Raw genomic sequence first — 115,343 nt, 5'->3', positions numbered from 1 at the left:
GGCCTAATAGTGCATGCGCAACTTTAAACGCAACACCTACACCAGCTAAATAGTGAAACGGATATACGCCACCTTCTAATTTCGGATGTATAATCGCAAGCGCTTCTGGCAATTCTGGCGGTGGCTCATGGTGATCTGTAATAATTAGATCTATTCCAAGCTCTTTCGCTACATTCGCTTCATGTACTGCTGCGATGCCAGTGTCGACAGTAATAATCAGTGAGAACCCTGCGCTATGCGCCCAACGAAATGCTTCTTCGTTCGGTCCATACCCTTCTGTAAAACGATTTGGAATGTAAAATTCTACTTCTGCACCTAATTCTTGAAGAGCAAGATATAAAACCGTCGTACTACTTACTCCGTCCGCATCATAATCACCAAATATTAATATTTGCTCTCCATTTTGAATCGCCTTATTTACACGTTCTACCGTTCTATCCATTCCTTCTAATAAAAATGGATCATGAAATTCTTGATTTTCTGTATTTAAAAAATCTAAAATCTTATCTTCTGTATCTAGTCCTCTACCGAGGAATAATGAAACGACAAGTGGCGATAACTGTAATTTACTTGCTAATTCACTCACTCGCTCGTCATTATATTCTTTTTCTTTCCAACGCGTCTTCGGTTGTAACACGAAATCACCCCTTAACCTGTTCATTATACAAGACAGATTAAGGGGTGACAATATAATGCAAACTACGATGCAATATCTATATACTAAAATGTTAATGATGTTTAATTTGGAGAATACGGATTTATATGTACGAATACATTTTGTACATTATCTTGTTTCATAAGTATTTCTTTCACATGTTTTCCAATACGGTGTCCTTCTTCTACGGTAATGTATGGATCTACAGACACTTTAATATCGACAATAACATAATGACCATGCTCCCGTGCATATAAAGAACCAATTTTTTTCACACCATCTACTTGAAGAACGGCCTCTCTAAGCGGAATAACATCCTCCTCATGAAGAACATGGTCAAGCGTTGCATGAATTGCTTCCGCTCCAATGCTCCATGCCATTTTTACAACAAGAAGTGAAACAACTAATCCTGCAATCGGATCAGCATATACGAGCCAGTCTATACCAAACTTACCACCGATTATAGCTGCACAAATACCGATTAAAGCTGCAATTGAAGAAAATACATCCGAACGGTGCTCATATGCATTTGCAATAATTGCATCACTGTTTACTCTTTTCCCTAATCGGAATTTATATTGAAACATTCCTTCTTTCACGACGATTGAAAGAACAACAGCAAATATCGTAATTCCTTTCGGCGGTTCTAGTTCTTGCGAAAAAGCTTTTATAGACGAAATCGCGATTTCAAGTCCCACAATAAATAATAATACCGCAACAATAATCGCTGAAATCGATTCCGCTTTACCATGACCATACGGATGATCCTCATCAGGTGGCTGCTTTGCCGCTCGCAGTCCAAAAAGTACAGCTAGCGAACCTATTACATCTGATGCAGAATGCACGGCATCCGCTAATAACGCTTTACTGTTCCCAATATAACCAATTACCGCCTTTACAATCGCTAATATAATATTACCAACGATCCCGACAATAGCACCAAACTCGGCCTGTTTAAAACGTTCATCTTTTTCCATAATTAAAATCCCTTCTTTTCTTAACCTATCTTTTTATTTTAACAAAAACAGCGATAACACCACCACTTTCTTCCATCTTCTTTCTGTTAAAAAGTTGCTATCTTATTGTATCCACAAACGAAAAAAGAGATGCCTCATAAAGAGACATCATCTTTTCTATACTTGCGGTTCAGATTCTACTTTCTCAACCTTCTTCTTGTTTTTTCCCTTTTTCAAACGACGGTTTTCAAGCATTAACCAAATTTGAGAGGCAACGAAAACAGAAGAGTACGTACCTACAATTAATCCAACAAGTAACGCAAACGAGAAGTTACGTAGTGACTCACTACCGAAGATAAGCAGTGCAATTACTGGGAATAACACTGTTAATACGGTATTAATCGAGCGACCAAGCGTTTGGCGAATACTTGCATTTACGATTTCTTCTAGATCTTTTATATCGCGCACCCGTTTTTTCTGTTTGTATAATTCACGGTTTCTATCAAATGTAACAATCGAGTCATTAATAGAATAACCGATGATTGTTAGTACTGCAGCGATAAACGTTAAGTCTACCTCTAGTTGGAAAATACTAAACATAACAACCATAACGAAAGCGTCATGTAATAATGCAAGTACTGCAGATAACGCATACGTAAATCGGAATCGAATACTTACGTATAAAATGATAACCGCAGAAGCAATCAGTACAGCGATAAATGCATTTCGTGCAATTTCTTTACCGATTGTCGGTGAAACTGTACTTATGTTTGGATCTGTACCATATTTATCGTGGAAGAATGTTTTTGTTTTCGCAATTTCATCTTTTGATAAAACACCTAATGTACGAACTGCGAAACCTTTATTGTCATCTCCAGTCGGTACAATATTTTCTTCCTTCACATCAATGTTCAATTCTTTAAAATCTTTATGAACATCAGACACCGTAACAGCTTGTTTTGATTGCAAGTCGATACGTGTACCACTCGCAAAGTCAATACCAAGATTCAATTTGAAAATTGGTAAGATAATTGCACCCGCAATTACAACTACAATCGAGAAGATAAGGAATTTATGACCGATATTTACGAAATTAATACGATCAAATCTCGTTGGCGGATGTACTACACCTTTTGTTAATGGAATAATATCCTTTTGTTTCACACCAAAATATCCTGGTTTTTTATCAAAGTAACGGCTCTTTACAAGTAAACCTAGTAAGAAACGAGTACCGAATACGTTCGTAATAAAACCAACTAAAATACTTACGATTAAACTTGTTGCGAATCCTTTTACAGAGCTATTACCATAAACGAATAACACACCAGCTGCCGCAAGAGTTGTAACGTTTGCATCTAGAATTGTTGCTAATGAACGATGGTTACCAGCGCGGAATGCCGACATCATGGACTTACCAATTTTCAACTCTTCTTTCAGTCTCTCGTACGTAATAATATTCGCATCAACTGCGATACCTACTCCGAGCACTAACGCCGCAATACCTGGCAACGTAAGAACTGCATGCATCCAGTTAAAGACAAGTAATGTAACGAAAATGTATAAACCTAACATAATAACCGCTACAAGTCCTGGTAAACGGTAGAATACAAGCATAAATAAGAAAATAAGAGCGATACCAATCGCACTAGCGAAAATCGTTTGCTCTAACGCTTGTTGACCAAACTTCGCTCCAACAGATGTTGAATACATTTCTTTTAAATCAACAGGAAGTGCACCTGCATTTAATAAAGATGAAAGTTGTTTCGCACTTTCAACTGTGAAGTTTCCACCTACGATAGATACTTCAGCTTGGTTAAATACTTGGTTTACTGTTGCTGCTGATAAGAACTTCGGATTCGGTTTTGCAGATTCTGCTTTGTACGAATCTTTTCCTTCTTCAAAATCAAGCCAAATTACCATTAAATTCGTTGGTGGTGGCATTTTTGAAATTTTTTCAGTTACTTCACGGAATTTTTCAGCGCTCTTTAGTGTAAGACCTACGCTCGCACGGCCTTGCTCATCAAATGTTTGCTTCGCTCCGCCGCCTTTTAAATCCGTTCCGTCCATAAGAAGATTATCATCTACATCACGGAATGTTAATTTCGCTTGTGTTGATAACATTTCACGTGCTTTTTGCTGATCTTGTACACCAGCAAGCTGTACACGAATTCGATCTTGCCCTTCGATTTGAATGTTCGGCTCACTTACACCGAGAACATTGACACGATTCTCAAGAGCACCTACTGTACTTACAAGTACGTCTCGATCGATTTTGTCACCTTTTTTGGCTGGTTTTACTTCATACAGAATTTCAAAACCACCGCGAAGGTCTAGTCCTAGACTAATTCCTTTTGCTATGTCTTTTCCTGCCGCACCAATTACTCCACCGATTAATAAAACGATGAGGAAAAAGGCGGCAATTCTCGTACCACGCTTTGCCATATGTACCCTCTTTCCGCTACTAACACTTTAAATAAATCTCTTACGATTCACTTTTACACGTGTGCATACGTCTAGTTAGTAGACTTCCTTTCTATAATTTTGCTAGCTCATCACTAGCTGTGCCGGTACGTTTTCACGATACCTGCACTTTCATTATTTGTTTTCTCTCTTCACTACCTCCTTTATATATGATCTTAGACATAATTATTTCCTGATTATCAATACCTATCATTATACTGCAAAAGGAAGAACAAACCAATTGCAGTCGGTTATTTATTTTCATATTCATCAAATGACCAAAGTGGCGCTTGATATGCTTCAACAGTTAAATATGTCATATATTCATTAGCACTTACTGTTAATACGTCATTAACTAATTCATACAATCTAACATCGCTGTCTATCTTCTTCCACTTTTTTACTTTAAGAAACTTCCAAATGTCATCATCTGTCACTCTGTCGTAGCCGAACATTTGAAACTCTTCTACTTTACTTTCTAAAACGACTTGTAACTGTCCGCGGTATGATTCTACCAAAGCCTCTCTATCTAACATCTATAACATCTCCTTCTTATTTCGCACGAAAAGTCGCTTTTATTCCCGCTCTAATGGACAGCAATAACTACTTTCAAGAGCACTATCATATTTCACTCTCTTAAATGCTTGTCATTCTTGTCTCGTACGTGCATATAAATTATTGTAAATCATTCCATTGATTTTGAGAAGGTAGGAGAAGAACATGACGAGACAAAGCTTTTTAAAAGGCGCATTTATTTTAATGATAGCCGGCTTTATTACAAAAATACTTGGCTTTATCAACCGCATAGTAATGGCACGTATTTTAGGAGAAGAAGGCGTTGGTCTTTATATGATGGCCGTTCCTACATTCATTTTAGCAATTACATTGACACAAATTGGTCTTCCTGTCGCAATCGCAAAATTTGTAGCAGAAGCGGAAGCTGTGAACGATAAACAAAGAGTTAAAAAAATATTAACCGTATCACTAGCTGTTACATCCGTTATTAGTATCATTTTAACAATCGGAATTATGTTCCTCACACCTATTTTAGCAAAAACATTATTAACCGACGAAAGAACGTACTATCCATTAATGGCCATTTTGCCCGTTGTTCCTGTTATTGCTGTTTCTTCTGTTTTGCGTGGTTACTTTCAAGGGAAACAAAACATGAAACCTAGCGCTTATGCGCAAGTTCTAGAACAAGTCGTCCGCATTACCATTATTGCTATATGCATTCAATTATTTTTACCTTACGGCATAGAATACGCTGCAGCCGGCGCTATGTTATCAGCTGTTCTCGGTGAAGTTGCATCGTTATTATTTTTACTCACGTTATTTCAGCGAGAAAAACATTTATCAATACGCTCTGGATTTTTCACTACTGTAAAGGAAAGCAAAGGGACATTTTATTCTCTGATGGATATTGCCCTTCCAACTACAGGAAGTCGTTTAATCGGCTCCGTTTCATATTTTTTTGAACCTATTGTCGTTATGCAAAGCTTAGCAATTGCTGGTGTCGCTGCTTCTGTTGCAACCCAGCAATACGGTATATTAAACGGTTATGCATTCCCGCTTCTATCACTACCCGCCTTTATTACATACGCTCTCTCTACAGCGCTCGTCCCTTCTATTAGTGAAGCAATGGCAAAAAGACAACATAAATTAGTGGAGCACCGTTTACAACAAGCACTTCGAATTTCATTAATTACCGGCGGATGGTCTGTCGTTATATTATACGTATTCGCTTCTCCTGTTTTAACTCTTATGTATGGGTCAGACAGTGCAACAGCATTCATTCAACTTCTTGCGCCTTGCTTTTTATTTCATTATTTCCAAAGTCCACTTACCTCTGTTTTGCAAGCTTTAAACTTAGCAAGAGCTGCAATGATGAATACATTTATTGGTGCCATCGTGAAATTAATCGTTATTTTTGTACTAGCATCAAGGCCAGAATTTCAAATGATGGGGGTTGCTCTCGCTATTGCTGCAAATATTGTAACAGTAACATTTCTTCACTACGCTACTGTTTTAAAAAAGATTACATTTACCATTTACGCAAAAGACTATATTTTCGGTGGACTCGCCATCGGTATCGCGGGCGCCTTCGGTTTTTATCTTCATAAATATATTATTTTCTCTCATACCCTTGGCATACAAACATTATGGGAAATCACTTTAACAACAATTGTTTATATCGTACTTCTCTTCACTTTCAAACTCATTCGAAAAGAAGAGTTAAGTCGTCTCCCTATCATTCGTAAACTTTCATTTTTGAAATAAGTTGAAACTTTAATCAGTGGGGTAATCTCCACTGATTATTAGTTAAACTAATCATTCTTACTCTTTCAAAGGATAAATCTCTAATCTTCTTTTACATCAACAAAAAATTTTCCGTTTTGAAAACTACAGTATAAAATTTGTGTTACATCGTTATAACCTAAGTTTTTTAATTTCTCAATAAGCCATGCATCTGTATGTTCAATCATTTGTAAATGACTAGATTGAATTTCTCCATCAATAATAAGAGGAAGCGTAAACTGCAATGTATCTTGTTTATTTTTTTGTTTTTGAAAGACAGATAACTTCCCAGACGGTTCCAAAATAGCATATTCTACATCCCGAATATCTCCAACTCCTTGTTCCCTTAATTGCATCATTAAATCATCTATATTATAACGTTGCTTTCTCATCTTCTTTTCATCAATCTTTCCCGCGTTTACAAGAATAGCCGGCTCACCTTCTATTAAATGCCGAAAGCGTTGATACTTTAGGGAAATGACTGACAAAATAATTTGGATGCACATAAGAAAAGTCATCGGAACTAATTGATGCCAAAGTGATTTATCGGTATTTTCAATTGCCACTACAGCCATTTCTCCAAGCATAATAAATACGACTAAATCTAATACACTTAGCTCTCCTATCTCACGTTTACCCATAAGACGAAAAATAATTAAGATGATGATATACAAAAGCATTGTCCGTCCAATTATTGATATCCATTCCATTTCTACATCTCCTTTTTTACGTATAGACTCCCCTATAAAAAAGAAACTAGTCTAACTTAGACAAAAGGAAAATATGCTTGTATTAAAAAGGGGGAATGCATAAATGGATGGAACGAAAAAATTATCAACTGCAATTGGCTTCGGTATTATTACACTACTAATTCTCGCATCTATTACTAGCATGATTATGGCTCTTTTATTAAAGTTTACGAATATAAACGAAGGGACATTAACCGTTACTATTTTTATACTCGCTCTTTTATCTATGCTTATGTCTGGATTTACTGCCGGCAAAAAGGCTCAAGGGAAAGGTTGGCTAGTAGGTCTCACAACAGGTCTCACGTTCACTATACTCGTTTTTCTAGTTAACTATTTAGGCTTTTCTCAAACTTTATCGAACTCACAATTACTTTATCAATTAGCATTAATGGGGGCGAGTACACTCGGTGGTATTTTCGGTGTAAATATGTCAAAGCAAAGTAACTAAAAAAGGCCCTGCATATTTCATGCAGGGCCTTCCAAATTAGTTTTTCACAACTTCACGAATCGCATTGCGATCGAACGTTAAGTGTGAACCACCAGATTTAATAACAATTTTCGTCTCATCTACTGATTCGATTGTACCGTGTAAACCACCGATTGTTACGATAGCATCACCTTTTGCTAACTCACTTTGCATTTGAGCAACTGCTTTTTGACGTTTTTGTTGCGGGCGAATTAATAAGAAATAGAAAATCGCAAACATCGCAACGATCATAACGATATTCATCATACCTGCATTCATCTTTTGTTCCTCCTTTTAAATTATGTATTAGAAGTTTTTAGCATTCGGTTTATTAAAGCCATACTGTTCAAAGAACTCTTCGCGGAAATCGCCAAGACGGTCTTCACGAATAGCTTGTCTCACCTGCTCCATTAAGTTTAACAGAAAATGAAGGTTGTGATAAGACGTTAAACGAATTCCGAACGTTTCATCACATTTCATTAAGTGACGAATGTACGCACGAGAGTAGTTTTTACATGTGTAGCAATCACAGTTTGGATCAAGCGGACCGAAGTCTCTTGCGAATTTCGCATTTTTTACAACGAGGCGACCTTCACTTGTCATACATGTACCATTTCGAGCGATACGAGTTGGAAGTACGCAGTCAAACATATCAATACCACGAATTGCGCCATCGATTAACGAGTCAGGAGAACCTACCCCCATTAAGTAACGAGGCTTATTATCTGGAAGAAGTGGTGTTGTAAACTCAAGTACACGGTTCATAATATCTTTCGGTTCACCTACAGATAAACCACCTACAGCGTAACCAGGGAAGTCCATTGAAACAAGATCTTTCGCACTTTGACGACGAAGCTCTTCGTACTCTCCCCCCTGTACAATACCGAATAAACCTTGATCTTGCGGACGTTCATGCGCTTTTAAGCAACGTTCTGCCCAGCGGCTCGTACGCTCTACAGATTTCTTCATATATTCAAAAGTAGCTGGGAATGGTGGACACTCATCAAATGCCATCATAATATCTGAACCTAATGCATTTTGGATTTCCATCGCTTTTTCTGGTGATAAGAATAATTTATCTCCATTTAAGTGATTACGGAAGTGAACGCCTTCCTCTTCAATACGACGGAAGTCACTTAAACTGAATACTTGGAAACCACCAGAATCTGTTAAGATTGCACGATCCCAGTTCATAAATTTATGCAAACCGCCTGCTTCACGAATAATTTCATGACCTGGACGTAGCCATAAATGATACGTATTACTTAAAATAATGCCAGAATCCATTGCTTTTAATTCTTCTGGTGACATTGTCTTAACTGTTGCAAGTGTACCAACTGGCATAAATGTTGGTGTATCAAATGAACCGTGCGGCGTATGCACACGACCTAAACGGGCACCCGTTTGTTTACATGTCTTAATAAATTCATAACGAATTGCTGTCATAACTTACTCCTTTTATTTGTTTCTCATTTTAGCGTGAGATGCAACGAACATTGCATCACCGAAGCTAAAGAAACGATATTTTTCTTTTACTGCTTCATTATAAGCATGAAGTACATTATCTCTATTTGCAAATGCACTTACAAGCATAATTAATGTTGATTTCGGTAAATGGAAGTTTGTAATTAAACCATCAATTGCTTTAAATTCATATCCCGGATACATGAAAATATCTGTCCATCCAGAAGCGGCGCAAAGCTTACCTTCATGATCTGTTGCAATTGTTTCTAACGTACGAGTTGATGTCGTACCTACAGTAATAATACGTCCACCATTCTCTTTCACACGATTTAATAATGCCGCTGTCTCTTCAGACATATGATAATATTCTGCGTGCATATGGTGTTCTTCAATCGTGTCTGCAGAAACTGGTCTAAATGTTCCAAGTCCTACGTGAAGTGTAATGAATGCTAACTGAACGCCTTTTTGCTTTAACTTCTCAAGTAACTCTTCTGTAAAGTGAAGTCCCGCAGTCGGCGCTGCTGCTGAACCGATTTCTTTCGCATATACTGTTTGATAGCGATCGCGATCTTCTAGCGTCTCTTTAATATATGGAGGAAGTGGCATTTCCCCAAGTTCATCTAAAATTTCATAGAAGATGCCGTCATATGAAAATTCAAGCTGACGTCCACCTTGATCTGCAGTTCCTGTGCAAGTTGCTTTTAATTTCCCTTCGCCAAAAGAGATAACAGTTCCTTCTTTTACACGTTTCGCTGGCTTTACAAGCGTTTCCCACTTATCACCTTCTTCTTGTTTTAAAAGAAGTACTTCAATGTGCGCGCCTGTATCTTCTTTCACACCGTGCAAACGAGCAGGCATAACTTTCGTTTCATTTAAAACTAAGCAATCCCCCTCATGTAAGTAAGAAAGAATATCCGTAAAATGTTTATGCTCAATATCACCTGTTTCACGGTCTAACACCATTAATCTTGATGTTTCACGCTCTTCTAACGGGACTTGTGCAATAAGTTCTTCTGGTAAATGAAAATCAAACAGATTTATATCCATAGCTATATCCACCTATTTCTTATTTAAATCGATTTATTATATACATAATAAAAGATAATACAATACTTAACACAATACATGTAATGATAGGAAAATAAAAGGTAACGTTTCCTTTTTTCACAAAAATATCGCCTGGAAGCCTTCCAATGAACTTCCAAGCTAATCCAACAACGATGAGTAAGATCCCGGCTGTAATAAGCAGCTTTGGCATCTCCGTCATACTTTTGGTATCTCCATTCCGAAATGTTCATACGCAAGCGGCGTTACAATTCGGCCCCTCGGCGTTCGTTGTAAAAAGCCAATTTGTAATAAATACGGCTCATACACATCTTCAATCGTATGAGATTCTTCTCCAATTGTTGCTGAAACCGTTTCTAATCCAACTGGACCGCCACGGAATTTCTCAATAATACCAAGCAGTAATTTATGATCAATATGATCTAGACCTAATTTATCTACTTGCAGTAGCTCTAATGCCATTTGTGTAATTTCCATCGTAACCGTTCCATTACCACGAACTTGTGCGAAATCACGTACACGTCTTAAAAGACGATTCGCAATACGAGGTGTACCACGAGCACGTCTTGCAATTTCTAATGCAGCTAACGAATCGATTTCAACTTCAAATACTTCTGCTGTACGTTCAACAATCGCAGAAAGCTGATCTACTGTGTAGTACTCTAACCTTGAAAGTACACCGAAGCGGTCACGAAGCGGTGCCGATAATGCTCCAGCACGTGTTGTTGCTCCAACTAATGTAAATGGCGGTAAATCTAGGCGTACAGAACGTGCTGAAGGCCCTTTTCCAATTACAATATCAAGGCAAAAGTCTTCCATCGCAGGATACAATACTTCTTCAATTGATCTATGCAAACGATGAATCTCATCAATAAATAATACATCACCTGGCTGAAGCGCTGTTAATACAGCAGCTAAATCTCCTGGTCTTTCAATTGCGGGACCTGAAGTTGTTCTAACATTAACGCCCATCTCATTGGCAATAATATTCGCAAGCGTCGTTTTACCAAGACCTGGTGGTCCATATAAAAGCACGTGATCTAACGTTTCTTCACGCATTTTCGCCGCTTCAATAAATACTTCTAAATTATGTTTCGCTTTATCTTGGCCAATATACTGACGGAGCGTCTGTGGCCGTAATGAATATTCTAAATCCGCATCTTCATATGCAGATTCCCCTGAAAGGAGACGTTCGTCCATTATACTCACCTCTTACCATTTAGTAAAAGACTAAGTGCCTTTTTAATATACTGATCCGTCGTTAATGCTTCTTTTAATAACTCTGGTACAACACGAGAAACTTCGCGTTCTGCGTATCCAAGTGCGCGCAGAGCTTCCAGTGCCTCATCAAGCTCAGCTGATGAACCTTTCTTCTCATCAAAACGTTCTGTGTCTGAGAATAAATCAACAAATGCATCTGGTACGACATCTGCTAGTTTTCCTTTTAAATCTAAAATCATTTGGCGTGCTGTTTTCTTTCCGACGCCTGGGAATTTCACTAAAAACTTCTCATCTTCATGCTCAATCGCTTGAACGACCTGTCCTGTTTGACCAGAAGCTAAAATTGCAAGAGCGCCTTTTGGCCCAATGCCAGACACGCCTAACAACTTTGTAAATAATAAACGCTCTTCACGTGTTTTAAAACCGTAAAGTGCCATAATATCTTCTCTCACATAATGATATGTATAGACACGGATTTCTTGCTTACTTCTTTGAAATACATACGGATTTGGTGTGAAAATTTGATAACCAATTCCATTATGATCAATTACGACATATTCCGGCCCTACATACTCCACGTAACCTGTAACATATTCAAACAAAATACGATCTCTCCCTCTTAAATCATGTATTCCATTTTAACATATTTAATGATAGAAAAGCGAGACTGCCCCAACAAATGTTCTCCACTTGAAACTTCTGTTATTTTCCATTGACAGAAAGGTTAAAGCACCTTAATATACAGAAGTCGATAATGATTATCAATACTAATTAAAGGGGTTACATCAGGATGAAACGTAAGCTATTTATTTTATTTACTATTATGCTTGTTGTTCTTTCTATCGTTGGCTGTTCTTCTCAAAAAGAAGAATCGAAAGCAAAAGAACAACCGAAAACAAAAGTTGTAAAACATGCTAAAGGTGAAGCTACAATTCCAGTAAATCCAAAGAGAATTGTTGACTTATCTGGATCAACAGAAGAACTATTACTTCTTGGACATAAACCTGTTGGTACAGCAAATACATATAAAGATAAAATCCAAAATCACTTAACAGACAAGTTAGATGGAGTAAAAGCAGTAGGTTGGTACTGGGCACCTAAAGTTGATTTAGAAGCTGTTACTGCTTTAAAACCAGACTTAATTATTTTAAACAACCGTCAATTAAAAATTTATGATCAACTAGAAAAGGTTGCACCTACAGTTGTTCTAGAAACAAACTTAGAAGACTGGCGTGGTAAGTTTAAAGAAGTAGGTAAGCTATTTGACGAAGAGAAGAAAGCAGACAAATGGATTGCAGACTACGATAAGAAAGCAGACTCTTTATCTAAAAAAATTAAAGAGAAAACAAAAGATGAGAACTTTATGTTCGTTGCAGTTACACCACAAAACTTCCGTGTATACGGTAGCTTCGGATACGGTGACATCATCTTTAATGACTTAAAACTTCCAGCAACAAAAGGTACGGATTTAAAACAAACGATGGCGCAAGTATCACTAGAAGGTCTAGTTGCATTCCAGCCTGACCAAATGTTTATTGTAAACTTCGGCGGCGAAGCTGATAAAGTTTACGAAGACTACAAAAACAGTGCCGTTTGGAAAGACAATAAAGCAGTTAAAAATAATCACGTATATGAAGTATCAAATGAAGTCTTCAATACGAAAGCATTCAATCCAATCGGAAAAGATATGCTAATTGATGAAATCGCAAAAGAAATTTTAGCTAAAAATAAATAAGAAAAAAAGCAGCTCACCATGAGCTGCTTTTTTTCTTACTTTGAACTGCGTATTGCTTCATTTTTTCAATCGTCTTCACAAAACCTTCTTTTGATTTAATACGAATGCCACGTTTCAATTTCGCACGTTCATAGCTCTCAAGCTTTTTCATATCAATTTGAAAGAAAGAATGGATCGCATTATCATTTTTTGGCACACCTTTGAAAATTTGTAATATCCCTTCCTCTGAAACACCAAAATACCCGCTCGTTTTCAATAACGGAGAAATATCATCAACTTTCTTTTGCAATACAATTTGTACATCATCACGATCAACGAGCTGCCATTCTTTATACTGCTGTAAAAACTTTTCTAAATCCGTCACTTTTTCTGTAAGTATTTCTTCGCTTACTTCGCCATCAACATACATACGCTCTAATAAAATTGTAACCTCAGGTTCTTTTTTCGTTACTTCTGGTACTGGCCCTTCCGCCTTCACATTCGTTTCATAAACGAAACAAAACATCATAACGAAAGCTTGCATCGCAATCAGTATCCATTTCATTTCCGTTCACCTCTTTTAGGCAAGATCATACTTTCATTAGTAGTTTTTCCGGAAATGGGGGTTTTATCCCTAATTCATAGAATGCCATCATTAAGAATTATAGTGTTCAATTACTTTTATCTATTTGGAAACACATTGATTATGCGAAAGCTTCTTTATATCTTTATTTGATTGTACTGTTACAATATAAACCCCCATTAGTACAACTATCATTCCAACTATTTGTTGCCACGTAACAGCTGCTCCATATAAGACAACTGATATACCAGTAGCTACAATAGGTGTTAGATTTAAATACACACTCGCTTTGCTTGCACCTAGCTCTTCTACTCCTTTATTAAACACGATATATCCAATTAATGTCCCGCATATGACCATATACAACATTTCTATCCATCCCTGTAAAGAAAATGTTCCAACCTTTCCCCATCCATCTTCATATAGAGAAAGGCCTGCTAAAAACACAGTACCCAATACCGTCATACTCATTGTAGTTAACAAAGGGGAGACACCACTCATAACTTTTTTTCCTGTTAAGCTATATAAAACCCCACAGGTTAAAGCAGCTATAAATAAAAGATCTCCCTTATTAAATGCCAAAGACATAAGTATATGCATTGAACCACCCGTAATAACAACTATTACACCGACAAGGGACAAAGTTAAACTTATTCCGACTTTTATACTCCAAGGCTCTTTAAAAAACAATATTGCTCCCAATGTTACAAAAACGGGCATTGTAGCAATGATAAGTGAGCCATTCAGAGTGGAAGTATAGTTAAGTCCCATGAAGAAAAAAACATTGTAGCCAAAAATACCTGTTAACGATACAAATAACAGCCCTTTCCAATTCTTTAATAACAAACTTGTATCCCACTCAGATTTCATAAAAACTATGCCTATTAAAATAAAACCAGCTAAACCAAAACGAATTGTTGCTGCAGTAATTGGTGGAATCTCCGTAATAATATGCTCCGCTGTCGCAAAAGAGCCACCCCAAAACAACGGAACAAGTAACATAATTACGTACATTCGATTTATACTATTCATTTTTATTACCCCTTTTCCACAAAACACGTTTATAAGTTTAAACTTGTTTACTTATCAATCAAAAAAAATTAATAATTTGACTCTATCGCTTGAATTAAATCTTTTACCTGTTTTAAAAACTCTCCAGCCACTATAGAATAAAAAATTTCTTTTCCATTTCGATCGGCTTCAACTAGTTCTGCTTGTTTTAAAATTTTTAAATGATGCGAAACAGCCGGTCTAGAAATTCCCATTTCATCTGTTATTTGTGTTACATTCATCTGTTTGCTTTCTAATAATAGCATAATAATTTGCTGGCGATTCTCATCTCCTAACGCCTGAAATATAGGTGTTACGACCTGAAATTTCTCTAATACAACTTCTGTATTTCTACATTCAAAATTCTCCATATCCTATTCATCCCAACCTTTTATGTCTAAAAAACATGTAATATATTACCATTAAATAGTAACTCTTTCATATACAATTGTAAATAACTTTATTTTCTGACTTTAATTCTAATCAAAAAAGGAAGATTGGATTCCTCCATTCTTCCCATTACATTCATATAAAATGAAAGACGCCTGCAAAGCAGGCGTCTTGATGCGTTTACGGCGAGAGACCAGGCGACCACATTCGCGTGTTTAGCACTTAAGCATATCTCTCGTCTTACGTAAATTAGCTCATCGCTTTGCTAATATAACATTAATAAAGTATAAGTGCAACATGTTTATAAAAATATTTTATTTCCTCTTTCATCTAAACAAATTATATGTAAATTATAAATTGATAAATGTAATATATATGTTACAATTAATGTAACAGCGAAATCATAATAAACAGGAGATGGGTAGTGTGAAAAAAATAAAGGATGAACGTCTCATTCTGCAAACGTTAAAAAACATACGTATTGTCTTTCTTTTTCAATCACTTGGTATAATCAGTGTTTTAGGCTATATCGGATTCACTGAAGGAATAGATCAAATTACGAAATCTCCATTATGGCTAGTATTTATTCTTACGAGTATGATCCTTAGTTATTTACAGTTAAGTGTTTCAATCGATGTAGAAGAAGGCGAAAAGGAAATAAAGTTAACTCCTTATTATAAACTTGTCTTCCGCTCCCTTATTGTAGGAATCGTTATGGCTATTATTTATATCATTTTCAGTCCAGAAAGACCTCTATTTGAAGCTATTTTAACAGGTAGTATTCTTTTCATCTGCTTTTTAGTTTCTTATTCCGTTAGTTATTTTATTAAAAAACGTCGTTTACAAGACAACGATGAATAAAGAGGAAGGGCTCCCCCTTCCTCTTTTGTTTTGCTATCGCACTGTACCAGTTAAACCGTAACGAATGTCTCGGAACATATTCACTATGTCACGATTAAAATCGTTTGTAACTGTACCGTTACGTAGACGCGTACTCATTGCATCGACACGAGTAAACATATCATTTCTTACAGAAACATATACGTTTCTGTTTCCAACTTCATTTGCAACAGCTTGACGAATTTCGTTCGCCATCACCGTTTCATTTGTCACTGTGTTACGTGGTTTTACCGCAATCGCTACATCGTTTCCATATACAACTGTAGACACACGGTCTACGTTATTCATACGTTTCACACGATTTGTTATTCTTTCAGCTGTTTTACCATCATTGTTAATGTATGAATTGTTCATTGTAATATTACGAGTTGGATGCGGATTAGCAATTTGTCCATTGTAATTTACATCACGGTAATAATTGTATCCTGTATCGTTACGACCATTTCTATATGTTACATAATCTGTATAACGATCATTACGCGTCACATTATCACGATACTGATGTGTATCATTATAAGATGTACGCTCGTAATTGTAGTTACGTCCATCCATTGCATTGTTTTTTGGTGTACCACATGCAGCTAATGCACTAGTAACTAACAAAGAAGCAGCAATCACTTTTACTTTCGTATTCAATACAAAAACCCCCTCTGTTAGAATGAGCTTCTCTACTGAAAAGCTCCCTCTTATGATGAGTAACAGAGAAGGTTTTTACACTGTTAATATTTCACTGGGAATTTTCTAGCACTTCATAAAAAAACTGCCTTTTCTTAATTAACAGGAATGCAAAAAAGGCGGGAATACTCCCGCCTTTTTAAACTTCTTCTTCGTCCTCTTCTTCTGAAACGGGCTCTCCAAATACATTTGGTGGATCTGGTTGATAATACATCGTTCCTGGCTGTGGTGCATATGCAGACTGAGTTGGTTGATAATATAAAGGATTCGCATATTGCGGACCGCCTGGTTGTGGACTATATAGTCTACTTTCTCCTCCGCATCCACAATCTTCCTCACTCTGCACAAGCGGCGGCATGTTATTATCCATTGGCATCATATTCGGGTTTGGCATAGACGTATGTTGCGGTCCAAACGGCGCTCCTTGCTGATATGGCATTTGATATGGATTTGGTTGTTGATAATACGGATTCGGCGGCATCATGGGCATTTGATAGGGCATCATATTTGGTGGTTGATTGTTATCCATAATCGGCATCATATTCGGCATTTGATTGTTATCCATAATTGGCATTATATTCGGCATTTGATTGTTATCCATGATTGGCATCATATTCGGCATTTGATTGTTATCCATAATTGGCATCATATTCGGCATTTGATTGTTATCCATGATTGGCATCATATTCGGCATTTGGTTATTATCCATAATTGGCATCATATTCGGCATTTGATTGTTATCCATAATTGGCATCATATTCGGCATTTGATTGTTATCCATGATTGGCATCATATTCGGTGGTTGATTGTTATCCATAATTGGCATCATATTCGGCATTTGATTGTTATCCATAATTGGCATTATATTCGGTGGTTGGTTGTTATCCATAATTGGCATTATATTCGGTGGTTGGTTGTTATCCATGATCGGCATTATATTTGGCATTTGAATATTTGGCGGTATGACTTGTGGAATAACTACATTTTCTTTCGATACATTTGGCGATACTATATTTCCTACATTCTCTTTCTTCACTTGTGGTGACACTATATTTCCTACATTCTCTTTCTTCACTTGTGGTGACACTATATTCCCTACATTTTCTTTTTTCACTTGCGGCGACACTATATTTCCTACATTTTCTTTTTTCACTTGCGGCGACACTATATTTCCTACATTTTCTTTTTTCACTTGTGGTGACACTATATTCCCTACATTCTCTTTCTTCACTTGCGGCGACACTATATTCCCTACATTTTCTTTTTTCACTTGCGGCGACACTATATTCCCTACATTTTCTTTTTTCACTTGCGGCGATATTATATTATTTTTTTTCGTTTGCGGAGAAATGATATTGTTAGGTTTCATTTTACTAATTTGAGGAGCAATTAACTCGCTTCCTTTTTTTATTACATCTGAAATTTTATATTCTTTTTTCGGTTTTATTGGTGGTTGTGGCGGCTGCGGTAATACATTTACCGAAAACTTCGTGTTTTCTTTTTCCGCCGGTTTTTGTTTTTCTATCACAGGTGGTTTTTGAATAACAGACGGTTTTTCTTTTTGAATTGGCTGTTCTTTTTGCACCTCTTTTTGCGGTTTCACCTGTACTTCTTTTTGCGGCTTTACCTGCATCTCCTTCTGTGGTTTCACCTGTACTTCTTTTTGTGGCTTTACTTGCATCTCTTTCTGCGGTTTTACTTGCACTTCTTTTTGTGTTTGTTGCATAGCTGGCTGCTGTGTAATTGGTGCTGATTGATACGTAACTTCTTCCTCATCTTCTATTCCAAGCGGAGTTGGTGTTGCTGCAAATTCTTTTTGCTGCACTTCTTTTACGTATTGCTTTGGAGGCGCTGAACCTGCTCCAGCCTGTTGTTTCATGTGAACACTCTTTGATGGCACTTTAATTTTCATACCTGGCATGATTAAATCTGGATTACTAAGTTGTGTATTTGTTTTTTTCAACGTATCAAAATCCACTCCGTACTTTTTCGCAATTTTCCAAAGGGTATCCCCTTTTTGCACGATATGAATTTTCAAATTTTCCCCCTCCTGTATAACTTATCTATAAGTAACAAATCTCATGAAGTAACTCTTTCTAAATAACATTAACTTCTTTTCACTTTTATCACTTCTTCGATTTTCAATATTATTCGAAGTAGAATAAGCATAAAGAACCACAATGATTTCTTCAAAACAATGTATGCCCATTTCGTTCTCGTTATGATTATATGTATGAAAAAAAGCAACGGGAATACCGTTGCTTTACACACGCTCTAACATACGATTTAATGCAAGAACTGCTTCTGCCGTTACTTGTTTGTCTACGCTAATAACGTTAATTTCTTCTCCTCTTTCTATCGTTTCAAGTGTCCATAATAAGTGAGGCAGATCAATTCGATTCATCGTTAAGCACGGACACATAAATGGATTAAGCGAAACAATTTCTTTATCTGGATGTTGCTGAATAATTCGATTCACTAAATTCATTTCTGTACCAATCGCCCATTGGCTACCAGATGGCGCTGATTCAATCATATCAATAATATATTTTGTTGAGCCTGCATAATTTGAAGCAGCTACAACTTCATAGCAACATTCTGGATGTACAATAATATTCATATCCGGATGATTTTTTCGTACACTCTCAATATTCTTCATTGTAAAATTTTGATGAACAGAACAATGTCCTTTCCATAAAATCACTTGAATTTCTTCTATATCCCCATCGTACTCTAATGAATCTGTGTGTGGGTCCCATACTGCCATTTTATCTAACGGGATACCTAAATCGTGCGCTGTATTTCTCCCTAAATGTTGGTCTGGTAAAAAGACGAGACGTTCTTTTTGAGTAAACGCCCAAGATACCATTTGCTTTGCATTAGAAGAAGTTACTGTTGCTCCTCCGTTACGACCACAAAACGCTTTAATTGCAGCTGTAGAGTTCACATATGTTAACGGAATCATCGTATCTCCAAATAATTTCGTGAGCTCTTTCCATGCTCTTTCTGTTTGTTCAATATCTGCCATATCCGCCATCGAACAACCTGCACGCATATCTGGTAAGATGACAACTTGATCATCTGTAGTTAACATATCTGCTGTTTCCGCCATAAAGTGCACCCCGCAAAACACAATATATTTTGCATCTTTATTGCTCGCTGCAACTTGCGCAAGCTGAAGTGAATCCCCTGCTGCATCTGAAAATTGTACCACTTCATCTTTTTGATAATGATGCCCTGGAATGAATAACATTTTCCCCATTTTCTCTTTAATTTCACGAACACGCTTTTCCATATCTTCCGTTGACATTGTGTAATAACGCTCTGGTAACATCGTTTCAATTGGCTGTACTTTTTCTAAAATACTCATATACGTTTCTCCCCCTCTAAGCCACTTTCCTTACTCTTCAATATTGAAACTAATATCAAGTGCTTTCACTGAATGTGTTAACGCTCCAAGTGAAATATAATCTACCCCTGTTTTTCCGTATTTCGATAAATCTTCAATTGTGATGCCTCCTGAAGCTTCCGTAACGATGGCACTTGGTACAATCTTTGAAAACTCCCGGATTTCATCTGGCGTACGATTATCGAACATAATAATATCCGCACCAGCAGCGACAGCCTCTCTCACCTGTTCCTCAGTTTCTGTTTCCACTTCTACTTTCACCATATGTCCTAACTTTTCTTTCACTGATGTAACAGCTTTTGTAATAGAACCAGCAAAAGCAATATGATTGTCTTTAATCATGACACCATCATATAAACCGAAGCGATGATTAAATCCACCGCCGCACACGACTGCATACTTATCAAACATACGCAGTCCTGGCATCGTTTTTCGCGTATCACAAATACGAGTATAGCTACTATCTAAAGCAAGAACCGCTTTACGCGTCATCGTCGCTATTCCACTCATACGCTGAATAACGTTTAATATAACGCGCTCTGCTGTTAATAACGATGCGATTGGACCTTGCACTGTTGCAATAATTTCTCCTTTTTCTACAAGATCCCCATCTTTTTTATGAAGCTCTATTTCAATTCTCTCATCAATTAATTTAAATCCTGATTCAATTACTAAACATCCTGCAAAGACCCCTGTATCCTTCGCAAGAAACGTTCCTTTCGAAAGCAAGTTATCTGGAAAAATAAGCTGAGATGTTACATCTCTTTCTCCTATATCTTCTAAAAAAAATCGGTTTAATGCTTCTTTAACTTTTATCGTGTTCATAAAGCCTCTCTTCCCCTCATCACACAAGTTGTAGTTTTCTCTTTACTCGAACAATCTCTTTCTTTCCTATATTTCTATCTGGATAATCACTCCGGTAATGCCCGCCAATACTTTCTTCTCTTTGCAAGGCTGACACAACTATAAGCTCACAAGCCGTTAACATATTAATAAGTGTTATCTCTTCATTCGTAAGAACATCATGTTGTAATATCATATTTCGAACACCATACTTACTAAACCATCTCTTCGCATAAGATAAACTTTGCTCTGTTCGCACAATCCCAACATATTTCATCATGCATTTTTGTATTTCTTCTTTCGTCGGTAAATGATTCAGAACGATGAACTTTGCTTCCTTTTCAGCTAGCATGTTCACCTTTTCTTTTGTCTCTCTAGATAAAATGTGTCGTCCGATTCTTTTTCCAAACACAAGACCTTCTAATAATGAATTACTCGCTAATCTATTTGCACCATGAACTCCGTTACAAGCTACTTCACCGACTGCGTATAAGTTCGGAATAGACGTCTCTCCATCACAGTTCGTTTTCACGCCGCCCATGTGAAAATGAGTACCAGGCACGACTGGAATAAGTTTTTTATTTATATCGACTCCATTTGTTTTACATATCGATGACACGGTCGGAAAGCGTTGTTCAAAGTTTTGAATCATTTCGATGTTTAAGTACACTTTTTCACCCGCAAGTAGCTGTTCATGAATAGCCCGTGCGACTACATCACGAGGTGCTAGATCCTGTTCGGAATGTATATCCATCATAAAACGCTGCCCTTTTCCATTTATAAGGACAGCTCCTTCTCCGCGAACAGCTTCGGACACGAGGCCGGAACAACGCCCACCCGCGTATAACATCGTCGGATGAAATTGTATAAACTCTAAATCTACAAGCTCTCCGCCTGCACGGTACACCATTGCAAGTCCATCGCCTGTAATCGTCTCATCATTAGAAGTAAAGGCGTATAAACCGCCAATACCGCCTGAAGCTAACACCGTACAATCTGCATTGTAACGTTTCAATTCTCCTTTATTGTTGCGAGTTAAAGCCCCAACACATTTATCTTTTTCTATAATAAAATCGAGCACCATTTCCTGTTCCACTACCGTAACGTATGGAGCTACTTCTTGAATAAGATGCTCTAATAAATTCTTTCCTGTTGCATCGCCACCTGCATGTAAAATACGACGTTTTCGATGCGCTCCTTCTTTTCCAAGATGAGGACCTGTTTCATCTCCATCAAATTTCATTCCTCTTTCAATAAGGTTATTAATTTCTTTCGGTCCCTCCTCGACTAAATAACGGACCACTTCTTCATTGTTATAATGACACCCTGCTACTAATGTATCTTCAAAATGATCATTAGGATTGTCATATGTAGCTACCGCTGCGGCAATTCCACCTTGAGCTAAATGTGTATTATTATTACGTTTCGTCTCCTTTGTGATAATAATCACATTCTTTTCGTGACAAATCTCTTTTGCAACACGAAGTGCCGCAACACCACTTCCAATAATTAAGACATCTGCACTTGGCATAATTGTTGCCTCCTACTTTACACTTTTCAACTGTCTTGACACCTATATTTACATAGTTTTAAAATAATGACAAGAGTTTTTTTATAATTCTTATTTTCACTACCATTTAAAAAGTAAAAGAACTGTAACTCTTACTAGAGAGAGGAACTTACATGATGATATATCTTGACTATGCAGCTACTACACCTATGAGCGAGGAGGCGTTACAAACATATATGAAAGCAGCGTCGCAATACTTCGGAAATGAACAAAGTTTACATGATATTGGAGGAACAGCTGCTTCTTTATTACAAGTTTGCCGAAAAACATTTGCGGAAATGATTGGAGGAAAAGAACAAGGAGTATTTTTCACAAGTGGCGGATCGGAATCAAACTATCTTGCGATTCAATCACTTCTAAATGCCCGAACTAAGAAGCATATTATTACGACACCTATGGAACATGCATCCATTCGAAGTTATTTTCAATCTCTAAAATCAAAAGGCTATACGATCACTGAAATTCCTGTTGATAAACATGGACTCCTTTGTTTAGTAGATTTAGAGGCAGCTATTACAGAAGATACTGTGCTAGCAAGTATACAGCATGGAAACTCTGAAATCGGAACCGCTCAAAACATTACAGAAATCGGGGCACTTTTAAAAAAATATAATGTTTTATTTCATACAGATTGTGTGCAAACGTTTGGTAAACTGCCTATCCATGTTTTTGAGATGGGCATTGATAGTCTTTCTGTTTCAGCACATAAAATATACGGACCAAAAGGTGTCGGCGCTTGCTACATAAATCCGCAATCTCGCTGGGAGCAAGTATTTCCGGGAACTTCTCACGAAAAGGGATTTCGCCCAGGTACAGTGAACGTTCCCGGCATCGCATCTTTTTTAACAGCTGCTGAAAATATATTAAAAACTCAATGGGAAGAAAGTTTACGTTTTAAAGAGTTACGCTCCTACTTTTTAGGGCAAATACAAACACTTCCGCTAGAAATTGAAGTAGAAGGTCATTCTACTTCTTGTTTACCACATATTGTTGGGGTTACAATAAAAGGAATAGAAGGTCAATATACTATGCTAGAATGTAATCGCCATGGTATCGCCATTTCCACCGGAAGTGCTTGCCAAGTCGGTAAACAAGAACCTTCGAAAACTATGCTTGCAATTGGAAAAACGTATGAAGAGGCCAAACAATATGTCCGCTTCTCTTTCGGACAACAAACAACGAAAGATCAAATTGATACTACTATTCATGCACTACACACAATTGGAAATCAATTTTATAGAGGTGTTAAATCATAATGAAACAAAATGACCAAAAAAAGATTTTAGGAGAAGAAAGACGACAGCTTATCCTTCAGTGGCTTCTCGCTGCAAATGAGCCGTTATCTGGGAATGAACTATCGAAGAAGACAAACGTAAGTAGGCAAGTTATCGTGCAAGATATTTCCTTGCTTAAAGCACGAAACGAACCAATTATTGCGACTGCCCAAGGCTATTTATATTTAAAACCACAAGAGAAACAACAAGCTTTTGAACGCGTAATCGTATGCCAGCACAAGCCAGCAGAAGTACGTCAAGAACTTACAATGCTTGTTGACCATGGCGTTACGATTAAAGATGTAAAAGTTGAGCATCCTGTATACGGTGACTTAACAGCATCCATCATGGTAAGCAATCGCTTTGATGTAGAGCAATATTTACAAAAAATCGAAAACACAAATGCTTCCTATCTTTCACAACTAACAGATGGTATTCACTTACATACAATTGAGGCAGATTCTAAAGAAAAGTTAGATGCTGCTTGTGAGGCGTTAGATAAAGCAGGATTTCTTGTTTATTAATGTAAGGCACAGAGTTTTTATCATTCTCTGTGCTTTTTTAATGCTATAATATTGTAATCAATCGTAAAGGAGATCAAATATGGGAATTGAACTCGTTCACTTTAGCATTGGCAAACCGAAACAAATGAAATATGGCGAAGATAAAGAAATGATAACAGGTATATGTAAAGACCCTACAGAAGAGGCCTTTCTCTCAAAAGACGGATTTCGTGGTGATGACGTAGCGGATTTAAAACATCACGGCGGTCCTGATCGTGCTGTTTGTGTGTACCCACACGAGCATTACGCACTATGGGAAGAGGAATTTCAAACTACGCTTCCAGCTTCCACATTTGGCGAAAACATTACCGTAACAAATATGTTAGAGCGTGATGTTTGCATCGGAGATACATATCAACTAGGTGAAACAATCATTCAAGTGACACAAGCAAGAGTACCTTGTAGCACAATTTCAAAACGTCTTGGCATCCCTGGCATACTGCCACGCATTGTAGCAACTGGATTTACAGGCTACCTATGCCGCGTTCTTCAAGAAGGTACTGTACGTAAAGATTCTAAAATTACATTACTAGAACGTCAACCGAGCAATGTTTCTGTCTTGTTCTCTAACGAAATTTATTTTCATAATAGAAAAGATAAAGATGGTATTGAAAAAATTCTTGCCGTTCCAGAACTAGCTGATATTTGGCGTGGTCAGTTAGAAGATCGTCTTGCGAAGTTAAAATAAAGAATCACACCAGGTAAAACAGTATTGAGTCCATCATACCAGATGGACTCTTTTTATTTTCTCTTCCTTCACGTCCAAACATATAAAAATATATTTCATATTATATATGGACAACCTTTAATTCTTATATGTGAAGGGAGTGATTAATTATGGCGGATTACTTCTTAAAAAATGGAAAAAAATATTATAAGAAAAATGATCGCCCATGTAATTCTTCAAATTCAGATTCAAATAACTGTTTTATACAGAACTATACTATTTTCGGTACGGGAAATACCCCTCAAGATCTTGATATAACAACTGGAATTCCTCGAACTGTATTTGAAAACTTCACTAAAAATCATAATAAGACACTTATTAAATTTAGTTTCAGTCCTGCATTTGCAACAACGATTAGATTAACAATCGCAAGATTAAACCATCGCTCTCCACTTACATTTACCTTAACACCAGGAGATATTAAAACATTTTTAGTAGAAGATGTTGAGAGTATTACTTTCTCAGATACTGTAGCTCCATCTACACTCAATCTATTAATACAACAAACGAATTGTATTTGCTGCAGTAATTCGAACAATGATGAATCCTATTATTATAATAGTTGTAATGATGCGTACTAAAAACCCGACAAAAGAGTTATCTATTCCTAACAGAAGCCGTCCTAAATATCTTTTAGGACGGCTTCTTTATTTTGCTAGCTTAATTAATCACTTACTTCAATAGAATCGATAGCTTACTCTGCCTCAAACCGAGAAACAGCTTTTCATTTCAAACAACTTTAACAACAGCTCCCCTCTACAACCAATAAGAAGAATAACTCCCCAGCACAGTAACAGAAAAACCGAGTGCTTCAAGTTCCATCGTTACGCCTGGCAATAATACGTCATCGTATGCTTTATCAACATCGATTAAGAAAAAGTAATTTCCAAGACCTGTTTTCATCGGACGCGATTCGATTTTTGATAAGTTTAATTTTCTCCATGCGAAAGCTGATAACACTTGATATAGGGCACCTGCATAATCTGCAGGTAACGTTATCATAAGCGTCGTTTTCTCTCCGCGGTTCTCTCCGTTATTCGGGAGTACTGCTTTCTTTTTCTTATGGAGTACTAAGAAACGTGTGTGATTATTTTTATGCGTATGAATACTACGTCTCACAATTGTTAATCCGTATTTTTCTGCAGCCGCTTCATTTGCAATAGCGGCAATTTTCTCTTCAGGATGTTCTTTCACATATTGTGCAGCAGCACTTGTAGATGTCATATCTCGAACAGTTACTCCTTTTAATTCTTCATTTAAAAATTTATGGCACTGTGCAATGGCATGCGGATGAGAATGCACTGCATATACTTCATCCCACACTTCTGCATACTCCGGATGTACAAGTAAATGCTGCTGAATTGGTACTGTAATTTCTCCTACAATGGAAAGCGGCTGCTCATGTACAAGGTAATCAACCGTTATATTCACTGAACCTTCTATTGCATTTTCTAACGGTACAACTGCGAAGTCTACATTTTCATTTGCAGCTGCATCTATACAATCTGGAATCGTTCGATATGGTACATGCTCTGCTTCCGGAAAAAAACGACTCACCGCCATATTTGTAAATGTTGCTTCTGGTCCTAAATATCCTACTCGAATCATCGTCTTTTCCCCTCTTTTTCATTTTCTTACTGTTATACCATACTTTTTTATATTCTTCTATGTAAATTTCGAATATTTAAAAAAAGACTAGCGTTCGCTAGTCTAAATATTTCTTATATTCTCTTTGAGCGAAGAAGAAATAAATGATACATGCTGCGATATAAAACAGAATGAACAAACCTACTTTTCTTAATGATCCATCCATAAAAAGCGTATTATGAAACGTATATAACGCAACTGCACTATGCATACTCCCTACTATAATTGGCGCAAAAAATAGCATACATAATTGCCAACGAGAAATTTTCCATACTTCTTCCTTCGTCATTCCAAGTTTAGAGAGTGCACCATACTGCTTTCGGTCCGATGCAATATTATGGAACCATTTAAAATAAACGATACTACATGAAGTAAGAAAGAATAATATACTAATAAATGAGCCTACAAATAGAGTAATATCGCCGCCTTCTTTCATATTTACATACAACTCCATATTGCTTCGAAATGCATTATTATTATCTTGTTTCATATGTTTCCGTAAATCTTCATTTAATTTCTTCGTCTTTTCGATATTTGGTAATGTGTAGCCTCTATATATCATTTTTTCAGAATCAGGAACCTGATTTGCTATACTATCAAAATCTTCATCATTCATAACGAAGAACAGACCATTAATGTACGAAGGGTGATGGTTAAATTGAACCCCTTCTTTCTGACCGTTAAATACGAATTGATATGGTTGATTCATTACTTGCAATTGAATCTCTTTTTGATTATATACATTCGAATTATTGTATTTATTATAATAAACGAGTGTCACTGTACCTTTTTTAGGACGATACGTTTTCTGTTTTTGTTTCCTTGCTTCTTGGTTATGTTCACTTTCTTTTATAAGCGGTACTATTGTTGTTTCTCCTTTACTAGACTGAAAGGATGCATACACTCCAACAAAACTCATATATTGAAAATCGTCATACCCATATTGATGCAGTAATTTTTCAACCGCACCTTCCTCAAAGACTTCATGAGTAGAAATACCTTTTTCTATGTACGAAAACGAGTGTACCCCTCCAGTTCGCCACATATCTTGCATGCTAGAAAAATATAAGAACACCGTACCTGTTGCTGTAACTACAAACGTCGTTGCCATAGACATCAGAAAGAAAAAGCGACCATTTTCCTTCATTCGATGTGACAATTGATTCACTATAAATAAATAAGGATATGTATACATAATCTTTTTATTTCGCTTTATTATTTCTAACACTTGGGTAGCTCCATGTGTAAAAGAAAAGTACGTTCCAAAAAAGACAAGTATAGACACAGGGAAAAAGTATATCGCTATCGTAGCCATCGTCACTTGTAGCGCCAATGCATACCCGCCCACTAAACAAGCAAAACCGAATAAACAGAGCCACTTTGATGTTTTCTTCTCTTTTTTATCTGTTCGAAATTCTTTCAATAACCGAATGATTTTTATATTCCATATACGTAAAGCACTTATAAAAGATAACAAAATAAAAACGACCATATATGTAATAAATGTTACACCAATCGCCCTTACGTCAAATATGACAGGGAGTTCTTTCGGAAGCCCCAGTAACATACTAAATACCATAAAAAAGAGCTTTAAAAATATCATACCAAGCCCAATACCGAAAATATTCGCGAAGACCCCGATTAAAATTTGCTCGGTCATAATCACTCCTATTACGTTAGACTTCGTTGCTCCCATTAACATATATAACCCTAATTCTTTCTTACGTGCTTCTATGAAAATAGAAGTAGAGTACAAAATAAATATGACGAAAAAAGAAATGATTATAACATTACATATGATAAGTCCCCAGCGTACGTTTTGATACCACATCGTCTCTTGCATATATGGATGCACGATGACAGACATATATGCGTAAGAAGCAAATATTGCAAAACAACTACTTAAGAAAAACACTTTATAATTACGCCAATTTCCTTTTATATTTTGCAGCGCTAGTTGCCGAATGTTCATCTATCGTCCTCCTGTAACTTACTACATAGGCAAAAAGCTAGAGGTTCCCCTAGCTTTTTACGTGTTTTAAATATCCTCTTTGCGCGATCATAAAGTAAATGGCAGAAGCTAAAATGTATGCTCCAATTACAAGCGCACCTGATTTCCACAAATTAATATAAAGCATTTTTCCTAACGTATGAAGAGCAAATCCACTATGAATGGAACCGATTAAAATTGGGATAAAGAAGATAACTCCCATTTGTCGAATCGCAATTTTGCGAATTTCTTTATCTGTCATACCAATTCTCTTTAACGATTTAAATTGAATACGATCTTGTTCTTTATCGTTAAACCATTTAAAGTATGTCATACTACAAGCGAAGAAGAAGAACAGTACCGCTACGAAGAAACCGATGAACATTGTAATTGCTCCACCTTCTCTTATATCCTTATACGCAAACACTGAATTTCTCAATTCCCCTTGCTTTTCTGGTACAATTTCATTTTTCAAATCTAATACAAGATTTTCTGTACTTTTCCAATCCTCAATATAATAACCGTAATATTTCGTCTTTTCTTCATCTGGTACGAGTTTTGCATATTTCTCAAAATCTTGTTCATTTACAATGAGATATTCACTATCATTAAAAACAGAATACTGCGTTGGATTATTTAATTGAACAGACTGCTTTTGTCCGTCAATTATAAATTCATACGGTTTCGTACGATCTATCTTCATCAGTTCATTTGACATATCAACCATAACCATCGTTGCACTACCTGGTGCATTATGAACTTCTGTAGGTTGCTCTCTCTTTTGTTTGCGCACTTCTGCATTATATTCTTTTTCTGAAATAATCGTCATCGGTACTTCATGTTCACTATTAAACAACGTTATTTTCTGTGTTGCCGGTAGTTTAACGTATGTTACTTTTCGCGCATCTTCAAACCCGTGTCTCTTCACAAGCTCCTGTACCTTTTCTTCATTAATAAGGTTATGCGTATTTAACCCCTTTTCCTCATATGAAATAGCATGTGGTGTAAGTTCTACCGTTTTCGCACTCATATTTTCAAAATATACGTACAGTGTACCCACCGCTGAAGATACTACCGCCGTAATGATAGAAATTACAAATAGAAAACGAGCATTATCTTTCATTTTATAAATAAGGTTGCTAAGGACGAACATATTTGGGTACGTATAAAAAGATTGCTTTCTTTTTTGTAATGCTTTTAATACAACTGTACTACCTTGTGTAAATAGTAAATACGTTCCGCCAATTGTCAGTCCTACCACCGGTAAAAAGAGGATGAGGAAATTCAGAAACGTTACTTGGAAGCTAAGTACATATGCAACAATAATACATCCTATACCAACTACACATAACCATGTAAATGCAAACGGCTCTACTTTTTGCTTTCTTGCCTCTCTTAATAAATCAATAATTTGCAAGCGTCCTACTGTCCAAACACTAAACAATGATAGGATTAAAAATAGAATAAAGTATACACCAGCTGTAATAAGAACTGCTTTACTATTCCAAACAAGTGGAAGTGTCTTATCTATTTTTAATAATACGCTTAACGCTTGGAAAAATAATTTTGAACAAAGCATCCCAACCCCAATACCAACTACAATTGCAATACTACCTAACATCAGTTGCTCTAATATAATCATTCGGCCGAGCTGCGATTTCGTTCCGCCTATTAATGTTAGTAGACCAAACTCTTTTTTTCTTGCTCGTAAAAACGTTGAATTTGCATATAAAATAAAGAGTGCCGAGAAGATGACCACAATATAATTCATCGATTCTAATCCTTTTGTGATCATCTTTCTCATACTAATATTACCGCTTACGACATCTGGATGATAAATAAAAGAAGCATACATGAAAAATACGACAATTGATAAACAACTACTTATAAGAAACGCTTTATAGTTACGCCAATTTCCTTTTACGTTATTAAGCGCGAGCTGGCGAAAGTTCATGATATTCTCCTCCTAGCATCGCAAGTACGTCCAGAATTTCTTGGAAAAAGGCTTGTTTCGTTCTTCCTTTATGTATTTCCGAGAAAATTTCTCCATCGCGTATGAAAAGGATACGTTCACAATAACTAGCCGCTACTGGATCGTGCGTAACCATTGCAATCGTTACTTTCTTTTGCTCGTGTAAATCTTGCAGAGCGCCCATTAGCGATTTTGCTGACTTCGAGTCTAAGTTTCCAGTTGGCTCATCTGCTAAAATTAACGTCGGTTCATGAATGATTGCTCTCGCTGCTGCTGCACGTTGTTGTTGTCCCCCAGATACTTCGTATACTTTTTTATTTAAAATTTCTTCGATGTTTAAAAACTTCGCAATTTCCAGTACTTTCGCATCAATTTCATTTACAGATTTCCTCGCCATTACAAGTGGTAAAATAATGTTTTCTTTAATGGATAACGTATCAAGTAAATTAAAATCTTGGAAGATGAACCCTAAATGTGTACGGCGAAACTCCGCTAATTTTGCAGCACGCATTTGATTAATTTCTTCACCATTTACAAGCACATGACCTGAAGTTTGCTTATCAATTGTTGCTAATAAATTTAAAAGCGTCGTTTTCCCACTTCCTGAAGGACCCATAATCCCTACAAATTCGCCTTCTTCTATTTTAAAATTTATATCGTTTAAAGCAGTCGTCGCTACTGAACCTTTTGATTGGTACACCTTCGTTAATCCTTTTACTTCAAGAACACTCATTTCTAATCCCCCTACGTGTTTTCTTCTTACATTTACTATAAGAAAAATAAGAAAAAGAAACGAGTGATTTCCCTTACAAAACGTTTTGTTATCTTACAGTTTTGTCATTTTTCTCATCAATGTATGATATTCTTCATCTTTTGCAAATTGGAACGTGAATGTTGTCCCTTCTCCTTCAGCCGATTGGACATACATTCCATGATGTAAATTATCGCAAATTTCCTTCGTAATATATAAGCCCATCCCAGTCGCTTCTCTCGTTTTACGTCCATTTATTCCCGTAAAAAATGGATCAAATATGCGCTTTACGTCTTGCTCTGGAATACCAATTCCATTGTCCTTAATATGTAATAACACCTTTTGATTTTTCTCTTCAATTTGAAATTGAATTTCTTTTTTCTCTGTCGCTGAAATTTTTGTATACTTGATTGCGTTTACAACAATTTGACCTATAGCAATACTCAGCCATTTTCTATCAGATGCAACCATACAAGTATCTTCTTCAAACATCACTTTCGGAAATACAGACGATTGAATAAAGGATTTCCGATTTTCATTAATAATACCTCGCACGACATCTATAACATTTACTACTTCTATCTTATAATCTTTCGCAAACTGCTCTAGTCTTGCCATATGTAACGCTAAATCTAAACCATTTAGTATACGGTTATTTTCTTCACGAATACTTTCAACTGTTGCTCTTGCCTCACGATGCTCTTTGCCAAACTTTTGCAGCAATAATTCAATAACAGATACTGGTGTTTTCATTTGGTGAATCCATTGGTTCATAAATATCATTTGCTGTTGCTCTTTCGCATGCTGTTTATGAACTTCATTCATATATTGCTGTCTTAATAACGTAAAAGATTCAACGACCATTTCTTGCTCTGATGTATAAGATTCATCAATAAGTAAAGAGTCATGTAATGTATTTCCATCAGTAACATACTTTTCGATCCTCTTTAAAAACACACTCCGTTTTCGGTAATCGTAAATGAGGTATACAGTAAACACAACTGTTCCTAATAAAAGTCCATATAACCACGTACTCCAATCAATGGATTTCTTTTCTAAAAGACTTTGCAGCTGTAAAACGAGCCCAAATAAACAAAGGCTAACAATATAAGAAAGAATTAAAGAAAAGCGGTCCATAAGGTAATTTTTAACCTTCATGCCCTTCGCCCCACTCCGTAAAAAGCGCATAACCATATCCACGTTTCGTTACAATTGCATTTTTAATGCCTAACTCCTCTAGTTTCTTCCTTACACGTTTTACATTTACGGTTAATGTATTATCATCCACAAATGCTACTTCATCCCATAGAGCTTCTAACAGTTCTTCGCGCGTTACATATTGATTCACCTGTTTCATTAAACACTCTAATAAGTAAAACTCATTTTTTGTCAGTTCAGTTTGTTGTCCTTGCCACTCAACAATATGCTGAGACGGGAATAACAACAGTCCATTTACACCTAAACAATCACTCTCAGCAGCAGAAGCATACTCTCCGTAACCACGGCGAAGTGCACTCTTCACCTTTGCCATTACGATATCTAAATGGAATGGCTTCGTAATATAATCATCGCCGCCATTTTCAATCGCCATTACTTGATCCATTTCTCCTGTTCTTGCAGAAACAAAAATAATTGGTGCATTCGATACAGTACGAATTTGACGACACCAATAAAAACCGTCAAAGTACGGTAAATTAATATCAAGTAACACGAGATGAGGATTCACTTTTACAAACTCATCTTTTATTTGACGTAAATCACTTGCTCTAAATGATTGATAGCCATACCTTTCTAAATGCTCTTCTAATATTCCCGCGATTTTCTCATCATCTTCTACAATTAATATTTTATACATGTTCGTTTTCTCCCCATAAAAAAATTCTTCTAAAACCACTCCCCTTTTTATTATAAATTGAAAATTTAATTAGTGGGGATTTTTTCCTATATAAATCCGATTTTTACGATATAAAAAAAGACTGCCGTATTTCGGCAGTCTTAATCGATAAATTCAAATTCATATTCAAGAATTTTTACAATATCTCCGTCTTTTGCACCACGTGCACGAAGCGCTTCATCAATACCCATTCCGCGCATTTGACGAGCGAAACGACGTACAGATTCATCACGTGAGAAGTCTGTCATCTTGAATGTTTTCTCGATATCGTAACCAGAGATAACAAACGTGCCATCACTTTCACGTGTAATTTCAAATTTAACACCTTCAGTATCAAATTTGTACATTACACTTGTATCAGACTCATCCGCAACTTCATGTATTGGGAATTCTGGTGTTGTTTCTATTAAGTTCGCTACTTCAAACAGTAAGTCACGAACCCCTTGTCTTGTTACAGCTGAGATTGGGAAGATTTTTACTTCGTCTCCCACTTTCTCTTTAAATGCTTGTAAGTTTTCTTCTGCATCTGGCATATCCATTTTGTTTGCAACAACAACTTGTGGACGCTCAGTTAAGCGAAGATTGTATTCTTTTAATTCATTATTAATCGTTACGTAATCTTCATATGGATCACGGCCTTCTAAACCAGACATATCAATAACATGCACGATTACACGTGTACGCTCAATATGACGTAAGAATTGGTGTCCAAGTCCGACGCCAGCATGTGCGCCTTCAATTAGTCCTGGAAGGTCAGCCATAACGAAGCTGCGGTTATCACCAGTTTCAACAACACCAAGATTTGGAACGATTGTTGTGAAGTGATACTCTGCAATTTTCGGACGCGCTGATGATACAACAGATAATAATGTAGATTTACCTACACTTGGGAATCCAACAAGTCCAACGTCTGCTAGTACTTTAAGTTCTAGAATAACATCACGCTCTTGACCTGGTTCCCCGTTCTCAGCGATTTCTGGCGCTGGGTTCGTAGCTGTTGCAAAACGTGAGTTACCACGGCCACCGCGGCCACCTTTTGCAATTACAGCAGTTTGTCCATGCGTTACTAAATCGGCAAGAATTTGACCAGTTTTTTCATCTTTTACTACTGTTCCTGGTGGAACCTTTACAAGTAAATCTTCAGATTTACGTCCGTGCTGACCTTTACTCATTCCGTGCTGACCGCGATCAGCTTTGAAATGACGTTGGTAGCGGAAGTCCATTAATGTACGTAAGCCTTCCTCAACTACGAAAACAACATCTGCACCTTTACCGCCGTCGCCACCTGCTGGGCCACCTTTTGGTACATACTTCTCACGACGATACGCAACCATACCGTTACCACCGTCGCCGCCTTTTACATATATCTTGACCTGATCTACAAACATTATTTCACCACACTTTTTTCAATTGGTTGTAATATAACTGAGACTTCTTCGTCTCGCACTGTATAAGAAATGGAATACCATTTATTGTTTTGGGTCGCAAGCCAATTCTGTAGTTCTTCTACACTCGTTAGCTTACCACGAAAATCAAAAAAGAAACGAGCATTATCCGCGTCACATTCAATTGTGATACAAACATAATTTTCAACATATACGTCTAAACTATGCTGAAGCATCGAGAAAAATTGATTCGTCCATGTACATACAGTCTCATCTAAGTGAGATAAGTTATGTAATTTCCCTAATACTTCGTACTCCAATAAGCACGGCTGCTGTTTCCAATTATATGTTAAAATCCACTCTGAAAATAAAGGCATTGATAGCCCCATCAGATTGGATTCTTGTCTCGCTTCTTGGACAAAACGATCGATGAGACTATGAATTTCTTCCACTTTTCCAAGGGAAAGGTTTCCTTTCACCATCTGCATACGATTGAGCCAATCATGTCTTGAATGGCGCAATGCATCTATAATTGTCCATTTTTCATTCATTTAGATACCCCTTAATATAGAAAAACTCTAACCTGCACTCAGGTTAGAGTTTTCCGTGAGTTCTTATGCTTCTTGAGCAACAGGATATACGCTCACTTGTTTGCGGTCACGACCAAGACGCTCAAAGCGTACTACGCCGTCAACTTTCGCGTATAAAGTGTCATCGCCACCACGACCAACGTTAACACCTGGATAAATTTTTGTACCGCGTTGACGGTAAAGAATTGAACCACCTGTAACCGTTTGACCATCTGCGCGTTTAGCACCAAGACGTTTTGACTGAGAGTCACGACCGTTCTTTGTACTACCTACACCTTTCTTAGATGCGAAAAACTGAAGATCTAATCTTAACATACGTTACACCTCCTGCACTTTTTCTATTAAACGGATATACTTTCCGTAATCAAGTTCGATCGTCTTAAGCGAAACAACTAATCCTTCTAAAAGCGTTTGTGCTTTTTCTGCTGTATGAACGTCTAAATCATTAGGCAATTCATACGTTAAGAATCCGCCATCACTTCCGAGTTCAATAGTTGCTTGCACATTACAAAGTTCTTCCACTGCATTTATAGAACCAAACACAACCGCTGTAGTTCCAGCACAGACAAGGTCTTGTCCATGTGGCGCATAATCGGCATGTCCAGTCATTTTAAATGATTGGATACTTCCTAATTTCGTGCGACTTATCGTAATTTTAATCATGTTAACCAGAATTAAGCGTTGATAGCTTCAACAACTAGCTTAGTGTAAGGTTGACGATGACCTTGTTTCTTACGATTGTTCTTTTTCGCTTTGTATTTGAAAACGATAATTTTCTTAGCGCGACCTTGTTTTTCAACTTTCGCAGTAACTGTTGCACCTTCTACAACTGGGCTACCAACTTTAACGTTTTCGCCACCAACGAAAAGAACTTTGTCAAAAGTAACAGTTTCACCAGCTTCAACATCTAATTTTTCAATGTAGATTGCTTGACCAGCTTCAACTTTAATTTGTTTTCCACCTGTTTCGATAATTGCGTACATACTTGCACCTCCTCTTAATTACTAAGACTCGCCAAAAACGAGGTAGACATAAATGCCTTTAGGGAACCTGTCTTGTGCGGTTGTAGCATATAGCCGTTTAGGTGCTATAAACTATAACATAAAGATGTTATCATGAATCATAGACGGTTGTCAATAAATGTTCTGCTAACTATTTTTTCCGCTCTACAATTTCTTTTTTACTTCCAAAACGAACGATAGCATACTTTTCGATATTATCATCTTTGAAATAAATTTCAAATGGAATATTTTTTTGTAATTCTTTTTGCAAAAACTGTTTTTGCAGTTCTTTAGGCGCAGCGATTAATACCGCTTCATCTTCTATATTGCCATATGTGATTAGTTCTCTCTCTAACTCATACGCAATTGTTTCATGCGACATCACATAACCCGTCGCTTTGCAAGGTACACACTCTTTTAATAATACGTCCCGTAAAGAATGCTTTTTACGTTTACGTGTCATTTCCAAAATCCCTAGCTCCGTAAAGCCGAGCACCCTTGTATATGTGCGGTCATCTTGCATAGCAGCTATAAGACATTCTCTTACATTTTCTTTATCTTCTCTTTTTTTCATATTAATAAAATCAATTAATATCATACCACCAATATCACGAAGTCTTAATTGGCGTGCAATTTCTTCAGCTGCCATCTCATTTGTGCGAAGTACTGTATCTTGTAAATTTTGTTTTCCCGTAAACTTGCCCGTATTCACATCAATTACAGTCATCGTCTCCATTTGTTCTACAATTAAATAAGCACCATTTGGAAGCCACACAATTTTTTGGAGTGCTTTCTCAATTTCACGCTCTATTCCAAAATGGTTAAACATCGAAGACTTTTCATTATAAAAAGATACTTTTTCTTTTCCAACTTTGTCTTCTAATTCTTTTACTATACTTCTTGTATCTACAACTACTTTTTCAATGGTTTCAATTGGATTCTCTTGAAATACACGATCTAAAAAGGTCGCCGGTCGATGAAGTAATAACGGCGCCTTTCCTTGGCCCTCTTTTCTTTTTAACTCTTCATACAACTGTTGTAACCCTTGCATTTCAGCTTGTATTTCTTCAATTGCTCCTTTTTCAGAAGCAGAGCGGAAAATGTATCCCCCCGTTCCCTCTATTTCAATTTGGAGTAACTGTTGTCTTCTTTTATTATTTTTTATTTTTCGAGAAACAGCGCGCATCTCATCAAACGGCATATAAACGACATATTTCCCGGTAAATTCTATATTCGCTGTCAATTTAGGCCCTTTCGTATCAATTGCCTCTTTCACAACTTGTACGAGTATCGCTTGCCCTTCATGTATACGATAAGAAGATGGTACATCATCGTATGAAAGGTAAGCATGTTTTTCTAAACCGATGTTTACAAAAGCTGCATTCATTCCAGCAATTGTTCTTACGACACGTCCAACATAAATATGCCCAACAATCTCTTGCTCTTCATTACGTTTCCATAAAAACTCAACAATTTTTTTCTTCTCTTCAATTGCAACGCGCTTTTCCGAACCAGCGTAATTCACATATAACGTTTTCAAAATTATTTCCTCACTTTATAATCTTCTTTGCTTTTACAATAATAAAAGGTTAGTGCTATCGTCAACACTAACCGATTAATTCTTCAACTGATGAAGTTGTTCGTTTTTCAGTAAAATATGCATAGAGCAATTCATTTTCATCCAATGTGTAATGCTCTTTATATTTTCCACGGACGATAATAGAATGCTTATATCCTCTACGAAATTTTGTGAAGATCGTATATAAACGATCTTCCGTTTGCACTTCAATAGGTGCAATCTTTTCGATTCCTCTTTTGTTTCCATAATAACGTTCTAATAAAAAACGCATAAATGCATACCGTCTTTGTTTCCACTCTTGATATAATGACACTGCTAAAAATATGAGTAGTATCCACATCATAATATTGTTACTATTCCAGAGTAACTGCCATCCTAATATTACACCAAAAAAAACACATGACAATTGCATCATCTTTTCATGTGCTTGTAAATAAGGGAAACGATATGATAATACATTAAACAATACTTTCCCGCCATCTAACGGCCAAATAGGGAGTAAATTAAATGCTAAAATAATTATATTATTCCACATAAAGAAATAATATAAATCTGTATTCAGCCAACCGACTTCGAACAACATATAACCTACCAGCATCATCCAAACATGTTGAATCGGTCCTGCAATTACGACAACAAGTTCCTCTTTCAATGACTTATTACCATGTTCCTCAAGCTCGGCCACGCCACCAAACGGCAAAAGTTGAATTCTTTTTATACGCCAATTATAGTGTGCTGCTGCAAAAGCATGCCCAAGTTCATGAATAAGAACAATACAAAATAACAGTAGTAACTCTTTAAAACGCGCAGTAAAAATACCAATGACAATAATAACCCAAAATAATGGATGCACGGAAATTTTCGTTAAAACGTCCCTATATTTAATCAAATGATATCACCTGGATCGGATCAATAAATTTTTCATTCTTTTTTATCGCGAAATAAAACTTTCCATTTTTATCATTTGTATCATTACTCACCGTTCCAATTTTTTGTTTCTTTGAAACGTAATCATATAATTTCACTGACATATCGTTTAAGTTTGCATACCATGACTCCGTACCATCTGCATGTTGAATTTGAACTGTATTTCCAAGTTCCTCTTTCTTGCCTGCAAAAACAACTAACCCTTCATTTACTGACTCCACTTTTGCATTTGTAGCTGTTTGGACAAATACACCTTGGCCATTTTTTTGAAACCCTTGCATTACCTTTCCAGAAGCAGGAATTGCATAATCCTTTTGCTGAATACTTCCTTCTTTTTTCTCGTTCGGCGAATAGAATACGAGCGGTTTTCCAAATTGCTTTTCATACCATTTCGCTACAGTAGCAAACTGAAATTCCTCTTTCATCACTTTTTCTGTAACAGCTTTAGCTCCATTGAATGAAGAAGGAGCATTCTTATATAAAATAGCAACCGAAAGAACTAATATTGCTGATAATAAAACTTTGAAGAAAAAGACTTCCTTTCGAAATAAAGGATGCATTTCCTTTTCTCCATCTTCAATAAATACCGCTTCACTATCGAAATTCCCTCCGTTAAAATACTGCTCTTCCTCCATCCTTTCTTGCTCGGCCTTCCTTTTTGCAATCCGCTTTTTAATTTCTTCTACGCGTCTATTCTTCATACTGTCTCCTTTCTTTCGTTAAGCTAATTTCATTAGAAACAGTTGTATACAGTTTGTACATATGTATGAGCTAAGAAAGAAAGATATTCGTGTGAAGAAAAAAGAAAGCACCTCGCATATGTGCGAAGTGCTCTTAACGGATTCCAAAGAAGTTTTTCACCTTTGCAAATACCGATACCTTTTCTTGTTCAAATGCTTGTAATGGTACATTCTCACCTAACAAGCGTCTTGCAATATTACGATAAGCCAACGCTGCTTTTCCGCTTGGTTGCAACGCCACAGGTTCACCTGTATTTGTAGCTCGAATAACTTCATCGTCATCTTCGACAACACCAAGAAGCTCGATTGACAATGTACGTACAATTTCATCAACATCTAACATATCCTGTTCATGAAGCATATGACTACGTACACGGTTAATAACAAGTTTCGGTGGTTCAATATCCTCTTTTTCTAAAAGCCCAATAATACGATCCGCATCGCGCATTGAGGATACTTCTGGAGTCGTAACAACGATTGCTTTATCCGCACCAGCTACCGCATTTTTAAATCCCTGCTCAATCCCCGCAGGACAATCGATTAATATGTAATCATAATCTTGACGTAATACTTGTATTAATTCATCCATTTGTTCAGGTGTTACCGCTGATTTATCACTCGTTTGTGCTGCAGGTAATAAATAAAGATCATCAAAACGTTTGTCTTTAATAAGAGCCTGAGGTAAACGGCAACGCCCTTCAACGACATCAACAAGATCAAATACAATACGATTTTCCAGCCCCATTACTACGTCTAAATTTCGAAGACCGATATCTGTGTCAATTAAGCACACTTTCTTTCCAGATAACGCTAGGGCCGTACCAATGTTCGCAGATGTAGTAGTTTTACCTACTCCGCCTTTTCCAGATGTAATTACTATTGCCTCTCCCACAGCTATACAATTCCCCTTTCTAACTTTGTTAAATTAGGTCTAAGATGAGTGAGAAGTTGCAGGCGATCGACAACAATGTGATTGTTCTCATTAATATACGCACATTCTGCCGCCTCCGCTCCGTCTTCTTTCTCTTCCGGAGCCCGCATTGCCACATCACTAATTCGAAGTTGCATCGGGTTCATAACAGATGCAGCGATTACAGCATCCGAATCCCCATAATACCCAGCATGTGCAATTCCTCTTAATGATCCTACGACAAAAATATTCCCCCCAGCGATAACCGTTCCGCCTGGATTAACATCTCCAATTAACAACAAATTTCCTTTTACATGTAAAACTTGTCCAGAGCGAACAATTTTGGAAATAGGGACAATTTCTGTTTCTTCTTTCCAAGCTATTGCTTCTGCTTTAGTGATAACATCACTTTCAATTGAATCCACAACAAGATTCTTTTTATTACGAATTAACGTACGAATCTCTTCTTGTTGGACTTCTGTTAAATAACGATTTCCTACTTTCACATGCACTTCAATTAAAGAGCGCCCATCACCATCGTAGTAATGTGTAGAAAGTTTTTCGTCTAATTCCACCAATAATTCTGAGAATGAACAACAATCATCTAAATGAAGCGTTATCCCATCTTTTGTCCCTTTTATCGTTACATTTTGTTGCTTTTTTTCTTCCACTAAAGTTCACCCCACCGATTCAATTCGACATAAAATTAGAAAATCCTTTTTTCTTTTTCTTCCATCGCTTTTGAAAGACGCACTATATATCGTCTCAGTGGGAAACAAACTATCAATAAGAAAATAGCATTTAACAATAAAGTAGAAAGGAGACGATCTGTGAAAAAGACATACGCTGGCATATGAGTACGTCCTAATAAAGTTAAGAATCCATACACATAATACTCTAGTGCTACAACGCTAGCTAATATGATAGAAACAACAATAAATAAATTCAATTGTAGTACTTTCATCACACTATATACTAAATAAGCTAAAATAGGATAAGCAAAAATATATATCCCGACAAGTTCTGTGTATACGGTATCAAATAAGAAGCCAAATAATAGTCCGTAATAAATCCCTTGGACCGGACTATAATACACTGTAATAAAACATAAGACGATTATAAAGAAATGCGGTGCTGCTATGCTGTCTTTCCAAAACACATCCGTTGGAACAACAGTAGCAAACATATTTTCAAATAGAAACACAAAAAGGAGCAAAAGAGGAAGAGCTGCTCTTTTTAATATCTTCATCATCTCTTCTTCTCCTCCTATTCTAATGGCGCTGAAGGTGTTGCACGTTTAGCAACCGTAATATGCTCTACGTCATTTAAATCAGCGGCAGGTTTTACATAAGCTGTTTTTGTTAAGCCATATGCATCCGGCTGAACTTCAACGATTTTTCCAATTACAAGACCTTTCGGGAAAATATCACCCAGTCCAGATGTTACAACTAGTTGATCTTTCACTACCGGTGCATCAGAGCCAATCTTTGTGAAAAGAAGTAATTGCTTTTCTTTGTCATAACCTTCAATCAATCCAAAGATTTTCTCTTGCCCTTGTACAATAGCAGAAACACGATTTGTTCGGCTCATAGAACTTAGTAATTCTACTGATGATGTAAACTGAGATACACTTTTCACTCTTCCAACTAACCCTTGTGAAGTTACTACAGCCATATCTTTTTTAATTCCTTGCTGTGCCCCTTTATCAATTCCAATTAAATCGTACCATTTATCTGGATTACGAGAAACAACAGTAGCTGGAATTTCAGTATACCCGCTATTTAACTCTTTTTTACCAGTTAGCTCTTGTAGCTTCTTGTTATCATCTTCTAATTGTTTTACTTTCCCTGATAGACCTGCATAATTATCTAATTTTGCTTTTAATTCTTTATTCTCTTCATACGTGCGCTTTACATCCTCTACATTTTCGAAGAATCCAGCTACGTATTTCGCTGGCTTTTGGAATACACGTTCTACAACACCGACAGTATCTTTAACAAACTGCTCTGGCCATGTTAAACTGTTCCGTTCTTTCAATGAGATTCCAATCAATGCCACGAGAAGAATAATACTAACCAACAAAACAATTAATCTTTTGTTTAAGAAAAACTGTGGCACGTTCACACCCTCTTAATTTCACTGATTTTTATTTTGCAATATTATCGAGCAGCAGTTTTGAAAAGATCGATATTGTCTAATGCTTTACCTGTTCCAATTGCTACGCAATCTAATGGATCTTCTGCAACAAGAACTGGCATTTTCGTTTCTTCACTAATTACTTTATCTAAATTACGTAGTAATGCCCCGCCACCTGTTAATACGATACCGCGGTCCATAATATCAGCCGCTAATTCAGGTGGAGTTTTTTCTAACGTATTTTTAACTGATTCTACAATCGCATCTACTGTATCTTTTAATGCATCTGCAATTTCTTCTGGCTGAATTAGTACTGTTTTTGGTAAACCACTTACTAAATCACGACCGCGAATTTCCATAGGCTCGATACCTTCTGGCTCGCCTGCAGAACCAATTTCTAATTTTAATGCTTCAGCTGTTCTTTCACCGATCATTAAGTTATAGCTTTTCTTAATGTACTGAATGATTGAATCGTCCATATCATCACCAGCAACACGGACTGACTGGCTTGTTACAATACCACCTAGAGAAATAATTGCAACTTCTGTTGTACCACCACCGATATCAACAACCATACTACCAGTTGGTTCCCAAACAGGTAAGTTTGCACCAATTGCTGCTGCAAATGGCTCTTCGATAGGATAAGCATCACGAGCACCCGCTTGACGAGTCGCATCGATTACTGCACGTCTTTCTACAGCTGTAATACCAGATGGTACACATACCATTACATACGGCTTACGTGAGAAGAAACCGTTTGATTTTTGAGCTTGTTGAATGTAATATTTCATCATTGTTGCAGTTGTTTCGTAATCAGCAATTACACCGTCTTTCATCGGGCGAAGTGCCACAACGTTCCCTGGTGTACGACCAATCATTTGTTTTGCGTCGCTACCTACAGCAACGATTTGTTTCGTATCAGTTTGTAACGCCACTACTGAAGGTTCACGTAAAACTACACCTTTTCCTTTTACATATACAAGCGTGTTCGCAGTTCCTAAGTCTATTCCAAGATCGCGAGTAAATCCACCAAATCCAAACATATTATTTATCTTCCTTTCTTGTTTTCACGGACTCATTTTTTCTTAATTTATATTATAAAAACAGTACGTTTTTTATATCTTTATCCTTTTTGTAGATAAATTTCTACAAAAAACTCATAAATCACATTATAAAACAAAATAAGTAAAAAGCATAGTCTTAAATATGACCTTTTTCCTTTAAACTCACGAATTTATGGTCACCTATTATAATATGATCAAGCACTTCAATTCCGATAATCTGGCCGCATTCTACTAAGCGTTTTGTTACTTCAATATCTTCACGGCTCGGCGTGGGATCTCCTGAGGGATGGTTATGAAGACATATGATAGAGGCTGCTGCACGACGGAAGGCTTCTTTAAAAACCTCCCTCGGGTGTACAATTGACGTGTTTAAACTTCCAATAAAGATCGTTTGCCTATGTATAACTTGATTTTTTGTATTTAAATATAAACAAACAAAATGCTCTTGTTGTAAAAAACGCATTTCTTCCATCATGTATTTCGCACAATCTTCTGGACTTCGAATACTATATCTATTTTGATATTCTAAACGTACCATTCTTCTGCCTAGTTCAAAGGCTGCCATAAGTTGCGATGCCTTTGAAATCCCAATACCATGTATACTAATTAGCTCCTCTAATGTTGCATCTTTCAACATACGTAAGCCATCAAATTGGTGTAAAATTTTATCTGACAACTTTAAAACTGTTTCTTCTTTAGAACCTGTTCTGAGCAACACTGCGAGAAGCTCTCGATTTGATAAACTTCCAGCACCTTCTAACAATAAACGCTCCCGTGGCTGTTCTTCTCTTACAACATCACGAATACCGTTCATCTCTCCACCCCTTTATTTGTTCTCTCAAAGAAAACCCCATGCAATTTTACGCATGGGTTACATCAATATCAAATTGTTTTAATTCCCGAACGAGGCGTGCGATTGGTAAGCCAACTACACTATAGTAGTCCCCTTGAATATTTTGAACGAAAATAGATCCTTTACCTTGAATCCCATAACTACCGGCTTTATCAAGAGGTTCTTTCGACGCGACGTATGTATCAATTTCCTCTTTTGTTAACTCCCAAAATGTAACTTCTGTACGCTCATAAAAAGTAACCGTTTTTTCTTTTGCTATAATCGCAACACCTGTATACACTTCATGTGTTTTCCCTGATAGTAATTGTAACATCTCTTTCGCCTCATCCTCATTAGAAGGCTTACCAAGAATACGCGACTCATATGTAACAATTGTATCTGCACCTAACACAATGTGATCACTATTATTTTCTGCCACCGCTGATGCTTTTTGCAAGGCAAGCGACATTACAATATCAGAAGGCGATGAATATGCACCAATTGTTTCCTCTACTTCACTTACAACGATTTCAAATGGCACACTAGCTAACTCAAGCAATTCCTTCCTCCGAGGTGATCCTGAAGCTAAAATTATTTTTCTCATATTTTCTCCTTCCTTTCTCACATGAAGCAGAACAATTTATATTAATCGTATCAAAGGAATAGTTTGCCCACAAATGAAAGAAATATTAATTTCTCTAACTAAAATAACACTTCTTTATTGCATACGATTATATTCCCATCATAGAGAAAGCACTTTGCTCTAAATTCAAAAGAAAAGAAAGAAGTACATGTACTTCTTTCTTACTCATTTTATTATCCTATCATTTCACTTTCTACGAAACAATTTTTTCATACGAGAGTAAACCATCAATAATAACTTGATTTAATTTCGCCAAAGATTCCTTATCCATCTTCCCATCTTTTACTGTTTGTACAGCTACCGACGTATACATATACAGTTTCTTTGCTTCTTCTCGTTTCATACTTTCCCCTTCTTTTTCAACCTTTTTCCATTCTTTTTCAATTGCTTCTATATCTTTTGGGCTGCTTTTTCCACCAACTTGTACGCTAGAAGCATATTTTGCTAAATGAGTGTATAATGGCTGCACTTTTGTTAAAAATGTCCCTACTTCTTTATCATCTTTCAGCAATGCTTTATCTGTTATATCCCAGCTCTTTTTTAAAACGGAGACACCACCATTTTTATACTTAGTCATTAATTGATTTATAGACTGTTCATCGCTAGCAATACCAACAACTATTGCATACTTATCACCGCTCGGTCTCAAAGCACCAATGCCCCCATTGCCTTTCCATTCTTCAAGAGCTGCCTGTCCCTTTTCTTCAGAAGAATAAAGCCCCCCTTGAACAAAAAATAATTTCATCGGATCCAATGACGTTCCTGCCTGTGCTTTTTGTTTTTCTTCTTTCGGTGCTGGTGTTTGTTCTGCCGTTCCACCCACCCTTGATTCTCCATTTCCAGTCGGCCTTGAAGCTGTCACTTCACTTCCTCCTGTCGTTCCTTGTCCAGTAAGTAAATGAAGCATCCCCATTCCAAACGCCGTACCGATAATGATTGCAGTTGCAACGATTACAATTAATGTATTACTCCACTTCTTTCGGTATTTTTCCACAGACATTGATTTCGCTTTTTGAAACGGAACAACATTTTTCGGTCGTTCACTTTCTACTACCATCCATTCAAATTCATCTTTCTTTTTTTCCTCATACTTCGCTTCTGTTCCATTCACTTTCACTGAGATCGTTCGTGATTGCTTGTCCATACACTCACACCTCACCTCTTATCGTTGTCCGCATCATATCATATTCATTTCATAAAAAAACGAGATATTTGTCAGAGGAATTCGCCAAATAACCCTATATATTTATCTTATATGTATGCATTTGACTTCATTTGTAGAACAAAAAAACTAGATAGCAAAGACTATCTAGTTTTTCTCGCGAATATATTTTCGTACTTCAGAAATGAAATAAAGAGAACCCGTTATGATAAAAACATCATTTTCTGCTATCATTTCAACTTTTGTATCAATTGCCTCTTTCCAATTTTCAAAAACTAATTTTGATTCTTTCTGTGAATATGATGCAAGCTTATCAGCAGAAATAGCACGATCAAAGGCGAATGTTGTAAAAATAATTTCATCTGCAATGGTTTCTAATTGGCCTACCATGTTATGTAATTGTTTATCACCAAGGGCAGTAAATAACACTATTACATTTTTATCTTTGTAATGCGCTTCTACTGTTTTCACAAGGCTTTCGATACCTTCTGGATTATGAGCACCATCTATAATAATATCCGGGTTACTTTGCAACTTTTCAAAGCGCCCAATCCAATATGCTTCCAGTAATCCCGTTCTTATTTCCTCTTCTTCAATTAAAAATGATAAATATGTTTTTACATACATTACTGCCATAAGTGCTAACGCTGCATTTCCTACTTGATGAATGCCTTTCATTGAGATTTGCAAATCTTCAAATGCGGAAAAAGGACAAGTAAAATCAAACTGTTCCCCATCTTCATTAGACTGTTTATGTAACGCTGTAAAATGCTTGCTAAGTTCGTATAAGTTTGCATGGTTTTCCTTTGCAACATTTTGAATGACTTGCAAAGCTTCTTCATCTTGTACACCAGTAATTACCGGCACGCCAGACTTAATAATCCCCGCCTTTTCATATGCAATTTCCCCTAGTGTATTTCCTAAAATATGCATATGATCGTGACCGATATTCGTAATAATCGTGAGGACAGGGTGTATAACATTGGTAGAGTCAAAACGTCCACCAAGCCCTGTTTCAAATAAAACAACATCACAGAAATTGACTTTACCGAAATAGCAAATCGCCATAACAGTAATAATTTCAAACTCTGTCGCTTCCCCTAAATCCGTTTCATCTAGTTTTTCAACGACTGGTTTTACCATCTTTACAAGTTCAGTAATCTCTTCGTCTGCAATTGGTGTTCCATTCACACTAATGCGTTCATTAAATGATTCGATGTAAGGAGAAGTAAACGTTCCTACCTTATATTTCGTGCCTTCTAACATGTAACGCATATATGTTAACGTTGAACCTTTTCCATTTGTACCAGCAAGATGAACACATTTTATATGACGCTCTGGATTTCCAAGTTCTTCTAACATCCATCTCATTCTTTCTAATCCTGGTTTAATTCCAAATTTCAATCGGCTATGGATCCATCCTATCGCTTCTTCGTATGTATGTATCACGTATGTTTTTCCCCTTTCAATAGACAACTTTCATAGTTCTATTATACGCAAAGAAAAGAGACTCACCAATATAGTGAGTCTCTAAAAACATTTTTACTTTTCAAGATCTGCTAGACGTTGACGAACTGCTTCGCGTTTTTCTAGGTAATCTTGCTCTTTCGCACGCTCTCCTTCAATAACCGCTGCAGGAGCTTTCGCTACGAAACCTTGGTTAGAAAGTTTCTTCTGTACACGTTCTACTTCTTTATCGAACTTCTCAAGTTCTTTCTCAAGACGAGCTCTCTCTTCATCAAGATTGATAAGATCAGCTAACGGTAAGAATAACTCTGCACCTGATACGATTGCAGTCATTGCCTTTTCTGGCGCTTGTAAGTCTGTTTGAATTGTTAATTCGCTTGGGTTACAGAAACGCTCAATGTAAGAGCTGTTTTTCGTAAGTTGAGCAAGTACAGCCTCATCTTTTGCTTTAATTTGCATTTGAACTTTTTTGCTCATTGGCGTATTTACTTCTGCACGGATGTTACGAACAGAGCGAATGATATCAACTAGAAGGTGCATTTCTGCCGCAGCTTCCGTATCTTGTAAATCTTCGCGAACTGTTGGCCACGCAGCTACTGTAATAGACTCGCCTTCATGCGGTAAATGTTGCCAAATTTTCTCTGTTACGAATGGCATGAATGGGTGTAATAGACGCATTGTTTGATCTAATACGTAAGCTAAAATAGAACGAGTTGTTTTCTTAGCTGCTTCATCTTCACCGTATAGTGGAAGTTTCGCCATTTCAATATACCAATCACAGAAATCGTCCCAAATGAAGTTGTATAATGAACGACCAGCTTCACCGAACTCATATTTATCCATGTTACGTGTTACGCTTTCGATTGTTTCGTTTAAGCGCGTTAAGATCCACTTATCTGCTACTGATTTTTCACCAGTTAAATCGATTTCTTCATACTTCATATCATCCATGTTCATTAATACGAAACGTGATGCGTTCCAAATTTTATTAATGAAGTTCCAAGTAGATTCTACTTTTTCCATGCTGAAACGTAAATCTTGACCTGGTGCACTTCCTGTTGATAAGAAGAAACGCATTGCATCTGCACCGTACTTCTCGATAACATCCATTGGGTCAATACCGTTACCAAGAGATTTACTCATCTTACGACCTTGCTCGTCACGAACTAAACCGTGAATTAATACATCTTTAAATGGACGCTCTCCTGTAAACTCTAAACCTTGGAAAATCATACGAGATACCCAGAAGAAGATGATATCATAACCCGTTACTAGTGCATCTGTTGAATAGTAACGTTTGAAATCTGCTGAATCTTCATTTGGCCAACCAAGTGTTGAGAATGGCCATAACGCTGAACTGAACCATGTATCAAGTACGTCGTTATCTTGATTCCAGTTTTCAATATCTGCTGGTGCTTCTGTACCTACGTATACTTCACCAGTTTCTTTATGGTACCAAGCTGGAATACGGTGTCCCCACCATAATTGACGAGAAATACACCAGTCATGAATATTTTCCATCCAACGTAAATATGTGTTTTCAAAACGCTCTGGTACGAACGTTACTTTTTCTTCTTCTTTTTGTTGAAGCGCTACTGCTTTTTCAGCAAGTGGAGCCATTTTTACGAACCATTGTGTTGATAAATAAGGCTCAACAACTGCACCGCTACGCTCACTATGACCTACTGAATGCATATGTGGCTCGATTTCTACTAATACGCCAGCTTCTTGTAAGTCTTTTACTAATTCTTTACGGCATTCGAAACGATCCATACCGTTATACTTACCAGCTTTTTCGTTCATTGTTCCATCTTCGTTCATTACTAAAATGCGTGGTAAGTCATGACGGTTACCTACTTCAAAGTCATTCGGGTCATGAGCTGGTGTAATTTTTACAACGCCCGTTCCGAAATCTTTTTCTACGTACTCATCAGCAATAATCGGAATCTCACGGCCTACGATTGGAAGTGTAACTGTTTTTCCGATTAAATGTTTGTAACGATCGTCTTCTGGATGAACTGCTACTGCTGTATCACCAAGCATCGTTTCTGGACGAGTTGTCGCAAGACGAATGTGACCAGAACCATCTGTTAACGGATAGTTCATATGATAGAATGCACCTTGAACTTCTTTATGAATTACTTCAATATCAGAAAGAGCTGTACGTGTTGCTGGATCCCAGTTGATGATATATTCACCACGGTAAATTAAGCCTTTTTCGTATAATTGAACGAATACTTTATTAACCGCATCTGATAAACCTTTGTCTAATGTGAAGCGTTCACGAGAATAGTCTAGTCCTAAACCAACTTTCCCCCATTGTTGACGAATGTGAGAAGCGTACTCTTCTTTCCACTCCCAAGCTTTTTCAAGGAATTTTTCACGGCCAAGATCGTAACGTGAAATACCTTCTTCACGAAGTTTTCCTTCTACTTTCGCTTGTGTTGCGATACCAGCATGGTCCATTCCTGGAAGCCATAGTACATCGTATCCTTGCATACGCTTCGTACGAGTTAAAATATCTTGAAGAGTTGTATCCCAAGCATGACCTAGGTGTAACTTACCAGTTACGTTCGGAGGTGGAATTACAATTGTATACGGTTGTTTCTTCTCGTCTCCTGTTGCTTCAAAATATTTGCCTTCAAGCCACCATTGATAAAGGCCTTCTTCAACGGACATATGATCATATTTAGTTGGTAAATTCTTTTCCGTGTTTGACATTATTTTCCCTCCTTAAAATAAAAAATGTCCCTCATCCAAAAAGGACGAGGGACATCGCGGTACCACCTTTATTTACAAACAAATTCATAATTTGCTTATACTCTTAATTTGATAACGGACAAATCCGTCTTTTCCTAATAAGAACTATTCCGTTCAGAAAAGATGCTCCAGGGCTACCTTCTAACATAACTATCTAGAGAATCTCTCAGCTAATGATTCTCCTCTCTGAAGACGTTTCATGTTATACTCTTCCCCTTCAAGGCATTTATATGATTGTTAATTATTATATACAATAGTGTAAAAAACGAAACCTTATTCGTCAAGATAAATTTAAAACTACAGCTTTTCGTGCAAAAAAAAGAAGATAAGTAGAATCCTCTACTTATCTTCTTTCCCCCGCTATTTGCGGGCAGTAAGACCTCCACCTCAAAACTCAGCTGAAGCAAAGAAGTTAGATGGGAGCCCTGCTGCCCGTAAACGCCCAATTGGTGAAGGCTAATCATCAGCGGAGAATGCCTTTACTTTATCCGTTCCCTTGCTGGGCAGCTTGTAATTGCGACAGGAAATATTCTATATTGCTAACGAGCCAATGCGATTGTTGCAAACTCTTTACTCCGCGCAGTTCATTTTCCTCGTTGCGATTATCTCTTCTTTTCTTATAAGACTGGATTTGCCGAATAAATTGCGATGGATACGTCATATACGCAAACATAAGTAGTTGCTCTTCTTTCGTAAAAGGGAAATTTTTTTGATACATTTGAAACCATTCAAACCGATCACTTCTTGCGATTGGATATGTGTTTAAAGACCGTGAATAAAAACCTACTATATCTTGCACAGGCGTTGCAAACTTCGATTTTTCTAAACTAATAAAATAGCCATTCCGCTCATAGTCAAATAAAAAATGATTAAGTGACATATTACCATGCACAAAAGTAATACGCGTTTTCTCTTTTTCTTTCATCGCATCGTTCCACTCATTTAATTGCTTCGTTGCAAATTCACGCGCTCTCATTACATGATGATAGTACGTACAATATTGCAATTCAAACGGGGACATATACCATTTTGATTCAGATTCTACGAGAAACTCTTCTAACATCTCACCATCATTTTCCCAACGATCGGATATACTTGTATAATGTTTTTCTAAATCTTCTTCCGTATACGTTTCTTCCTTCACAGTTTTTTGATGCAACGTTCCAAGTGTCTGAAACATTTTATGGTATTGATCATTGTCCTCACCGTTTCCTTCTGCACGTTCTAACCAAGGCATTAAATAATAATTATACGTCCCGTCACTTAAAATATAACTTCCATCCGTCGCATGATATATAGGTACATAATTTGAAAAACCTTTCTCCTTCAAATATTGAATATGATGCAGAAAGTTATTCCGCTCTAACTTTCTGCCTTCTATTTTCTTGAGTGCATATGGACCTTGATTCGTATAAATTTTCATTACATTTCCGTGCTCTTCCATATGCTGCGTATCCAATCTATATTGCCTCACAATAGGTTCATAGTGATTTCGCAACTCAATATCCATACGAATAACCCTTTCTATTCAAAACATAGCCTCTAAGAAAGGAAGTGAGTGAAAACACTCACTTCCTTATTTCGTCTTTACCCTTGAAACGGGAATATAAATAATTTGCCCCGTATTTAAAAATATATCTTCTGTTTGATTGACACGGTGTAAATTTTGTACAGACGTTTCATAACGGTCTGCAATAGATTCAATTGTATCCCCTTCTTGCACGAAATACATTCTTAACTTTGTAAATTCTTCTTCCGGTTCTTTCGTAAATAGTTTTGTTAAATAAAGCGCATTTTCATCTCGCTGTGAGTACTCTTCTTCTTGTTCTTCCTGCTTTTTCGCTTTTTCTTTCTTGAAATCTTTTCGTCCGAACAGTTCAAATTGTGGCGTTGTTTCTTGCTCCTCTTCACGTTCCACAAATTCATGTTCTTCTATTTTCTCTTCTTCTAATTCCTGCTCTTTTCTTTCCTCTAATTGGAACGGTTCAAATGCGTAATCTTCCCACTCATCTGATTCCTTATATGCTGGTTCTTCTACATGCGGCGCCGGTCTATTTTCATCCTCTTGCGCTGAATCTTCTTCTAACTCAGCATACACCGTTTCTTCCTCTTCCTCTTCAACTTCATCCTCGCTTCTCTCTTCATCACACAAACCGGTAATAGATATATCCGCTAATAATTGTAAGCAACCATTTTCCTTTAATTCATAATCAAATTCCTCGATTGATACATATAGCTCTTCAATTACTTTCACTCGATTTCTCGGAATTGATATTTCAAGTGGAAAGGAATGAACAAGTTCATTAACCCCATCTTCTCTTGTTTCTACATAATCAATTGACTTTGCTGGCGATAGTTCTCTTAATGAATACGCCGAATCATCTTTTCGTGCAACATACTCTCCCGTTAAATCTAATTGTCCTCTCACGATTACTTCATGATCAAGCTCTTCTATCTCAACGTCTGGATCTAACGAAATTGACAAAAGTTCTTCGACTTCCTGTCCTTTTTGGAACCACACAGATTCTTTTAATGAAAATCGTAATGAATGATCTGCAGCCACTTCTTTTCCCCCTCCCAAACTATATGTCATTACAGATTTATGTGCGGAAAGCTTACTTTATGAATAAAAAAAATCGCTCCCCTTACGGAGAGCGATTTTCTCTAATACATTACGCTTTTAATTTTGACATTGCAATTTCAGCTGCTGCAATCGTCGCTTCAATATCTGCATCACTATGTGCTGTCGATAAGAATAAACCTTCGAATTGAGATGGCGGTAAGAATACACCTTGTTCTACCATTTCACGATAGTAAGCCGCAAAGAATTCTAAGTTTGAAGATTTTGCTGCATCGTAATTAATAACGGGTTCATCTGTAAAGAAAATACCAATCATAGAGCCTGCACGGTTAATATGGTGAGGAATGCCATGTTTTTCAGCTGCTTTACGTAATCCAGCTTCTAACATTTCAGCTTTACGCTCAAATTCTACATATGATTCTGGCGTTAACTGTACTAACGTTTCATAACCTGCCGCCATTGCAAGTGGGTTACCTGATAAAGTACCAGCTTGGTAAATCGGTCCGCTTGGCGCAACTTGGCGCATAATTTCCGCTTTACCACCGTATGCTCCTACTGGTAAACCACCACCGATTACTTTACCTAAGCATGTTAAATCAGGCGTTACGCCATAATAACCTTGGCCACAATTATAAGCTACTCGGAACCCTGTCATTACTTCATCAAAAATAAGCAATGCACCGTTTTGTTCTGTTACTTCACGAAGACCTTCTAAAAATCCAGGCTGCGGAGGAACAACCCCCATATTTCCTGCTACTGGTTCTACAATTACACAAGCAATATCATCACCGAATTGTTCAAACGCGTATTTTACGCTTTCTAAATCGTTATAAGCTACTGTAATCGTATTTTTCGCTACACCTTCTGGTACACCAGGACTATCTGGTAAACCTAAAGTCGCCACACCAGAACCAGCTTTAATTAATAACGAATCACCATGACCGTGGTAACAACCGATAAATTTCAAGATTTTATTACGACCTGTATAACCACGAGCTAAACGTAGTGCACTCATTGTTGCTTCCGTTCCAGAGTTAACCATACGCACAATCTCAATTGATGGCACGCGCTCAATAACAAGTTTTGCTAATTTATTTTCAATTTCTGTTGGTGCACCGAAGCTTGTACCTCTTTCAGCAACAGATTTTAACGCTTCTACAACACGATCATTTGCATGACCATGAATTAAAGGACCCCATGATAATACGTAGTCGATGTATTCATTCCCATCGATATCATATACTTTAGAGCCTTTTCCACGCTCCATAAACAACGGATTCATCCCAACAGACTTAAAGGCACGAACCGGGCTATTTACGCCACCAGGCATTAAGTCTTGCGCCTCTTCAAACGCTGCAATTGACTTATCAAACTTTTTCATTATTTAGCGCCTCCTTCTTGTAACCATCTTGCTGCATCTTTTGCATGATACGTAATAATTAAATCTGCTCCTGCACGTTTCATACTAATTAATTTTTCAAGAACAACTTCTTTTTCATTAATCCAACCATTTTGCGCTGCCGCTTTAATCATCGAATATTCACCACTTACATTATAAGCGACAACTGGTAAATTAAGGTTATTTTTCACATCACGAACGATATCTAAGTAAGAAAGAGCTGGTTTTACGATTAAGAAATCTGCACCTTCCATTACATCCGATTCTGCTTCACGGAATGCTTCCATACGGTTTGCCGGATCCATTTGATATGTTTTACGGTCACCAAATTGCGGTGCACCGTGCGCAGCATCACGGAATGGTCCATAAAATGCTGATGAATATTTCACAGCGTACGACATAACTGGCACGTGTCCAAAACCATTTTCGTCTAATGCATGGCGAATTGCTGTTACGAAGCCGTCCATCATGTTTGATGGCGCAATAATGTCCGCTCCTGCTTTCGCTTGACTTACAGCTGTTTTCGCAAGAACTGCAAGAGACTCGTCATTTAAAATAATACCATCTTCAATTACACCGCAATGACCATGGCTTGTAAATTGACATAAACATGTGTCTGCAACTACTACTAGCTCAGGGAAATCACCTTTAATTTGCTGAATAGCACGTTGTACAATTCCATGATCACAATATGCTGATGATCCAACTTCATCCTTTTCAGCAGGTAAACCAAATACAATAACAGAACGAATACCTAAATCAACAACTTCTTGCATTTCAGCTTGCAATAAATCTAAAGACATTTGATATACGCCTGGCATAGAAGGAACTTCATTACGAACATTTTCACCTTCTAATACAAAAATAGGGTAAATAAAATCTTCCGTATGTAAAAACGTTTCACGCACAAGCGCACGCATGCCCCCGCTTTGTCTTAAACGACGATGACGATTAAATTGTAAAGAGTTCATAGATTTCTATCCCCATTCTTTCATTTTATAGATTCACAAACACATTGTAGTAATGCTTCTACAGTGTACTCTTTCGGCACAATAACAGACGGAAAATAAAGACTTGCCTCTTTTTCCGTAATAGGTCCTATACAAGCAATTGTACATTTTTTTGTCCATTCTCTCCAGTTTGTACCCTCAAGTAAACGAACAAAACTAGTAACAGTTGAAGGGCTCGTAAATGTAATAATGTCTACTTTCCCTAACTTCAATGCCGCTATAAGCTCTTGCTTTTTTTCTATATTCACTTTCGTACCGTATACGGTTAGCTCATCTAGAGAAATACCAATTTCCCGAAGTGCAACCGGAATTACCTCTCTTGCTAAATTCCCTTTCGGAAATAAAATACGTTCATTTCCACTTAATTCTTTTAGAAACTCTTCTGCAAATGCTTCTGCAACAAATAAAGTCGGAACAAAATGAACTTGATAGCCCCTTTTTTCTAACTCTAATTTTGTTTTCACACCTACCGCAGCGATTTTAATGGTTAGTGGTAGTTTCTTTTTTAAACTATCCAGAAAAAAAGCTACACCATTTCTGCTCGTAAAAATAACCCAGTCGTATGAATGTAGCTGCTCTTCAATATGTTGAATTTGCCTATGAGACATACCTTCCATACGCAAAAGCGGAATTTCCAATGGAATTCCGCTCTTTTCTTTCACTGCTACACTCATTTGTTTCGCTTGATGCTGGGCACGTGTAATCAATACCGTTTTTCCAGCGAGAGCGTTCATATTTATTGTTGCTCCTTATTTGCAGCAAGAATGAGTTCTTTGGCGCCTTGCTTAATTAAACGGTCCGCGGCCTCTAATCCTACTTCCTCAGGATTAGTACCCACTACTGTCTCTTTTAATAAAACAGAGCCATCCATAGAGCCGACAAGAGCTGTTAATTCGATTGCATCGTTTTCTGTAAGGGTTGCATATCCAGCAATTGGAACTTGGCATCCACCTTCAAGTTTATGAAGAAATACTCGCTCCGCTGCCACTGTTCTTTCTGTTATCGTATCATTAATATGCGCTAACAATTGCAATAAATCCTTATCATCCTCACGACACTCAATCGCTAATGCACCTTGTCCTACAGCAGGTACACATAACGCTTCATCTAAATGTTCTGTAATAACTTCATCATCCCAGCCCATTCTTTGTAATCCAGCTGTCGCTAAAATAATCGCATCGTAATCTTCTTCTTTTAATTTACGTAAACGTGTATCGATATTCCCGCGAATCCACTTAACTTGTAAATCTGGTCTCGCAGCGAGTAGCTGTGCACTACGTCTTAAACTACTCGTACCTAAAATAGCACCTTCCGCTAACTCTTTAAACGATGCTCCATTTTTTGAGATAAAAGCATCACGAGGGTCAACACGCTTTGGTGTACAGCCAATCATTAAACCTTCTGGAAGTACGGCTGGCATATCTTTCATACTATGTACAGCCATATCGATTTCTTTCGTAAGTAGCGCGTGTTCAATCTCTTTTACAAACAAGCCTTTGCCGCCTACTTTTGAAAGAGTAACATCTAAAATAACATCACCTTTTGTGACAATTTCTTTCACTTCAAATTCATATGGTAGACCTAGGGCTTTTAACTGATCAATAAACCAGTTTGTTTGCGTTAATGCTAGTTTACTCTTTCGTGATCCTACAATAATTTTGCGCATAATTCTCTCTCCTCATTATAAATACCAAAAGTGGAAATTGGATAAACTGCTTAATAGAAAAATGTTTACTAGCATTACGAGAAACGATCCGATATTCCACTGTACAATTTTCTTACCTTGCAACACATCTGCCGCTCGTAAATATAAACCTGTGCAATACACAAATAGAACGACAAAAGATCCGATTACTTTCGTATCATACCAATGGAAATTATCCAATTTTGTATATCCCCATATACATCCTAATAAAATTGCTAGTAAGAAAAATGGAACAGAAAATAAATTTAATCCGTAAGACATAGATTCTAGCTTCGGTAAATTCCCTAACCTTCTTAATCTCGCATTCCATTTTTTCTTTTTTAATAGGCGATATTGTAATAAGTACATAATAGAAAAAATGAACGATACAGTAAACGTTGCGTAAGAAATAATTGCCATACCGACATGCACGTATACAAGTTCTGAAACTAATTGTTCCGCAAGTACTGGCGACATCTTTCCGAGCGGTGTAAAAATAGAAAAAGCGCTTACGCCAAATGCAACAACATTTGTAAAAAAGACTAAAAAGTCGATTCTCATAAATCGATTAATGACTAACGACATCGTAATCAATAACCAAACATAAAAATAAATCCCTGATAATAAAGTTAAAATAGGATTCGTTTCTGAATCTGTAGCCCTAAGCAACATAAAAATAGACTGCAGGACCCATACAATCGCAAGTAACCAAAAAGCAAATCGGTTCGCCTTTCGGTTACTTTGGAAATAATCTATAAAATATAAACTAATGCTACAAGCATATAAAATAATTGCAATATGATAAATAATACTGTTATTTAAAAAACTCATCCGATCATCCTTCCAAATTATAAAGATGGAACGGATGGTGTCCACACTTTTTTATGTTCTACTTCTTCCGCACAACTCTCTACGTCTTCCGTTTCTAAATCGAAAATCTTCGCAAATAACGCTAATTTTTCGCTCGCTCCCTCTTCAGCAGCTATTTCTTTCGCTACTAAAATTGGGTCTTTTAATAATTGATTAATAATACTTTTCGTATGCTTACTAATGACTTTTTTCTCACGATCACTAAGGTTTGGTATTTTTCGCTCTAGGCTTACCATCGTTTCACTTTGGATTGCAAGTGCCTTATCACGAAGAGCTGATATTAATGGAACAACACCAAGTGTACTTAACCACGTTTTAAATAGAACAATTTCCTCTTCAATCATAAATTGAATTTTCTCTGCTTCTTTCAAACGCTCAGCACGGTTTGCCTCCACTACTCCTTGTAAATCATCAATATCATACAAGAAAGAACCTTCTAGCTCATCAATCGCTGGATCAATATCACGTGGCACTGCAATGTCAACCATAAACAAAGGGCGACCAGAGCGCATTTTCTCTACCTTCGTCATCATCTCTTTCGTAATGACATACTCCGATGCACCAGTTGAACTAATTAAAATATCTGCTTCTAATAATGCACATTGTAATTCGCTTAACGATTTTGCATGTCCCATATATTTCTCAGCCATTACTTCTGCTTTCGAAAGCGTCCTATTCATAACTGTTACTTTACGAGCACCACTTCCATATAAGTTTTGCAGTGCAAGTTCGCCCATTTTACCAGCACCAAGAATAAGCACATGACAATCTGTTAACTCGCCAAATATTTTCTTTCCAAGCTCAACAGCAGCATAACTAACAGACATCGCACTTTCCCCGATTGTTGTTTCTGAGTGGGCACGTTTTGCTAATGTAATGACTTGCTTAAACAATTCATTAAAAATTGTGCCTGTTGCTTTAACTTGTTGCGCTTCTAAAAAGCTATCTTTTATTTGACCTAAAATCTGCGTTTCTCCGACTACCATAGAATCTAAACCGCACGTTACGCGGAATAAATGATCTATTGCACCATCTTGTTCAAAAATAGTTAAATATGGCGCGACTTCTTCTATTTCAAGCTGAAACCAATCAGCTAAAAACTTCTTAATATAATACCGTCCCGTGTGTAATTGATCGACAACAGCATAAATCTCAGTGCGATTACAAGTTGATACAATGACATTCTCTAACACGCTCTTTTGATTTTGTAATGTAGTCATCGCTCGCTCTAGTTCTGCTGCCTGAAATGTGAGTTTCTCACGAAATTCTACAGGGGCTGTTCGATAATTTACACTAACAACAAGAATATGCACGCAGCATGTCCCCCTTCACCCGTTTTATCACTTTATCTACTATCATAATACAACTTTCCTCTTATGAATCTGACAATCGTGTGAACAACCGATTATTTTTTAATTATTCTCCGTATGTAATAAAGGAGATTCAGTAACACTAATAAAAAAAACTTCTACTTTATAATGATTATAAATTAATAACTCTATTTGTACGTTACCAAAAAAAGCCCTCATAATCAAGTGATGGAAACTATTCCATATAAATTATAACATCATCTTCCCTATCTTCTTTCATCATGAAGGAAAATATGTATGATTGTTCCAAAATGCAACAAAGACTTTCTCAATACAATGTATTTGACATTGTATTTCTTTTTCGTTATATTGGTTTTACAAAATTAAATTGCGCACAATTTAATTAGAAGGGAGTTATTTATGACAGAGGACTCTTTGCATCTAGATAACCAACTTTGTTTTTCTATTTACGCCTGCTCTAGAGAGGTTACTCGTTTTTATCGACCTTATTTAGAAGAAATGGGTATTACGTATCCCCAGTACATTACTTTACTCGTACTATGGGAGCAAGATGGACTAACAGTAAAAGAAATTGGAGAACGTCTATTTTTAGATTCTGGTACGTTAACACCTATGTTAAAACGCATGGAATCATTAAAACTTGTAAAACGTGTTCGTTCCAAAGAAGACGAGCGAAAAGTTTGTATTGAATTAACAGAACAAGGCAAAGATTTAAAGGAAAAGGCTTGTTCATTACCGACAACGATGGCTACAAACTTAGGAATTACAGAGCAAGAATATCGCTCTTTATTAATTCAACTAAATAAACTAATTGACACAATGAAAACAATTAATGATGGAAAAGGGGAATAAATATGGATAAATTATATACTGCTTCAGTAACAGCAACAGGTGGAAGAAATGGGAAAGTAGTTTCAGATGATGGCATATTAAATCTTGATGTAAAAATGCCGAAAGCACTAGGTGGTGCAGGCGGAGAAGCAACAAATCCAGAACAACTATTTGCAGCTGGTTATGCAGCTTGTTTCGATAGTGCATTACAACTTGTCATTCGTACAAAACGTGTGAAAGTAGAAAGTACAGAAGTAACTGCTCACGTTTCTATCGGAAAAGATACAGATGGTGGTTTCGGTCTATCTGCGGTACTTGATGTACATGTGGCTGGCGTTTCACATAACGAAGCACAAGAACTTGTAGAAGCGGCTCACGGTGTATGTCCTTACTCGAAAGCAACACGAGGAAATATTGAAGTTACATTAAACGTACGCTAAAAAATTTAGCAAAACAAAAACGCGCGACATTCGTCACGCGTTTTTTGTTTTTGTAAATTTATGAATTGCTTTCCACGCTTCTTCTTTTCCAAGTCCTGTTTCAGAAGAGAATAGAACAATTTCATCGCCAATTTCAACAGCAAGCGTTTCTTTTACAACTTTTAAATGCTTTTGCCATTTCCCTTTCGGAATTTTATCGGCTTTCGTCGCAATAATAATTGTTGGGATTTCATAATGCTTTAAGAAATCATACATCATCACGTCATCACTTGTTGGTTGGTGACGTAAATCAACTACTAATACAGCTGCGTCTAATTGCTCACGCGTTGTAAAGTACGTTTCAATCATTTTCCCCCATGCAGCGCGCTCCGATTTAGATACTTTCGCATATCCATAACCTGGAACGTCAACAAAGTGCATCATCTCATTGATTAAGAAAAAGTTCAGCGTTTGCGTTTTTCCTGGTTTAGAAGAAATACGCACTAACTTTTTACGATTTAAAATTTTATTAATAAAGGAAGACTTCCCCACATTTGAACGACCTGCTAATGCAATTTCTGGTAAATCACTGTCTGGATATTGTTCTGGTTTAACAGCACTAATTACAATATCTGCTTTTGTTACTTTCATTGTTTCACTCCTACTAATGCGTGCTCCAATACTTCATCTAAATGAGATGCAAGCACAAACGTAAGGTTTTCTTTTACGCTCTCTGGAATATCATCTAAATCTTTCTCGTTTTCTGCTGGCAAAATAATTTTTGTTAAGCCTGCGCGGTGAGCACTTAATGTTTTTTCTTTTAAACCACCAATTGGTAATACACGACCACGAAGTGTAATTTCACCTGTCATACCCACTTCTTTACTTACAGGAATACCTGTTAGCGCAGAAATAAGTGCCGTTGCCATCGTAATACCTGCTGACGGTCCGTCTTTTGGAACTGCTCCTTCTGGAACGTGAATATGAATATCATTTTTCTCATGGAAATTCGGATCGATCTGAAGCTCTTCTGCACGAGAACGTATATAACTAAACGCAGCTTGTGCTGATTCTTTCATAACATCCCCAAGTTTCCCTGTTAAAATTAGTTTCCCTTTTCCTGGCGCTACAGAAACTTCAATGGCAAGTGTATCGCCGCCTGCTGCTGTGTAAGCTAGACCTGTTGCCATACCAACTTGGTCTGTTTTTTCAGCTTGCCCATAACGGAATATGTGTTTACCAAGTAAATCAACAATCTTTTTCTCTGTCACAACGATACGTTTACGTTCTGCTGTAACGATAATCTTCGCTACTTTACGGCAAACTTTTGCAATTTGGCGCTCTAGCGTACGAACACCAGCCTCACGTGTATAATAACGAATAATCTCAAGCAGCGCTTCATCACGCACTTGTAAATTACCTTTTCGTAAGCCATGTTCTTTTAATTGTTTCGGCAATAAATGCTCACGAGCAATGTGTACTTTTTCAAGTTCTGTATAGCCAGCAATCGAAATGATTTCCATACGGTCAAGTAATGGACCTGGAATACTTGAAAGTGTATTAGCAGTTGCTACAAACATAACTTTTGATAGATCATATGGTTCTTCAATGTAATGATCACTGAAGTTATGGTTTTGTTCTGGATCTAATACTTCAAGTAATGCCGCTGATGGATCTCCACGAAAATCGTTAGACATTTTATCAATCTCATCTAATAAGAAGACTGGATTAACTGTTTTCGCCTTTTTCATACCTTGAATAATGCGTCCTGGCATTGCTCCAACATATGTACGGCGGTGACCACGAATTTCAGATTCATCACGCACACCACCAAGAGATACACGGACGAAGTTACGATTCAATGATGTTGCAATTGAACGCGCTAACGAAGTTTTGCCTACCCCAGGAGGGCCTACTAAACAAAGGATAGGTCCTTTTAATGAATTCGTTAACTTCTGTACAGCTAAATATTCAAGTACACGCTCTTTCACTTTTTCAAGACCGTAATGATCGTTATTTAAAATCTCTTCCGAATGAGCAAGATCAATTATATCTTCTGTTGCCTCTGTCCACGGAAGCGCTAATAACCAATCAATATAATTGCGAATAACACCACTCTCCGCAGAACTTGCTGGTAACTTTTCATAACGATCTAATTCTTTCAGCGCAGCCTTCATTGTTTCTTCCGGCATTCCTGACTGTTCAATTTTCTCACGAAGTTCTTCTACTTCTCCGCCCTTGCCTTCTTTGTCGCCAAGTTCAGTTTGAATCGCCTTCATTTGCTCACGTAAGAAATATTCTTTTTGCGTGCGCTCCATGGAACGTTTCACTTTTTGCCCAATTTTCTTTTCTAGGCTAAGTAACTCTTGTTCATCTTGAATAATTGAAATAAGTGTTTGTAATCGTTCTTTTACAGATACAATCTCTAGAATCTCTTGTTTCTGCTTCGTTTTAATTGGCAAGTGAGAAGCAATTAGATCAGCTAATCTCCCTGGTTCTTCCACATCAGCTACCGTTGCAAATGTTTCATTTGAAACTTTTTTCGAGACTTTAATATATTGTTCGAAATGCTCCAGTAACGTACGCATAAAAGCTTTCTCTTCTAAATCATCTTCTACTTCTTCAGTTACCGTTTTAATAGACACTTGTACTACATTTTCTTCTTCGATAAACTCTATTACTTCTGCTCTATGTAAACCTTCCACAAGGACACGAAGCGTACCGTTCGGCAATTTTAACATTTGCTTCACTTTCGCCACCGTACCTACACTATATATGTCATCTTCTTTCGGATCATCGATATTCATTTCTTTTTGCATTGCTAAAAAGATGATATTTTCATCCATTGCCGCCTGCTCTAGTGCTTGTATCGATTTATCACGTCCTACATCAAGATGCAAAACCATCGTTGGATATACGAGAACGCCTCTTAATGGTAGGAGGGGCACGATTCTTTCGTTCGTATTCATACTAGACATAGCACCTCCATAATAAATTAAACTCCTGTTCAACTATTTTATATTACAATACACCTAGATGCAATTGCTGAGATTCCGCGCAATTGTAAATAGCTTGTTTTTCTACCTCACGAAAAGAAAAAAGACTCCGATTAAGCATACAAACTTAAACGAAGTCTGGCAAATTTTATTATTGTTTATTTTTACATAGATTGTGCATCTGTTTCGTCTACGTGAGTATGTACATCTAGCTCTCTATACATATTTTCTTGCATAAACGTTAACTCAAATACTTCTTTTAACTTACGAACAGGAATAATTTCAATTCCCTTGATCGTATACAAAAATGGTTGCATATTTTCAGCAGGAATAATGACTTTCTTAGCTCCCGCTTTTTTCGCAGCTTTTATTTTTGCGTACACGCCACCAATAGGTTTTACTTCTCCGTGTATACTTATTTCCCCTGTCATCGCTACTTCATTATTTACATACGTGCGGTGCACCGCAGAATATACACCTGTTGCCATAGCGATTCCCGCAGAAGGTCCATCAATTGGGATACCACCTGGAAAATTAATATGTATATCATATCCTTCTGGCAACACATCTAAAGAACGAAGTACTGTTAATACATTATCAACAGAGCCTTTCGCCATACTTTTACGACGAATCGATTTCGTTTGACTACCAATACTTTCTTCTTCCACAATTCCGGTAACATTTACCGATCCTTTATCTTTCGCCGGAATTGCTGTTACTTCAATTTCTAATAACGCACCTGTATTTGGTCCGTATACAGCAAGACCATTTACAAGACCAATCCTTGGAATCGGATAAATGCGCTTTTCATATTTCGGTGTAAGCTGACTTGAGTGAACAACCCACTCTATATCTTCATCCTTAATGAAAGAACGTTCTTCATTTATCGCCATACCCGCAGAGATTTGCACGAGATTAATCGCTTCTCGTCCATTCCTTGCATACATCCCAATCATCTCAATACCATTTTCACCTATTTGCATTTCCACTTTTTCCGCGGCATTTTTCGCTACTTTTTGAATTTCTTCCGTATCTAATTCACGGAAAAATACTTCTAAGCAACGTGACCGAATAGCAGGAGGAATTTCCTCTGGCGAACGTGTCGTTGCTCCAACTAAGCGAAAATCTGCCGGTAAGCCTTTTTGGAAAATATCATGTATATATGTTGGGATCATCGTATTTTCTTCACTATAGTACGCACTTTCTAAAAATACTTTTCGATCTTCTAACACCTTTAACATTTTGTTCATTTGAATCGGATGGAGCTCGCCAATCTCATCAATAAACAAAATACCACCATGTGCATCTGTTACAGCACCTTTTTTCGGTTGCGGAATACCTGCTTGCCCCATCGCCCCAGCACCTTGATAAATCGGATCATGCACCGAACCAATTAAAGGGTCTGCGATACCACGTTCATCAAACCGAGCTGTTGTCGCATCAAGTTCAATAAATGTTGCATTCGTACGAAATGGAGATTTAGGATTTCGTTTCGCTTCTTCTAATACAAGACGTGCTGCCGCTGTTTTCCCAACACCTGGTGGGCCATATATGATTACATGTTGCGGATTCGGACCACAAAGAGCCGCTTTTAACGACTTAATTCCATCCTCTTGCCCTACAATATCTAAAAAGGTTGTAGGACGCACCTTTTCTGCTAGCGGCTCTGTTAAAGAAATCTCACGCATTTTACGAAGCTGTTCTAATTCTTTTTTCGATTCTCGATCAATTGAAACTTTTTGTGTTCGTTGATTTCGAAGTAAATGCCAGAAATACAATCCGACAATTACACCAAAAACAAGTTGAACAACTAAAAATATATTTGTCCAGCTCATTATTTATTTCCTCCCGCAATATTTTATCTCTTAGTATTTCCGCGGAGGAACGTAGCTAAACATAAAGAAAAACAGCAATTATAAAAATTGCTGTTTCCCTTTCGCATTATGCAGATGTTTTTGTATCAAGTACAGTACCGTCTTGTAACACCAATTTTGGCGGCTCATTATCAGCTACTGTTTCTTTTGTAAGAATACACTTCTCGATATCTTTACGAGATGGAAGTTCGAACATTACATCAAGCATTAAGCCTTCAATAATAGAACGAAGTCCACGAGCACCCGTTTTACGTTCAATTGCTTTTTTCGCAATTTCGATTAGTGCACCTTCTTCAAACTCTAACTCAACATCGTCAAGCTCCAATAGTTTTTGGAATTGCTTAACAAGTGCATTTTTCGGTTTCGTTAAAATATCAACAAGAGCATCTTCATCAAGTGGCTCTAGGTTCGCAATAACTGGAAGACGACCGATAAACTCTGGAATTAAACCAAATCTTAAAAGATCCTCTGGTAATACGTGAGATAAAACATGCTTCTCATTTACATCAGCATTTTTCTTCTCAGAACCAAATCCAATTACTTTTTCACCAAGGCGACGTTTAATAATCGGCTCAATGCCATCAAACGCTCCACCACAAATGAATAAGATGTTCGTTGTATCAATTTGAATAAACTCTTGGTGCGGATGCTTACGACCACCTTGAGGTGGAACGCTTGCTACAGTACCTTCTAAAATTTTCAGAAGTGCTTGCTGCACACCTTCACCAGATACATCACGTGTAATTGATGGATTTTCGGACTTACGTGCCACTTTATCAATCTCATCAATATAAATGATTCCTTTTTCCGCTTTCTCTACATCATAATCAGCTGCTTGAATTAATTTTAGTAAGATATTTTCTACATCTTCTCCAACATATCCAGCTTCTGTTAAAGATGTTGCGTCCGCGATTGCAAATGGAACATTTAGAATACGCGCTAACGTTTGTGCAAGTAATGTTTTACCACTACCTGTTGGCCCGATAAGTGCGATATTACTCTTCGCTAATTCTACATCATCAATTTTGCTGTTAGAATTAATGCGTTTGTAATGGTTATATACCGCTACCGCTAGTGCTTTTTTCGCGCTATCTTGCCCGATGACATACTCATCTAAGATTTCACGAATTTCTACCGGTTTCGGTACATCTTTGAATTCTACTTCTTCGTCCTTCGCAAGCTCCTCTTGTACAATTTCAGTACAAAGTTCGATACACTCGTCACAAATGTAAACACCTGGACCTGCCACTAACTTTCGAACTTGCGTTTGTGTTTTACCACAGAAAGAACATTTTAATTGCCCTTTTTCATCATTAAATTTAAACATATTTTCACACCCCTTACAAAGTGCTAACCTCTTGCCTTCGTATGTACACGATAAATGTATCGTATGTAAATACATATTATGTCACTACGTGGCGAGAAATACAAATAATATGACTAGTTATGTACAAATAAAAAATTTTTAAAACTTTTGAAATATGTATATTCGACTTGTAAAGGAACTTTTCCTTCTCCATCGAAAAGTTTTATAAATATATTTCTATATTTATAAAACAAGGCACGATTTTAATCGTGCCTTGTTATTTTATTATGCAGCGTTTTCTACTAAGAAGTCTACAGCTTTACGCACTTTAAGATCTTCAGCTAAAGCGTCTACGCTTCCAAGAGCTTGCTTGATAGCGTCTACTGGCATACCGTACATTTCAGCCATTTTTTCAACTTCTGCAGTTACTTCTTCTTCAGTAACTTCGATGTTTTCAGCTTCAATGATAGCTTCAAGAACAAGATTGATTCTTACACGTTTTTGTGCATCTTCTTTCATTTGCTCTTTTAATTTGTCAGCATCAGTACCTGTGAATTGGTAGTAAAGCTCAAGGTTCATACCTTGTTGGCTTAAACGTTGCTCGAATTCACGAACCATACGATCTAACTCAGTGTTGATCATAGCTTCTGGAATTTCGATTTCAGCGTTAGCAGCAGCTAATTCTACTACTTCGTCACGTACTTTGTGCTCAGCTTCGTGCTTTTTGCCTTCTTCTAAGTTTGTGCGAAGTTTTGCTTTTAATTCATCAAGAGTTGCAACCGCTTCGTCTGCTTCTTTAGCGAACTCGTCGTTTAACTCAGGAAGTTCTTTTGTTTTGATTTCGTGAATTGTTACTTTGAATGTTGCTGGTTTGCCAGCTAATTCAGCAGCATGGTACTCTTCTGGGAATGATACTTCAACGTCTTTAGACTCACCAGATTTAAGACCGATTACTTGCTCTTCGAAACCTGGGATGAATGTACCAGAACCGATTGCTAGAGAGTAGTTTTCGCCTTTTCCACCTTCAAATGCTTCGCCATCAACGAAACCTTCGAAGTCGATTACAGCTGTATCACCGTTTTCAACAGTTCCTTCTTCTTTAACAACTAGTTCAGCTTGACGCTCTTGTAAAGATTTTAATTCGTTCTCTACATCTTCGTCAGTTACAGTTGTTTCAACTTTTTCTACTGCTAAACCTTTGTACTCACCTAATTTAACTTCAGGTTTTACTGTAACTTTTGCAGTGAAGATAAGGTTAGCATTTTTTTCGAACTTCTCGATGTCGATTTCAGGATGATCAACTGGGAAGATACCAGCTTCTTCAATCGCTTCACCGTATGCTTTTGGTAAAATGATATCTAAAGCATCTTGGTATAAAGATTCAATACCAAAGCGTTGTTCGAATAATGGACGAGGCATTTTTCCTTTACGGAAACCTGGTACGTTAATTGTTTTTACTACTTTTTTGAACGCAGCGTCGATAGAGTTGTTTACTTCTTTAGCATCAACTTCGATTGTTAAAACGCCAACGTTACCTTCTAATTTTTCCCATTTTGTAGACATTTATTCTTTCCCTCCAACTATAATAATGTATGCACATACCTCTATAGATTAAGATCTTCATTATCTCTTTTTTGAAATAACAAATACACAAATAATCCTCTAGCAAAAGCTTTCAGATATAATGTTCCAATCTACTAATTGCCCAGAAGACAACTACGGTATATTTTGTTCGAGAATAATATGAAACATATTAAGTAAGAGAATTACACTTCTCTTCTCTTACAAACAGGCAGTTTTCTGCCTTTTGCAACCCTTACATTATAACATAGAATATGCTCGTTTCAAGAACTGAACGATTCTTTTTCATAATTATACGGGCAAATATCCTTCTCTTTCAACACGTAATAACCATTGATAGGCAATATGAAACTCTTCCAATTCGATATTGTATGCTGCCATAAGCTCTTCTTCATCAATAGCCAATCCGAAACGCTTTCTTCCAATTCTCTCTAAAACAGCTGACCAAATCTCTTCTTTATCCATTAATAGAGCGAATGGGAAAACGCTAATTTGCAATTCTTTCCAATATGTAACCATCGCTTCAAATATATCGGGATATTTTTGCTCTAATCGACTTGATAATTTATGTATAATGTTATTGGATTGCTCCTCATTATGACCTGTAAATGCTGGAATTACCTTAATCGTATTCCCAAACTTTTCTACCTCTATTTCCTCTTCTACCTGACTTTCTATCATTTTATACAAAATAGAAGTTTTCAAATAGGGGTGTTGCTCTTCGTCTATTAAAAATTTCTTTAAAACAGGTAATGCAAGATCTAAGTCTTTTAATGAAAGTCGCTGAATCGCTCTTAGCTTCTGTCCAAAGTTTTCTCCAAAAATTTCTTTAGTAAACTCATCCAACTCAAAATTTGAATCCACTAGCGATGCGTCTCCCTCATTTAGCATACCTTCTGCAAATAAAGCAAGCTGCGCTAATTTTTCCTTTTGATCAGGCATTATATCTTTCGTTTGTAAAACCTTTTCAACAGTTTCAATAACACCTTCATAATCATTTGTTTGAACTAAAATAGTCACGTACGTTTCAAGAATATCACCAAATAAGACAACTCCTGTTTTAAGCAACTGTTCACATTTGTCTTTCGCTTCTTCCATACGTTTTAATTCGAGTAAACAAATAACTGAAGCTAATTCCGTTTGTTCCGTTTCCGCATTATACTGACGTAATATTTCAAAGCAGCGCAATGCATCTTCGAACTTCCGCTCTTTCAGCGCTAAAAAACCTTCATCAATATAGCGCTCTGATAGTTGTGGAAACAATACGACCGTATTTTCTTTTTTATCCATACGTCCGCCTCTTTTTCTTGATTTTAATTATGTTCAAAGTAAATATATCAAATGCGTAATGAGAACACAACATCCCAAAACTATTTGTTTGAAATATGAAAATATTTAATTTTTACATTCCAATACAAATAAATCTCTACTAAAAATTAAAATTGTACAAGTAAAAATCCCCAGCAACAAACGCAGAGGATTCATCATTAATGGAAAGCTTTTATAATTGTGGGGTATATTACAAGGGTAATAATTTGGAGAACAATAATTGCCATAACAATCATGCTAAAATAGAAGATTGGTTTACTTCGCTTCATTAAAAACATAATAATAAGCATCGTACAAGCAAACAAACTTAAGAAGAACAAACTTGTTGTCGAACTAAGTATACCACTTGGGACAAAGAACAATAACACTACACTACAAGTACCTATAATTCCAAATAACCATTCCATTCATTCACTCATTCCCTTTCCCTCTCATGGCTGTTTTCTCTAAGCAATCAAATGTTTCACAACATCAACTACATACGTTAATTTCTCATACGCTACAAATCCAAAAGCAACCGTCAAGCCCGTTACAACTAATCCTTTCATCATTTCTGCCTCCTCGTTTTATCGTTGTTATCTTCATTATAAAAGATTAGCAATTTCTTACCATCGAACTACCTTACAGTTACCTTACAGAATTGTAAGATTTCAAAAAGAGATTGAAAAACACCTCATATCGCTTGAGGTGCTTTCACGGAATTTATTTATAATCACTTGCAAAATTAACTTTTTTCTCTTGGTTATTTTTCGGAGAATCCACTCTTAAACTAATAGATTTACTAAATAATTTAGGATCAAAATAATTATTCATTACTTTTCTTAACTTACCTTCAGATATTTTCGTATTACAAGAAAACAAAGGATGAAGATCATGTTAATATATTTTTGTACAATTAAGACTTTAATTTACAAGGGGGATTATATATGTTTAAAAAAATGGCCGCAGATGTATTAGGACTAAGCGATGTAGGTTCTGTTATTACACCTAAAGACTATGATAAGGTCGATGCCGATGATTATGTAATGCATGAAGATGGGGAGAAAATTTACTTTCTAATTAAATCGAAATCAGATGAATATTGCTTCACAAACAAAGGGTTAATTCACTTAGACGGTACAAGCGCAACAAGTAAAAAACGTACACTACGCCGCTTTAGCTATAGTAAATATCAAATTAAAAACGTAGCGCTTGAAACTGCGGGAACGATTGATTTAGATGTAGAAATTAAGTTCCAAATGGGCGATGAACACTATTCAATTGATGTCCATAAAAAACATATTGAAGAATTAAAAGATTTATATAAAGCTTTACTTAAAATAGAAGAAATCTCATACGACAACGATATTACATTGCAGTATGCACATAAAAGTTTAGATATGGCATCTAACGCTTTCAGCCGTATTTCAAACGCACAAGTAAATTTAGCAGAACAGTTTAAAGAAATAAACGAAATCGCTTTTAACTGGCTCGTTGATACGAAGAAACAATATAATGTGAAAGATTATGGTTTTGTCTTTGACAAGTTTATTAACAACTAATTTAAAACAAACAAAAAACCTTGTTATCAAAAGATAACAAGGTTTTCTTAGCGTCCCAGGAGAGATTCGAACTCCCGCTCCGCCCATTTCCGTACTATTTTATATATTTTGATCGCAGTCTTAATATATCTTCTCCTTCGCGAATGCCTGCCGATCCTTTCCTCACATTTTTTACGACAGTCCAATTCGGGTTAGTTTCATCACCGATGTTCTGTACTGTAAAATTGCCATCACCATATTTCCGGTGACCTTCCGCCAATTTCTCCGTTAAATCATTCTCATTTGATCTCGCCATCTTTGCGCCATCTCCCTTTTTTATACGACCTTCTTAAACCATCTAACCAATCACAGGTCCAGTCAATTGGAGATTCTCGTTTTCCGCTTCTATTAATTGTAACACACTACCGGGAATAAGTTCCGATAACTGCTGCTGAATTGTACTAGAATGGTAAAGAGTTTTATAATATTGTAAGTAAACAATTAAGAGAATCTGGATATGGATTTGAGTTCCATCATAAACCTATTGATTCTTTAAATTAAATAAGAGGAATAGGGCGCATAAATGGCGCTCTTTTTATTTAAGAAAAAGAAGTACATATGCAACTACTTAATATCAAAGGAAAGGTCGCAAATATCAAGAATGAACTACACCTATAACCCAAACATCAAATTTTAGACAAACAAAAAACCTTGTTATCAAAAGATAACAAGGTTTTTTTAGCGTCCCAGGAGAGATTCGAACTCCCGACCGTACGCTTAGAAGGCGTATGCTCTATCCGGCTGAGCTACTGGGACATGGAGCGGGTGAAGAGAATCGAACTCTCGACCAGAGCTTGGAAGGCTCTTGTTTTACCACTAAACTACACCCGCATATGTTATTTTCTTTTCTTCGTTAGCGCCGTTGCCCTATCGACAATATTTATTATATGTATAACCACACATAAAGTCAACACCTTTTTTAAAAGAGGATAAATTTTCTTATCCTCTTTTAAAAACTGCTTGTTCAACTAGTTGTCCGTCTAACGTTTCAAAACGAACTTCCATTTGATTTTCATCCATTTCTAATAAAGCAAATGTCTTTTCTACACGCTGACGTGGTAATAAAATACTGCCTGGATTAATAAATAAAACGCCCTCGATTAATTCCGCACCTAATACGTGAGAATGTCCAAAGCATGCAACTTGCGCTCCCACTTCTTCAGCATGGTACGCTAGCGTTTGTAATGTCATTTTCACATTATGGCGATGTCCATGCACAACTAAGAAGCGAATTCCATCTACATCAGTTACAATTTCATCTTGAAAGTTAGCATAATCACAGTTTCCTTTTACAACACGGAAACCTTGCAGTTCTTCATGAGCAGGCGTTAGCTCTGAATCACCGCAATGAATCATGATATCTACTTTCCCTTCATATTTCTCTTTCAACTGCTGTAATTCCTTCACAGAGCTATGACTATCACTTACGATTAAAGCTTTCATCATTCTCTCTCCCTTATTCTCCTAAAAACCATTCCGGGATTTTTTCTTCTAATTTACGAAGAGCACGGCCACGATGGCTAATAGCATTTTTCTCATCTGAACTTAGTTCCGCCATCGCTTTTTTATATTCTTCCACATAAAAAATCGGATCATATCCAAAGCCGTTTTCCCCGCGGCGTTGTTCTAAAATAAATCCTTCACATGTCCCGTTTACAATGACAGGCTTTTTATCACCTTCAGGGAAAGCAACTGCTAATGCACAATAGAAACGAGCTTTACGCTTTTCAAACGCTACTTCATTTAATTCTTGTAACACTTTATCAATATTCGCTTGATCATCTTTCGGCTCTCCAGCAAAACGAGCTGAATACACGCCTGGTTTCCCGTTTAACGCATCTACAATAAGACCTGAATCATCCGCAATTACAATTGCATTCAACTGTCTACTCAAACTATCTGCTTTTAAGATCGCATTTTCTTCAAATGTTTCACCAGTTTCTTCGACTTCTTCAATATGAGGAAAATCGTGTAATGATTTCACTTCTAAATCAAATCGCTCAAATAACTCAGCAAACTCACGTACTTTCCCCATATTTTTTGTCGCTACAACAACTTGTTTCATTTTTTCCACCTCTACTCTATATGAGATACGATGTCACCTAACGCTTCTTTTTGCATATCAATCAGTTGGAAAATGCCTTGTTCTGCTGCATCAAGTAATTCATTTAACTGCGCTCTACTAAACGTCGCTTCTTCTCCAGTTCCTTGCACTTCAACGAACTGACCTTTTCCAGTCATAATTACATTCATATCAACGTCTGCTTTAGAATCTTCTGCATAGTTTAAATCTAAAACAACACCTTGTTCTTCAACAATTCCTACTGACGTTGCTGCTAAATAATCTTTTACTGGAATTTTAGATACTTTTTCTGCTTGTAATAATTTCTCGAAAGCTAATACCATCGCTACATATGCACCTGTAATAGAAGCTGTTCTCGTTCCACCATCCGCTTGAATAACATCACAGTCAATCCAAACTGTTCTCTCGCCAAGCGCTTCTAAATCAACTACCGCACGTAATGCTCGTCCAATTAAGCGCTGGATTTCCATTGTACGTCCTGTTACTTTCCCTTTACTTGACTCCCTAATTGTACGTTGTTCTGTTGCACGCGGAATCATCGCGTATTCAGCTGTTACCCATCCTTTTCCTTCTCCACGCATAAACGGTGGTACACGCTCTTCAATTGTTGCTGAGCAAATCACCTTTGTATCCCCAACTTCAATTAATACAGATCCTTCTGGATGTTTTAAATAATTCGTATGAATATGTATATGGCGTAATTCTGTTTTCTCTCTACCATCTACTCGCATAAAAATAACCTCCTCTTAATTACTACTCGTTAGTATAGCCAAATTTAAATGTATGATATGTATACAATAAAAGAAGGAGAACCCAAAAAGCAATTCTCCTTTCTTACTTAAGTATATCAAATTATTCAAGATTAAAAACTACCTGTATTCACGTTTTCTGGACGATCTACAGGTTTTATTAACTTTCCGCCCTTTTCATCTATAAGATTTGCTTTTCCATTTACTTCAATAGAAATATTTTTCACACCTTTCTTTTCTGTTAAAGATAAAACTAACGACTTCAATACGTAATTTGAAATCATATTTTTATCTGGGTTTACAAATATATTTTCATTAAAGTTTAATGTAAGATTTCCGTCTTGTAATTTCGGATTCGTAATAAGCTTAACGCCTGGATTAAAATCATTTAGGAGCGATTGATGGATCGGACCTTTTACAAGCTCATCTATAATTGCTGCATAGTCATTTTCTTTACCTTCCGCAACGCGGCGTGTGACTGGTACGTAGTATTGCTGTTTATTATTATTTTGCGCCATAAAATACAGTGTGACTGGTTTTGTATTTGTTACATCTGTTACTTGTTCATCATCGAAGTTAATACCATTTGCACGGCTCACTCCTTCACCAAGCGGTGTACCACCAACCGGCATTTTTGCCAATTTCTCACCATTTATTTGGAACTGCACTTGTTTTATCTCTGTAAATTGTGTCAACGTCCAAGCTATAGATTCAACGATTTGACGCTCTTCTTCTTTCGCATAGTTTTTCATTTCTTTAGAGAAATCAATAACTGCCGTTCCGTCCTTTTTCAAATCTAAGGTCATCGTTGTATTCGCCGGAATGACTGCACGAAACCCATTTGGTAATAAATTCGTTACCGGTCCATCTTTCACAAGGTATTCTAACGTTTGCTTCACAGTCTCATTTGCTTTCGGAGTAGGTATAGCTAACGTTTGTGGTACAACATAACCATTTTTATCAACAAGGTATAGTTCTCTATTTACCATTTGCCCTTGCTTATCTTTTTTAGCTACTTCTTTCTTCCCACCCTCTGTATACGTAACTTGTTTTGGCGGATCAATTTGTTCAGTTGCTTTCTCTTGATTTATAAAGCCACACCCTGTTAGTAAAACAGCGCTCACAGTAGCACCAACAACCCATTTAAAAGTGGATTTAGGCATGCCATTCCCCCCTAAAATCTAAGTTTGTACTATTATGTATACGAGCTGTTTCACGTTTTAGAACAAGCTGTGCCTCTTATAAATTGAAACTTTAATCAGCAGGGGGCTTACTACCCAGCAAATAGCAAGATAAAACAAAAACTCCTGATTTCTCAGGAGCTCACTTATATAAATTCTACTATTATTCTTTTTCTAAATGAATATGCTTCACATTTTCAATCGGTTGACCGAACCATTTTGATGCAATTTCTTTAAACAAGCCTATTTTTCCTGTTGTTAAGAAGAGATGATCGCTTTGTTCTTCTCCTTCATTCAACATTTTACTATGATATAAGATTGTACTTACTTCACGTGCTGTTTCATCACCAGAACTAATTAGTTGCACTTTATCTCCCATTACTTTTTTAATAACAGGTCCTAAAATCGGATAATGTGTACACCCTAATATAAGTGTATCAATATCGGTACTTTTCAGTGGTTGCAGCGTTTCTCTTACAACTTCATACGCCATTTCACTTTCGAAATTCCCACTCTCTACAAGTTCAACGAAAGGTGGACAAGCTAAACTTTCTACCATAACACGGTTATTAATAGACTTTAACGCCTCTTCGTATGCACCACTTTTCACCGTTCCAATCGTTCCAATAATCCCAACGTGATACGTGTTTGTCACTTTTAAAGCTGTACGTGATCCTGGGTGAATAACTCCTACTACTGGAATTGGTAATTGTTTTTGCATCTCTTCTAATACAACTGCAGTTGCTGTATTACACGCAATAACTAACATTTTAATATTTAAATCTAGTAAATGCTCCGTCATTTCCCACGTAAATTGACGTACTTCTTCTCGAGAACGTGGACCATAAGGACAACGTGCTGTATCTCCTAAATATATGATACGCTCTTTCGGCAACTGACGAATTAATTCCTTTGCTACTGTTAAACCGCCAACTCCTGAATCGATAACACCGATTGCTCTATTCAACTTCATCACCCGTTTTCTCATTCATCATCTTTTATGCTTATCATTATATTTTACACACTTTAAGTTCGCTCACTTCAAATGCTTCTGTATGAAAATTTTCATTTTCCCATGTATAGACTAGGACCTTTTTTATTTTGCTCCTTTTTTTCGTAATTTGCAAGATAGAAAAATAACCGACCTTCTATAAGAAAGTCGGTTTCTTCTATATAAAGTGCATATTCATTGCTCCATCTTTTTTTGAAAAGAAGACATTCCCATTAATAAGAAGAAATGAGCAGAAATTAAAATGACGATAATTTATTTACAGCCCTTTTTATAGCCTTACCTATTTCCACGCTAGACTGTGGATTTTGTCCTGTAATTAAATGACCATCTACTACTACATGCGGCGTAAAATTGGGGGCTACATAAAACAAAGCTCCTTCTTCTTTCAACTTACTTTCTAGCAAAAACGGAACGCGCTTTTCTAAATGTACAGCTCTTTCTTCATCGTTTGTATAACCTGTTATACGCTTACCCGCAACAAAAAACGAGCCATCCTGATTTTTCACACCGACTAAGGAGCTTACTCCGTGACAAACAGCCGCTACAATCCGGTTATTGTTATACATATTCTCAATCAAATTTACTACATATGGATTACCTGGAAAATCTACAATCGCCCCGTGCCCACCACCAAATAAAACCGCATCATAATCCGAAAAATGAACATTTGAAATCGGCCTCGTATTTTGCAATAAAGAAGCTACATGCTTGAATTCGCGAGGTATACCATTCGGAATAGACACTCTATCTATAGGTACTCTCCCACCTTTTATTGACACAATATCAACATCAAACTTAGCCTTTTTAAATACATGATAAGGAGCTGCGAGCTCTTCCAGCCACAAACCAGTCGGGTGTCCATTCATATCATGAGCACTTGTTGAAACTAACAGTATCCTTTTCAACATATCCCCTCCTTATTACCTATTTATGTATGGAGTGTTCTTATCATTCATATAGCAAGTGAAGCAAACAAAAAATAGCCGACTTTTATATAAAAGTCGGCTGCTTTCTTATAATTCGAGCTCTCCCATACGAAGAAGCTCCACAACTGCTTGTGAACGTCCTTTAACCCCTAGCTTTTGCATTGCGTTTGAGATATGGTTGCGAACTGTCTTTTCACTTATAAAAAGTTCACCTGCAATTTCCTTCGTTGTTTTATCTTGAACCAGCAATTCAAATACTTCTCTCTCTCTCTTTGTGAGTAAAGGTTTAGATTGATACGCTTTTTCCTTCAACTGGTATAACCCTCCTTGCTTAAGCCAGAGCTGTGTATGTGTAAGTTGGGTGTTTATTTAGTCAAGATATTGTATGAACGAAATGTGCAGGTGGTGAATAAAAATGGGCTTTATTTCCTATGTTATTTTAGACTTTTATACAGTGCGTACACTCTTTTTATCCACTTACTTTCCAACGCGCCATATTTGTTCTAGCAATATACTTACAACCGTACCTACAAATAAACCATTACCGAATATATATTGCATAATAGACGGCAAGGATTGGAGTGCTCCAGACGGTAAAAACATTACGCCGCTGCCAAATAATACTGCAACGCCTAAGATCGTTACATTCCTTTCACTCATCGGCACTTGTTTTATATTATTAAATCCAATTCCAATTAACTGTACGAACGAAGCCATTAAAACAGCCGATGCAACAGCTGATGGTAAAGATGCTAAGTAACGAATAATACTTGGAAAAAGAGACATTACGACTAGTAACGCACATGCCATTAAGAACGATCGTATATACTTTTGTTTTGTTAAACGTATAAATCCTGCCGTTGCTGGTAACGGAACGACACCTACAGTTGAAAATACAGAAGAGATGAGATGTGAAATCCCCCCAACCCATGTTCCATCTTTCAACTGTTTTTGTTCAATAGTCGCTTTATGAATAGTTGCTTGATTAATTGCTATAATAGCTGCCACCGTATTCGAAACTAAAATACATACCATAACGAAACTTGATACAGCCATACCTGTATTCCATTTTGGAAGTCCCCAAGCAAATATATGTGGAAGTTGCACAAAATGAGTTACTTGAGATGGGATTGTCACTTTTCCTGCAATGAGAAAAATAATCCACCCACTAATTAATCCTATTAAAACTGCATAACTTTTGACAAAGCCTTTTCCAAAATTAGATAGTATAATAACGAACAGAAATATACTAAACGCGATCATTGCTGTAAATCCGTCGATTTGAGAAATAGTAGCTGTAATTCCTAACATTCCTTTTAAAAATACACCACTTAATTGTAAACATAATAAAAGTAAAAACGTCCCTGTCACAAGCGGCGTAAATAAAAATAAAATACGTCCTATAAAACCAGTTACTCCTAATCCTATTAAAATAACACCGGAGATTATCATTCCTAATTCTAAAATTTGCAGTGTACTATGTAATTGATCCTGTCCGGCCGTTGCATAAGCAAGTACGGTAAATACACCAACCCAAGATCCAGCCGGCCCATCCGCAATTGGCAGTCTATGCCCAAGCCACCCTTGTAAAAAAGAAGATATACCAACTACAAAAAACGTACGCTGCATTAAATAAAATATTTCTTCCGTCGTAAGATGAAATAATCCGCCAACGACAATTGGTAGTGCGATTGAATTTGCTAATAAAAATATAAACCATTGCAAAGTTCCCATAATATGATTTTGGTTATGTTGATTGTCCAATTTTTTCATCCCTTCTAGCTTTCCTATAAAAATATATTGTAAGAATAAAAAAGAAGAGTTCTATACTCACCATTAGAACCCTCCTCAAAATATTTAAACGATTCTTCTACACAAGATTATTTAATTCCACCTCATTTAAACTTCCAACAACAATATTTCCTTTATACACGACTAAACGTTTTTCTGTTTGACGCGCTACTGCTTCAGCAGCGCATGTCGCATTCGTCAAAACAAAGCTCGCTTCATCCCCTACATTCGGCCATACTCGCTTCCCTTCATTATTTAACGTTTCTTTTCCTCCTGTAATAAAGCGGAGTGCTTTTCCTAAAGACCTTTCGTCACTCCACCCAAAACGCTCTGCTAATCGATTCGCCTTTTGAAGCATATCACCTGTTCCAAACGGTGACCAATGATCTGTAATGCTATCATTGCCTAATGCAACCTTAACACCTTTTTTATCTAATAACGGAATTGGGATTACTTGTTTACCAATTGGCACTGTTGAAGTAATATCAATATTTACATTTGCGAGTCTTTCTGCCACTTCTTCAGCCTCTTTATCAGTAACACCACCAAGTCCAAGTGCATGACTAATCGTTACACGGCCTTGCCATCCTGCTTCTTCTGTTAAACTTGCCAATCTCTTCATCGTAAACGTTCCAAGATTATTCGCATCGTGCAAATGAATATCAACATCCGCATTAAATTCTACTGCGATATCCATAATTGTATGTAATGACTTTTCAATGTCATTATCTACTGTAGCTGGATCTACTCCTCCGACTAGATGAGCACCCATACGCATCGCATCTTTCACGAGTTGCACAGAATCACTGCGCAATAATCCATGTTGCGGAAACGCAACAATTCTACTAGACACTCGATTTTTATATGTTTCTAATGCCGCTAACGTCGCCTCCAGATTACCAAGCCCAATAATCGGATCGACATTACAATGCGTTCTAATATTCGTTGCACCATTTTGCAGTAGTAACTCTAGCATATTTTCCGCTCTATTTTGGGCAGTCGCTAATTGCTTTGGTAAAATTTTTTCTTCTTCATTAAAACGTGTAAAAATACTTTCTGCTGGCATACAAGCTTTCCATGGGCCACTATAATATGTTTTATCAATGTGAATGTGCATCTCTTTGAAAGCTGGCAACATTAATAAGTTCTTAGCATCAAAAGTTACTATATTTTCCTCTTGAACAATCCCTTTTATAATTTTTTTAATTCGACCATCTTCAATAAGTAAACTGCATAATTCTGTTTCTGTTTGTGAAATTCTCTCTTCTTCATATGTATATCCTGATTCAAGCATTACGTTAGTCAACCAATATACTGTCATCTCTATTTCCCCACCCTTTATTAAAAATCACCTCATAACTACAAGTTTAATATCCACTGAAAATTAAGACAATTAATACGATCACTTCTCACAAAAAATGTAATACAACCCCATAGTCTTCTCATAAATTTCCATATAGAATAAAAGTATGCAGTTTGATATAAAAAGGAGTTGATTGGAATATGTCAAAAAAGTTATGTAAATCCGAAACTGATAAAATGCTATTTGGTATATGTGGTGGTTTAGGAGAATATTTTGATATTAGCTCTACTCTTATTCGTATCATTTGGGTTATTGCTGTTTTATGTTTTGGGACAGGATTTTTAGTTTATTTCATTTGTTTATTACTTATGCCACGTTCGTACTAACGGCATTATTTCACATACTTAAGAAGAGCAAATCACCTATAGAATCCTATAGGTGATTTTTTCATGAAGAATATTTCATCGTTAAATGTAATACCGCTACTTCTTCTTCTTCATTTTTATAAATATGCTTCTTATTCGCTTCAAATTGAATGGAATCAAACTCATTTAATTCGTATACATCATTCTCCACTTGAATAGACACTTTCCCTTTCATTACCGTTACAAGCTCAATCGCACCTTCATGATGAGCTTCTGGCTCATATATACTATTTGATCGTAAACAAGCACGGTGCATTTCCATCCCTGTTTCTTTCGTATAACGGAACATCGTTTCTAAATGCCACGCTTGTCCTTCATCTACTGCAAATCCTTCTCCACAGCGCGCAACAGCTACAGGTTCTCCAACAACCATTAATCTGGATAAAGGAATTGATAACCCTTTCGTTATTTTCCAAATGACAGCTAGTGTCGGATTTGTTTCCCCTCTTTCGATCTTTCCTAATGTTAATTTACTAACTCCTGTTTTATGAGCTAATTCTTCTAAACTTAATTTCTGTTCATTTCGAATTTGTCTCAATAACTGTCCAACTTGTTGAATGACTTCTTTCGTTTGCATATCTTCATTTTCTTTCATATATAAAACCACCTTAAAGTATAAAATAGTTTACTTTTAATAATTAAAAGTATATCATACTATACATAATTATTTATTTTCGAAAGGAGTGTTATACTTCATGCGCGCAATTTTATTAGGTCTTTTATCATCGGCCTTTTTTTCTGCAACCTTTATTATTAATAGAGCAATGAATGTATCTGGAACGAGCTGGGCTTGGACAGCTTCCTTCCGTTTTTTATTTGCTCTTCCTATTTTATTCCTTATCGTTTTATTTCGCAAAAACTTTAGGGGATTATGGGAAGAGTTAAAAAAACATCCATTGGCATGGATCGGATGGGGTTCTGTTGCCGGTATTGGTTTTTATTCTTTATTAAGTTTCGCAGCTGTCTTTTCTCCAGCTTGGCTCGTTGCTGGAACTTGGCAAGTTACGATTTTAGCTGGTTTACTACTATCACCACTATTTTTCGTGAAAATAGAAACAAAATCAGGTACGAAACTTGTACGTGGAAAAATTCCACTTCGTAGCTTATATGTTGCATTATTTATTTTACTTGGTGTAATTTGTATGCAAGCAACTGCCGCAGGCCATATTACAATGACTCAGTTCATTTCAGGTTTTTTACCTGTCGTATTAGCCGCTTTCTTATATCCGTTCGGTAACCGAAAAATGATGGAGCTTGTTGGTGGACGCCTTGATACGTTCCAACGTGTATTAGGAATGGCAATTGGAAGTCTTCCTATAACAATCTTGCTTGGTATATACGGATTTTCTACTACTGGCATTCCAACATCCAACCAAATACTTCAAGGATTTTTGTTAGCATTATGTTCCGGCGTTATTGCAACGATGACATTTTTCTTTGCTACTGACTTAGCAAAAGATAACCTCGCTCTACTTGGAGCTGTTGAAGCAACACAAGCTGGAACGATGGTCTTTACCGTACTTGGAGAAATCATTTTCTTAAATGGTTCACTCCCTGGAGGGCTTTCTCTCATCGGAATGATTATTATAATGTTAGGAATGGTTGCAAATAGTATTTTAAACCGTTCTGTTCCAGTCGTTAAACAGAAAAAATCGGCATAAAAAAAGGGTATGGTTCTATAGAGATGAACCATACTCTTTTTTATTGTCCCCCTATTTCGCCTTATCAGAATAGTATTTCATTGGCTGCTTATACTAAAACTTATGCTATAATACGTTTCATGCGCATTAATAGGAGGTAAATTATGTTAAAAAAAGCAATCGCTGAATTTATTGGTACATTTGTACTTGTATTATTCGGAACTGGAGTAGCTGTCACTGGCGGCGGAATTGAAGGAATTGGAACATTAGGAATCGCTATGGCTTTCGGTCTATCTATTGTAGCTATGGCATATAGCATCGGAACAATTTCTGGATGTCACATTAACCCAGCAGTATCAGTAGCTATGTTCATCAACAAACGAATGAACGCTATGGAACTTTGTTATTATGTATTAGCTCAAATTTTAGGTGGTTTCTTAGGAACTGCAACGTTAGTAACAATTTTAAAATCTGCTAAAACACCTTTAGATAATTTAGGACAAAATGGTTTCGGAACTCTTGGTTTATCTGGAGCATTTTTAGTTGAGTTCATTTTAACTTTCGTATTTATTTTAGTTATCGTTGCTGTAACAGGTAAAAAAGGAAGTTCTTCTTTAGCTGGACTAGTAATTGGTTTCACATTAGTTTTAATTCACTTATTAGGAATTCCGTTAACTGGAACATCTGTTAACCCAGCTCGTAGTATCGCACCAGCTTTATTTGTTGGTGGAGAAGCACTTTCTCAACTATGGGTATTCATCGTAGCACCAATTCTTGGTGGTATCTTCGCAGCTATCGTAGGTAAATTCATTTTAAATACTGAAAAATAGAATTTTCAATATTTCTGAATAAAAAAAGGCGAGCCCTCATTATGAGGAAGCTCGCTTTTTTTATTCTTTCATTTTAGACTTTAAATTTGTAACTAATTGATCTACCGTTACATTTGCAAGTACGTTTTCCATCGCTTCTTGCGCTTGCATTAAAATAATTTCTAATACTGATTGAATATTAGCTCCTACTGGACATTCAATGTTGGGATTTTCATGGAAGGAAAATAGCTGTCCTTCTTCTACAACTTCCACTGCTTTATATACATCAAGTAATGTAATTTCTTCTAAATCTCGAGCAAGTGTCGTACCACCTTTACCAGCTTGTACATCAACAAGTCCTGCTCTCTTCAACATTCCTGTAATGCGACGAATCACAACTGGATTTGTATTCACACTACCGGCAATCCATTCAGAGGTACAGCGAGAGTTTCGATCTATCGCAAGTAATGTCAGCATATGAACACCTACTGTAAAACGACTACTAATCCCCATCTGCACACCCTCCTTTTTATTCATTCTATTAAAAGACGACTCTTATCATTATATACTATTTTTAATTTATACATAAAGAAAAAGCATGATTTCAATAGGAAATCATGCTTTTCTCTCATTATTGACGCTTTATAAATTTCGCTAAATCTTTAAATTTCACTTTATCTGAGTAATTCATTACGCCGTTTACGTAAATGCGGCTTGTAACAGCATTTAATACCGCAATTGTCGCCAATAAGACTGCTAATGTTATCGTAATTTCTAGCATACCTGCTTCACCAGCTACAATACGTGAGAAGGTAACCATCGGTGTAAAAAATGGAACGTAAGAACTTACAACGACGATAGTACTATTCGGATCACTTAATGATTTAATACTAATAAAGAATGCAGCCATAATTAAAATCATTACCGGGAAAGATACAGCTTGTAAATCCTCCGTCTTAGACACGACAGCTCCAGCAGCAGCATACATCATCGCATAAAGTAAATATCCCGTAATGAAATAAACAAGAAACATGCTGATAACCTTTGCATCTAATTTCGTGAAGTCAATTGGAATACCCAATAGTGAGGCACTTTCTAAATCGACCCAACCTAACAAATATGGAATAAGATAACCACACGCCAATATGACAAGTTGCAATAACGCCGTTGAAACAACCGCTAAAATTTTCGCATACATCATCGTAAGAGGCTTCACTTTCGGAAGCATTACTTCCATTACACGTGACGCCTTTTCAGATGCAATATTCATTGCGATTGTATTTCCGAACGCTACAATAAACATATATAAAGCAAATGTAAAGAAATAGGCAATTCCGAAAGAAGATGTACGATCTTTTATCGCTTCTTGCTTTACTTGAATTTCTGTTTGTAATTGCTGTGCAATTTCTGGTGAAACATTATTTTTGGCAATCGTCACCATCGTATATTGTTGCTTTAAATATCCTGCCATAATTGCAGAAGTTGCTTGGCTTGGAAATCCATTATACATATATGTAATCGATGGAGCCCCATCCTTTTCCGTCACATGGAATAGACCATCTAAATCGCCTTCTTCTACTTGCTTATGCAGTTTATCAAAATCATCCTTTGAACCAATTGTTATTTTTGCTGATGGCAATAGCTTATTTAGCTCATCTTTTTGTACTTTATATGTGGAACTCTCTACTACAACTGCAATTTTATCTTTATCCTTATTTTTATCATCGCCTGAAGTAAAATGATTAAATGCAAAAATCCCAAACACAACTAAAAATAAAATCGCACTCGTAATTAATGATTTTTTAGATAAAAATGCTTCCCTAAAATAAAATGAAAATACGTGAGAAAATTTACGCATCGTTATTTCGCCCTCTCTACAAAGATTTCGTTTAACGTCGGCTCTAACATTTTGAATTGTCGTAAGCTAACACCTTGCTCTTGCAACTGTTGCAAAATCTTGAGAGCTTCCGCATCGTCTTGTACTTTCACATAAAGAAGGCCTTGTTGTTTTTCATACGATACATGTATAGCTTCTAATCCCTTTTCATTCTCTACTGTATCTTCAATCGTTAAATTACGGAAACCGTATTCTTTCTTAATATCACTTAGCTGTCCTTTTACGACTGCTTCACCTTTTTTCAAAATACATACATGTTGGCAAAAAGCCTCTACTTGTTCCATACGATGACTTGATAAAATAATCGTCTTTCCGCTCTGTACTTGTTCTTCAATAATACTAGCTAACATCCCAGCATTAACTGGATCAAGACCGCTGAATGGTTCATCTAAAATGAGAAGTTCCGGATTATGAAGAAGAGCAGCAATTAATTGGATTTTTTGCTGATTCCCTTTTGAAAGCTCTCCAGCCGTTTTAAATTTATATTCTGGTATCGCTAAACGCTCTAACCAGTGATCAATAGCATGATCTACTTCTTTCTTCGACATTCCTTCTAATCTACCAAAATATCGCAGCTGATCTATTACTCTACTTTTTGTATATAAACCTCTTTCTTCTGGTAAATACCCAATTGTTACACCACTATTTCCAAATGCTTTTCCATCCCATGTAATCGAACCTTCATTAGGCGTTAATAATCCGAGAAGCATTTTGATTGTTGTTGTTTTCCCTGCACCATTTCGTCCAAGTAACCCTAGTACTTCACCTTTTGGTAACAAAATTTGCAAACCGTTAACTGCTTTTGATTCCCCAAATTGTTTCTTTAAGTTTTGAATTTGTAAACTCAAGTATAAAGCCTCCCCTTTAGTATCATTCGTACTCTCTTTCAAAGACTATGTTTATTCAAGACAAAATATAGCACCACGCTTCATCCTCTTATATGTAAACATCGTCATTAATCCATCATTTGTTCTATTTAGTTAAAATTGTAAATAACAAAGTTCTTTTTGTCAATTATAATTGTCATTACGACAATAAAAATTGTCAAAACAGCTATTATTATTTTGCTCATCTTTCTAATATAGGACATACTACTATATATACAAAAGACAATATGCAAATGTTCATATAAAAATATTATATTTTAATATATAATATAAAATGATTTTCTAACATCAAGGAGGATACATATGAAGATGAAGAGGGGCATTACCACTTTATTATCTGTAGCGGTTCTATCTACATCACTTGTAGCATGTTCAGGAACACCAGAGAAAACAGTGGCAAAAGAAGAGAAAGTAAAATTAACAGAACAACAATTAATGGCTGATTTATGGTATCAAACAGCCGGTGAAACGAAAGCACTTTACTACCAAGGGTACAACATTGGTCAATTAAAGCTTGATGCAATTCTTGCAAAAGGGACAGAGAAAAAACCTGCTATCGTGCTTGATTTAGACGAAACTGTTTTAGATAACAGTCCTCATCAAGCAATGAGCGTAAAAACAGGCAAAGGCTATCCTTACAAATGGGATGATTGGATTAACAAAGCTGAGGCTGAAGCCCTTCCAGGCGCAATTGATTTCTTAAAATATACAGAGTCTAAAGGTGTAGATATTTACTACATCTCAAATCGTAAAACGAATCAACTAGATGCGACAATTAAAAATCTTGAGCGTGTAGGTGCTCCTCAAGCAACGAAAGAACATATATTACTACAAGATCCGAAAGAAAAAGGAAAAGAAAAACGCCGTGAACTCGTTTCTCAAACTCATGATATTGTCTTATTCTTCGGTGATAACTTATCTGATTTCACAGGTTTTGATGGAAAATCTGTAAAAGATCGTAACCAAACAGTAGCAGATTCAAAAGCACAATTTGGTGAGAAATTCATTATTTTCCCGAATCCAATGTATGGCGATTGGGAAGGCGCTTTATATGATTATGATTTCAAAAAATCAGATGCAGAAAAAGATAAAATCCGTCGCGACAACTTAAAATCATTTGAAGTAAAATAAAAGAGGATGGCATTCGCCATCCTCTTTTATTTTACTTTCTCTGTTAAAGGCAAGATAAATACTTCCACACGTCTATTCTTTGCCTTTCCTTCTTGTGTATCGTTTGGAGCAATTGAACGGTATTCTCCGTATCCAATCGCACTAAATTTTTCTGGTTGTAATTCTTTATTTTGCAGTAATACTTGCATAAAATTAACTGCCCGCTGCGTACTTAATTCCCAATTCGACGCAAACTGCGCATTGGCAATAGGGACATTATCCGTATGACCCGATACTGTAATTTCACGAGGTGACGCTGAAACAAGTAAGCTAGACATCTCTTTTGCAATCCCTAAAGATTCTAATTTCACATCTGCTTTCCCCGAATCAAACAGTATATTTTCTAATATTGTCACCATTAATCCCTTTTCAGTTAATTTAGTTTGAAAAGAAGAGGATAATTGTTTTTCATTAATATATTGATCAATCTTTTTTTGTAATGCTTTCAATTCATCCATCTCTTTTTTTTCTTTAGCTCTAGCTTCTTCTTGTTTTTTTGTTTGTTCTGCCTCAAGGCTACTTGCTGATAATTCTTTTTCATCATTTGGCTTTTGATCACTTAAAAATTCTTTGTTACCTGTTCCCCCAGCTAATTCACTTCGAAAAGCAACTGCCATCTGTTTAAACTTCGCAGCATCTATACTACTCATTGCGAATAAAACGATAAACAATGCAAATAACAACGTTAACATATCAGAATATGGGATTAACCATGTTTCATCGATATGCTCATCATGTTTTTTCTTTTTGCCTCTTCTATTTTTCTTACTCCGCATTTTTTTCTGCTCCTTTTTCTAGCTTTTTACGCTCAGTTGCAGAAAGTGCACCTAAAATGCGGTTCTTCATAATAAACGGATATGTACCTTCTTGTAACATTAATAAACAATCAATGATTAAACGTTTTTTCTCAATTTCAGCTGAAGATTTTTGCTTTAACTTATTTGCAAATGGATGCCATAATACATAACCTGAAAAAATACCAAAAATCGTTGCAATAAACGCACCCGAAATAGCATGACCTAACTTTTCAATATCAGTTAAGTTACCAAGCGCAGCTACAAGACCGATAACAGCACCTAAAACTCCTAATGTCGGTGCATACGTACCAGCTTGTGAAAAAATAGCAGCTCCCTTTGCATGTCTTTCTTCAATTGCCTCTAATTCAGATTCCAAAATCTGCTCCAAATCTTCTGCGGATACGCCATCAATCACAAATTTCATACCGCGCAAAAGAAATTCATCTTGAATTTTGTCTAATTGTTGCTCTAAAGACAAAATACCGTATTTTCTACTTTCAGATGTCCAATGAACAAATAATTCTAGCAACTGTTCATAACTTAAATCCTTTTTATTTGAACCAAAAAGAACTTTAAATAGTTTTGGAACCCTTTTTAGTTGATTCATCGGAAATGCAATACATACTGCAGCAAATGTACCGATAAAAATAATTAATGCTGCGGCAGGATTTAATAAGGCTGTTATGTCAGCGCCCTTGACGACCATCCCTACTATCACTGCTACAAATCCTAAAATAAGTCCAATAATTGTTGCAAAATCCATTCCCATTCACTCCCAGTCTATACAAGAAGTTCTCTATTCTCGATAATCGCTACATCTTCTTATGTATATATATTACATAAAAAATGCATTTCATGAAAGATAAGAAATGAATTATATAAAAAAATACTACAAATTCACACATTTTCTGACATTTTCTTTGCATTTCTATTACGTTATGACTCTTATATTCCTTTTCCAACAAACTAGATTTATAATAAAAAAAACATTACACATTTTATTAAGAAGGGACTGTGATTACAAGGCATCATGAAAAAGATAATAATTATTTCTGCCACTACTATTGTAATCGGGATCACATCTTTCGCTTACTTTGGTTCTAAAACACCACTACATAATGAAGCAAAAGCTGTCGAAAGTCAAAAGCATAATAACCATAAAAAAGAAGAGATTCCTGCTTTTCCAAAAGCTGATCATAATGCAAAGAAAATAGACAATGACTTTTCAGTGGTAACAAATCCCAAATCTAATCTTGTCTTAATTAATAAACATCGAAAACTACCAGATGGATACATTCCTGAAGACTTAACGAGACCAAATGTACCATTTATTAGTCCAAAAGATAAAGAAAAAACATTGCTGCGAAAAGATGCTGCAGAGGCACTTGAAAACATGTTTAAAGCTGCGAAAAAAGAAGGGCTTGATCTTACAGCTGTATCTGGTTATCGTTCATACAAACGCCAAAAATCGTTGCATGATACATACGTTAGACGCCAAGGAAAAGCCGAAGCTAATTCGGTAAGCGCAATTCCTGGTACAAGTGAACACCAAACGGGTTTAGCAATGGATATTAGTTCAAAATCAGCTAAATTTCAATTAGAGCCTATCTTCGGGGAGACTGCAGAAGGAAAATGGGTCGCAGAACACGCTCATGAATTCGGCTTTGTCATTCGTTACTTAGAAGATAAAACAGATACAACAGAATATGCATATGAACCATGGCACTTACGCTACGTTGGTAATCCATACGCTACATACCTATATAAACATCACTTAACATTAGAAGAAGCGATGGAAGACAAAAAATAAGAGAGCAAATTGCTCTCTTATTTTTCTTTCACTCTATTATTGTAGTAATTTCTTCTTCCATTCTTCAGGCCATGGTTCGCCTCTTCCTGTTTTTTTCGACGCTTGAACCATCATTCCACGACCTACTAAACAAACCTCTCCTGCTGCATTCTTCACCATATAATGTAAATCTAAAGAAGAATTCCCGACCGATCCTGCCTTTACATACACCTTCAGCTGTTCATCAAAATATATTTGCTTAATAAAATTACATTGTAAATCCGCAACAACGATCATCGTTTCTGATGATGCATGTGTCCACTCTTGCATAAATCCAAGTTCTTTAAACAACGCAATACGAGCTTCTTCAAAATAAGTAAAAGCAACGACATTATTTACATGTCCAAACATATCTACTTCACCAAAACGAACCTTTACAGGGTTGTAAAACGAAAAACCACTTTCCCATTGCTCAAAGTCTTCAATATAAGAAATCCTCTTCATTGTTATCTCCCCTTTTCACCTTTAAATAAACAGAATAAACAGAAAAATAAAGTTATAAATATTGCCTCTTCGATATGAAGAGGCAATATTTATTAATAGTTATTATCGCTACCAAAGAAATCTTTGAACGATTGAATTGTTGTATCACGGTTTAATGCCGCAATTGAAGTTGTTAAAGGAATACCCTTCGGACATGATTGCACACAGTTTTGAGAGTTACCACAGTTTGCTAGTCCTCCATCTCCCATAATTGCACGTAAGCGATCTGCTTTATGCATTTCACCCGTTGGATGTGAGTTGAATAAGCGAGCTTGTGATAACGGTGCTGGTCCAATAAAGTCAGACTTACTGTTTACGTTTGGACATGATTCTAAGCAAACACCACATGTCATGCATTTTGAAAGCTCATAAGCCCATTGACGCTTTTTCTCAGGCATTCTTGGTCCTGGACCTAGGTCATACGTACCATCAATTGGAATCCACGCTTTAACGCGTTTTAGAGCATTAAACATGCGACTACGATCAACTTGCAAGTCACGTACAACCGGGAATGTCTTCATCGGTTTTAAGCGAATTGGTTGCTCTAATTGATCGATAAGTGCCGTACATGATTGACGTGGTTTTCCGTTAATCACCATCGAACATGCACCACATACTTCCTCTAAGCAGTTCATATCCCATGCAATCGGAGTTGTTTGGTTCCCTTTTGAATCAACAGGATTACGACGGATTTCCATAAGTGCTGAGATAATATTCATATTCGGACGATATGGAATTTCAAACTCTTGGTCAAACGCTTGCGCATCTGGCCCGTCTTGTCTCGTAATGATGAGGCGGATTGTTTTCTCAGACATGTTGTTTATCCCCCTTCTCTTCACCCTTAGCAGCTACATCGTGTTTTGAAGAATAATCACGTTTACGTGGTTTAATTAACGAAATATCAACGTCCTCGTAATGGAATGCTGGTGCATTTCCTTCTCCCTCAAATTTTGCCATCGTAGTTTTTAAGAAGTTTGCATCATCACGATTTGGGAATTCAGGTTTGTAATGCGCCCCACGGCTCTCATTACGGTTATATGCGCCAATTGTAATAACACGTGCTAACTCAAACATATTTGCAAGTTGGCGTGTAAATGAAGCACCTTGGTTACTCCATCTTGCTGTATCGTTAATGTTAATACGTTTGTAACGAGCCATTAATTCTTCAATTTTCGCATCTGTTTCTAATAATTTTTTATTTTCACGAACTACTGTAACGTTATCTGTCATCCATTCTCCAAGCTCTTTATGAAGAACATACGCATTTTCGTTACCATCCATCGTTAAAATATTGTTAAATTTCTCTGTTTCGATTAATTCATTTTGCTCATATACAGTAGATGAAACAGCATCAGATGATTTAGAAAGACCTTTCATATATTCAATTGCGTTTGGTCCTGCTACCATACCACCATAAATTGCTGATAATAGTGAGTTTGCACCAAGACGGTTACCACCGTGCATAGAATAATCACACTCACCTGCTGCAAATAAACCTGGAATATTTGTCATCTGTTTATAATCAACCCATAGTCCGCCCATTGAATAGTGAACAGCTGGGAAGATTTTCATCGGTAGTTTACGAGGATCATCCCCTGTAAATTTCTCATAGATTTCAATAATTCCACCTAGTTTAATATCTAGTTCTTTTGGATCTTTATGAGAAAGATCTAAGTACACCATGTTTTCACCGTTAATACCTAGTTTTTGCTCTACGCAAACATCAAAGATTTCACGCGTTGCGATGTCACGAGGTACAAGGTTTCCGTAAGCCGGATATTTTTCTTCTAAGAAGTACCATGGTTTACCATCTTTATATGTCCAAACACGTCCACCTTCACCACGTGCAGATTCACTCATAAGACGTAATTTATCGTCTCCAGGAATTGCCGTTGGGTGAATTTGAATGAACTCACCGTTTGCATAATATGCGCCTTGTTGATATACAGCAGAAGCTGCTGTACCTGTATTGATAATGGAGTTTGTTGATTTTCCGAAAATGATACCAGGGCCCCCTGTTGCCATAATCACGGCATCTGCTCCGAAACTTCTAATCTCCATAGTTTGTAAGTCTTGTGCAACGATTCCTCGGCACACACCTTCATCATCAACAACAGCTCGTAAGAAATCCCAACCTTCATATTTCGTTACAAGTCCTGCTACTTCGTGACGACGTACTTGCTCATCTAATGCGTAAAGTAATTGCTGTCCAGTTGTTGCACCAGCAAATGCTGTACGGTGATGTTGCGTTCCACCAAATCGACGGAAATCAAGAAGTCCTTCTTCCGTACGGTTGAACATAACACCCATACGGTCCATTAAATGAATGATACCAGGTGCTGCTTCACACATTGCTTTAACTGGTGGTTGGTTCGCTAAGAAGTCCCCACCATAAATTGTATCGTCAAAGTGGATCCATGGAGAATCCCCTTCACCTTTTGTATTTACGGCACCGTTAATTCCGCCCTGAGCACATACAGAATGTGAACGTTTTACTGGTACTAAAGAAAACAGTTCAACATTTACTCCTGCTTCTGCCGCTTTAATCGTTGCCATTAAGCCAGCCAAGCCACCGCCGACTACTATAAGTTTCCCTTTCATGCTCTCCCACTCCTTACTGGTTTGCTAGCTGTGGATCGATGAACGCTAATAATGCACTCACACCTACATAAGATAAACCTAAGAAAATAGCTAATGTTACATAAGTAGAGATTCTTTGTGAACGTGGAGATACTGTAATTCCCCAGCTGATGCAGAATGTCCATAGTCCATTTGCAAAGTGGAAAATTGTTGAAACAACACCAACTAAGTAGAATGCAAACATAGCTGGATTGTTTAAAATATCTGCCATCATATCATAGTTTACCTCTTTACCTAACATTGCTTGAATACGAGTTTCCCAGACGTGCCAAGAAATGAAGATCAGCGTAACGATACCTGAAATTCTTTGGAAAACGAACATCCAGTTACGGAAATAACCGTAAGAAACCGCATTGTTCTTAGCTGTAAATGCAATATATAAGCCATATATAGCATGGTACAGTATCGGTAAAAAGATGATGAAAATTTCTAGCGCATACCGGAATGGAAGGAGCTCCATAAAGCCTGCAGCTTTGTTAAAAGCCTCTGCTCCTCGTGTTGCAAAGTTGTTTACAATTAAATGTTGCGTCAAAAAGACACCAACCGGGATGACCCCCATTAATGAGTGCCACTTACGAAACGTATACTCGCGGCCTTTCATGTCCCCATTACCCCCCTTGAATGTTTGACTGCTGTTTTCAGATTAGTTTATGACAATAATGTTTTTTCACTATTGGCATAAGAAAAACTGAAAAAATTATTCGAAATATTTCAGCATAATTTGATACCAAGTTCATTTTACTCCTATTTTTGTCGAAGCGTCAAGAAAACGTATACATAATTTGCATATAATTTGCCAATTCTTTTTTTCTTCTTATATATTCAGATTTTCCTAAAGAAAAATCTGTTTTTATAAATGTGAAATGTTATATAATAATCCCTATAGAAAGAGGGGAATATTGTGAGTAAAAATACAATCGATACAACATCTTTAGAAGATGTTTCATTGAACGCCTTCGCTTATGAATTGCTACGTGAAGAATTACTACCTGATTTAATCGGCAACGATTTAGATGGTATTTTATACTGGTCTGGTAGAAACCTTGCAAGAAAATATCCGCTAGAAACAATTGAAGAAGTCATTCAGTTCTTTGAAAAGGCTGGCTGGGGCACTTTAAGCATTGTTGAACATAAGCGTCGTGAAATGCAGTTCCAACTTAAAGGCACACTCATCGCAGAACGTCAAAAACAAAAACGACATTCTTCTTATCAACTAGAAGCCGGATTCATCGCTGAACAAATCCAAAAGCAACGGAACGTCGTTGCAGAGTCATACGAAGAAAAGAAAAAACGTTCTGACTCTATTACATTTCTTGTAAAATGGGATATAAAAGATCTCATTGAAGTGTAAGCATTACCTACAGTCAACTAGACATATCAGTTTAGTTGACTTTTTTGTATTTTCATTCAGATTCATTTATTTTAAATCTTCAGAAATTATACCAAAAAACAGAAGACGTTGTAAACTACAACGTCTTCTTATCTGTTAAATACGTATAAATCGTCTCCGCGACATTTTTCGGCATACCCGCTTCGACAAATTCCTCTATAGAAGCTTCTTTCATCTTCTTTAATGAACCAAAATGTTTTAACAATACCTTTTTCCGTTTATCACCGATTCCTGGAATATCATCCAATGCTGATTGAATGACAGATTTCCCATGTAATTGACGATGGAATGTAATCGCAAATCGATGCACCTCATCTTGAATACGCTGCAATAAATAAAATTCTTGGCTATTTCTCTCAAGCATCACAGGTTCCGGTGGATCCCCAATAATTAAATGGGAGGTTTTATGTTTATCATCTTTTACAAGACCTGCCATCGGAATATATAATCCGAGCTCATTCTCTAAAATATCACTTGCAGCCGCTAGATGGCCTTTTCCTCCATCAATAATAATCAAATCAGGTAAAGGTGAATTTTCTTTAAGCGCCCTTGTATAACGGCGCCTCACAACTTCTCTCATAGACTCATAATCATCTGGTCCTTGAACCGTTTTAATTTTATATTTTCGATACTCTTTCTTCGCCGGTTTCCCATCGATAAAAGCAATCATTGCAGAAACGGGATTTGTTCCTTGAATATTTGAGTTATCAAACGCTTCAATACGATATGGCGTTTCAATCCCAAGCTGCTTCCCTAAATGATCTACCGCTTTAATCGTTCGTTCTTCATCACGTTCAATTAAGTAAAACTTCTCTTCAAGAGCAATCTTCGCATTTTTATTTGCCAATTCTACAAGGTCTTTTTTCTTACCACGTTTCGGCTGCGTCGCTTCCACTTCTAAAAAGCGCTCTACTAATTCCGAGTCTATACTTCCTGGAACGACAATTTCCTTCGGCTTAAAATGACTACTGTTTTCATAAAATTGGCCGATAAACGTTAAAAAACCCTCTTCTGGTTCATCGTAAATTGGAAACATAGAAACATCACGTTCAATTAGCTTTCCTTTTCGAACGAAGAAAACTTGAACACACATCCATCCTTTATCCACTGCATATCCAAACACATCACGATCCACTAAGTCACTCATAATCATCTTTTGTTTTTCCATAATCGCATCAATATGAGCAATTTGATCACGCAACTCTTTTGCACGTTCAAACTCTAGTTTCTCTGAAGCCTCATACATTTTTATTTCTAGTTCTGAACGAACTTCTTTATGTCCACCATTTAAAAACTTAATAATTTCATCTACAATTTCTTTATTTTGTTCTTCCGTCACTTCTTTCACACAAGGTGCTAAACATTGACCCATATGATAATACAAACAAACTTTATCTGGCATATTCGTGCATTTCCGAAGTGGATACATACGATCTAGCAGTTTTTTCGTTTCATGAGCAGATTGTGCATTTGGATAAGGACCAAAATATTTCCCTTTATCCTTTTTTACGTTTCGAGTAATGAGTAAGCGCGGTTGCTTCTCCGCCGTAATTTTAATAAAAGGATATGTTTTATCATCTTTTAATTGAATATTATATTTCGGATCATATTTTTTAATTAGATTTAACTCTAAAATAAGTGCTTCTAAATTCGAAGAGGTTACAATATATTCAAAATCAACAATTTCTCCTACAAGCCGCAGTGTTTTCCCATCATGTGAACCAGTAAAGTACGAGCGCACACGATTTTTAAGCACTTTTGCCTTTCCGACATATATAACCGTTCCTTGCTTATCTTTCATCAAATAACAACCAGGTTGATCTGGTAAAATAGCCAACTTCTCTTTCAAATGTTCGTGCACTCGTCTCCCTCCATTTCTACATACTTAGCATTTTTATTTTCCCTTGAAAACATACTATGCCCAAACACCCAACATACGTTCTTTTATTGTAACGGAAAGACTGTAAAAAAGAAAATAAAAAAAGCTACCAAATGGTAGCTTTTTTATTTTAGAAGTGTTTAGAAACTAATTCTACTAACGCTTCTTTCGGTTTGTAACCTAACGCTTGATCAACTACTTTACCGTCTTTTAATACGAAAAGAGCTGGAATGCTCATTACTTCGAATTGACGAGCAGTTTCTTGGTTTTCATCAACGTCTACTTTTACTACTTTTACTTTTTCGCCTAGTTCTGCATCAATTTCCTCTAATACAGGAGCGATCATTTTACAAGGTCCACACCAAGGTGCCCAGAAATCTAATAATACAACACCTTCGCTAGTTTCTGCTGCGAAGCTTTGGTCATTTGCGTTTACAATTGCCATTTTATTTCCTCCTTCAAGTATATTCTACCAAGAGTATATCATTAACTTATATACGTGGCGAATAATATGTATCGTTATGTATTGTAACAAAAAAATGTTCCTTTATACTATATAAAAATACGGATTAAATACTAAAAAGATGAGAGACAGGGGATCTCTCACCTTTTTCTATATATAGGGGTACTTCACTTGGAACTCAAGGGTACTAAAATCATGAATGTACTTTTAACTTTTTAAACTCTTCTGTTAAAAGAGGTACAACTTCGAATAAGTCACCGACAATACCGTAGTCAGCTACTTTAAAGATACTTGCTTCTGGATCTTTATTAATCGCAACGATTATTTTTGAGTTAGACATACCTGCTAAATGCTGAATCGCACCAGAAATACCACATGCAATGTATAAGTCTGGGGTAACAACTTTACCAGTTTGACCAATTTGTAATGAGTAATCACAGTATTCAGCGTCACAAGCACCACGAGATGCCCCAACAGCGCCGCCTAGTACGTCAGCTAACTCTTTTAATGGTTTAAAGCCTTCTTCACTCTTCACACCGCGTCCACCAGCGATAATAACTTTCGCTTCAGAAAGATCCACACCTTCTGCCGTTTTACGGACAACATCTTGAATGATTGTACGTAAATCTTTCACATCAACTGTAATAGAAGATACGTCACCGCTGCGAGACTCATCTTTTTCCAGAGTTGCAATGTTATTTGGACGCACTGTCGCAAATAACATGCCGTCTGTTACAATCTTCTTCTCGAATGCTTTACCAGAGTAAATTGGACGAGTGAAGATAACATTTCCACCTTCAACCTCTAAAGCAGTTACGTCAGAAATTAAACCAGCTTCAAGCTTCGCTGCTAATTTTGGTGATAAATCTTTGCCAAGTGCTGTATGTCCAAAGACAATACCTTCTGGATTTTCTTCAGCATGTACAGCTAAAAACGCTTGTGCATAACCATCAGATGTATATGATTTTAATTTATCATTTTCAACTGTCACAACGCGATCTGCACCGTAATGAATCAATTCATTTGCAAAAGAGGCAACGCTGTCTCCAATTAGAAGACCTACTACTTCACCGCCTTCTGCAATTGTTTTTGCTGCTGCTACCGCTTCAAAAGAAACGTTACGTAGCGATCCATCACGAACTTCACCCATTACTAATACTTTACGAGCCATAGATTTTCCCTCCTGCATATATAATTTCGTATTTTATTAGATTACTTTCGCTTCTGTATGGAGCAACGATACAAGTTCTTTTACTTGATCTTGCAGCTCGCCTTGTAACACTTTTCCTGCATCTTTCTTAGGAGGCAAATAGATTTCAATTGTTTTTGTCTTTGCTTCCACATCATCTTCTTCTAAATCTAAATCGTCTAATTCTAATTCTTCTAGCGGCTTTTTCTTCGCTTTCATAATACCTGGAAGCGATGGGTAACGCGGTTCATTTAAACCTTGCTGTGCTGTTACTAAAACTGGTAATGAAGTTGCAATCACTTCTGTATCACCTTCAACATCACGCTCAATCTTCACATTTGTACCGTCAATTTCAAGTTTTGTAATTGTCGTTACATACGGAATATTTAACGCTTCAGCTACGCGTGGTCCTACTTGTCCAGATGCACCATCAATTGCAACGTTTCCGCCTAAAATTAAATCTGCATCTTTATCTTTTAAATATTCAGCAAGCACTTTTGCTGTCGTGAACTGGTCACCATTTTCTACGTCATCTTCAATATTAATTAATACAGCTTTATCACAGCCCATTGCTAATGCAGTACGAAGTTCTTTCTCACTATCTTCGCCACCGACTGTTACAACTGTAACTTCTCCACCTTGTGCGTCTCTTACTTGAATTGCTTCTTCAATTGCATATTCATCGTAAGGGTTGATGATGAATTCCGCTTCGCCATCGTAAATTGCACCGTTTTTAATTACGATTTTTTCTTCTGTATCAAATGTTCGTTTCATGAGTACGTAGATGTTCATTCCATTTACCCCCTTGTTTTTCAGAAAGATTCTATCAATTTTAATTTTCTGTTAATTTATATTAAAAAAATAATTGAACTACCTGCCACTAAATGAAGGTTTACGCTTTTCTAAAAATGCAGCTACACCTTCTCTTCCATCTTCACTCGTAAATACTTCACCAAAAATCTGTGATTCACGTTGTACACCTTCATAGTAATGAGACGATTTTGTCGTTTGCAATAACTCTAGTACAGCACGAGTTGTTGCTGGACTTTTTCCAGCAATTTGTTTTGCAACTTTAAGCGTATCATCTAAAAGAGATTCTTCAGAGAACAATCCGTTAACAAGTCCCCACTTTAATGCTTCTGCACCAGTAATTGGTGTGCTTGTTAACATCATTTCACAAGCTTTCGCTTTCCCAACATAACGTGGTAAGCGCTGTGTACCTGCAAAGCCAGGAATTAATCCAAGTGTTAATTCAGGTAAACCAAGTTTTGCACTTTCAGTTGCAAAGCGCATGTGGCAAGACATAGCAAACTCAAGGCCGCCGCCCAGTGCCGCTCCATGAATTGCCGCAATAACTGGTTTTGAACATTTTTCAACACGCTCAAACGTAACTTGTCCAAGCTGTGCTAATTCTGTTGCTTGCTTCGCTTCAGTAACAGATGTAAATTCTTTAATATCTGCTCCCGCTGAGAAGAAACGTCCTTCACCATGAATAACAACAACACGAATGTTATCATCCTTTTCCACTTGATCAATTAATTCAGTAACGTCATGCATAACTTGTGAAGACATCGCATTCGCTGGTGCGTGATTTAACGTCGCCACCGCGATATGATCTTCAACTCTTACAGATAGGAATTTCAACATGATCCCTCCCATTATTGACGATAACCACAAGCTGCAATAAGTAGCCCGTGTACCGTTTTTGAAAGTGCGACCAGATCATACTTATGATCGCTCATTACCCAATTGGTCACAACTTCATCCACTGTTCCAAAGATCATTTGTCTTGCCACGCGAACATTTAAATCTGCTTGAAATTCACCTTGTTTTATACCAGTCTCTAAAATCTCATCCATAACTTGTAAGTAGCCTTTTAATACTTCATTTATTTTAAGGCGCAAGTCTTGATTGGACTGCCTCAGCTCTAATTGCGTAACGATAGCAAGAGGATCATTTTGCGACAACAGCAAGAAGTGCGTTTCTACCAACATGAATAACTTCGATACAGCGCTTTCAATTCCTGCTGTTTTTTGACGAATTGTTTCGACAAATTCTCCCATCTTCTCTTGGAATAAGGATATTAATATATCTTCTTTATTTTTAAAATATAAATAAATCGTGCCATCAGCTACCCCAGCTTGCTTTGCGATTTTAGAAACTTGCGCTTGGTGGTACCCATTCTCCGCAATCACAATGACTGCCGCATCAATAATTTGATTGTATTTCGGTCTATTTTTCTTCACTTTACTGTCCCCTTCAAGAAGATGACTGAATGAATAGTCATTCATATTCTTATAATACTGACTATTTAGAAAAGTGTCAATCCTATTTTTTCAAAAAGAAAGGGCCTTAGCCCGTTTGCTCATCCTCATTCTTTCTCTTCTCTTCATCTATTAGAACACGGCGCAAAATTTTCCCTACTGTCGTTTTCGGCAATTCATCTCTAAACTCATATACTTTCGGCACTTTATAAGCCGCTAAATATTTACGTGCAAACTGATTTAATTCTTCCTCAGAGCACTCCGTACCTTCTTTTAACACAACAAATGCTTTAACTGTCTCTCCTCGGTACGGATCTGGAACTCCAATTGTCACTACTTCTTGCACTTTTTCATGCTCATATAATACTTCTTCAACTTCACGAGGATACACATTAAATCCACTCGCGACAATCATATCTTTCTTGCGATCTTTTACATAGAAAAATCCATCTTCATCCATGTAGCCAACATCACCTGTATGGAGCCAGCCATCTTGCAATACAGCCGCTGTTTCCTCTGGCTTATTCCAGTATCCTTTCATAATTTGAGGACCTTTCACTACAATTTCCCCTATTTCTCCTGGCGGTAATGCCTCACCAGTCTCAAGTGACATAATGATTGCTTCTGTATCTGGCCACGGAACTCCAATGCTACCTGGCACTCGCTTTTCCCATAAAAAATTACTATGTGTAACTGGAGAGGATTCTGTTAAACCATATCCCTCTACTAGTTTACCACCTGTAACTGTTTCGAACTTTTCCTGTACTTCTACTGGCAGTGGTGCTGATCCACTAATACAAGCACGAATAGAAGAAATATCGTATTCTTTTAAAAGTGGGCTATTTAAAAGAGCGATATAAATAGTTGGTGCCCCTGGAAATAGTGTCACTTTATGCTTCTTAATCGCTTCAAAAACCATTTTCATATCAAACTTTGGAATAAGGACCATTTTGTATCCTTGCATAACACTCAAATTCATAACAGCCGTCATGCCGTACACGTGGAAAAATGGAAGAACCCCAAGAACGACTTCTTCTCCTTCTTTGCAATTATATAACCATTGAACTCCCATTAACGTGTTAGAGACGAGGTTTTTATGCGTTAACATAACGCCTTTCGGAAATCCGGTTGTTCCTCCTGTGTACTGTAAAAGAGCTAGATCATTTTCAGGATCACAAGGCTCCTCAACATCCGTATTCACTTCTTTTTCTACTGAATTCCAAAGATGAATCGTTTCACTCTCTGATACTTTCACAACTAAATTTGACTGTTTTTTCTGCACAAATGGATACAATAGATTTTTAGGGAATGGTAAAAAGTCCGCAATACGAGTTACGATAATATGCTCAATTTTTGTAGCAGATTGAACATTCGTTACTCTTGGAAACACTAAATCGAGACAAAGAATTACTTTTGCTCCCGAGTCATGAAGCTGATATTCTAATTCTCTCTCTGTATACAGTGGATTTGTTTGTACTACGATACCTCCCGCAAGTAATGTGCCGTAATAACCAATTACAGCTTGCGGACAATTCGGCAACATAATAGCAACTCGATCACCCTTTTCCACACCGAGCTTTTGAAGATAATTTGCAAACCTCTTCACCTTATCATGGAAGTCCGAAAACGTAATATCCTTCCCTAAAAAGTGAAGCGCTTTCTTTTCTGGGTAGCGAGAAGCCATCTGTTCTACATATCTATGAAGCGGCTGAATATCATAAGAAATCGTACTCGGAATTTCCTCTGGATAACTTTTCAACCATGGTTTTTCCACCTTCATTCCCCCTTCAAATACATAAAAATAAATGAATGTTCATTCATGATGGTTATTTTCATTATATTATAGTCACCATAGCGTTACAATCATAATATTCTGACTTTTGTATAACTATGCTTTACTTCATTAACTTCTTATTATATGTAGAAACTCTCTTAATCTTAAAAGAGTAAGAGAGTTATAGTTTAACTTAATCTTATTATCGTTAACACTGCTCCTGGAGTAGTTGTTGATAATGTTGCGACAGCTAACAAACCAAATAATTGCAAGCTAATAGCATCTCCTGCTGCGAGAGTTGTAATGATTGTTGCACTAAATGATGTGGTTGCTACCGCAGGAGCATTAATCGTCCCAGCAAGTGCCCCTCCATTAATTGTAATCCGTGAACTGACTAATAATGAAGCCGTTATATTAATTGTATATGAAATATAATAATTACCAGCATTTGCAACCGTAAATACTGTGTTTCCACCAGAAACAGTAATTCCTGGACCGATGTTTTGATTATTTGGAAGCGGGACATTCGTTCCACCAAGAACTACAGATATCGCTGTTCCCGACGTATTATTTGCAAATGCATATGTCGCCGTGATACTTGTACCTGTTGGACCTGTTGAACCGGTTGAACCTGTCGCTCCCGTCGGACCGGTTGAACCTGTTGCTCCTGTTGAACCTGTCGCTCCTGTTGGACCTGTTGAACCGGTTGAACCCGTCGGACCGGTTGAACCCGTTGGACCTGTTGCTCCTGTTGCTCCTGTTGCTCCCGTCGGACCGGTTGAACCCGTCGGACCGGTTGCTCCCGTTGCTCCGGTTGGACCTGTTGCTCCTGTTGCTCCCGTCGGACCTGTTGCTCCTGTTGAACCCGTTGATCCTGTTGCTCCCGTTGCTCCCGTCGGACCTGTTGAACCTGTCGCTCCGGTTGGACCTGTTGAACCCGTTGATCCTGTTGAACCGGTTGCTCCCGTTGGACCTGTTGAACCCGTTGGACCTGTTGGACCTGTTGCTCCTGTTGCTCCCGTTGCTCCGGTTGGACCTGTTGCTCCTGTTGCTCCCGTCGGACCTGTTGAACCCGTCGGACCTGTTGCTCCTGTTGAACCCGTTGAACCCGTTGATCCCGTTGGACCTGTTGCTCCCGTCGGACCTGTTGAACCTGTCGCTCCGGTTGGACCTGTTGAACCCGTTGATCCTGTTGAACCGGTTGCTCCCGTTGGACCTGTTGAACCCATTGGACCTGTTGGACCTGTTGGACCAAGCTTAGGGACTGTCCCATCACAACTAAAACAACACGAATCAACATGTACACCATTTTGATTATTACAACTACAATATCCATTTGTATTATTGAGCCATGAAGACATGTTGATTCCTTCCTTCAAATTCAATCTTATAAGTACAAGTAAGAAATTAAAAAACATTTATCAAATCAGACCGAAAGCTTTATTCAGTGGAGATAAATATAGATTTATCCCGTACATTCTAATAATTATTACATGCGATACTATCTCCTTTTGCTTGTACTTTCGCCTCTCTAGTTAAATGAAATTCCTTTTCTAAATTCTTCATACACATATGGATTTTAATCTTACATAACGATATTCGTATAATTCGTTATTTTTCAGCAAAATTTTAAAAATATAATTACGAATAAAAAACTTATTTTGGGAAAGAAGATGAAGAAAATTCTTAGTATTTTCATGGTTGTTCTTCTATTCGCTGTTGAATGCGGACAGCAAAAAAGAGGAGAAAAAGGTAACAACGATAGAAGATAAAAAGCAAACTATAACAATTAAACATACTGAAGGGGAAACAAAATTAGATAAACCGGCGAAAAAAGTTGCTATACTTGGAACACCTTATTTCTTATGGTTGATGAGGAAAAGTGGGAAGAAAGTTAATTAAAAGACGACTTCATATATGTGAAGCCGTCTTTTCCTATTATGGCAGAAAATTAATATAGGCTTTGTACATAATATATATAACAAGTGAATACATGATTATATTGAATACACTTCGTTTTAAAGTTAACTTTCTCTTTAATTTCTTATCTTGTAATCTCAATTCTATTCCATTTGCTATTTTCAACCTACCTACTATTTGAAATAACTCTCTGTAATCATCAGCATTTCCCAATAATACGTATTCCTTATCATTTTTATACTTTATATGCAGAAACTCGCTTCCACCTTTACGGTCTAATATTGTTTTCATATAAGCTACTTCATTCAATACACATACCTTTAAATCAACTTCATTATAATAACGATCCATAAAAAACACATACAACCGTTTATTTGTAACGATTAACACATTATTAATACCGAAGTTCATTGCAAGAACGCCTACCCCTAATGTCATGGCTGTGCCTGTCTGCCAATTTTTCACATGATGATTTTCGGCAAGCATACTATATAAAATCTCTTCGCTTCCCTGTAACTCTTCTTGTACAACCTCATAACAACGTTTCATTAAAATTGTTTTGGTTACAGTTTCTTTTGTACGATCTATTTTCGTTTTATCTATTTTCTCATCATTTCTATAATCATCTACAAAATTATCGCTATACTGTAAGTTATTTAATTCCTGAAGTAACTTTTCTTTATTCATTCCTTTTCCCCCCCAACAGCTTCTTCAATTTCTTTCTCCCTCTTGACAGCCTGCTATATACCGTATCTCGTGTCATACCGAATTCAAGCGCTATTTCTTGTACGCTATATTCATCTAAATACCTTTTTATAAAAATTTTCTTATCTTCTTCATTCAATTCTTTAATTAAAACGTAAAAATTATAATCTCTCTCTTCTTTTGTTAAATTGACATTTTTTCTATCTTCATATCTTTCTTGCTGAAACTCTTGTAATTGATAAGCCTTATTACTTTTTCGTTTATAATCAATGGCTTTAAACTTAGCGACAGATATAAGCCAGTTTCTAAACTTCCCACGATTTTCATCATAACTACTAATGTTGTACCAAACGATTAATAAAATATCGTCAACACATTCATCCACTAACACCTTACTATGTGCCGTATCTAAAATACTATGAACTACCTTATAAATTAAATCTCCATATCGATCAATCGCTGTATGTAATGCTAACATATCTTGTTTTCGAAGACCTTCTACTATTTCTATATCCTTCACCCTTATCACCACTCTTTATCCCATTCTTTATTCATTATATATACGAATGAGCACATTCGTTTCCTGACACTTTTACAAATATTTTCTAATTGTTTTCATATTGTAGCAATGCTTAATTAATTATTTCTTGTGGAACAGGGATTATATTATCTCTCACGAATTTAATCTATGAACAAAAATAGGAGGGATAACTATGTACCAAACAATTGAAGGCTTTTTACAATCATGGACATACGAGGCTGAGTCTACTCAGAAAATGCTTGATTCATTAACCGATGCATCTTTATCACAGGAAATTGCACCTGGGCACTGGACGTTAGGAAGAATTGCTTGGCACATCGTGACGGCAGTTCCTGTGATACTATCTGGCACAGGGCTAAAGTTTGAAGGAGAAACGAAAGATTATCCTGTTCCAACTTCTGCAAAAACAATTGCAGATGAATACCGTAAAGTAAACGCGGCTTTTGTTGAAACACTTCAAAGTAAATGGACTGATAAAGACTTAGCTACTATTAATGACTTCTTTGGTCGCCCTATGCCGAATTCTATATTTTTAATGACACTCATTAATCATCAAAATCACCACCGCGGACAAATGACGGTTTTAATGCGACAAGCTGGCTTAACAGTTCCTGGCGTATATGGCCCCGCAAAAGAAGAATGGGCTGCGGCTGGAATGGAAGCTCCTAAAATGTAACGACAAAAAAGACAAGATGTTTACATATCTTGTCTTTTTCTGTAACTTGTTTCATGTGAAACTATTTTTTCTTAATAGTTGTTTTATGGAAAAGATAGGTTAAAATGAATACATACTATGAAGAGGAGTAACCAAATTGAATACAAAGAATAAAAAAATAGCTATGGGCACTATTTTATTAACTTCTATTATTGGAGTTATTAGTGTATCTCTTTATTTCACCTATTATGGTACCCCTTGGGGAAAACAAGCAGCAATTACGGAATCAAAAGAATATATTACAAAATATTTTAATCTAGATGCAGAAGTCAAAAACACTTCTTACGATGCTAAAATGAATAGCTATGCAATCGCCTTTGAAACAAGTGGAGACGGAGAGTTTACTATCGAATATAAAAGTCCTAATAACTTTAACATTTCTCCAGGAGTGCAAAAGTATTTAAGCACACACTCTAAATTTACAGAGTAGTACCGAAACATACATATACAAAAAAGAGTTGGTGTAACGCCAACTCTTTTTCTTATTCTTTTCATACAGTTATATCTTCCTTCTCTATATTTTTAATGCCGTAATATGCAATCACAACTCCAATTGCCGCCAATGCTAGTTGAAGGGGAAGTAAAGTTGCTGTAGGAAACTCTGGGTTGGTATTCATTGCAATTGAGACAACGATAAGAGATGAAACAATTGTAGTTGGCACTGAACGTTTACGCATTCCGAAATATAATGGGATTAAACTCATCCCCGCAGTTGCAATGGCTAAAGGAACTAGTTTTATTCCTTCTTGCACCAATTGATCTACTGTGAATGAATGAGGAATAATTGAAAAACAACTATCTATCCCAAAGAAAATTCCTACTACTAAAATGTTAGATACAATAACTGTTATAAATGTTACTATCGCTGTAATAGCCAACTTACTAGCCATCATTTTCTTTCGATTAATGGGATAAGAAAACATGAGTAGTATTGTTTTATTTTTATATTCGTCAATTATTAACCTTGCTATTAATACACTACCAAAAATAATAAATGTTGCTCTTACTACTGTACTAGCCATTAACAAAATCATCTGCGGATCTCTTATTTCTGGATCTCCTTCTATTTGTGCAATGAAACTAACAAAGATTAATAATGCCAGTATAATAATATTTGCAATAACTGCTCCCCTCACATACCATCCAAACTTAAACTTCTTCAATTCTAACTTCATAAGACGTAGCATGATATTCCTCCTTCCTCCTTGGACTTAATCAATATAAATGACTCCTGTTTCACTTAAAATCTTCGCTTCATTTTTTGCATCACCAATCGTTCCTACTTTTATTTTGTCTGTATTTTTATCTTTCTTAAGTCCTTTTAAATCCACTATTACGTCAGCCGAATTACTTTTAGCCATAAGCTTCAATGATGCAGGGACACCTTTATACCGTACGCCAATATCACCTGATTTTGTTTCTATAAATAATGATTTTCCTTCTGTCATATCTTTCAGTAATACTTCCCCAGATGTTGATGTGATGTTCATATTTGAGTTACTTACATTTGTTATATAGTTATCACCAGTCGTAGACTTTATATTTAATTCTTGTACTGAACTACCTTTTAAAACTAACTCTCCACTTTGCGATATAAATTCACCTTTCTCGGCTGATAGTCCTGTAATCATTTCATCTCCAGACTTGCCTTTTGTCATGATATTTTTTACTACTATATCTCTTATTTTCACATCACCCGATTTATTATTTACTACAATTTTATCTATTTCTTTCTTCGGAATAGCTATAGATATACTATTTTTCTTCCTAAACGTGAAACCATTAAAAAATCTGTTCATCTTTTGTTTTTGCTTAATCACAATTTTATTTTCATCATTTTCTATTTTGACGGGATCTATCTCTTTATCTGCTTGTTCACCTTGAGCGGAAATTACTATTTTATTAGCGTCTGTATTTTTAAATTCAAGATTCCAGTTTTCATTGTCTACTTCTATTTCTTTTATATTATTTATCTCAAAAGACTTTTCTTTCTTAAAATCTTTCCCCTGAAATACCTTAATACCAAAAACTACACTAGCAATTGTAATGAATAATATTGCAATTACTATCATTTTTTTCACTATTCATACCCCAGTTCGTTTTTGTTTTAAGCTTGCTTCACGCCACATCGATTTTGTCGATTTTACGATATGAAAGATAACTGATGAAAATTCCTAATAAACAGAGCACTATTGGGATAGCTATAAAATTAAACAGACTTACTTGACCGTTTCCAGGACCAAAGTTACTACTAATTAGCATTCCGATTATTACTGCAGAAGTAATTGTTGTGGGTGTCGATTTCTTTCTCATCCCAAAAAATAAAGGAATTAAACTTATACCAGATATCATAAATGCACTTATAAAAGTAGTTGGAACGATAGATATTATTTCACCTATCGTAGCTGGTGTTTCAATCAGTCCCATCATTGGACTCACAAAATATACAAGCAAACTGATACTGAAAGTAGCGATAATCGTGCTCACAAAACAAAAACAAAAAACAATTGTTAATTTCGCTCTCATTAGCATTTTTCGTTGCAATGGGTACATAAATAGTAGTTGCATTGTTTTGTTCTTATACTCATCAATTACTAAACGTGATAAAATGACCGAACTAAAAATAATGAATGTTATCCTAATAAAAGTGTTTATTAAAACCATTTGTTGCGTGAAGTCAAAGAAGAGCACGTCTCCCTCGGCTTTCATTCCCAACGCCATAAGGCTTACTGCAGCGAAAATTGCTATAATACAAATTGCTACCCCTTTAAAGTAACTAGATAATTTATGTTTCTTCCATTCGAGCTTCATTAATCTAAGCATACAAACCACTCCTCCATTCTTTATATAACTGTCTTTATGCTGCTAACATTCTAATTCCAGCAGTAACGAAGCTTAACATTCCTATTACTATTAGAATTAACAACCATTTCCGCTCAGGTTTTCTATAATATAAAATCCCACTTATGAACATTACGATCAATCCACTTAGTAGATTCACTAACAATCCATTAAGCATGAATGCCCTCTCCATCCATTACATTTAAGAAATATTCTTCTAAGGAACTATGTTTCTTATTAATACTTTCAATTTCCACATCGTTCATAATAAGTGCTTTTGAAATGGCCTGCTGAGACGCTAACGTATCATACACACGAATCATGGTTCCACTCATTATTTTGTAGTTTTTTATACCAAGTTTATCTTCTAAAATATAAGCTGCACGTTTCACATCAGGAACAGTGATTTCAATGTACTCTGTTTGTTTTCCGTTAATACTCTTCATTGAAACTTCTTTTATTAGTTTTCCATTTTGAATCACACCAATTGTATCGGCCATTAGTTCCATTTCACCTAAAATATGACTAGAAACTAATAATGTAATGCCATATTCTTTGCAGAGCATTTTAAATAAGTCTCGTAACTCTTTAATACCAATTGGATCTAAACCGTTAATTGGTTCATCTAAAATGAGCAATTCTGGCTTTGTCACGATTGCTCTTGCAATACCGAGTCGTTGTTTCATTCCTAATGAAAAATCTTTTACTTTTTTATTATCTACCCCTTGTAGTTTCACTAAATGTAAAGCATGGTCAATTGCATTTTTATCGTAGTAGCCCATGTATTCACAATGTAGGTCTAAGTTTTCTTTCGCCGTTAATTTATCATAAAAGATTGGGTATTCAATAATTGTCCCCATTCTTTTTAATACTTCATAAGATGTATCTGTTAATTTCTCACCGAAGATTTCAATATCACCACTCGTCGGTTTTATTAAATTTGTAATCATTTTCATAATCGTTGTTTTACCAGCACCGTTTGGTCCTAAAAAACCGTAAATTTCTCCTTTTTTCACATGCATGTTAACACCGGAAATAACTTCTTTCCCTTTAAACACTTTCGTTAACTGGTTTATTTTTAATATATATGTCATGTTACTTTCCCCTTTCGCAATACTCTATATTTCTATAATAGACAACGGAAATCTCTTTTTTCTTACCCGTTTCTTACAAATTCCTTACGCTGAAAAAAAGCTTGTAGAATCTACTGCTCTACAAGCTAAAACTGTATCTTTGTTAATGCAATTGTAAAAATTGTTTTTTCATACGGTTTACTAGAAAGATGAATTTTTCCGTCCATCGCTTCCACAAGCCGTTTCGTAATCGTTAATCCTAGACCGCTTCCTTGGTACAATCTATTTCTTGAATCTTCAAGTGTGTACATACGCTCAAACACTTTATCAATATGAGATTCATCAATCCCTTTTCCTTTATCCCATACATCTATATACACGCCCGTGTCATCATCTCTTAACGTCATACCGAGTGCCTTTCCATCGTCTCCATATGTAATTGCATTTGATATTAAATTATTCAATACCCTACCTAATACTTCTACATTTCCAAGTGCATATATATTTCTTTCTGGTATATCAATATGAACTTGAAAACCTTTCGACGTCACTAAATCATAAAATGATAAAATCTTCTCGCGGCAAACTTCATTCATATTTATTTTTGTCATTTCAATTGCTTTGTCACCAGATTCTAATTTCGCTAAATCAAAAAACTTATGAATTAATTCCATCACTTCTAGTGTTTTCGTATGCACTTTCTCAAGTAATATTTGTTGTTCTTCTTTATTTATCGTTTTATCCTTATTTAACATTTCTGTATATCCAAGAATAACTGTTAGTGGTGTTTTCAAGTCATGCGAAATATTTGAAAGCATTTTTCTCATCGAAATTTCTACTTTTGCATGATCTGCATTCGTTTTCTGTTTTGCATCTAATAATTGATTAATCGCCACTAATAATTTTTGCAATTCTAGATCATCTGTCATAACGAGTAACGTCTCACCTGTTTTTTCATTTACAATACTTTCTAACTTTTCATATGTGTATCGTAAATTTTTACTACTATTTTTTCTCATTTTATATTGCATATAAATAACACATAACAATATAAAAATAATACCTATTAACAAATTGATCATATTACATCACTTCCAGCTTATAGCCGATGCCCCATAGCGTTTTAATATATTCTGGATTAGATGGATCACTTTCGATTTTCTCACGCAATCTTCTCATATGAACATTAATAACGTTATCGTCACCGTAATACTCTTCATTCCAAACTAACGTATATATTTGCGCTTTCGTAAATACACGATTTTGGTTCTTTACGAATAGCTTTAAAATCTCAAATTCTTTTAAAGTAAGTTTGAGAGGCTTCCCGTTTTTTTCTACAGTAAAATTAATTGGATCAATTGTTAAATCACCAATTTGAATCATTTTTTCTATTGTTTCTGTAGCCGAGTATTTCGTAGACCTCCGAATACCTGCTTTTACACGTGCAGCCAATTCAATCATAGAAAACGGCTTACAAATGTAATCATCTGCTCCAAGTCCTAATCCAACAGCTTTATCAACATCTGTATCTTTTGCCGACATCATTAAAATCGGAACTGCACTTTTTTCTCGAATGATTCGTACAACCTCTAAGCCATCTAGCTTTGGCATCATAATGTCAAGGATAATCAAATCAAATGAACCTTTTAAATATGTGTTCACGCCTTCTTCTCCATCAGACGCAATCGTAACTTGAAAGCCTTCCTTTATTAAATACTTTTCCACCATCTCTTGAATTGAGATATCATCTTCAACTAATAAAATATGATGTGACATATGTCTATCCCCTTTTTACAAACGTTAACAATCCAATTGTATCGTAACTACTACAGACTGGAAACAATTATATGAATTTTCAAACCAACTTCCCTTCCTTCCTTAACAATGATATGATGAAATTCACTACGATTGTTCATAATTAACTTTATATAAAGGAGACTTATCATGTCAGAAAACAAAAAAGTAAGCTTAGCTGATTTAATGCGTGAACAACTTGCTAAGAAAAAGCAAGGAAATGGAAATGGTCAAAATGCAAAAAATCAAAGCCAAGAAACAAAAAAATTACAAAACCAACAAACAAAGAAAACAAACAACCAACGTAGACGTACAGGTGTATAAATGAACGGACAAAAACGTTCTAATATCGCCCCCGGTCTTGAAGTTGATATTGTATTAAAACAAGATCAACGAACAGGCAAATTAACACGTGGAATTGTAAAAGATATTTTAACAAACTCCCCTTCCCATCCGCATGGCATTAAAGTACGATTGCAGGACGGGCAAGTCGGTAGAGTACAAAATATCGTTCAATAAGAAAAGGAGCTCAAGTAAACTCGAGCTCCTTTTCTTTATTAACCTTTAATTTTCTCGATGAAAACTACTTTTAAGTAGTCTCCTTCTTTAAATTGATCAATGGTACGGAAATCTTCTGGTAAAGAATGTTCTTCTAATATTTTATATTTGCCATTCATTTCTTTAAAGGCTGTATCGATAAAGCCTTTAAACTTTTTCATATCGAATGCGCTACAGTTTGTAGAAGCAACGATAATACCGTTATTTTCTGTAATAGCAATTGTTTCTTTTAATAAATTTTTATAATCTTTTGCTGCACTAAATGTATATTTTTTTGAGCGTGCAAAGCTTGGAGGATCAAGTACGACCATATCAAATTTCATTTTTTTCTTCGCTGCATATTTGAAGTAAAGAAATACATCTTCTACAATAATATCTTGCGCTTCATAATCAACTTCATTTACACTAAACTGCTCAATCGTTTTACTTAAACTACGATTTGCAAGGTCAACACTCGTCGTTTTACTCGCTCCGCCAAGAGCTGCAAATACAGAGAAAGCACCTGTATAAGAGAACATATTTAACACTGTTCTTCCTTTTGCATATTTATCACGAATTTGTTTTCGAACGTTACGTTGATCTAAAAATACCCCAACCATTGCCCCATCATTTAAATAAACCGCAAAGTTTACACCGTTCTCTTTTACGATAAGTGGGAACTCGCCGCGCTCTCCTGCTACGAAATCATCCCCCTCAATATATTTCCCTTTCGTATCAAAACGCTTTTTCTCATAAATACCTTTAAAGTTTGCTACTTTTTGAAGAGCGGCTATAATCTCATCTCTGAAAGTATAAATCCCTTCACTATACCAACTTACTACATAATAGCCATCATAATAATCGATAATTAGTCCTCCAAGACCATCACCTTCACCATTCACCACACGGAATGCTGTCGTATCACTTGATTTGTAAAATTGCTTTCGTTTATGTAAGGCAGATTTGATTTTACTTTCAAAGAAAGATTGATTAATTTGTTCACTCTCTTTTCTCGTTAAAATCCAGCCGTACCCTTTATTTTGTTTTCCATAATAGCCTTTTCCGATAAATTGGTTCTTCTCATCTACTACTTTAATGATTGTTCCTTCTTCACGAACATCATTTAAATTTTGAATCGCATCTTTTAAAATAAGCGGATATCCACTTTTAATTTCTTTTATAAATTTCGGTTTTATTTTTACAGTTACTTCTGATCGCATATAATAACTTCCTTTCCATTTGCATGCTTTCTCTACAGGAAGCATTTAAAAAACGAGACTGAAAAAACAGCCTCGTTTCACTATACCATATTATTGCTTTGCTAGTACAACTCGCTCATTCTCTCGCTTAACTGCCACATATTTACTACATTTTGAACTGGAAATCTTACTGTCCAATATAATATAAAAAACTTTTATATTTCACATTTAGCATTGACAATGATAATGATTTTCATTATCATTTAATGTATATGAGTTCTCGAAAATAAAGGCTATATTTATAGGAGGAATAAACATGATTATCGTTACAAATACAGCTAAAATTACAAAGGGAAATGGACATACATTAATTGAGCGTTTTAATAAAGTAGGTAAAGTTGAAACGATGCCAGGCTTTTTAGGTCTAGAAGTTCTTTTAACGCAAAATACAGTTGATTATGATGAAGTAACAATTAGCACTCGCTGGAATGCAAAAGAAGATTTCCAAGGTTGGACAAAGAGCGCTGCATTTAAAGATGCTCACTCACATCAAGGCGGAATGCCAGAATATATTCTTGATAATAAAATTGCTTACTATGATGTAAAAGTTGTACGTATGCCAATGGCTGCAGCACAGTAAAAACAGTCCTTTTTTAAAGTATAGAATATGAGAAGCGTTATCTATCACTTCTCATATTCTATACTTTTTTCTTTAATTTCTTTTTATTAATTTTGCGTGTACAACTAGCCTTCCAGCCTCTGGATCAAGCGCATAGTCACAAGTAGAAAGTGTTACGATTTCATCATTAGCCGTCAATTCCGTATCCGTTTTGTACAGTGATTTTTCTTGAATTTCCTTTAAGAACGATGTATATGCTGCATCATTTTCAAAATCCGTTTCAATGTAATAAAAGTCCGTTGTTGTCGTGTATACTGAAAAAACTTCCACGTCGTATCCTTCAAATAATGTATCGTAATATAATTTACGATGAGACATAAAAAAGTCTTCATCCAACATCTTTTTTAAACTACCAAACATAGAACCGTCTTTCATACGATGGCCATATAAAATCGTATTTCGATTTTGAGATTTCACATCATTACGATGGTCCATAAAAATGCTTCCCGCTCTCATATCTTCACCTTTATAATTACGAAATAAATAGTAATCATTATCTTTTGCTTGAACGATTGGATAATTAATTTGTGTATCATCCATCGTAATCCATCCGACTATCTCTGGATTAATTTTCTGGAGATCCTGAAACTGTTTACGTACCTCTCCATCTTCTGATTTTTCTTCCATTGGACTTCTTTTATAAATATGTTGTGCCTCAGCCATTACTTTACGATTTTCATAATAATCCATGAAAATCCCGCCCAACTCATACATTGAATAGAAAAAGATTCCTAAAAACACAATTGTAAGTATGCGTTGAAAAAAAGAATTCTTTTTCCGTCCTTTCTTACTATTCAAATTATCACCTCAAAACGGATTATGCTCAGCCTTTAGATTCCCATAGGTACCATGTACAATCCGGTATCTTCATCCTGCTTTACAATGACATCTACACCATATATTGCTTTAATCATTTCTTCTGTTATTACATCATTAGGATTACCTTTCGTAATGATTTCTCCATCTTTCATAACGATAATATGGTCGCTATAACGAATGGCTTGATTAATATCATGTAATACCATTACAATCGTTAGTCCATGCACTTCATTTAACTCTTTCACTAACTCTAATATTTCTAGCTGATAGTAAATATCTAAATATGTGGTCGGCTCATCTAAGAAGAGCATTGGTGTATTTTGAGCTAATGTCATTGCGATCCAAACTCGCTGCCTCTCTCCACCAGATAAAGCATAAATTGGCTTATCACGCTTACTTTGTAAATTCGTACATACTAGCGCACGCTCAATCGCTTCTCTATCTTCATCTGTTTGCGGAGAGAATATATTTTTATATGGCATACGCCCGAAGCTTATTAGCTTTTCCACTGTAATATCTGCTGGAGCCTCATTTTGTTGATGGACAACCGCTAGTTTTCTAGCAAACTCTTTCGGTTTATATTCACTAATCGCTTTCCCATCAAGTATTACTTCTCCACTGCTAGGAGCGTGGTTTCTAGACATGA

119 protein-coding genes, 2 tRNA genes, 3 pseudogenes and 2 other annotated features (2 of these 126 only partly in view) are annotated in these 115,343 nt (G+C 36.4%); of the genes and pseudogenes, 24 read left to right on the top strand and 100 right to left on the bottom strand.

The window, feature by feature from the left end; all coding sequences use genetic code 11:
• The 4 genes from recJ to D1166_RS03705 form a co-directional block, all read right to left on the bottom strand.
• Positions 1-637: the 5' end (the start) of a single-stranded-DNA-specific exonuclease RecJ gene (gene recJ, locus D1166_RS03720; RefSeq protein WP_097862003.1), read on the bottom strand. 1,703 nt of this gene lie to the left of the window's left edge; the window shows 637 of its 2,340 coding nt (coding positions 1-637); the start codon lies at positions 635-637; its stop codon lies beyond the left edge, outside the window.
• A 101-nt stretch (positions 638-738) separates the two neighbouring features.
• Positions 739-1,632 carry a cation diffusion facilitator family transporter gene (locus D1166_RS03715; protein WP_000409741.1) on the bottom strand — a complete coding sequence of 298 codons (894 nt, stop codon included), beginning with the start codon at positions 1,630-1,632 and terminating at the stop codon, positions 739-741.
• 156 nt (positions 1,633-1,788) lie between these two features.
• Complete coding sequence (secDF, locus tag D1166_RS03710) at positions 1,789-4,053, bottom strand: protein translocase subunit SecDF (protein WP_001119065.1); 2,265 nt, start codon at positions 4,051-4,053, stop codon at positions 1,789-1,791.
• A gap of 269 nt (positions 4,054-4,322) precedes the next feature.
• Positions 4,323-4,607, bottom strand: coding sequence for a post-transcriptional regulator (locus D1166_RS03705; protein WP_000886978.1), 285 nt, complete (start codon positions 4,605-4,607; stop codon positions 4,323-4,325).
• 184 nt (positions 4,608-4,791) lie between these two features.
• On the opposite strand from D1166_RS03705, the gene spoVB reads away from it, so the two are divergent.
• Positions 4,792-6,351, top strand: a complete 1,560-nt coding sequence (gene spoVB / locus D1166_RS03700) for a stage V sporulation protein B (protein ID WP_097862004.1) — start codon at positions 4,792-4,794, stop codon at positions 6,349-6,351.
• An 80-nt stretch (positions 6,352-6,431) separates the two neighbouring features.
• On the opposite strand, the gene D1166_RS03695 is transcribed toward spoVB, so the two are convergent.
• Positions 6,432-7,079: a DUF421 domain-containing protein gene (locus tag D1166_RS03695; RefSeq protein ID WP_000454817.1), complete on the bottom strand. Its 648-nt coding sequence runs from the start codon at positions 7,077-7,079 to the stop codon at positions 6,432-6,434.
• A 103-nt stretch (positions 7,080-7,182) separates the two neighbouring features.
• Between D1166_RS03695 and D1166_RS03690 the strand changes: the two genes are divergently transcribed.
• On the top strand, positions 7,183-7,566 hold the full coding sequence (locus D1166_RS03690) for a TIGR04086 family membrane protein (RefSeq protein ID WP_000349131.1): 384 nt from the start codon (positions 7,183-7,185) through the stop codon (positions 7,564-7,566).
• Positions 7,567-7,602: 36 nt separating this feature from the next.
• Here the strand turns inward: D1166_RS03690 and yajC are convergent, their stop codons facing one another.
• The 6 genes from yajC to ruvA are packed head-to-tail and all read right to left on the bottom strand — an operon-like array spanning position 7,603 to position 11,936.
• Positions 7,603-7,863: a preprotein translocase subunit YajC gene (gene yajC / locus D1166_RS03685; protein ID WP_000991115.1), complete on the bottom strand. Its 261-nt coding sequence runs from the start codon at positions 7,861-7,863 to the stop codon at positions 7,603-7,605.
• Positions 7,864-7,890: 27 nt separating this feature from the next.
• A complete protein-coding gene (gene tgt, locus D1166_RS03680) occupies positions 7,891-9,030 on the bottom strand; it encodes a tRNA guanosine(34) transglycosylase Tgt (protein ID WP_000125365.1) in 1,140 nt (379 codons plus the stop codon).
• Between the two features lie 12 nt (positions 9,031-9,042).
• On the bottom strand, positions 9,043-10,095 hold the full coding sequence (queA, locus tag D1166_RS03675; protein WP_000354034.1) for a tRNA preQ1(34) S-adenosylmethionine ribosyltransferase-isomerase QueA: 1,053 nt from the start codon (positions 10,093-10,095) through the stop codon (positions 9,043-9,045).
• Between the two features lie 19 nt (positions 10,096-10,114).
• A complete protein-coding gene (locus D1166_RS03670; protein ID WP_000138162.1) occupies positions 10,115-10,315 on the bottom strand; it encodes a DUF2905 domain-containing protein in 201 nt (66 codons plus the stop codon).
• Positions 10,312-11,313 carry a Holliday junction branch migration DNA helicase RuvB gene (gene ruvB, locus D1166_RS03665; RefSeq protein WP_000344449.1) on the bottom strand — a complete coding sequence of 334 codons (1,002 nt, stop codon included), beginning with the start codon at positions 11,311-11,313 and terminating at the stop codon, positions 10,312-10,314. Before ruvB ends, D1166_RS03670 begins: the two co-directional genes overlap by 4 nt.
• Before the next feature lie 5 nt (positions 11,314-11,318).
• On the bottom strand, positions 11,319-11,936 hold the full coding sequence (gene ruvA, locus D1166_RS03660) for a Holliday junction DNA helicase RuvA (protein ID WP_000464509.1): 618 nt from the start codon (positions 11,934-11,936) through the stop codon (positions 11,319-11,321).
• A 188-nt stretch (positions 11,937-12,124) separates the two neighbouring features.
• On the opposite strand from ruvA, the gene D1166_RS03655 reads away from it, so the two are divergent.
• Positions 12,125-13,069, top strand: coding sequence for an iron-hydroxamate ABC transporter substrate-binding protein (locus D1166_RS03655; protein ID WP_000823606.1), 945 nt, complete (start codon positions 12,125-12,127; stop codon positions 13,067-13,069).
• 13 nt (positions 13,070-13,082) lie between these two features.
• Here D1166_RS03655 and D1166_RS03650 read toward each other — a convergent pair whose 3' ends face one another.
• The 3 genes from D1166_RS03650 to D1166_RS03640 form a co-directional block, all read right to left on the bottom strand.
• Complete coding sequence (locus tag D1166_RS03650; RefSeq protein ID WP_000871174.1) at positions 13,083-13,613, bottom strand: BofC C-terminal domain-containing protein; 531 nt, start codon at positions 13,611-13,613, stop codon at positions 13,083-13,085.
• Positions 13,614-13,733: 120 nt separating this feature from the next.
• A complete protein-coding gene (locus tag D1166_RS03645) occupies positions 13,734-14,663 on the bottom strand; it encodes a DMT family transporter (RefSeq protein WP_097862005.1) in 930 nt (309 codons plus the stop codon).
• 68 nt (positions 14,664-14,731) lie between these two features.
• Positions 14,732-15,052, bottom strand: coding sequence for an ArsR/SmtB family transcription factor (locus D1166_RS03640; RefSeq protein WP_000426922.1), 321 nt, complete (start codon positions 15,050-15,052; stop codon positions 14,732-14,734).
• A gap of 436 nt (positions 15,053-15,488) precedes the next feature.
• On the opposite strand from D1166_RS03640, the gene D1166_RS03635 reads away from it, so the two are divergent.
• On the top strand, positions 15,489-15,932 hold the full coding sequence (locus D1166_RS03635; RefSeq protein WP_097862006.1) for a branched-chain amino acid ABC transporter substrate-binding protein: 444 nt from the start codon (positions 15,489-15,491) through the stop codon (positions 15,930-15,932).
• Positions 15,933-15,965: 33 nt separating this feature from the next.
• On the opposite strand, the gene D1166_RS03630 is transcribed toward D1166_RS03635, so the two are convergent.
• The 5 genes and pseudogenes from D1166_RS03630 to nadB all read right to left on the bottom strand — a co-directional run bounded on the left by D1166_RS03630 (position 15,966) and on the right by nadB (position 22,429).
• A complete protein-coding gene (locus tag D1166_RS03630; protein ID WP_097862007.1) occupies positions 15,966-16,607 on the bottom strand; it encodes a YhcN/YlaJ family sporulation lipoprotein in 642 nt (213 codons plus the stop codon).
• A gap of 1,920 nt (positions 16,608-18,527) precedes the next feature.
• Positions 18,528-18,684 (bottom strand): annotated as a pseudogene (gene safA, locus D1166_RS32275) (SafA/ExsA family spore coat assembly protein); the annotation flags it as partial.
• Positions 18,685-18,909: 225 nt separating this feature from the next.
• On the bottom strand, positions 18,910-20,016 hold the full coding sequence (gene nadA / locus D1166_RS03620; RefSeq protein WP_118043247.1) for a quinolinate synthase NadA: 1,107 nt from the start codon (positions 20,014-20,016) through the stop codon (positions 18,910-18,912).
• Positions 20,017-20,046: 30 nt separating this feature from the next.
• The gene (nadC, locus tag D1166_RS03615; RefSeq protein WP_001092209.1) at positions 20,047-20,880 is read right to left on the bottom strand and encodes a carboxylating nicotinate-nucleotide diphosphorylase; all 834 of its coding nucleotides are present in this window, start codon (positions 20,878-20,880) and stop codon (positions 20,047-20,049) included.
• Positions 20,881-20,899: 19 nt separating this feature from the next.
• Entirely contained in the window at positions 20,900-22,429 is a 1,530-nt protein-coding gene (nadB, locus tag D1166_RS03610) for an L-aspartate oxidase (RefSeq protein ID WP_097861867.1), read from the bottom strand.
• Between the two features lie 152 nt (positions 22,430-22,581).
• On the opposite strand from nadB, the gene D1166_RS03605 reads away from it, so the two are divergent.
• From D1166_RS03605 to D1166_RS03590, 4 genes are all read left to right on the top strand, one after another.
• Positions 22,582-23,724 carry an IscS subfamily cysteine desulfurase gene (locus tag D1166_RS03605; protein WP_097861866.1) on the top strand — a complete coding sequence of 381 codons (1,143 nt, stop codon included), beginning with the start codon at positions 22,582-22,584 and terminating at the stop codon, positions 23,722-23,724.
• Positions 23,724-24,266, top strand: a complete 543-nt coding sequence (locus D1166_RS03600; RefSeq protein ID WP_000812240.1) for a transcription repressor NadR — start codon at positions 23,724-23,726, stop codon at positions 24,264-24,266. Before D1166_RS03605 ends, D1166_RS03600 begins: the two co-directional genes overlap by 1 nt.
• Before the next feature lie 79 nt (positions 24,267-24,345).
• Positions 24,346-24,993 carry an MOSC domain-containing protein gene (locus D1166_RS03595; protein WP_000510668.1) on the top strand — a complete coding sequence of 216 codons (648 nt, stop codon included), beginning with the start codon at positions 24,346-24,348 and terminating at the stop codon, positions 24,991-24,993.
• A gap of 149 nt (positions 24,994-25,142) precedes the next feature.
• Positions 25,143-25,613, top strand: coding sequence for a hypothetical protein (locus D1166_RS03590; RefSeq protein WP_000796370.1), 471 nt, complete (start codon positions 25,143-25,145; stop codon positions 25,611-25,613).
• Between the two features lie 175 nt (positions 25,614-25,788).
• On the opposite strand, the gene pheA is transcribed toward D1166_RS03590, so the two are convergent.
• The 32 genes from pheA to hemA all read right to left on the bottom strand — a co-directional run bounded on the left by pheA (position 25,789) and on the right by hemA (position 59,339).
• Positions 25,789-26,640: a prephenate dehydratase gene (gene pheA, locus D1166_RS03585; protein WP_000621698.1), complete on the bottom strand. Its 852-nt coding sequence runs from the start codon at positions 26,638-26,640 to the stop codon at positions 25,789-25,791.
• Between the two features lie 97 nt (positions 26,641-26,737).
• Positions 26,738-28,651, bottom strand: coding sequence for an ABC transporter permease (locus tag D1166_RS03580; protein WP_097861865.1), 1,914 nt, complete (start codon positions 28,649-28,651; stop codon positions 26,738-26,740).
• A 49-nt stretch (positions 28,652-28,700) separates the two neighbouring features.
• A complete protein-coding gene (locus D1166_RS03575) occupies positions 28,701-30,623 on the bottom strand; it encodes an ABC transporter permease (protein WP_065703128.1) in 1,923 nt (640 codons plus the stop codon).
• Positions 30,598-31,374, bottom strand: coding sequence for an ABC transporter ATP-binding protein (locus D1166_RS03570; protein ID WP_097861864.1), 777 nt, complete (start codon positions 31,372-31,374; stop codon positions 30,598-30,600). The genes D1166_RS03575 and D1166_RS03570 overlap by 26 nt, the downstream gene beginning before the upstream one ends.
• 93 nt (positions 31,375-31,467) lie before the next feature.
• Entirely contained in the window at positions 31,468-32,550 is a 1,083-nt protein-coding gene (locus D1166_RS03565; RefSeq protein WP_097861863.1) for a HAMP domain-containing histidine kinase, read from the bottom strand.
• Entirely contained in the window at positions 32,540-33,247 is a 708-nt protein-coding gene (locus D1166_RS03560) for a response regulator transcription factor (protein ID WP_001986640.1), read from the bottom strand. Before D1166_RS03560 ends, D1166_RS03565 begins: the two co-directional genes overlap by 11 nt.
• Positions 33,248-33,387: 140 nt before the next feature.
• Entirely contained in the window at positions 33,388-34,674 is a 1,287-nt protein-coding gene (gene obgE / locus D1166_RS03555; protein WP_000497128.1) for a GTPase ObgE, read from the bottom strand.
• Entirely contained in the window at positions 34,674-35,222 is a 549-nt protein-coding gene (locus tag D1166_RS03550) for a sporulation initiation phosphotransferase B (protein WP_001003584.1), read from the bottom strand. The genes obgE and D1166_RS03550 overlap by 1 nt, the downstream gene beginning before the upstream one ends.
• 63 nt (positions 35,223-35,285) lie before the next feature.
• Positions 35,286-35,576, bottom strand: a complete 291-nt coding sequence (rpmA, locus tag D1166_RS03545) for a 50S ribosomal protein L27 (protein ID WP_000944958.1) — start codon at positions 35,574-35,576, stop codon at positions 35,286-35,288.
• A 3-nt stretch (positions 35,577-35,579) separates the two neighbouring features.
• Positions 35,580-35,924, bottom strand: coding sequence for a ribosomal-processing cysteine protease Prp (locus tag D1166_RS03540; RefSeq protein WP_002001054.1), 345 nt, complete (start codon positions 35,922-35,924; stop codon positions 35,580-35,582).
• 11 nt (positions 35,925-35,935) lie between these two features.
• The gene (gene rplU / locus D1166_RS03535; protein WP_000270907.1) at positions 35,936-36,244 is read right to left on the bottom strand and encodes a 50S ribosomal protein L21; all 309 of its coding nucleotides are present in this window, start codon (positions 36,242-36,244) and stop codon (positions 35,936-35,938) included.
• A 14-nt stretch (positions 36,245-36,258) separates the two neighbouring features.
• Positions 36,259-36,336, bottom strand: a sequence feature (ribosomal protein L21 leader region).
• Positions 36,337-36,413: 77 nt separating this feature from the next.
• Entirely contained in the window at positions 36,414-37,802 is a 1,389-nt protein-coding gene (locus D1166_RS03530; RefSeq protein WP_000855489.1) for an Rne/Rng family ribonuclease, read from the bottom strand.
• Between the two features lie 67 nt (positions 37,803-37,869).
• Complete coding sequence (gene spoIVFB / locus D1166_RS03525) at positions 37,870-38,730, bottom strand: stage IV sporulation intramembrane metalloprotease SpoIVFB (RefSeq protein WP_000599055.1); 861 nt, start codon at positions 38,728-38,730, stop codon at positions 37,870-37,872.
• Positions 38,723-39,469: a stage IV sporulation protein SpoIVFA gene (gene spoIVFA / locus D1166_RS03520; protein ID WP_000797471.1), complete on the bottom strand. Its 747-nt coding sequence runs from the start codon at positions 39,467-39,469 to the stop codon at positions 38,723-38,725. Before spoIVFA ends, spoIVFB begins: the two co-directional genes overlap by 8 nt.
• A 133-nt stretch (positions 39,470-39,602) precedes the next feature.
• Complete coding sequence (gene minD / locus D1166_RS03515) at positions 39,603-40,400, bottom strand: septum site-determining protein MinD (protein ID WP_000503309.1); 798 nt, start codon at positions 40,398-40,400, stop codon at positions 39,603-39,605.
• A gap of 2 nt (positions 40,401-40,402) precedes the next feature.
• The gene (gene minC, locus D1166_RS03510; RefSeq protein WP_000391525.1) at positions 40,403-41,089 is read right to left on the bottom strand and encodes a septum site-determining protein MinC; all 687 of its coding nucleotides are present in this window, start codon (positions 41,087-41,089) and stop codon (positions 40,403-40,405) included.
• Between the two features lie 35 nt (positions 41,090-41,124).
• On the bottom strand, positions 41,125-41,670 hold the full coding sequence (gene mreD / locus D1166_RS03505; RefSeq protein WP_000975766.1) for a rod shape-determining protein MreD: 546 nt from the start codon (positions 41,668-41,670) through the stop codon (positions 41,125-41,127).
• A gap of 14 nt (positions 41,671-41,684) precedes the next feature.
• Positions 41,685-42,536 (bottom strand): rod shape-determining protein MreC, encoded by an 852-nt coding sequence (gene mreC, locus D1166_RS03500; protein WP_001135490.1) that lies wholly within the window; start codon positions 42,534-42,536, stop codon positions 41,685-41,687.
• A gap of 41 nt (positions 42,537-42,577) precedes the next feature.
• The gene (gene mreB / locus D1166_RS03495) at positions 42,578-43,597 is read right to left on the bottom strand and encodes a cell shape-determining protein MreB (RefSeq protein ID WP_000466736.1); all 1,020 of its coding nucleotides are present in this window, start codon (positions 43,595-43,597) and stop codon (positions 42,578-42,580) included.
• A 157-nt stretch (positions 43,598-43,754) separates the two neighbouring features.
• Entirely contained in the window at positions 43,755-44,432 is a 678-nt protein-coding gene (gene radC / locus D1166_RS03490) for a DNA repair protein RadC (protein WP_001013391.1), read from the bottom strand.
• 46 nt (positions 44,433-44,478) lie between these two features.
• The gene (locus D1166_RS03485; RefSeq protein WP_061654504.1) at positions 44,479-45,054 is read right to left on the bottom strand and encodes a Maf family protein; all 576 of its coding nucleotides are present in this window, start codon (positions 45,052-45,054) and stop codon (positions 44,479-44,481) included.
• 232 nt (positions 45,055-45,286) lie between these two features.
• Positions 45,287-46,237: a stage II sporulation protein B gene (locus D1166_RS03480; RefSeq protein ID WP_118043246.1), complete on the bottom strand. Its 951-nt coding sequence runs from the start codon at positions 46,235-46,237 to the stop codon at positions 45,287-45,289.
• A gap of 165 nt (positions 46,238-46,402) precedes the next feature.
• The gene (locus D1166_RS03475; protein WP_097861862.1) at positions 46,403-47,704 is read right to left on the bottom strand and encodes a bifunctional folylpolyglutamate synthase/dihydrofolate synthase; all 1,302 of its coding nucleotides are present in this window, start codon (positions 47,702-47,704) and stop codon (positions 46,403-46,405) included.
• A 93-nt stretch (positions 47,705-47,797) separates the two neighbouring features.
• The gene (locus D1166_RS03470; RefSeq protein ID WP_000072250.1) at positions 47,798-50,443 is read right to left on the bottom strand and encodes a valine--tRNA ligase; all 2,646 of its coding nucleotides are present in this window, start codon (positions 50,441-50,443) and stop codon (positions 47,798-47,800) included.
• A 37-nt stretch (positions 50,444-50,480) separates the two neighbouring features.
• Positions 50,481-50,712, bottom strand: a binding site (T-box leader).
• A 254-nt stretch (positions 50,713-50,966) separates the two neighbouring features.
• A complete protein-coding gene (ysxE, locus tag D1166_RS03465) occupies positions 50,967-51,992 on the bottom strand; it encodes a spore coat protein YsxE (RefSeq protein ID WP_118043245.1) in 1,026 nt (341 codons plus the stop codon).
• 66 nt (positions 51,993-52,058) lie between these two features.
• Positions 52,059-53,075 (bottom strand): stage VI sporulation protein D, encoded by a 1,017-nt coding sequence (gene spoVID / locus D1166_RS03460; protein ID WP_002062448.1) that lies wholly within the window; start codon positions 53,073-53,075, stop codon positions 52,059-52,061.
• A gap of 79 nt (positions 53,076-53,154) precedes the next feature.
• On the bottom strand, positions 53,155-54,444 hold the full coding sequence (hemL, locus tag D1166_RS03455) for a glutamate-1-semialdehyde 2,1-aminomutase (protein WP_000712943.1): 1,290 nt from the start codon (positions 54,442-54,444) through the stop codon (positions 53,155-53,157).
• Entirely contained in the window at positions 54,444-55,433 is a 990-nt protein-coding gene (gene hemB, locus D1166_RS03450; RefSeq protein WP_097861861.1) for a porphobilinogen synthase, read from the bottom strand. The genes hemL and hemB overlap by 1 nt, the downstream gene beginning before the upstream one ends.
• 20 nt (positions 55,434-55,453) lie before the next feature.
• Complete coding sequence (hemD, locus tag D1166_RS03445) at positions 55,454-56,206, bottom strand: uroporphyrinogen-III synthase (protein ID WP_000992342.1); 753 nt, start codon at positions 56,204-56,206, stop codon at positions 55,454-55,456.
• Between the two features lie 2 nt (positions 56,207-56,208).
• Entirely contained in the window at positions 56,209-57,138 is a 930-nt protein-coding gene (hemC, locus tag D1166_RS03440) for a hydroxymethylbilane synthase (RefSeq protein WP_001226396.1), read from the bottom strand.
• 15 nt (positions 57,139-57,153) lie between these two features.
• Complete coding sequence (locus D1166_RS03435) at positions 57,154-57,987, bottom strand: cytochrome c biogenesis protein (RefSeq protein ID WP_000008991.1); 834 nt, start codon at positions 57,985-57,987, stop codon at positions 57,154-57,156.
• Between the two features lie 17 nt (positions 57,988-58,004).
• Positions 58,005-59,339 carry a glutamyl-tRNA reductase gene (gene hemA / locus D1166_RS03430; protein ID WP_000547867.1) on the bottom strand — a complete coding sequence of 445 codons (1,335 nt, stop codon included), beginning with the start codon at positions 59,337-59,339 and terminating at the stop codon, positions 58,005-58,007.
• Between the two features lie 417 nt (positions 59,340-59,756).
• On the opposite strand from hemA, the gene D1166_RS03425 reads away from it, so the two are divergent.
• Both D1166_RS03425 and D1166_RS03420 read left to right on the top strand, forming a co-directional pair.
• A complete protein-coding gene (locus D1166_RS03425) occupies positions 59,757-60,209 on the top strand; it encodes a MarR family winged helix-turn-helix transcriptional regulator (RefSeq protein WP_000133916.1) in 453 nt (150 codons plus the stop codon).
• Positions 60,210-60,211: 2 nt separating this feature from the next.
• On the top strand, positions 60,212-60,628 hold the full coding sequence (locus D1166_RS03420) for an organic hydroperoxide resistance protein (RefSeq protein ID WP_000359779.1): 417 nt from the start codon (positions 60,212-60,214) through the stop codon (positions 60,626-60,628).
• 33 nt (positions 60,629-60,661) lie between these two features.
• Here D1166_RS03420 and ysxC read toward each other — a convergent pair whose 3' ends face one another.
• The 7 genes from ysxC to D1166_RS03385 all read right to left on the bottom strand — a co-directional run bounded on the left by ysxC (position 60,662) and on the right by D1166_RS03385 (position 70,100).
• Positions 60,662-61,258, bottom strand: a complete 597-nt coding sequence (ysxC, locus tag D1166_RS03415; RefSeq protein ID WP_000869116.1) for a ribosome biogenesis GTP-binding protein YsxC — start codon at positions 61,256-61,258, stop codon at positions 60,662-60,664.
• Positions 61,255-63,585 (bottom strand): endopeptidase La, encoded by a 2,331-nt coding sequence (lon, locus tag D1166_RS03410; protein WP_000097285.1) that lies wholly within the window; start codon positions 63,583-63,585, stop codon positions 61,255-61,257. Before lon ends, ysxC begins: the two co-directional genes overlap by 4 nt.
• Positions 63,586-63,767: 182 nt before the next feature.
• Positions 63,768-65,438 (bottom strand): ATP-dependent protease LonB, encoded by a 1,671-nt coding sequence (lonB, locus tag D1166_RS03405; protein ID WP_118043244.1) that lies wholly within the window; start codon positions 65,436-65,438, stop codon positions 63,768-63,770.
• Positions 65,439-65,544: 106 nt separating this feature from the next.
• A complete protein-coding gene (gene clpX, locus D1166_RS03400; protein WP_000472289.1) occupies positions 65,545-66,804 on the bottom strand; it encodes an ATP-dependent protease ATP-binding subunit ClpX in 1,260 nt (419 codons plus the stop codon).
• Positions 66,805-67,068: 264 nt separating this feature from the next.
• The gene (tig, locus tag D1166_RS03395; RefSeq protein WP_000105215.1) at positions 67,069-68,346 is read right to left on the bottom strand and encodes a trigger factor; all 1,278 of its coding nucleotides are present in this window, start codon (positions 68,344-68,346) and stop codon (positions 67,069-67,071) included.
• 309 nt (positions 68,347-68,655) lie between these two features.
• On the bottom strand, positions 68,656-69,654 hold the full coding sequence (locus D1166_RS03390) for a hypothetical protein (protein ID WP_000358271.1): 999 nt from the start codon (positions 69,652-69,654) through the stop codon (positions 68,656-68,658).
• A 197-nt stretch (positions 69,655-69,851) separates the two neighbouring features.
• Positions 69,852-70,100 carry a hypothetical protein gene (locus D1166_RS03385; RefSeq protein ID WP_001983650.1) on the bottom strand — a complete coding sequence of 83 codons (249 nt, stop codon included), beginning with the start codon at positions 70,098-70,100 and terminating at the stop codon, positions 69,852-69,854.
• A gap of 519 nt (positions 70,101-70,619) precedes the next feature.
• Between D1166_RS03385 and D1166_RS03380 the strand changes: the two genes are divergently transcribed.
• Positions 70,620-71,234, top strand: coding sequence for a PH domain-containing protein (locus D1166_RS03380; RefSeq protein ID WP_000473866.1), 615 nt, complete (start codon positions 70,620-70,622; stop codon positions 71,232-71,234).
• A 94-nt stretch (positions 71,235-71,328) separates the two neighbouring features.
• On the opposite strand, the gene D1166_RS03375 is transcribed toward D1166_RS03380, so the two are convergent.
• Complete coding sequence (locus tag D1166_RS03375; protein WP_000124460.1) at positions 71,329-71,529, bottom strand: hypothetical protein; 201 nt, start codon at positions 71,527-71,529, stop codon at positions 71,329-71,331.
• 152 nt (positions 71,530-71,681) lie between these two features.
• On the opposite strand from D1166_RS03375, the pseudogene D1166_RS32270 reads away from it, so the two are divergent.
• Positions 71,682-71,774: pseudogene (locus D1166_RS32270) on the top strand (DUF6572 domain-containing protein); the annotation flags it as partial.
• Positions 71,775-71,955: 181 nt separating this feature from the next.
• Here the strand turns inward: D1166_RS32270 and D1166_RS03370 are convergent.
• The 11 genes from D1166_RS03370 to D1166_RS03320 form a co-directional block, all read right to left on the bottom strand.
• Positions 71,956-72,029 (bottom strand) — tRNA-Arg (locus tag D1166_RS03370).
• A 1-nt stretch (position 72,030) separates the two neighbouring features.
• Positions 72,031-72,104, bottom strand: a tRNA-Gly gene (locus tag D1166_RS03365).
• Between the two features lie 108 nt (positions 72,105-72,212).
• A complete protein-coding gene (locus D1166_RS03360) occupies positions 72,213-72,716 on the bottom strand; it encodes a metallophosphoesterase (protein WP_000645505.1) in 504 nt (167 codons plus the stop codon).
• Positions 72,717-72,729: 13 nt separating this feature from the next.
• Positions 72,730-73,338: an XTP/dITP diphosphatase gene (locus tag D1166_RS03355; RefSeq protein ID WP_000815943.1), complete on the bottom strand. Its 609-nt coding sequence runs from the start codon at positions 73,336-73,338 to the stop codon at positions 72,730-72,732.
• 11 nt (positions 73,339-73,349) lie between these two features.
• Positions 73,350-74,087 carry a ribonuclease PH gene (gene rph / locus D1166_RS03350; RefSeq protein WP_001261765.1) on the bottom strand — a complete coding sequence of 246 codons (738 nt, stop codon included), beginning with the start codon at positions 74,085-74,087 and terminating at the stop codon, positions 73,350-73,352.
• 131 nt (positions 74,088-74,218) lie between these two features.
• Positions 74,219-75,268: a spore germination protein GerM gene (gerM, locus tag D1166_RS03345; protein ID WP_001126749.1), complete on the bottom strand. Its 1,050-nt coding sequence runs from the start codon at positions 75,266-75,268 to the stop codon at positions 74,219-74,221.
• Between the two features lie 181 nt (positions 75,269-75,449).
• Entirely contained in the window at positions 75,450-76,259 is an 810-nt protein-coding gene (gene racE, locus D1166_RS03340; protein WP_000774005.1) for a glutamate racemase, read from the bottom strand.
• Positions 76,260-76,534: 275 nt separating this feature from the next.
• Complete coding sequence (locus D1166_RS03335; protein WP_000919606.1) at positions 76,535-77,206, bottom strand: type 1 glutamine amidotransferase domain-containing protein; 672 nt, start codon at positions 77,204-77,206, stop codon at positions 76,535-76,537.
• Positions 77,207-77,311: 105 nt separating this feature from the next.
• Positions 77,312-77,536 carry a spore germination transcription factor GerE gene (gerE, locus tag D1166_RS03330; RefSeq protein WP_000659484.1) on the bottom strand — a complete coding sequence of 75 codons (225 nt, stop codon included), beginning with the start codon at positions 77,534-77,536 and terminating at the stop codon, positions 77,312-77,314.
• 165 nt (positions 77,537-77,701) lie between these two features.
• A complete protein-coding gene (locus D1166_RS03325; RefSeq protein WP_002062437.1) occupies positions 77,702-78,997 on the bottom strand; it encodes a purine/pyrimidine permease in 1,296 nt (431 codons plus the stop codon).
• Between the two features lie 97 nt (positions 78,998-79,094).
• A complete protein-coding gene (locus D1166_RS03320) occupies positions 79,095-80,336 on the bottom strand; it encodes an amidohydrolase family protein (RefSeq protein ID WP_097861859.1) in 1,242 nt (413 codons plus the stop codon).
• Between the two features lie 182 nt (positions 80,337-80,518).
• Here D1166_RS03320 and D1166_RS03315 point away from each other — a divergent pair, with 182 nt between their 5' ends.
• On the top strand, positions 80,519-80,704 hold the full coding sequence (locus tag D1166_RS03315) for a PspC domain-containing protein (RefSeq protein ID WP_000038411.1): 186 nt from the start codon (positions 80,519-80,521) through the stop codon (positions 80,702-80,704).
• A 61-nt stretch (positions 80,705-80,765) separates the two neighbouring features.
• On the opposite strand, the gene D1166_RS03310 is transcribed toward D1166_RS03315, so the two are convergent.
• Positions 80,766-81,338 (bottom strand): helix-turn-helix domain-containing protein, encoded by a 573-nt coding sequence (locus tag D1166_RS03310; RefSeq protein WP_000661924.1) that lies wholly within the window; start codon positions 81,336-81,338, stop codon positions 80,766-80,768.
• A gap of 100 nt (positions 81,339-81,438) precedes the next feature.
• On the opposite strand from D1166_RS03310, the gene D1166_RS03305 reads away from it, so the two are divergent.
• Together D1166_RS03305 and D1166_RS03300 are read left to right on the top strand one after the other, a co-directional pair.
• Complete coding sequence (locus D1166_RS03305; protein WP_030028417.1) at positions 81,439-82,404, top strand: DMT family transporter; 966 nt, start codon at positions 81,439-81,441, stop codon at positions 82,402-82,404.
• 143 nt (positions 82,405-82,547) lie between these two features.
• Complete coding sequence (locus D1166_RS03300; RefSeq protein WP_097861858.1) at positions 82,548-83,213, top strand: aquaporin; 666 nt, start codon at positions 82,548-82,550, stop codon at positions 83,211-83,213.
• A gap of 60 nt (positions 83,214-83,273) precedes the next feature.
• Here D1166_RS03300 and D1166_RS03295 read toward each other — a convergent pair whose 3' ends face one another.
• From D1166_RS03295 to D1166_RS03285, 3 genes are all read right to left on the bottom strand, one after another.
• Positions 83,274-83,705, bottom strand: coding sequence for an Rrf2 family transcriptional regulator (locus D1166_RS03295; protein WP_000512998.1), 432 nt, complete (start codon positions 83,703-83,705; stop codon positions 83,274-83,276).
• A gap of 118 nt (positions 83,706-83,823) precedes the next feature.
• Entirely contained in the window at positions 83,824-85,050 is a 1,227-nt protein-coding gene (locus tag D1166_RS03290; RefSeq protein ID WP_001224976.1) for an ABC transporter permease, read from the bottom strand.
• A 2-nt stretch (positions 85,051-85,052) separates the two neighbouring features.
• Entirely contained in the window at positions 85,053-85,937 is an 885-nt protein-coding gene (locus D1166_RS03285; RefSeq protein ID WP_097861857.1) for an ABC transporter ATP-binding protein, read from the bottom strand.
• A 342-nt stretch (positions 85,938-86,279) separates the two neighbouring features.
• Between D1166_RS03285 and D1166_RS03280 the strand changes: the two genes are divergently transcribed.
• Positions 86,280-87,107 (top strand): 5'-nucleotidase, lipoprotein e(P4) family, encoded by an 828-nt coding sequence (locus tag D1166_RS03280; protein WP_000782768.1) that lies wholly within the window; start codon positions 86,280-86,282, stop codon positions 87,105-87,107.
• Positions 87,108-87,133: 26 nt separating this feature from the next.
• On the opposite strand, the gene motB is transcribed toward D1166_RS03280, so the two are convergent.
• Together motB and motA are read right to left on the bottom strand one after the other, a co-directional pair.
• Complete coding sequence (gene motB / locus D1166_RS03275) at positions 87,134-87,922, bottom strand: flagellar motor protein MotB (RefSeq protein WP_001256735.1); 789 nt, start codon at positions 87,920-87,922, stop codon at positions 87,134-87,136.
• Positions 87,912-88,706: a flagellar motor stator protein MotA gene (gene motA / locus D1166_RS03270; RefSeq protein WP_000344852.1), complete on the bottom strand. Its 795-nt coding sequence runs from the start codon at positions 88,704-88,706 to the stop codon at positions 87,912-87,914. The genes motB and motA overlap by 11 nt, the downstream gene beginning before the upstream one ends.
• A gap of 267 nt (positions 88,707-88,973) precedes the next feature.
• Between motA and D1166_RS03265 the strand changes: the two genes are divergently transcribed.
• The gene (locus D1166_RS03265) at positions 88,974-89,753 is read left to right on the top strand and encodes a M15 family metallopeptidase (RefSeq protein ID WP_000720201.1); all 780 of its coding nucleotides are present in this window, start codon (positions 88,974-88,976) and stop codon (positions 89,751-89,753) included.
• Positions 89,754-89,789: 36 nt separating this feature from the next.
• On the opposite strand, the gene D1166_RS03260 is transcribed toward D1166_RS03265, so the two are convergent.
• The 4 genes from D1166_RS03260 to sdhC all read right to left on the bottom strand — a co-directional run bounded on the left by D1166_RS03260 (position 89,790) and on the right by sdhC (position 93,516).
• Positions 89,790-90,236 carry an acyl-CoA thioesterase gene (locus tag D1166_RS03260; protein WP_000822734.1) on the bottom strand — a complete coding sequence of 149 codons (447 nt, stop codon included), beginning with the start codon at positions 90,234-90,236 and terminating at the stop codon, positions 89,790-89,792.
• Between the two features lie 92 nt (positions 90,237-90,328).
• Positions 90,329-91,090, bottom strand: a complete 762-nt coding sequence (gene sdhB / locus D1166_RS03255; protein ID WP_001291827.1) for a succinate dehydrogenase iron-sulfur subunit — start codon at positions 91,088-91,090, stop codon at positions 90,329-90,331.
• The gene (gene sdhA / locus D1166_RS03250) at positions 91,083-92,876 is read right to left on the bottom strand and encodes a succinate dehydrogenase flavoprotein subunit (protein WP_000676750.1); all 1,794 of its coding nucleotides are present in this window, start codon (positions 92,874-92,876) and stop codon (positions 91,083-91,085) included. The genes sdhB and sdhA overlap by 8 nt, the downstream gene beginning before the upstream one ends.
• A gap of 13 nt (positions 92,877-92,889) precedes the next feature.
• Complete coding sequence (gene sdhC, locus D1166_RS03245; protein ID WP_000678354.1) at positions 92,890-93,516, bottom strand: succinate dehydrogenase cytochrome B558; 627 nt, start codon at positions 93,514-93,516, stop codon at positions 92,890-92,892.
• 300 nt (positions 93,517-93,816) lie between these two features.
• Here sdhC and D1166_RS03240 point away from each other — a divergent pair, with 300 nt between their 5' ends.
• Positions 93,817-94,266: a YslB family protein gene (locus D1166_RS03240; protein ID WP_000042226.1), complete on the top strand. Its 450-nt coding sequence runs from the start codon at positions 93,817-93,819 to the stop codon at positions 94,264-94,266.
• A 115-nt stretch (positions 94,267-94,381) separates the two neighbouring features.
• Here the strand turns inward: D1166_RS03240 and uvrC are convergent, their stop codons facing one another.
• The 8 genes from uvrC to D1166_RS32265 all read right to left on the bottom strand — a co-directional run bounded on the left by uvrC (position 94,382) and on the right by D1166_RS32265 (position 103,235).
• Entirely contained in the window at positions 94,382-96,166 is a 1,785-nt protein-coding gene (uvrC, locus tag D1166_RS03235; RefSeq protein ID WP_000544296.1) for an excinuclease ABC subunit C, read from the bottom strand.
• Between the two features lie 148 nt (positions 96,167-96,314).
• A complete protein-coding gene (gene trxA / locus D1166_RS03230) occupies positions 96,315-96,629 on the bottom strand; it encodes a thioredoxin (protein ID WP_001018943.1) in 315 nt (104 codons plus the stop codon).
• A 211-nt stretch (positions 96,630-96,840) separates the two neighbouring features.
• On the bottom strand, positions 96,841-97,818 hold the full coding sequence (gene etfA, locus D1166_RS03225; protein WP_000101944.1) for an electron transfer flavoprotein subunit alpha: 978 nt from the start codon (positions 97,816-97,818) through the stop codon (positions 96,841-96,843).
• A gap of 36 nt (positions 97,819-97,854) precedes the next feature.
• Positions 97,855-98,628: an electron transfer flavoprotein subunit beta gene (gene etfB / locus D1166_RS03220; RefSeq protein WP_001029028.1), complete on the bottom strand. Its 774-nt coding sequence runs from the start codon at positions 98,626-98,628 to the stop codon at positions 97,855-97,857.
• Positions 98,629-98,706: 78 nt separating this feature from the next.
• On the bottom strand, positions 98,707-99,483 hold the full coding sequence (locus tag D1166_RS03215; protein ID WP_000911292.1) for an enoyl-CoA hydratase: 777 nt from the start codon (positions 99,481-99,483) through the stop codon (positions 98,707-98,709).
• 11 nt (positions 99,484-99,494) lie between these two features.
• Entirely contained in the window at positions 99,495-100,082 is a 588-nt protein-coding gene (locus D1166_RS03210) for a TetR/AcrR family transcriptional regulator (protein ID WP_000742223.1), read from the bottom strand.
• Positions 100,083-100,188: 106 nt separating this feature from the next.
• Positions 100,189-101,874 carry a long-chain-fatty-acid--CoA ligase gene (locus tag D1166_RS03205; RefSeq protein WP_000414742.1) on the bottom strand — a complete coding sequence of 562 codons (1,686 nt, stop codon included), beginning with the start codon at positions 101,872-101,874 and terminating at the stop codon, positions 100,189-100,191.
• Between the two features lie 188 nt (positions 101,875-102,062).
• Positions 102,063-103,235 carry a BclA C-terminal domain-containing protein gene (locus D1166_RS32265; RefSeq protein ID WP_123060122.1) on the bottom strand — a complete coding sequence of 391 codons (1,173 nt, stop codon included), beginning with the start codon at positions 103,233-103,235 and terminating at the stop codon, positions 102,063-102,065.
• Between the two features lie 312 nt (positions 103,236-103,547).
• On the opposite strand from D1166_RS32265, the pseudogene D1166_RS03195 reads away from it, so the two are divergent.
• Positions 103,548-103,734, top strand: a pseudogene (locus D1166_RS03195) (ABC transporter substrate-binding protein); the annotation flags it as partial.
• A gap of 78 nt (positions 103,735-103,812) precedes the next feature.
• Here the strand turns inward: D1166_RS03195 and D1166_RS03190 are convergent.
• A complete protein-coding gene (locus D1166_RS03190) occupies positions 103,813-104,481 on the bottom strand; it encodes a hypothetical protein (protein ID WP_001031138.1) in 669 nt (222 codons plus the stop codon).
• A complete protein-coding gene (locus D1166_RS03185) occupies positions 104,474-105,019 on the bottom strand; it encodes a sigma-70 family RNA polymerase sigma factor (RefSeq protein WP_000651615.1) in 546 nt (181 codons plus the stop codon). The genes D1166_RS03190 and D1166_RS03185 overlap by 8 nt, the downstream gene beginning before the upstream one ends.
• A gap of 193 nt (positions 105,020-105,212) precedes the next feature.
• On the opposite strand from D1166_RS03185, the gene D1166_RS03180 reads away from it, so the two are divergent.
• Positions 105,213-105,716, top strand: a complete 504-nt coding sequence (locus tag D1166_RS03180) for a DinB family protein (protein ID WP_000284977.1) — start codon at positions 105,213-105,215, stop codon at positions 105,714-105,716.
• Positions 105,717-105,852: 136 nt separating this feature from the next.
• Positions 105,853-106,185 carry a YfjL-like protein gene (locus D1166_RS03175; RefSeq protein ID WP_001093293.1) on the top strand — a complete coding sequence of 111 codons (333 nt, stop codon included), beginning with the start codon at positions 105,853-105,855 and terminating at the stop codon, positions 106,183-106,185.
• A 61-nt stretch (positions 106,186-106,246) separates the two neighbouring features.
• On the opposite strand, the gene D1166_RS03170 is transcribed toward D1166_RS03175, so the two are convergent.
• From D1166_RS03170 to D1166_RS03145, 7 genes are all read right to left on the bottom strand, one after another.
• A complete protein-coding gene (locus D1166_RS03170) occupies positions 106,247-106,942 on the bottom strand; it encodes an ABC transporter permease (RefSeq protein ID WP_000945178.1) in 696 nt (231 codons plus the stop codon).
• Between the two features lie 24 nt (positions 106,943-106,966).
• Positions 106,967-107,836: a DUF4097 family beta strand repeat-containing protein gene (locus D1166_RS03165; RefSeq protein WP_000738286.1), complete on the bottom strand. Its 870-nt coding sequence runs from the start codon at positions 107,834-107,836 to the stop codon at positions 106,967-106,969.
• Positions 107,837-107,873: 37 nt separating this feature from the next.
• Positions 107,874-108,578, bottom strand: coding sequence for an ABC transporter permease (locus D1166_RS03160; protein ID WP_000945211.1), 705 nt, complete (start codon positions 108,576-108,578; stop codon positions 107,874-107,876).
• 34 nt (positions 108,579-108,612) lie between these two features.
• Positions 108,613-108,774, bottom strand: a complete 162-nt coding sequence (locus tag D1166_RS31145; RefSeq protein ID WP_000931763.1) for a hypothetical protein — start codon at positions 108,772-108,774, stop codon at positions 108,613-108,615.
• A complete protein-coding gene (locus tag D1166_RS03155; RefSeq protein ID WP_000221057.1) occupies positions 108,767-109,690 on the bottom strand; it encodes an ABC transporter ATP-binding protein in 924 nt (307 codons plus the stop codon). Before D1166_RS03155 ends, D1166_RS31145 begins: the two co-directional genes overlap by 8 nt.
• 125 nt (positions 109,691-109,815) lie before the next feature.
• On the bottom strand, positions 109,816-110,751 hold the full coding sequence (locus D1166_RS03150; RefSeq protein WP_000609139.1) for a HAMP domain-containing histidine kinase: 936 nt from the start codon (positions 110,749-110,751) through the stop codon (positions 109,816-109,818).
• A gap of 1 nt (position 110,752) precedes the next feature.
• Positions 110,753-111,445 (bottom strand): response regulator transcription factor, encoded by a 693-nt coding sequence (locus tag D1166_RS03145; RefSeq protein ID WP_000018029.1) that lies wholly within the window; start codon positions 111,443-111,445, stop codon positions 110,753-110,755.
• A 168-nt stretch (positions 111,446-111,613) separates the two neighbouring features.
• Between D1166_RS03145 and D1166_RS31140 the strand changes: the two genes are divergently transcribed.
• A complete protein-coding gene (locus D1166_RS31140; RefSeq protein WP_001293578.1) occupies positions 111,614-111,787 on the top strand; it encodes a hypothetical protein in 174 nt (57 codons plus the stop codon).
• A complete protein-coding gene (locus D1166_RS03140) occupies positions 111,788-111,982 on the top strand; it encodes a YwbE family protein (protein ID WP_001014310.1) in 195 nt (64 codons plus the stop codon).
• 38 nt (positions 111,983-112,020) lie between these two features.
• Here the strand turns inward: D1166_RS03140 and D1166_RS03135 are convergent, their stop codons facing one another.
• Positions 112,021-113,220 (bottom strand): class I SAM-dependent rRNA methyltransferase, encoded by a 1,200-nt coding sequence (locus D1166_RS03135; RefSeq protein WP_001255971.1) that lies wholly within the window; start codon positions 113,218-113,220, stop codon positions 112,021-112,023.
• Between the two features lie 295 nt (positions 113,221-113,515).
• Between D1166_RS03135 and isdG the strand changes: the two genes are divergently transcribed.
• Entirely contained in the window at positions 113,516-113,839 is a 324-nt protein-coding gene (gene isdG, locus D1166_RS03130; protein WP_118043242.1) for a heme oxygenase, read from the top strand.
• A gap of 72 nt (positions 113,840-113,911) precedes the next feature.
• Here isdG and srtB read toward each other — a convergent pair whose 3' ends face one another.
• Both srtB and D1166_RS03120 read right to left on the bottom strand, forming a co-directional pair.
• On the bottom strand, positions 113,912-114,676 hold the full coding sequence (gene srtB, locus D1166_RS03125; protein WP_001086121.1) for a class B sortase: 765 nt from the start codon (positions 114,674-114,676) through the stop codon (positions 113,912-113,914).
• Positions 114,677-114,708: 32 nt separating this feature from the next.
• Positions 114,709-115,343: the 3' portion of an ABC transporter ATP-binding protein gene (locus tag D1166_RS03120; RefSeq protein WP_000403760.1), read on the bottom strand. It continues 136 nt past the right edge of the window; the window shows 635 of its 771 coding nt (coding positions 137-771); its start codon lies off the right edge, out of view; its stop codon occupies positions 114,709-114,711.

This window comes from Bacillus sp. ISO11 (genome assembly GCF_003458115.1).
Classification (GTDB): domain Bacteria; phylum Bacillota; class Bacilli; order Bacillales; family Bacillaceae_G; genus Bacillus_A; species Bacillus_A cereus.
The sequence above is the reverse complement of the archived record's forward strand: the minus strand, read 5'-3'. Positions and strand labels throughout refer to the sequence as shown.

Bases quoted from the DNA above. Each gene is read 5' to 3' on its own strand.
- hemB (WP_097861861.1), bottom strand. From the start codon at position 55,433: ATGAACTCTTTACAATTTAATCGTCATCGTCGTTTAAGACAAAGCGGG.
- D1166_RS03650 (WP_000871174.1), bottom strand. From the start codon at position 13,613: ATGAAATGGATACTGATTGCGATGCAAGCTTTCGTTATGATGTTTTGT.
- D1166_RS03435 (WP_000008991.1), bottom strand. From the start codon at position 57,987: ATGAGTTTTTTAAATAACAGTATTATTTATCATATTGCAATTATTTTA.
- D1166_RS03320 (WP_097861859.1), bottom strand. From the start codon at position 80,336: ATGACAGTATATTGGTTGACTAACGTAATGCTTGAATCAGGATATACA.
- spoVB (WP_097862004.1), top strand. From the start codon at position 4,792: ATGACGAGACAAAGCTTTTTAAAAGGCGCATTTATTTTAATGATAGCC.
- D1166_RS03420 (WP_000359779.1), top strand. From the start codon at position 60,212: ATGGATAAATTATATACTGCTTCAGTAACAGCAACAGGTGGAAGAAAT.
- D1166_RS03155 (WP_000221057.1), bottom strand. From the start codon at position 109,690: ATGACATATATATTAAAAATAAACCAGTTAACGAAAGTGTTTAAAGGG.
- isdG (WP_118043242.1), top strand. From the start codon at position 113,516: ATGATTATCGTTACAAATACAGCTAAAATTACAAAGGGAAATGGACAT.
- D1166_RS03595 (WP_000510668.1), top strand. From the start codon at position 24,346: ATGGGAATTGAACTCGTTCACTTTAGCATTGGCAAACCGAAACAAATG.
- mreB (WP_000466736.1), bottom strand. From the start codon at position 43,597: ATGTTTGGATTTGGTGGATTTACTCGCGATCTTGGAATAGACTTAGGA.
- D1166_RS03385 (WP_001983650.1), bottom strand. From the start codon at position 70,100: ATGGAATGGTTATTTGGAATTATAGGTACTTGTAGTGTAGTGTTATTG.
- D1166_RS03290 (WP_001224976.1), bottom strand. From the start codon at position 85,050: ATGCGTAAATTTTCTCACGTATTTTCATTTTATTTTAGGGAAGCATTT.
- D1166_RS03640 (WP_000426922.1), bottom strand. From the start codon at position 15,052: ATGGAGAATTTTGAATGTAGAAATACAGAAGTTGTATTAGAGAAATTT.
- spoVID (WP_002062448.1), bottom strand. From the start codon at position 53,075: ATGACATATAGTTTGGGAGGGGGAAAAGAAGTGGCTGCAGATCATTCA.
- radC (WP_001013391.1), bottom strand. From the start codon at position 44,432: ATGAACGGTATTCGTGATGTTGTAAGAGAAGAACAGCCACGGGAGCGT.
- yajC (WP_000991115.1), bottom strand. From the start codon at position 7,863: ATGAATGCAGGTATGATGAATATCGTTATGATCGTTGCGATGTTTGCG.
- D1166_RS03565 (WP_097861863.1), bottom strand. From the start codon at position 32,550: ATGAAGGTTAAAAATTACCTTATGGACCGCTTTTCTTTAATTCTTTCT.
- D1166_RS03295 (WP_000512998.1), bottom strand. From the start codon at position 83,705: ATGGGGATTAGTAGTCGTTTTACAGTAGGTGTTCATATGCTGACATTA.
- D1166_RS03335 (WP_000919606.1), bottom strand. From the start codon at position 77,206: ATGTTGAAAAGGATACTGTTAGTTTCAACAAGTGCTCATGATATGAAT.
- D1166_RS03605 (WP_097861866.1), top strand. From the start codon at position 22,582: ATGATGATATATCTTGACTATGCAGCTACTACACCTATGAGCGAGGAG.
- gerM (WP_001126749.1), bottom strand. From the start codon at position 75,268: ATGCCTAAATCCACTTTTAAATGGGTTGTTGGTGCTACTGTGAGCGCT.
- D1166_RS03550 (WP_001003584.1), bottom strand. From the start codon at position 35,222: ATGAATGAAAAATGGACAATTATAGATGCATTGCGCCATTCAAGACAT.
- motB (WP_001256735.1), bottom strand. From the start codon at position 87,922: ATGCGGAGTAAGAAAAATAGAAGAGGCAAAAAGAAAAAACATGATGAG.
- sdhC (WP_000678354.1), bottom strand. From the start codon at position 93,516: ATGAAAGGCCGCGAGTATACGTTTCGTAAGTGGCACTCATTAATGGGG.
- D1166_RS03695 (WP_000454817.1), bottom strand. From the start codon at position 7,079: ATGGAATGGATATCAATAATTGGACGGACAATGCTTTTGTATATCATC.
- D1166_RS03265 (WP_000720201.1), top strand. From the start codon at position 88,974: ATGAAAAAGATAATAATTATTTCTGCCACTACTATTGTAATCGGGATC.
- D1166_RS03635 (WP_097862006.1), top strand. From the start codon at position 15,489: ATGGGTAGTGTGAAAAAAATAAAGGATGAACGTCTCATTCTGCAAACG.
- rplU (WP_000270907.1), bottom strand. From the start codon at position 36,244: ATGTACGCAATTATCGAAACAGGTGGAAAACAAATTAAAGTTGAAGCT.
- D1166_RS03670 (WP_000138162.1), bottom strand. From the start codon at position 10,315: ATGACGGAGATGCCAAAGCTGCTTATTACAGCCGGGATCTTACTCATC.
- D1166_RS03580 (WP_097861865.1), bottom strand. From the start codon at position 28,651: ATGAACATTCGGCAACTAGCGCTGCAAAATATAAAAGGAAATTGGCGT.
- racE (WP_000774005.1), bottom strand. From the start codon at position 76,259: ATGAAGTTGAATAGAGCAATCGGTGTTATCGATTCAGGAGTTGGCGGT.
- D1166_RS03645 (WP_097862005.1), bottom strand. From the start codon at position 14,663: ATGAATAGTATAAATCGAATGTACGTAATTATGTTACTTGTTCCGTTG.
- D1166_RS32265 (WP_123060122.1), bottom strand. From the start codon at position 103,235: ATGTCTTCATGGCTCAATAATACAAATGGATATTGTAGTTGTAATAAT.
- D1166_RS03305 (WP_030028417.1), top strand. From the start codon at position 81,439: ATGCGCGCAATTTTATTAGGTCTTTTATCATCGGCCTTTTTTTCTGCA.
- ruvB (WP_000344449.1), bottom strand. From the start codon at position 11,313: ATGGACGAACGTCTCCTTTCAGGGGAATCTGCATATGAAGATGCGGAT.
- D1166_RS03325 (WP_002062437.1), bottom strand. From the start codon at position 78,997: ATGAAAAAATTGGACAATCAACATAACCAAAATCATATTATGGGAACT.
- rpmA (WP_000944958.1), bottom strand. From the start codon at position 35,576: ATGTTAAGATTAGATCTTCAGTTTTTCGCATCTAAGAAAGGTGTAGGT.
- D1166_RS03540 (WP_002001054.1), bottom strand. From the start codon at position 35,924: ATGATTAAAATTACGATAAGTCGCACGAAATTAGGAAGTATCCAATCA.
- D1166_RS03690 (WP_000349131.1), top strand. From the start codon at position 7,183: ATGGATGGAACGAAAAAATTATCAACTGCAATTGGCTTCGGTATTATT.
- D1166_RS03375 (WP_000124460.1), bottom strand. From the start codon at position 71,529: ATGGCGAGATCAAATGAGAATGATTTAACGGAGAAATTGGCGGAAGGT.
- lonB (WP_118043244.1), bottom strand. From the start codon at position 65,438: ATGAGCTGGACAAATATATTTTTAGTTGTTCAACTTGTTTTTGGTGTA.
- lon (WP_000097285.1), bottom strand. From the start codon at position 63,585: ATGTCTAGTATGAATACGAACGAAAGAATCGTGCCCCTCCTACCATTA.
- hemC (WP_001226396.1), bottom strand. From the start codon at position 57,138: ATGCGCAAAATTATTGTAGGATCACGAAAGAGTAAACTAGCATTAACG.
- etfB (WP_001029028.1), bottom strand. From the start codon at position 98,628: ATGAACATCTACGTACTCATGAAACGAACATTTGATACAGAAGAAAAA.
- D1166_RS03260 (WP_000822734.1), bottom strand. From the start codon at position 90,236: ATGAAGAGGATTTCTTATATTGAAGACTTTGAGCAATGGGAAAGTGGT.
- D1166_RS03135 (WP_001255971.1), bottom strand. From the start codon at position 113,220: ATGCGATCAGAAGTAACTGTAAAAATAAAACCGAAATTTATAAAAGAA.
- D1166_RS03300 (WP_097861858.1), top strand. From the start codon at position 82,548: ATGTTAAAAAAAGCAATCGCTGAATTTATTGGTACATTTGTACTTGTA.
- D1166_RS03560 (WP_001986640.1), bottom strand. From the start codon at position 33,247: ATGTATAAAATATTAATTGTAGAAGATGATGAGAAAATCGCGGGAATA.
- D1166_RS03485 (WP_061654504.1), bottom strand. From the start codon at position 45,054: ATGAGAAAAATAATTTTAGCTTCAGGATCACCTCGGAGGAAGGAATTG.
- D1166_RS03600 (WP_000812240.1), top strand. From the start codon at position 23,724: ATGAAACAAAATGACCAAAAAAAGATTTTAGGAGAAGAAAGACGACAG.
- D1166_RS03705 (WP_000886978.1), bottom strand. From the start codon at position 4,607: ATGTTAGATAGAGAGGCTTTGGTAGAATCATACCGCGGACAGTTACAA.
- D1166_RS31140 (WP_001293578.1), top strand. From the start codon at position 111,614: ATGTCAGAAAACAAAAAAGTAAGCTTAGCTGATTTAATGCGTGAACAA.
- D1166_RS03310 (WP_000661924.1), bottom strand. From the start codon at position 81,338: ATGAAAGAAAATGAAGATATGCAAACGAAAGAAGTCATTCAACAAGTT.
- D1166_RS03150 (WP_000609139.1), bottom strand. From the start codon at position 110,751: ATGATCAATTTGTTAATAGGTATTATTTTTATATTGTTATGTGTTATT.
- tig (WP_000105215.1), bottom strand. From the start codon at position 68,346: ATGTCTACAAAATGGGAAAAATTAGAAGGTAACGTTGGCGTTTTAACA.
- nadB (WP_097861867.1), bottom strand. From the start codon at position 22,429: ATGCCAAGTGCAGATGTCTTAATTATTGGAAGTGGTGTTGCGGCACTT.
- D1166_RS03360 (WP_000645505.1), bottom strand. From the start codon at position 72,716: ATGAAAGCTTTAATCGTAAGTGATAGTCATAGCTCTGTGAAGGAATTA.
- D1166_RS03160 (WP_000945211.1), bottom strand. From the start codon at position 108,578: ATGCTTAGATTAATGAAGCTCGAATGGAAGAAACATAAATTATCTAGT.
- clpX (WP_000472289.1), bottom strand. From the start codon at position 66,804: ATGTTTAAATTTAATGATGAAAAAGGGCAATTAAAATGTTCTTTCTGT.
- hemL (WP_000712943.1), bottom strand. From the start codon at position 54,444: ATGAAAAAGTTTGATAAGTCAATTGCAGCGTTTGAAGAGGCGCAAGAC.
- hemD (WP_000992342.1), bottom strand. From the start codon at position 56,206: ATGAACGCTCTCGCTGGAAAAACGGTATTGATTACACGTGCCCAGCAT.
- queA (WP_000354034.1), bottom strand. From the start codon at position 10,095: ATGGATATAAATCTGTTTGATTTTCATTTACCAGAAGAACTTATTGCA.
- D1166_RS03140 (WP_001014310.1), top strand. From the start codon at position 111,788: ATGAACGGACAAAAACGTTCTAATATCGCCCCCGGTCTTGAAGTTGAT.
- D1166_RS03390 (WP_000358271.1), bottom strand. From the start codon at position 69,654: ATGGATAAAAAAGAAAATACGGTCGTATTGTTTCCACAACTATCAGAG.
- trxA (WP_001018943.1), bottom strand. From the start codon at position 96,629: ATGGCAATTGTAAACGCAAATGACCAAAGCTTCGCAGCAGAAACTAGC.
- D1166_RS03425 (WP_000133916.1), top strand. From the start codon at position 59,757: ATGACAGAGGACTCTTTGCATCTAGATAACCAACTTTGTTTTTCTATT.
- sdhA (WP_000676750.1), bottom strand. From the start codon at position 92,876: ATGAAAGGGAAACTTATAGTAGTCGGCGGTGGCTTGGCTGGCTTAATG.
- tgt (WP_000125365.1), bottom strand. From the start codon at position 9,030: ATGACAGCAATTCGTTATGAATTTATTAAGACATGTAAACAAACGGGT.
- D1166_RS03570 (WP_097861864.1), bottom strand. From the start codon at position 31,374: ATGAGTGTTCTTGAAGTAAAAGGATTAACGAAGGTGTACCAATCAAAA.
- mreD (WP_000975766.1), bottom strand. From the start codon at position 41,670: ATGATGAAGATATTAAAAAGAGCAGCTCTTCCTCTTTTGCTCCTTTTT.
- D1166_RS03170 (WP_000945178.1), bottom strand. From the start codon at position 106,942: ATGCTACGTCTTATGAAGTTAGAATTGAAGAAGTTTAAGTTTGGATGG.
- motA (WP_000344852.1), bottom strand. From the start codon at position 88,706: ATGGATTTTGCAACAATTATTGGACTTATTTTAGGATTTGTAGCAGTG.
- D1166_RS03215 (WP_000911292.1), bottom strand. From the start codon at position 99,483: ATGTTGAAATTCCTATCTGTAAGAGTTGAAGATCATATCGCGGTGGCG.
- D1166_RS03280 (WP_000782768.1), top strand. From the start codon at position 86,280: ATGAAGATGAAGAGGGGCATTACCACTTTATTATCTGTAGCGGTTCTA.
- D1166_RS03590 (WP_000796370.1), top strand. From the start codon at position 25,143: ATGGCGGATTACTTCTTAAAAAATGGAAAAAAATATTATAAGAAAAAT.
- D1166_RS03470 (WP_000072250.1), bottom strand. From the start codon at position 50,443: ATGTCAAACACGGAAAAGAATTTACCAACTAAATATGATCATATGTCC.
- D1166_RS03575 (WP_065703128.1), bottom strand. From the start codon at position 30,623: ATGAACTTTCGCCAGCTCGCGCTTAATAACGTAAAAGGAAATTGGCGT.
- spoIVFA (WP_000797471.1), bottom strand. From the start codon at position 39,469: ATGAAGAATAGACGCGTAGAAGAAATTAAAAAGCGGATTGCAAAAAGG.
- rph (WP_001261765.1), bottom strand. From the start codon at position 74,087: ATGCGAGTAGATGGTAGAGAGAAAACAGAATTACGCCATATACATATT.
- D1166_RS03315 (WP_000038411.1), top strand. From the start codon at position 80,519: ATGTCAAAAAAGTTATGTAAATCCGAAACTGATAAAATGCTATTTGGT.
- D1166_RS03480 (WP_118043246.1), bottom strand. From the start codon at position 46,237: ATGGACAAGCAATCACGAACGATCTCAGTGAAAGTGAATGGAACAGAA.
- D1166_RS03145 (WP_000018029.1), bottom strand. From the start codon at position 111,445: ATGTCACATCATATTTTATTAGTTGAAGATGATATCTCAATTCAAGAG.
- obgE (WP_000497128.1), bottom strand. From the start codon at position 34,674: ATGTTTGTAGATCAGGTCAAGATATATGTAAAAGGCGGCGACGGTGGT.
- D1166_RS03715 (WP_000409741.1), bottom strand. From the start codon at position 1,632: ATGGAAAAAGATGAACGTTTTAAACAGGCCGAGTTTGGTGCTATTGTC.
- secDF (WP_001119065.1), bottom strand. From the start codon at position 4,053: ATGGCAAAGCGTGGTACGAGAATTGCCGCCTTTTTCCTCATCGTTTTA.
- ysxE (WP_118043245.1), bottom strand. From the start codon at position 51,992: ATGGATATTGAGTTGCGAAATCACTATGAACCTATTGTGAGGCAATAT.
- D1166_RS03655 (WP_000823606.1), top strand. From the start codon at position 12,125: ATGAAACGTAAGCTATTTATTTTATTTACTATTATGCTTGTTGTTCTT.
- nadA (WP_118043247.1), bottom strand. From the start codon at position 20,016: ATGAGTATTTTAGAAAAAGTACAGCCAATTGAAACGATGTTACCAGAG.
- D1166_RS03380 (WP_000473866.1), top strand. From the start codon at position 70,620: ATGTTTAAAAAAATGGCCGCAGATGTATTAGGACTAAGCGATGTAGGT.
- D1166_RS03355 (WP_000815943.1), bottom strand. From the start codon at position 73,338: ATGAAACAAGTTGTTGTAGCGACAAAAAATATGGGGAAAGTACGTGAG.
- D1166_RS03180 (WP_000284977.1), top strand. From the start codon at position 105,213: ATGTACCAAACAATTGAAGGCTTTTTACAATCATGGACATACGAGGCT.
- D1166_RS31145 (WP_000931763.1), bottom strand. From the start codon at position 108,774: ATGCTTAATGGATTGTTAGTGAATCTACTAAGTGGATTGATCGTAATG.
- etfA (WP_000101944.1), bottom strand. From the start codon at position 97,818: ATGGCTCGTAAAGTATTAGTAATGGGTGAAGTTCGTGATGGATCGCTA.
- ysxC (WP_000869116.1), bottom strand. From the start codon at position 61,258: ATGAAAGTAACAAAAGCAGATATTGTAATTAGTGCTGTTAAACCAGAA.
- nadC (WP_001092209.1), bottom strand. From the start codon at position 20,880: ATGAACACGATAAAAGTTAAAGAAGCATTAAACCGATTTTTTTTAGAA.
- sdhB (WP_001291827.1), bottom strand. From the start codon at position 91,090: ATGTCTGAGAAAACAATCCGCCTCATCATTACGAGACAAGACGGGCCA.
- pheA (WP_000621698.1), bottom strand. From the start codon at position 26,640: ATGATTCGAGTAGGATATTTAGGACCAGAAGCAACATTTACAAATATG.
- D1166_RS03190 (WP_001031138.1), bottom strand. From the start codon at position 104,481: ATGAATAAAGAAAAGTTACTTCAGGAATTAAATAACTTACAGTATAGC.